Source organism: Bartonella sp. OC16QHHD, assembly GCF_042194035.1.
In the GTDB taxonomy this organism is placed as follows: domain Bacteria; phylum Pseudomonadota; class Alphaproteobacteria; order Rhizobiales; family Rhizobiaceae; genus Bartonella.
Window position 1 is genome coordinate 1 of sequence record NZ_JBHIMJ010000028.1, and the last position, 99,637, is coordinate 99,637.

Sequence of the window (99,637 nt, forward strand, 5' to 3'; positions counted from 1 at the left end):
GATGAGGGATAGAGGCAAAAAAACTCAATAGAATCAAGATTCACCTATTCCCTTATATTAGACATAAATATTTTATTTTACTTGCTTTTTATTTGCCTAATGAATATACTAACAATTTCATAACATTGGTAAAATTATCCGGCGGGCTATTATTAAAAGAATCAGAAAGTTTTTTGTAAAATTCTTTCCACAAACATTTATTTTCAATAAAGCCACCTAGTTCATCAGCCTTAACTTTAGCAAAGATATAACCAAAGTCTTCTAAAGCTTTAATGCGATAAAGAGTGAGAGTATAAAATACATGCATTTCATTTATTAAAGCAAATTCTTTTCTTTAAAAAGGTTATAGCCTTCTATCTAACAGCGTTTTTGCTGTAAAATTCAAATTATCGATCTGCTCAACTAAAGAACTTTCATTGTTTAGCTTTTGTGCTTTTTTCAAAGAGATGTGGGCTTTCAAGAATAAGCTTTTCTCGTGCTTTTTGTAACTGTTTAATGACTTCATCAATCTTTGATGGAGAACAAAAAGATTCTTGGCTATTCAACAAATGCAGCCTCTCCTTTCCCTCATACAAACATTGCATCTGAGATTGAAGTATTCTAACTTCTTGAAAAAAAAGACGTCCTGTTTCCTTAAAACCATTATTAAGTGCAAAAAGTTGATCGGAAATGGATAGCAGAATTTGTTTTAAAAAACGCTCATTTTCTTGGCGTTTACGATATTCTAAAATAAGAGCATGGCTTATCTCATCTAACTGTTTTTTTGTAGAATCAATTTGACGCAATAAATTTGGTTTTTCCCCCATATCACCTTTTCTCACCTTCACAAGCATAGCATGAATGTCTAATAACTTAATTGCGGAATGAGATAAATAATCAACAACTGTAGGCGTATTAACATAGCGTTTCCGTGCAATCATCACAAACTCACCTAATGACTGTTTTTTACATTCATCCCGCTATTTATTTTTCATTTTACAAGACCATTCTAAAGAAAGTGCTAAAAAATATTACCTCCAATACATTATTCGATGGAGCCTCTTCTCTCTTTTCACGATCAACGTGGAATCCGTGGAGAGAGAAAACGTACAGGTGTATAAAGGATAAGATGTGTTGTTTTTTCCAACACACTACTACCATCAGCAAGAAGGGCTTGACTAGGTGACAATTCTGTACCTTGCATAATTGTGGAAGCCAAAGAACCTTCTCGAGAAAGAGCCATCAATGTTGGCGAAGATGCAAAGACATTGTGTGCTCCCCCATCCACATGAGAGAAATCAAGAACAGCTATTCCATTTTTACGCAACATTTCAATATCTGAGCCATCGCCCACACGATGATGTCCACCCGTAAGACGTCCTGAAACCGCAAGAGCTTTATCCGCTCTGGATACTAAAATAGCGGTTGGCTGCGGGAGTTTTTTTATATCATTAAGTTGGCGCTCAAATACATCAACATCAATATCTGGTGCAGCCATTAATAAACTTGTAATACGACGAATAGGCCTATATTTTCCCTGTAACGCTAACGTTCTAAATGCTTCCATTATAACAAAATTGCCCATAGAATGTGCAATAACCGAAATTTGATCAGCATTGGTTTCACTAATAAGTGTTAAAAGCTCTATCAATCCGTCACGGGCAAAATTAGCACTGTCACGATCATAAATATAAAGAGGAACTGATCCGGCCGAAGGCCAAGAATAATGCACAGCGACAACATTTAAAGAATAATCGTGTGTAAACTGTGCTGTACGAAATGTACCATCTGCAAAATTATTATTATACCCATGGATAAAAAGAAAAATTTCTCTTTTTCCTTTTGGCTTTTTTGCTAAAGCAGCATTTAATCGCTGTTTAAACTGTTCTTTATTATCGTATTTTTGCAATGCTACTGCTGCAAAATACTTATCATGCGTAGGTTTATAGGCATTTATTTCAACAACCCCCTTTACATGTTGCTGAGGAATTCCTACGTCAACACGATTATAATGAACTTTATTTGATCGCTCTGCACCATAAGGTTGAGCGTAATTATTTTGCATCATACGACTCGTTGCAACATACACTGGAACGATGGCTTTTGGAGAAACTGGTTTCCCTTCAACTTCCCTTTCTACGGCAGTCATAGAAGGTGTTGCATGCACCCCATGCCAAAGTACAGCACGTGAATCACTACACGCTGATAATAAAGAAATACAAATAAGAAGTGTTAAATATCTCAGAATCATTATACTTCTCACTGCAACTTCACCCCACCTTATAAAAATATAACATTTCAAATGCATAGATAAAGTAATAAAAACGAAACATTATTGGCAACACACCAACAAATAACATACAAAAAAGATTTTTCTATAATGCCTATAAATCCCCTCTCTCTAACATAACTTCATCTCATTATGGAGAGACTCACTGCTAACTGGTGCGGTCGAGAAGACTCGAACTTCCACGGGTTGCCCCACAGCGACCTCAACGCTGCGCGTCTACCAATTCCGCCACGACCGCACGTGGAAAGAAAAAATCTTGGTTTTTAGCCTTTAACAAATCATAAAGAAAGGTACAAGCCAATTTTCTTTTTCTCATAATTTATTTTATCCGGATGCTTTATAACTTAATAAAGATTACGAGAAATATGGGCTTTACTATGACCTTTGAACCATCATCATAAAATGTGCTTGTGCCGCTTGATCTTTTTCATAATAACCATGAAAGTTTTTTGTAATTGTTGTAGAGCCCTGTTTTTGGATTCCTCTCATAGCCATACACATGTGCTCAGCCTCAATCAATACTGCTACACCATGAGGCTTCAGATACATTTTTAACGCGTGAGCCACTTGCGCTGTCATAGCTTCTTGAGTTTGTAAACGACGAGAAAAAATATCTACAACACGTACAATTTTTGAAAGACCAACAATTTTTGCATTAGGAAGATATGCTATATGTGCTTTCCCAATAATTGGGATCATGTGATGCTCACAGTGTGAATAAAAAGGTATATTCTTTACGATTACGGCTTCATTGTATCCTGAAACCTCTTCAAAAACTGTACCTAAGGTTTCTTTAACCGATTGACTATAACCATTAAAAAGCTCGCGATATGCCTTGGCTATACGTTTTGGAGTATCTAAAAGCCCTTCTCTATTTGGATTTTCCCCTATCCATAAGAGTAATGTACGAATCGCCTCTTCCACCTCTTCAATACTCGGACGCTTTTCTTCAGATAAATTTGTGTCTTCTTTAACAACATTACGCATTCAAAAACTCCAAGCTTACTCTATACAAAGCATTTGCTCCATACCTATCTCATTTTGTATAATCTCTAATATAAGCGAATTAAAAGTTTAAACAATCACGACTCTCAAAATTTCAGGCAATAGCGCATGATTGATAATATCTATAATGATAAAATACTTAAATATGCTGCACATATAGGCAAAATTGGGCGTCTTAATAATCCTGATGCAACATCAAGAAAACATGCACACCTTTGTGGTTCGACAATCACTGTAGATTTAAAAGTGGAAAATGGTATTATTACTGATTTTGCTCACGAAATACATGCATGTGTGCTAGGGCAAGCTTCAGCTTCACTTTTAGCATCTCATATCATCGGACAAACAACTCAAGATCTTAAAATATTGCGTGAAGTTATCCACCAAATGCTAACGCAAAATGGTCCTTCTCCTCAAGCTCCATTTGAGGATTTTTCTTGCTTACAGCCCATTAAAGACTATAAAGTGCGCCATGCAGCAACACTACTACCCTTTGATGCAACGATAGACTGCATTCAAAAAATTGAAGAAAAATAAATGTTCAAATCACAATCTAGACAAAAAAAGTTGACTCGGAATTACACAGGCACTTGGCAAAAAACACCCGGACGATTATTGGGTGTTTTCTTAATACGTTTCTATCAAATAACACTTTCGAGCCTTATAGGTAATCAGTGCCGCCATGCCCCGACTTGTTCAGAATATACATATGAAGCGATTGCACGCCATGGGCTTTGGGCTGGTGCATGGATGGGACTCTTTCGTATCATGCGTTGTGGGCCCTTTGGAACAGATGGCTTTGATCCAGTCCCTCCATCGCTTGGAAATTCTTGCTGTTTTTATAAACCTTGGTGTTACTGGAAAATTTCTGACAAACACAACAAATAATCCTTTTCTTTTTTCACATGTATTGATAAAAAAATTAGTCTATAAGCTTTTTACTCAATTTTCACGAAACCATCCGCAATCGTTAGCGGAATTGGATTAAAAGGGTGTTTTTATGTCTTGCTCTATTTCTCTTTTTTTTCCCGATGGTTCAAAACGTAATTACCCCGCCGAAATGACAGGCTTGGAATTAGCAGAATCTATTTCTAAATCACTTGCAAAAAAAGCAGTCGCCTATAGTCTTGATGGTATCACGCGAGACTTATCGGATCCATTGGGACAATCTGGTCAAGTAGAGATTATTACCCGAGAAGATTCACGCGCTCTTGAGTTCATAAGGCATGATTGCGCCCATGTCCTTGCTGAAGCAGTGCAAGAGCTCTTTCCTGAAACGCAAGTAACAATAGGTCCTGTCATTGAGAATGGATTCTATTATGATTTTGCACGCCAACAACCTTTTACATTAGATGATCTCACCGTCATTGAACAGAAAATGCGTGAAATTATCCAACGCAATAAACCTTTTAGAAAAGAAATTTGGTCTCGTGAAAAAGCAAGAAAAGTTTTTTCTGAGAAAAAAGAATTTTATAAAGTTGAACTTATTGATAGCATTCCTGAAAATCAAGATTTAAAAGTTTATTATCAAGGGGAGTGGTTTGATCTTTGTCGCGGACCGCACATGCAATCTACAGGGCAAATTGGGAATGCTTTCAAATTAATGAAAGTTGCAGGAGCTTATTGGCGTGGCGATGCCAATAATCCAATGCTCACGAGAATTTATGGAACAGCATTTGCAAATGAAAATGACTTAAAAGCCTACCTCCATATGCTAGAAGAAGCTGAAAAACGTGATCATCGCCGCTTGGGACGTGAAATGGACTTATTTCACTTTCAAGAAGAAGGGCCAGGAATGATTTTTTGGCACAAAAAAGGTTGGAAAATGTTCCAAAATTTGATCAGCTATATGCGTAGACGCCTTGATGATCATCAATATGCTGAAGTTAATGCACCACAAGTTCTCGATAGGTCACTCTGGGAAATATCTGGCCATTGGGGTTGGTATAAGGAGAATATGTTCAAAGTAATTTCAGCAGCAGAAGATTCAGATCATGGGAATGTTTATGCCCTTAAACCAATGAATTGCCCTGGTCATGTGCAAATTTTTAAACATGGTTTAAAATCTTATCGTGATTTGCCTATTAGACTTGCTGAATTTGGACTTGTTCATCGTTATGAGCCTTCAGGCTCTTTACATGGTCTTATGCGTGTGCGTGGTTTTACACAAGATGATGCGCATATTTTTTGTACTGATGAACAATTAGCCGATGAATGTCTCAGTATTAATGATCTTATTTTATCAACTTATGCTGATTTTGGTTTTAAAGAAATTAGTCTTAAGCTTTCAACACGTCCAGAAAAACGAGTTGGATCTGATGCATTATGGGATCATGCAGAAAGTATCATGGAATCTGTCCTTAAAACGATTGAAACAAAATTTGCAGGACAAATCAAAACAAGCATCCTTCCAGGTGAAGGAGCATTTTATGGTCCAAAATTTGAATATACATTAAAGGATGCTATAGGTCGTGAATGGCAATGTGGAACAACACAAATAGACTTTAATCTCCCTGAACGTTTTGGTGCATTCTATATTGATAAAGATTCAGAAAAACGTCAACCTGTTATGATCCACCGTGCTATTTTGGGATCAATGGAGCGTTTTCTTGGTATATTAATCGAAAATTTTGCTGGACATATGCCACTTTGGCTTGCTCCTGAACAAATTGTTGTTGTAACAATTACATCCGAAGCAAATGAATATGCCCAAAAAATAACAGCAAAACTTAAAGCTGTTGGGCTTTCCGCAACAATAGATCTCCGCAATGAAAAAATTAACTATAAAATACGAGAACATTCTTTACAAAAAGTCCCCGTAATTTTGGTATGTGGCAAACGTGAAGCTGAAACAAACAGCGTAAATATACGCCGCTTAGGAAGTACAAATCAAACCCTTTTATCTGTAGAAGATGTGATTAAACAACTCTCAAATGAAGCAACACCTCCAGATTTGCAACGTGTAATAAATGCATAATATCACAGAAGATGGTAATACGTTAATTTTTTACTATAAATCTTCAGTTTTTGTACAAAATGAAATAATTTGATATTGTAGTGTGTTTTTGTTTCATGCACAATGACCTATCACCAGAAAGAGTAACGTGCTCTCTCTCTCTACAAGGTGGATTGGTGAAAAAGTTGAATGTAAGCTATGAGCTGTTTAAATGCAAAAATCATAGACAATTGAATATTAATAATAACATTAATCTTTTACCTTTATAATGAAAAGATTCTGCTACTATCATGGACAGATCATTACAATAATTATAGCAACATCAAGCAAGAAAACTGAAAACAAGATTATATTTATTAATAAAAAATATGTAAAATTAGCTGAACAATGATATTTCTTATTCGTAAGATAAGCCCTTATAAAAAGGACAAGATATTGATTTATAATGATAATATATCGTTATTCATATTAAATAAGGTTTCGAATATCATAGGCTTCTCTTATTTTTAATATGTTTATGTTGAATCTATCAAAATCATTTGCTTGCACGAAACAAGCGGAATGAGTGTGTGGATAAAAATTATTGAGAAAGGACTTTTAAAATACCTACAATGAGCCGCCTAAAGTGCTAAGGATTGTTGCAGTCATTGAGAACAGGCTATAACTATAATGATGATGCCGACTTGAACCTTCATAAGTATAAAAATAGCGGTACTCAACGAGTTTACCATTAATCATTCACGAGGCATTATGGTAAAATAAGATTAAGAAGCCTTAAGAAACATCTCTTTAAAACAAGCACATGAATTGGTAAGCTAATGGCATTCTACATCCCGCAATCTACACTGATGAGATATTGCCTTAATTTTTATAAAGCCAAATCAAAAAAAATGGCAAAACTCAGCGTTTATTCTTTCTCTTCTTCATGTTTTACCAAATGAAAAACTCTTATAAAAAACTCGTTAAATATACACATACGATATATGACTACTCGTTGAACGTATAAAATTCTGGGCACATCCATAAAACATCTAAATATCTACGAAACACATATAAAATAAAAAAATATTATTATCGTGCTCTATCAAGAACACGCTTACATTCAATGAGTTCAAACAGAATTTCTTGTAACAATGCTTTATCAGTTTTATCTTTGTAAAGATTCACAGAACCGACAGATGTTTCTCCCTCACTCCTCATGAAACTCAAAAGCCCAAAAGAAGATTTCTTAGGCTTATTGCTAGCATTTTCAGAAGTTTGTCCTGCATGTTTCTTCTCTATGACCACATTCATAGCATCAAGATCACCATTACCCAATGCAGTTACAAAAGCAACACCATTTTCTTTCAAAAGGCGTTGCACACCTTTTATCGTATAACCCTGATCATATAGTAACTGCTTAATACCATTGAGCAAATCAACATCGACCGGACGATAATAGCGCCTTCCTCCCCCACGTTTCATTGGTTTAATCTGCCTAAAACGTGTTTCCCAAAATCTTAAGACATGCTGCGGAAGCTCCAATAACTCCGCTACTTCGCTAATTGTGCGAAAAGCATCAGAGCTTTTATCCATTTTGTAACACCTTATTTAAAACAAAATAAATTACTTTACAATGACTCATTCTGTCTCAATTTCTCAACAAGATTAGTCAAAAATAAGACCATCATTGACACCTTACTCACCAGTCTTTTTCTAAAAAACAAAGACCCTTATTTTATACATTTCTTTAACAAATACCAAACATACCATGGCATTTATTTATGAGATATCATTTTTTCTGTTTTGCACGATGCGAATCTAAAATTCTCTGTTTAAGAACATTGGCAGCCTTAAACGTCACAACACGTCGCGGCGGAATAGGTGCTTCAACACCTGTTTTTGGATTGCGTCCAACACGTTCATTTTTACTGCGAACCTGAAAAGTTGCAAAAGAAGATAATTTAACCGCTTCACCTCTTACAAGTGAGTTGCAAATCTCATCCAAAACCAATTCGACTAAAGCTGCTGATTCAGTATGTGACAAGCCCACTCTTTTACAAACTACGCTCGCTAAATCTGCACGCGTTACTGTCTTACTTGTCATTATAACCACCTATTAAAATATTAAAAATTACAAAATGACTTATACGTTTTCTTGAAATATGGTCAAGTAGCCATAATTTACCAACGAATAAGAATTGCTCCCCATGTAAATCCACCTCCCATGGCTTCTAACATGATAAGATCTCCTTCTTTTATTTTTCCATCGCAAACAGCTGTTGTTAAAGCCAACGGAACTGATGCAGCAGACGTATTACCATGTTGATCAACGGTAATCACAACTTTATCTAGTGAGATTCCTAGCTTTTTAGCAGATGCTTCAATAATGCGCTTATTAGCCTGATGAGGTACAAACCAATCTAGTTGTGAAGAATCCATACCTGCAGCTGCAAAACAATCATCAACCACATCCGTTATCATACCAACAGCATATTTAAAAACTTCTCGTCCTTCCATACGCAAATAGCCTGTCGTTTGTGTTGTTGAAGGTCCACCATCAACATATAGCTTACCTATATAAGCACCATTAGAGCGCAATTTCGCAGACAATATACCACGCTCAAAAGCAATACCCCCCTCAGTTTCTTGTGCTTCCAAAATAACAGCACCCGCACCATCACCAAACAAAACACATGTCGTACGATCTTCCCAATCTAAAATTCGAGAAAATGTATCGGATCCAATAACTAAAATTCTTTTAGCTCCCCCACACCGTAAATAAGAATCTCCTGTTGTTAAAGCAAAAATAAAACCAGAGCAAACAGCTTGAATATCAAAAGCAAATCCATGGCTCATTTCCAAAGCATGCTGAATTTCAACAGCAGAAGCAGGAAAAGTACGATTCGGGGTAGACGTTGCTAAAATAATACAATCGATGTCTTTTATTGTTAAACCAGCATTTGTAAGTGCTGCTTGCGCAGCCTCAACTCCTAAAGAAACAGTTGTTTCATTTTCACTGGCAATATAACGTTGGCGTATTCCTGTACGCTGAACAATCCATGAATCTGACGTTTCAACAAACTTTGCAATCTCATCATTTGATAAACTTCTTTTCGGCAAAGCACTTCCTACACCACGTATAATTGACCGAATCATTCAGCTCTTACCTTTTCTTCAAATTTTTCATTTCTATTATAAGAGCTTATCATAAGGACTCTCCATTCATCACCGCTTCATCTTCTTGGTCAAAAAGTGTTTCTTTATTTTCATGAAATCGCCGTAAATCAGCCGTTATTTTTTGTAAAAGTCCATTATTAACCATTTTATAACCAACGCGGATAGCAGAAGCAAAGCCATTAGCATTAGCACTGCCATGACTTTTTATAACAACACCATTCAAACCTAAAAGCACTCCTCCATTCACCCTATCAGGATCCATTTTATGTTTCAGTATACGAAAAGCAGCCCGTGATAAAAAATAACCAAGAGATGTTAAAAAAGAACTGCGCATTGCAGAGTTTAAAATCTCTCCTATCTGTCGCGCGGTTCCTTCTGCGGTTTTTAAAGCAATATTACCAGAAAACCCCTCTGTCACAACAACATCGACTGTTCCTTTTCCAATGTCATTGCCCTCAACAAATCCTTTATATTCCAATCCTTCTAATTGCACTTCACGCAATATCATTCCTGCTTTTTTTATTTCATAAAGTCCTTTAACCTCTTCCACCCCCACATTTAAAAGCCCAACACTTGGTCTTTCAGTGTGATATAAAGCGCGAAACATACCTGCTCCCATAACCGCCAAATCAACCAACTGACTAGCAGAGGCACCAATTGTTGCTCCAATATCTAAAACAATACTCTCACTGCGCAGTGTTGGCCAGATACCCGCAATACCAGGACGTTCAGCCTCTGCAAGCATTTTCAAACAAAAATAAGACATGGCCATGAGTGCACCCGTATTACCAGCAGAAATGCAAGCATCAGCTTCACCATTTTTTACCGCTTCAATGGCGTACCACATTGATGATTTACCACGTCCATTACGAAGTGCTTGGCTTGGCTTTTCATCCATGCGTGTATAACTTTCTGTAGGGCAAAAGCGCGATACAGAATCCAAACAGGGATATTTTTTTAAAACTGGACGAACAGCCTCCTCTACTCCATAAAATAGAAAATAAATATTTGATAAATATTTTTGTACAATTGCTGCTCCTGCAATAGCTGCTTCTGGACCGTAATCACCGCCCATGACATCCACAGAAATTCTAATCACGCTTGCATATCCCACATCTTTTCATTTACATCTTTAAATACATATTATGATTTTTGGCTCCTGAATACTCACACAGCACATCTTGCGAAAATCGCTTCGCAGAAAATACCGTTTAGCATACAATAGATATTTTTTGTATGTTTTTACAATCACTTCCAATTTTTCAAAACAGAAAATGGAGAGAATTTTCGCTCTGCTTCTTCTAAATTTTCACCCATATTCATCTTTATCCCTTCTTTACGTGGATAATGATTAATAGACAACTCAAAAAACTCTTCCATGATTGCGCCAATATCAATTTTATCATCATAAAATACTTCAGGAGTATCAAGCCCCTCCACATCTAAAAACAATTCCCCTGTATCCTCTGATATTTTGGGCTTCATCAAATTTGAATCTTCAGGAACAAAAACAACCTCAATATTTTCACAAAGGATATTTTCTAATGGTTCTAATGTAACAACACATAACTGTAGTATACGCGCTTGCAACAGACCTTTTATACGCACTCCGCGTTTTTTCCACGGGAAAATATGGAATTTTCCCTCACAAGATTTTACTTCAATTAAATCATGGTTCTGGGCTAAATGTGTACATTCTTTTTTGTTTGCACAAAAATGAACCCTTATACCTTTAGCAGGTAGAGAACGTACAGATATTGGATAAGCCAAAGCAAATGTCATTTGAGGAACATTTTGAACATTCATTGACAACTCCCAAACATAAAAACGCGTAAAGCACTATGTTTTTATTTATCTCAAGTATTTATGCATTTTTTTCTTTTCTAAAGAAATTCTATATGGCATAATTTGCTTTATAACAGGGAAACTCAGTGTAAGCTACGGTAGATTAAGTTAAAATTAGAAAAAACTTGAGGTTGCCTTCTTGTCCTACATCTCAGTATAAAAAGGAGATACTATTGTTTCAAATGCCTCACATAATAGCCTTAATCAAACGTAAATTATTGATTGGTCTATCAATAGCAAGCATAGGAATGCTTGCTGGGTGTAGCCTTCTTGATTCTTCAGGTTCGAGCCAAATTTATAGAGAAGGCTATGTTCTTGATAAAAATGCTCTAAGTTCTATCTCTATTGGCTCAAGTCAAGAGCAAGTTCTTTTAACTTTAGGGACCCCTTCATTAAAAACAAAATATGATAATGAAGTTTTTTATTACATCTCACAGACACGTTATCGTGGGATGCAGTTTATGAAAACAAAGATTATTGATCGCAAAGTTTTAGCCATTTACTTCAATAAAAATAATCAGGTTGCAAAAGTTGCAAATTACGGATTACAAGACGGTCAAGTGTTTGATTTTATTACACAAACAACGCCAACTGTAACAAAAGAACATCCTTTCTTAATTCAAATTATAAAAGGCCCTGCGAATTTGCCACCCCATAACTAAATTATATAGTCTGCATACCGTTTCAATATTATAGGTCTGATAATATCAGATCTATAATAGGGGGGATTTGTAACTCTTAGAGGCGAACTTTTTTTGCCATACTGTCAAGAACTGCATTAACAAGTTTTGGCTCATCACCTTCAAAAAACGCCTTTGCTATGTCAACATACTCATTCATGACAACCGCAACGGGAACATCTTTACGGTTGATCAACTCCCATAAACCTGCTCGTAAAATTGCTCGCAATATAGAATCAAGACGTGAAAGAGACCACTCTGCAGAAAGCTGTTGATGAAGCAGAGGATCAAGCTGCTTTTGATCTTTTACAACACCCGTTATAATAGCCAAAAACCATTGAAAATCAGCTTCAAGATATTGGTCTCCATCAATATCTTTTCCCAAACGATAAGCCTCATACTCAGCTGCCGTTTCCATCACCCCCGAACCCACGATATCCATTTGATAGAGTGCTTGAACTGCAGCGAGTCTTGCTGCTCCACGTTTATTGGCTGAACGCGGAAAATGTCTGCTTTTTATATCAGCCATATTTAACGATTATCTCCAAATCTCTTTTTTAGAGCGATCATACATAAAGCAGCTTCAGCCGCAAAACCACCTTTATTTTTGTCATCTAATTTTGCACGCACCCATGCTTGTTCTTCGTTTTCAACAGTCAAAATACCATTTCCAATAGCCAAGTGCTGATGAACAGTTAAATCCATCAATGCACGACAAGAATCATTAGCAACAATTTCAAAGTGATATGTTTCACCTCGAATAACACAACCAAGAGCAACATAACCATCATACGATATCTTGTTTTGTTCAGCAAAAGCTATTGCACTTGGTATTTCTAATGCTCCAGGAACCGTTACAACATCATAACTTGCTTCAGCTTTTTGCAAAGTATTCACTGCACCTCTCAAAAGTGCATCAGAAATCCCCTCATAAAAACGTGCCTCAACAATCAATACGTGAGGCTTTTTACCTATCTCTTTCATCATAATGGAATTCCACAAAAAACGAATCAAAAAAATCAAAGTTATAAAGCATAAAATTCTGAAAACGATCAATAGAGTGTTGGCTTATTCATCTTCTCTTTTTAAAGCAAAAAGTTTTGCAGCATAACGAGCAAGTTGATCAATTTCCAAATTGACCCGATCTCCAATTTTAGCTTGTCCCCACGTTGTCATTTCAAGTGTATGGCGAATAATAAGAACATCAAAAACACAATCCTCAACACCATTAACAGTCAAAGATGTCCCATTAAGTGCAATAGATCCCTTATTAACAATGAAAGGCATAAATTGTCTTGAAACTTTTAAATAAAAACGAATTGCATCCCCTTCATTTTTTTGATCAATGATTTCAGCCAAACCATCAATATGACCAGAAACTAAATGTCCTCCCATTTCATCACCCAATTGAAGCGAACGTTCCAAATTAACAAAAGTTCCTTTTATCCATTGTGCAAGATTCGTTAAACGTAATGTTTCTTCCCACGCCTCAACAACAAACCAATTAGAATCTTCTTGCTTTAATCCTCGCTCTACAATTGTCAGACAAATTCCTGAACAAGCAATTGACGCGCCAATTGCTAAGCTTTCTATAGCATAGCGGGTAGAAATCTTTAAACGCATCCCCTGCTTTAAAGGTTGAACATCTTCAACACAACCAATATCCGTTATAATTCCTGTGAACATAATGTCTTACGTCTCCACTTATAAAAACGGTCATTTCCAAACATTCTTGTCTCAATCTCATGAAACTGCGAGAGATAATTTCCAAAATGAGGGGCTTCAATACGATTTTTGCCTAAAACAATAGGGGTATGAAAACATATCAAATGATCAACACAACCAGCATTCAAAAATTTTTCCCCTGTCTTGACGCCCCCTTCCAATAAAACACTATTAATCCCATGTTTATAAAGCATCTGTAAAAGAGCAAAGGGTTCTACACAACCATTGTTCATCTCGACCGAATAAACAGACACACCATATTGCTCCAATGCATTTTTTTTGCTTTTCTTTGAAAGATCCACATCACAAATAACCCATGTAGGAATTTTTATGGCTGTTTGGACAACTTTTGCATCAAGGGGGATAGATAAATCTGCATCCAAAATAATACGAATTGGTGAGCGCATCTCCATCCCTGGCAAGCGGCAATTGAGTTGTGGATCATCTGCTAATATAGTACCAATACCAACGAGGATAGCATTATTTTGAGCACGTAGAATATGCGTATGAGCATGAGAAAGCGTTCCACTAATTTTTACGCTGCCCTTCTCTCTTTTTCCAACACCATTATCGGCAGAAATTGCCATTTTAAAAGTGACCGCACAGCGTTGTATCTTCCTTATGCACCAATGCGTCCATAAGGATTCAAAAGCCTCTTCAGCTAAAATGCCCTCAACCACTTCAATACCCGCTGCTCGCAAAAGAGCAATACCATGACCATCAACACGCTTGTCACAATCAGTCAGCGCAACAACAACTCGAGAAACACCTGAATCAATAAGCGCATTCACACACGGCGAAGTTTTTCCATAATGCGCACAAGGTTCTAAAGTAACATAAGCAGTCGCTCCTTGAGCCAAAGAACCTGCCATGTGTAAAGCTTGCACTTCCGCATGAGGACTCCCATGAATAGCTGTTACGCCATAGCCAACAATAAAAGCCCCCACAGCACCATTATCGTTTCGCACAATTAACGTACCAACGGAAGGATTCTCACCTGTAAGACCGACATGACGTTCTGCTAAACGAATAGCTGCAGCCATAAACCGTTCATCTTGCACTTTTTTATTCATCAAAACGAGATTCTGTATCCGCGATACCCTTTGACAATTCATCTATAACATCGTGAAAATCGCTTGCATTACGAAAATCTCGATACACAGAAGCAAAACGAATATAAGCAATATCATCAATTCTTTTCAATGCTTCCATCACAAGATGCCCAATTTTTTCTGAAGCAATCTCTGGTTCTCCCAAACTTTCAAGCTGGCGTACAATGCCAGAAATTGCTCGTTCAATATGATCAGGATCAATATTGCGCTTACGTACAGCCACATCAACTGATCGCATTAACTTATCACGATCGAAGGGTTCACATCGTCCACTTTTTTTAGCAACCAAGAGCTCACGCAACTGAACACGTTCAAAAGTTGTAAAACGACCACCACAAACGGAACACACACGGCGGCGGCGAATCACTGCCCCCTCTTCTGCTGGACGTGAGTCTTTGACCTGTGTATCCTCATATTGGCAGTAAGGACAGCGCATCCTTTGTATCCTTAACGAGTGGTAAGATAAGAGTAAAGAGGAAATTGATTCGTTATATCTTTTACCTTTTTCTCAACAGCCATTTCAACGACATGATTATCTTCATCACTTTTTGCACTCCGAAGACCATCAAGAACTTCTGAAATCAGATGACCAACTTGAATAAACTCTTTTTCTAAAAAACCACGCGTCGTGGCAGCAGGTGATCCCAAACGAATTCCTGATGTTATAGATGGCGTTTCAGAATCAAAAGGAATGCCATTTTTATTGCAGGTAATATGAGCGCGTCCCAAAGCCAATTCAGCACGTTTACCTGTTAGATTTTTGGAACGTAAATCAACCAACAACAAATGATTATCTGTACCACCAGAAACAATATTAAAACCATTACCCTGTAATGTTTTTGCTAAAGTTTTCGCATTAGCGACAACATTAGCACTATAACTCTTGAAAGAGGGACGCAAAGCCTCCTCAAACGCAACAGCCTTTGCGGCAATCACATGCATTAAAGGACCACCTTGGAGACCAGGAAAAATTGCAGAATTAATTTTTCTGGATAAAGCCTCATCATTTGTCAATATTAAACCACCACGTGGACCTCGAAGCGATTTATGTGTTGTTGTTGTTACAATATGCGCATGTGGAACAGGTGAAGGATGCACGCCACCAGCAACAAGACCAGCAATATGAGACATATCAACGAGTAAATGAGCACCGATTTCATCTGCAATTTCACGGAATCTTTCCCAATCCCATAGCCGTGGATAAGATGAGCCCCCTGCTATAATAAGTTTTGGCTTACGTTCTTTTGCAAGCTGCTCAACCTCATCCATATCAATAATCTGATCTTCTTGACGCACACCATAGGAAACAACATCAAACCATTTTCCTGACATATTAACAGGTGAACCATGCGTAAGGTGACCACCAGCATTTAAATCCAACCCCATAAATGTGTCACCAGGCTGAAGTAAAGCTAAAAAGACAGCTTGATTCATTTGGCTACCAGAATTAGGCTGTACATTCGCAAACGCAGCACCGAAAAGCTGTTTTGCCCTTTCAATAGCTAAATCTTCAACGACATCAACAAATTGACACCCACCATAGTAGCGCTTTCTTGGATAACCTTCTGCATACTTATTGGTTAAAACAGACCCCTGCGCTTCAAGGACCGCTCTTGAAACAATATTCTCTGAAGCAATCAGCTCAATTTCATGTTGTTGACGCTCAAACTCCCCTCTAATTGCGTCAAAAATTGCACCATCAACAGTTTGTAAATTATCATTAAAAAAGCGCTTTTGTGCGTCATTTTCTTGCTGAGTCATAAAACACATTCCTAACATAAAAAAATAAAGTCAAGGAACGATAACACAGCAAACCATGCAAACCAAACATTTTAAACTACTTACACTCAAAAATAATGAGGTAAATATTTATCTTATTCTTTGTTATAAAAACAACGAAAAAACTTCCCTCTCGAGAATGGTAAAAAATGAGATTACATTTCTTTTTTTACACTCTTATTTGTTTACACCTTTTACAAAAGGTATCTATAATCTAAAGAAATTCAATAATTTAATGATTAAAAATAATTTATAATGTGAAAAGCTGAATATAATAGGCAAAGTTAATACGAAGGCAAATAAGAATGCTAACCAAAGTTTTTATTGATGGTGAACATGGCACAACCGGACTACAAATACAAAAACGCTTAGAAAGGCGTACAGATTTAAAACTACTCTCTCTTGCTCATAAAGATCGCCATAATGTTCATCTGCGACAAAACTATCTTAATCAAGCCGATATTGCTATTTTGTGTCTTCCAGATGATGCTGCACGCGAAACAGTTCATTGGCTTAAAAAAAATAAAAACATTAGGATTATTGATAGCTCGACAGCCCACCGTGTTGCACCAGACTGGGTTTACGGTTTTCCTGAAATGACAGCAGGACAAAGAAAGCGCATCCAAGCAGCACATTATATAACCAATCCCGGATGCTATCCTACCGGTGCCATTAGTTTGATTCGCCCACTCCGTGAAGCAGGATTGCTAGACGCCGATTATCCCATCTCGATTAATGCAATCTCCGGCTATACCGGTGGTGGAAAACAGTTGATTTTACAAATGGAAAATCAATCTCAACAAAATATTCAGGACAATTATTTTATCTATGGTCTTAATCTTGAACACAAACATGTGCCAGAAATCAAAATCTATGGACAAATCAATCAAACCCCAATTTTTATACCAAGTGTGGGTCGTTTTCCCCAAGGAATGATTGTGAATCTTCCTCTGCATCGCCATTTATTCACAAAATCAGCAAACTGTTCTGATTTGCGCGAAATTCTCGCAAACCATTACGATGGACAAAATACCATTTTAGTAGCATCACAAGAAGAAACTGTTTCACTTGAAAGACTTAATCCAGAATGTTTAGCCAACAAAGATGGTATGAAACTGTTCGTATTTGGAAATGATCGTGAAGGCATTTTTAATCTCAGCGCCCTATTCGATAATTTAGGAAAAGGCGCATCAGCTGCTGCTGTCCAAAACCTTGATTTAATGCTTTCAGGCAACTAAACTTCATCTAGATACAAGCTTTATTCAACAGCACAATATGCCCCTTTTGTTGCTCGCCAATGCGCAACAACAAAACACAACACGACTAATGCCATACTTTGATGAATGAGCCCCAAACTTATCGGAACCTCATGTAACAGTGTCAAAATACCTAAAAGTGCTTGGATAATAATCATACCACAGATAAGAAATGCACGACGAGAGTGGGTTGAACGGGGAACATTTTTTTGTACATAGAAAGCATGAATAGCCGAGGCAATCAATAAAAAATAAGCAAAAAATCTATGAATAAACTGAACCGTTAAGGGATTTTCGAATAAATTGAGCCAAACAGGACGATGCTGTAACAATCCATCAGGAATAATCTGACCATCCATAAGGGGCCATGTATTATAGACTTTTCCTGCATGAAGCCCTGCAACCAAAGCACCCCAATAAATCTCTATCAAGACGAGAATAACAAGCCAAGCCGCAAAATATTGCACCTTTTGATTTGCTGGCTTTTCTGAATATTCTGCAAGCCCTCGAGATAAATAAGTAACAAAAACAATAACAAAACATGCCGTTATAAGATGAAATGCCAAACGATATTGGCTCACACTTGTTAAACTACTTTGCCCAATCCCTGAAGCAACCATCCACCAACCAATAAAGCCTTGAAAGGCGATAAGAATAGGTACAACAATAAGCGGGAGTAAGATATTTTTTTCAACACGCTTAGTCGCCCAAAACCAAATGAGCCCCAATAAAGCGACAAGACCAACAAGACGCCCAAGAACACGATGCGCCCATTCCCACCAAAAAATGACCTTAAAAGCACTTAAGGTCATATCAGGATTAAGCAGCTTATATTGTGCTATCTGTTGATATTTTAAAAATTCCTCTTGCCATTGATCCACACCAATCGGTGGAATAACGCCGTGTATTGGCTTCCATTCCGTTATAGATAATCCTGATCCCGTCAAACGAGTAGCGCCACCCACTAAGACAATTGCCAAACACAGCAATAAAATAGAGTAAAGCCACACCTGTATATGTTTTCTATTTTCCTTTTGCACAGGCGTTAAAATGCTATTGTTTAATCTCTTTACTACCATCTCTGATTGCCCCACGCTTCTCTCCAACTAAAATGCATTTTAAAATTTAAACATTAACTCTTTGTCTATTTTAGTATGTACTACAACTTTAGCAAAAAACAAGCGTACCACTATAACACGCGATACATATTTCTTTTTTACTTTACGAAGCTTATAATGCTACAACGCGATAAACAGTCTTTGGAAAGCTGTCTACCATCCGCATCATCCATTCTTGTTCATTAAGAACAGTATTACAAATATAATAGTCTGTTAGCTCTGCAAATTGCTCAAACCCATATTTTGGTTCGCTTGCCATCTCTAGGATGATAAAATCATATTCTTTTTTAAATTCTTGTAATATATGAAAAATATCATTTGAAAAATCTTGTGCTGAAATGGCACTTGTTAACCCCTGAGGAAGAATATCAACCCCCGTATCATAATCACGGTAAATAACATCATGCAACTTGGCATTGCCCGTTAAAATATCACTCAGTCCGCGATGTGGGCCAATGACTTTCTCTATTTGTTGACCAGAAATATCGACCAACAAAATTGTTTTGTTCTCTTTTGTGAGATGAAGTGAAAGCTTTGCCGCTGTCCGTGCAGCCTCTAGTCCAATGATTGAAATAATGGTTGAAGCACGCCATTTCAAAACATCAGATAATCCCTCTATCGTAATAAAAGCTTCAAAATTTTTCATTTCTTGAGAGACTAAAATATTCTCATTCTTCTTAAGAGAATTTTCTTTTGATCTCAAATCCTCTTCTGAGATTTGGTCTTTTTTCCTTTTAAAGCACGGATAGAATAACAAGATTCCTAGCAAAAGAGTAAGGAAGCTGGCCAATGCACTCACAAGAATATTTTTTCCATAAAGAGCCATAAAAGAAATTGGTGCTAACGTTATTGGCATAACCACGTGGATATTTGTATTTTGTAAGAGAAGAGGATTATCACTCAATCCCCAATATGAACCAATGACTTTTTCTCTTCGTTGAACAGACTTGCTCATCGCTTTATTTTGGACATCGATCGCTGCTTTTATTTTATTTTCAAATTCATTAAATATTTCATTCAAAGATTGGGATTGATCTTTTATAAAAAAACTCACCCTTTTTTGAAGCTGTTTTTCCAATTCCGTTGCAATAACCTCATCTGAATGAACTTGATAAACAATCTGTAAAATTTTATTTTTTAATTGATGAGAAACTGTCTCTAATTCTGCAGTCATCGCTTTAATTTGAGGATGTGTCCACCCTAATTGTGCAGCCATATGTGCTCTTTGCGTTTCCAAGAGATCACGTTTAGATTCCAGAGCAACAATTGCTGAATTGCCTGCAATAAACGATAAAGACAGTAAAGACTGCCCATTTTCACGCATCATGTTAATCGTTGAATTCAAACTTGTTAAATGAATACGCTTTAAAGTTGCTTGCGTTAATTGCATCGAAAGATCATGAAGCTCTGTTTGTTTTACACCACGCTGAATAAAAGAATCAATAGATTTACGAAATTCCTGCACGATATTAAGGATTGCAATATTATCATATTGTTTGTCTTCTAATTTATCATTTAACAAGAATTGTTTCTGTTTTATGATTGCTTGTGAAAATGCGGAAAACCAAGTTTCCAACCCACGTTGAGCTGCTTCAAGTGTCTCGGCTTCAAAAATAAGATCGATAAAATCACCATGACGCGATAAACGGATATTTTCATGATTTTTTTTCTTATAAGAAGCACTTAAAGAAAAATTCGAATCATTGAAGAACATAGGCTGTGAAAACAAAAAAGCGATAACATTGTCTTGCTTTTTAATTGGTAATGGCTTTCCTACAGAATCAGATAATGAAAATGTTAAAGTTGCTTGGTAACCACGGGGCTGGACAAAATAATACAACCAAATCAAAGATACACATAGCATTTGTAATAGCAAAACAATCAAAATGCTTCGCCATACGGTACGTACGAATAGTCTTTTATTACACGTAAGACTCATCTTTATTTTAACCAGCAAAATACTTCTTCATATTGTTTTATTAAGAGAAAGTAGTAACTATCCTCTTAACTTGCTGTCATATTATTTTGAGATAATAAAAATATAAAATTTAAGCACAAATGTTCAAAAATAGCTTTAAAGAACTTAATTCATATTTTTTTTGAGGCTCTCTAGTTGTTTTTTTGCTTCAGAAGTAACAACCGCTCTAATGGTAATAGACCCATCATCATGCCCTTCTTGCACTATTTCCGCAGAGTTTTCATAAAACCAATCAATAAGCGACATTTCATGAGGTTGTAAAAGATATTCAATGCTTTGCACCTCTCCAAAAATTCGCTTTTCAATGGCTCTTAATAATTGATCGAGTCCATCCCCCTTAAGTGCTGATACCATGAGAGCAGGATTTAATCGCGTCTTTGCGCTTGTTTGTAAAACATTCAATGCTTGCTCATCTAACATATCAATCTTATTCCAAACTTCTATGATGTGCTCCATATCATCAATATCGATATCAAGACTTGAAAGCACTTCTAAAACATCTTGGGCATGTGCTCGATGATCAAGATCTGACATATCTCTTACATGAAGAATGAGATCCGCTTCAACCACTTCTTCAAGGGTTGCTCTAAAAGCTGCAATCAAATTCGTTGGCAAATTAGAAATAAACCCTACAGTATCAGACAAAAGAACAGTTTTTCCATGGGGAAGAACAACTTTGCGCAAAGTCGGATCAAGCGTTGCAAATAACATATTCTTTGCTAAAACATCTGTACCGCTTAAACGGTTAAAGAGAGTTGACTTTCCTGTATTCGTATATCCTACCAGCGCCACAACAGGATAAGATGTTTTTTTCCTTTTTGCTCTATGAAGTGCACGTGTTTTAATAACCGTTTGCAATTCGCGGCGAATACGAATAATTTTTTCTTGTAAAAGACGCCTATCTGCTTCAATTTGCGTCTCACCAGGTCCACCTAGGAAGCCACGCCCCCCCCGTTGCCTTTCCAAGTGCGTCCAACTCCGCACAAGCCTCCCTTTTTGATAGGACAAACGCGCTAACTCTACTTGCAAAACTCCTTCTTTTGTTCGTGCACGGTCCCCAAAAATTTCAAGAATCAAAGCCGTTCTATCGATAACTTTGCAATTCCACAATTTTTCTAAATTACGCTGCTGTACTGGCGTTAAAAAGTGATCTACAATCGCAAGCTCAATAGAATATTCATCTATATAACAGGTTAACGCATCTACTTTACCTTTTCCAAAGAGAGTCGCAGAGCGAGGCGTTGCAATATTAATCGTTTCATAATTAACAACTTCTAACCTTATAGCACGTGCTAACCCCAATGATTCTTTAACACGAGAAGATATAGAACACTCTCTCAAAGAGCTTTCACTTCTATTTTCTTGAAAAATCGGTATCAAAACAAGTGCGCGCACCTGTCCTGTATTCTGCGAAAATACCCCTCCTAATCTCTCATTTTCATTTATCATAGCAATCTAAGTACTTTTAAATGGGATAAGAGGTCTATCTTAAAATGATATGTTTACTCAGGACTTTCACCCTCAAACATCTGTACAGGCTGTCCAGGCATAATCGTAGAAATAGCATGCTTATAAACCAATTGCGCGTGTCCATCTCGGCGCAAAAGAACACAAAAATTATCAAATGAAGTTACAATACCCGTGAGTTTAACGCCATTGACAAGAAAAATTGTAAGGGAAATTTTTTGCTTACGCACCGTATTTAAAAACACATCTTGCAGGTGTTGTGATCGCTCTGCCATTATTCTTACACCTTTATCTAGATTGCATAAAATATTCGTGCATGCATATCGACTGAAAAATATCCAATTGTCAACGTAGAAGCTTAAAAATTCAGCAACAAACAACTGAAATTAGAGAAAAAACGGCTCTTTAAGACAATAATAAAGTACAACTTACGAAAAGCTATATTAAATTAAAAATTTTTCCACGTTTACTTTTTTATGAGCTTACAATTCAAAGGCATACTTTTATACATCCTAAGCTATTACAGACTATATGTGATGATGAATCTGCTTCGTTTAGAATCAATAAAAGTAAGCGGACAACAACATTTATTAACGATTATCGATATTAAAGAGAGGCATTTGCACCTTACTGTATATATAACCGCTATTAAAGTCCTTATTTCAAAGACTGCCGGCTTATAAAGCTTTCTATAAACACAAGTTGTAAACAGTATTTTTGTTTTAGTTAGATTTAAATAATAAATTGTTTTCACTATATTTTATAACATTTTTAAACAGGGTATAAGAAACCGCGTTAACTTTATCTTGATAAGTTTTTAAAATTTTTCCCTAAGCATATTCCTTTCTAAATAATTAACAGCTAGTATGTAGAAATTATGTGGAAGAGGACGTATCCCTTTTCCGGCTGTAAGAGTACGAGGCGAGTATGGCACGCAGAACAAAATTGCAAACATTTGAAGTTGAAGTTGAAGAAGCCCTCACAAAAGCTATGAACTTTGATTTCGATGACACAGGATTTGAAACAATATCATCCAATAATTCTGAAAATGTTGTTAATGTCGATGATCTGATTCAAAAAATTGCAATGGCAGAAGAAGAATTTTTTGCTGAAAACGGTACGTCAACTTTTGTTTCTAATATTCATGATGAAGCTGTTATTGATAAATCCGTTGTTGAACAGCTTTTTGCTCCAAAACCTTCACCTGATATTTCAGGTGGAACTGTTCATAATACATTATTGCCTACAAAACTTCTTCCCGCAAATGATGATATAACAACCCCTGTAAATTTTGGACCATTCAAGCAGCGTTCTTCCTCTCGAGTCTACTGGTATACAACAGCGCTTAGTGCTTTATGGGCAACGGGAGGAGCTTTTATTGCGCATAAGCTCGCACCTACCGGACTCAGCTCCTTATCCAATATCAGCACTTTTGTTACATCCCCAACAGGACTTGCTGTAGCAGCCGGAACAGCAATTCCTATCCTTATATCTTGGGGCGTTGCTCAATTAACAAAACGTTCAAACGACTTGCATAATATTGCGCTTCTTATGACCAATGCTGCACAGCGCCTTAGTGAACCACAACATCTATCTGAAAAACAAGCTATTGCTATAGGGCAAACCATTCGTGAAGAAGTAGCGGCAATGAACGAAGGTATTGAACGTACCCTCGGACGTGCTGTTGAACTTGAAGCAATCATACAAGGTGAAGTTCATAATCTAGAACAAGCCTATGCTGAAAATGAATCACGCATTCACACATTAATCAAAGAATTGAGTAATGAACGCATAGCCATTTTGAATCATGCAGATCGCGTACAATCAACAATTAAAGGAACCCAAGAACAACTGAGTGATGAATTTGGTTTGGTTACCTCTAACATTGTAACCAATGTTGAAAAGCTTGCACAAACCCTTTCTCAAACTTTACAAAAACAAGGCGAAGACCTCGTTGAAAAACTTTCCTATGCTGGTGATGGCGTAACAAATCAGCTTGTTGAAAAATTTAACAAAACAACAACACAAATTCAGCAGAAAAACACGGAATTTTTTCATGAATTAGGAAAAAACTTCGATGGCTTTGCAAAACGATTTGATCATAATGAAAAACAAATAGAAAAAACTTTTAATGAAACAGCTGAAAAAGCAGAAGTACATGTTGCTAAAATTGCAACACATATACAAGCAGTAACAGATCAAACTTTGCACGCTGTCGATGAAAAGTTTAAAGCCTTGGATAAAGCTCTTATTGATCGTAATAATCAATCTCTACAGAATTTTGATGAGAAGATCTTAAAGCTCGACGACCAAGCACATAAACTCTCTTCTAAATTTGATAACGTAACCTCGCAAGCAATTGGAGCCTTTGAACAACGTTTAGCAACGGTTGATCTTTCTCTTAAAGAACATAGTGATTCCATCATTGATTCCTTTATAGAACGCAGTCAGGCTTTAGAGGATAATGCTGAAAAACTTGGTAACTTCTTGGAAGCTCATGTCTTGAAAATAAATGAGAACCTCCAAGAAAAAACAGCAGACATTACCCATGCATTTACAAATGGACGTGAAGCTATTCTTTCTGCAATTGATAAAAGTAAAGAAAGTCTGAGAGAAGAAATTCAATATGTCGACAATGCCATTGTTGATATCATACAAGAACGTTCACAAGATTTTAAAGTACAACTTTCTGATCAACGAGCTCTTATGGCAGACATGCTCGATAACGAGAAGAATAAAATTGCGGATACATTAAGAAATCAAATTGATGTTTTATCCCAAAATACTTCTCATATTGAAAAAGTTTTGGCTGACAATGTTCAAGTCGTTGATAAACAAGCTGAAAATCATATTACAAACATCATTCAATGCACTGAAAAGTTACAAGATGTCATTGTACAAAGTTGTAATACAACCCAAGATGCTTTAGAAGCACAAGCGAGAAATATTGATATCCGTGCCGATGCTCTGCGCGATTCTTTAGCGATTAATAGTTTTTCTCTCAATGAAGTTCTTGCCGATCAAGCACGTACACTTGAACAACGCATGGAAACAATCCATAACCTCATTGCAAAAAGTGATATACGTGTCGATGTTGCATTGAAACAACAAATAGATTTAGTTGAGAGTGCAATTGTCGCCAATAATAAAAACATTACTGAAACGGTTCAAGATCATATCAAAAACCTTGAAAGCCATGCCGAAATTTTAAAGAATACTCTCTCTCAATCGAGTGGTGTTTTCTTTGAAACCCTTGAAACACGTATGGAATCATTCGATACAGATCTAGAAGATCGTGCACACAAAATTTTTGAACGGACAACAACGCTAGAGGAAACATTATCTGAAAAATTTAGCCAAATCTGTGAAGCCATTGATATGCAAACATCTGTTATTGAGGAACGTTCTGACACATTAAAAACGTCTCTCATGATTAATAATGAGCAAAGTCAGATAATTCAACAAGCGCTGGAAAGCAGTGTTGACAATATGCGTGTAACCTTAGAAGACTCTGTTAATACAGTGACAGATAACCTGCATAATAAGATTATAAAAGCTTCTGATATTCTTTCTTCTACGAGTGAACAAATTCTTTCATCTGTTACAAATGTTACTGCACAAGCAGAAAATATTCTCTCAGAATCAGGCAATCGCATTGTATCAAATGTCAAAAAAACTGTTTATGATACCAGTGAAAAAGTTCTGTCCGTTCTGTCTGAACAAACAGCGCATACTGTCGAAGCTTTCGCAACAGCCAGTCATAATGCACAAGCATTATTGAATGAAACTATTCACACATCAACAACAGCAATAGAACAAGTTCTTAATGAACGCTGTGATGTTCTTCATCACTCTATGCAAAATCTTAAAAATAATTTAGGATATCAACTCTCTGATGTAACGAGCCGTCTGGAAGATGCTGGAAATCAAACAACAACACAAATTTCAAAACATGTTGGAAAAATAACAGAGCTTACAAATCACTTAAATCAAGCAGCGCAAAATACGACAGAATCAATTGATTCTTTAACACAGCATATCGGTGAACAACTCTCTCTTTCCACACAAGATGCTGAACAAAGAATTTATGCACATAATGAATCTTTAGTGAATAGCTTAACCAAAGCTAACTCTGAAACACTTCAAACAATAACGATTATGAAGGAAGAGCTTGTTAATAATGTCTCATCCATCTTAACACAGTTGAATCAATCAATTTACAATTTTCACGAAAATAGTAATGTTTTATTATCAGCTGTTCAAAATATTGATGGGCAGTTTAATGAGAGTACGAATAATTTTTTCCGCAACACGGACCAAGTAGCAGAGCGTTTGTCAGCCTCAAATCAAGCGCTCAATACTAATGTTGAAATTCTGCAAGGACTTTCAAAGAGTACCTTTGAACAAATTAATCATATAACGAGCAGTTTTGGTGAACATGCAAAGACACTTTCCCAAACTATTCATGTTCTTGAACAGTCTGAAAATTCACTTAGTGCAACACTTGAAGAAAAACATAATACGCTTTCTGTATTAAGCGATGCTCTTGTTTCAAAGTCTCATGAAATTAATCAAATGATTGGGCATTATGAAAAAATCTTCAACTTAGCACTTGAACGCTCTGATAAGAATGCGCGTAACTCCACAAATTCATTTCAACAATCACTTAATAAGCTTGTTAGTGAAGCATCAACGCGTTTTTCAGAAGCAGCAGAAGATATACGTCGCTCCGCTGATGAAGTTCGTTTAGAGCTTTCAAAGATTAATAATGATATCAATGAAAATGTAAAAAAACTTCCAGAAAAAACAAAAGAAACAACGCAAACAATTCGCACAGCTTTGAATGAACAGATTACAGCGTTACAAGATTTAGTCAGTGTTATACAAAATGATCAAAAGAGCGCACAAAAACAGCTAATATCAGCATTTCCTACATCATCAATGTTTAATCAAAAAAGTGACAGTTCCACTGAATCTGTTAAAAAGATTGTGCCACCTAAGCCTATTTTGCAACAAGATCAAAGCAAAAAAAGACCAAAGAAATGGGTATCAAATCTCTTAGAAAGAGCTTCACGTGAAGAAACATTTTATGATGCTCCCCCTAGTGATGATGTTTTAACATCAGTGCAAACAAAACCATCTCCTGCAAACTGCTCTCTTAATTCATTAGCTTCTGGTATAGTGCAAGCTATTAATCACAATGCCATTGTTGAGCTATGGGATCATTATCAACGTGGACAAAAAAACATCGTAACAGAAAGCCTTTATACCTTAAATGGACAAAAAATATTTGAAATGATTAAGAAAAAATATATGAGCGATTTTGGGTTTAAACGTTCAGTGAATCAATATGTTACAGATTTCGAAAAGCTCTTACGTGATATATCGCGCAGTTCTGGCTCTTCCAACTCAGTTCGCAAGTACTTGATATCAGATACCGGAAAAGTTTATACTATGCTTGCTCATGCAAGTGGTCGAATCCAATAACAAATGAGAAAGTGGAAAAAGATATTTTTTCCACTTTCTCTCTCCAGTTGTTTTAATGGCTCATCATAGAATGCTTTTTTTTCAACTGTAGCTTTGTACTTCAAAGGTTGGGATAATTGGCATGCGGTTTTCTTTGACATCCTAAGCAATAACCCTAAAGAAGCGTAATGGCTTATCAAACAACGTATCATTCTAAGAATGATAAAGCATGTTTTCTATTTCCTTATCTTTTTCTTAACTCCTTTATTTTTCATAGTTTCATAAAGGTACAAAATCGGTAATAATTATTTTTATTAATTGTGAAAAAAATTCATGCTTTTGTATTAAAATAGCTCATAGAAACACTTCTATTTATTTTTTTTAATGTTTTTTATCCACATATTACTCTCGTTGAATTATCTAAGTAAATATTTTTTATTATATTAGGTGAATTTGAGCTAAAAGAATCTTATTGTATTCAAATTTCTCATTCAACATACGAGATGATTCATTATAAATTATAAAGTTCGCATTATTAAGAGTTCAATTGAATAATAAATAAAACAACTCCCATTTTTAAAGTTCCAATTTCCTTTTAAATAGCTGCAAAAATAATTTATAAATTGCAAATTGTTATTTAAAATTTCTTCTACCTCTCTATAGAAATTTAAATAAAGAAGATGAAGTTAATAGAAAGCACTCTTCTTTTCTTTCCTTAAGTTGTAAGCATTGCAAAAAAAATAATGGCTTGGTAATGTAATTATTAGTAATATTTTATTCGTTTGTGGACTAATCAATTTTTACGGGTTTTATTAAGGAAAGAAAAAACTAATCGTGCTGCTATCAATGAAATTATTCATGCACACAAACAAAAAGAATTATCAAACTGGTTTTACGATCCAGAAGAGTTTTCTCATACTCATACATTTTGATATTCAGAGAAATGAGGATTTATTAGTGGACAAAACCTTATCGTAGATGGAACATCTCATATACACATACGCTAACTTGGATATCATAAAAATGTCTAGAGAACAAAATAGTGATTTCAGTTCACCAAAAGCTGAACTTGACAGTGCCGCACTTTTTTATCACCAACACCCAAAACCTGGAAAATTGGAAATACAAGCAACAAAACCTCTTGATAATCAACGTGATTTAGCTCTTGCTTATTCTCCAGGCGTTGCAGCACCATGTCTTGCGATTCATGAAGATCCCAATCTTGCTGCTCAATATACCTCCCGTGCTAATTTAGTCGCTGTTATATCCAATGGAACTGCTGTTCTTGGTTTAGGGAACATTGGTCCACTCGCTTCCAAGCCAGTTATGGAAGGCAAAGCCGTTTTATTTAAAAAATTTGCGAATATTGATGTTTTTGATATTGAAATTGATGCATCCGATATAGAACAAATGGTACAAACAATATCGACCTTAGAACCTACATTTGGTGGTATTAATCTTGAAGACATTAAGGCTCCTGAATGTTTTGACATCGAAGAAAAACTTCGTGCTAAAATGAAAATTCCAGTTTTTCATGATGACCAACATGGAACTGCCATTATTGTTTCTGCGGCTGTATTAAATGCCTTAAATCTTTCAGGAAAAAAAATTGAAAATGCAAAAATAGTTACCTCAGGTGCAGGTGCTGCTGCCCTCGCTTGCCTTAATCTTTTGGTTCGTCTTGGGGCAAAAGTTGAAAATATTTGGCTTAGTGACTTAGAGGGAGTTGTTTATGAAGGTCGCAAGACCCTTATGGATCGTTGGAAAATCAATTACGCACAAAAAACGGACGCACGAACTTTATCTGATATTATTGATGATGCGGATATTTTTCTAGGCCTATCTGCGGGTGGTGTTTTAAAGCCTGAATATCTTAAAAGAATGGCTCAAAATCCACTCATTTTAGCACTGGCTAATCCAGTACCAGAAATTATGCCTGAAGAAGCACGCTCTATACGACCAGATGCAATGATCTGCACAGGACGCTCTGATTATCCCAATCAAGTTAATAATGTCCTTTGTTTTCCCTATATCTTCCGTGGTGCATTAGACGTAGGTGCTAGTGCAATTAATGAAGAAATGAAAATGGCCGCTGTTCATGCGATTGCTGCCCTTGCACGTGAAGAAACTTCAGATGTTGTAGCACGTGCATACTCGAAAGAACCACCCAATTTTGGACCAGACTATCTGATCCCCTCTCCTTTTGATCCGCGTTTAATACTGCGTATTGCTCCCGCTGTTGCTAAAGCAGCAATGACAACTGGTGTCGCCATTCGTCCCATTGAAGATATGGAGGCCTACTATGATATCCTCAATCGATTTGTCTTTCTTTCTGGTTTAACAATGAAACCTGTTTTTGCTGCAGCAAAAACAGCAAAACGTAAACGCGTCATCTATGCCAATGGTGAAGATGAACGCGTCCTTCGTGCAGCACAAGTTGTCATTGAAGAACAAACAGCAACGCCCCTCCTTATCGGCCGTCCACATGTCGTAGAAGCAAGATTAAAACGCTTTGGTTTAAGAATTCGTCCTGGTATAGATTTTGAATTAACAAACCCTGAAGATGATCCACGTTTTCGTGATTATGTTAATTTATTTTTTCATTATACAGGGAGGCGTGGTGTTACGCCTGAAATGGCAAAAACAGTAGTGAGAACATCAACAACGGCTATTGCTGCCCTTGCCGTTATGCGTGAAGAAGCAGATGCAATGATTTGCGGCTTAGAAGGACGCTTTGAACGTCAACTTGAATTGATTGAACAAATTATCGGTCTTGATCCTCATGTTCACCGTTTTTCTGCTATGAGTTTGCTTATCTCTCAACAACGTACTCTTTTCCTCACAGATACTTACGTCAATGAAAATCCTTCTGCAGAAGAAATCGCTGAAATGACTGTGTTGGCAGCTCAAGAAGTTGAAGCATTTGGAATAACACCAAAAGCAGCCTTATTATCACACTCAAACTTTGGTTCTAAAAACACAGAAAGTGCGCGTAAAATGCGACGTGCAACAGAAATTCTTGCCAAATTACACCCTGATTTAGAAGCAGATGGTGAAATGCATGCTGATGCTGCCCTTTCCAAAGTTTTTCGTGATCGTGTTTTTCCTAATTCTCGTCTTAAAAGTGAAGCTAATTTGCTTGTCTTTCCAACACTTGATTCAGCCAATATCACGCTCAACACTGTTAAAAGCCTCACAAATGCACTCCATGTTGGTCCTATTCTAATCGGGGCAGCACGTCCCGCCCATATCTTAACGCCTTCAGTAACTTCCCGGGGAGTTGTTAATATAACAGCCCTTGCTGTCCTTGCTGCCAATAGAAAAAATAGTCTTGTAAAATAAATGCGCAATAAAATTTCAAAGTTTTTTAAATATTGAGATATAGTATTTCATGTACTGTAAACCTCTTTTCTCTATAGATAAAGATAGCTATATTCTGGATTAAGTCTTTTTTTTAAAGAGAAAAAAGGCTAGAAGAACAATATTAAATGTATTTTGAATTTACTAACTCTATAATAAGGAATCCGTACATTGCCTTCCACGTTTGATAAAGTTGCTGATATCATTGCAGAAATCAGTGAAATTGATCGCAATACAATTACACCTGAGAGTCATACAATTGACGATTTAGGAATCGACAGTCTTGATTTTCTTGATATTGTTTTCGCTATTGATAAAGCTTTCGGAATAAAAGTCCCTCTAGAACAATGGACACAAGAAGTCAACGAAGGTACCGTTGCAACAGAAGAATACTTTGTTCTTAAAAACCTTTGTGCAAAAATTGATGATCTCGTTGCCTTAAAACAGGCGGAGTAGTTTTTTCGCCATGCATGATCAATCTGTATTCATCACTGGTATAGGTCTCATAAGCTCTCTGGGGGCAGGAACTGATCAACATTGGAATCTCTTAAATGATCCAATCCGTACACCAAACCTAGATTATACAACTTTTTCACCTTACACGGTTCATAAATTGCCCGAAATTGATTGGAGTTTACAAATTCCTAAAAAAAGTGATCAACGGCAAATGGGAACATGGCAGCGTCTTGGTACCTATGCGGCTGGTCTTGCTCTTGATGATGCTGGCATGAAAAATAATGAACAACTCACTTCAACAATGGATATGATCGTAGCGGCAAGTGGGGGAGAACGTGATATTACTGTTGATACACAGATTCTTTCTAAAGCGCGCGCAGTTGCCGATCATGCTTCTATGTTAAATGTTGCTCTTTCAACTGAACTTCGTCCAACATTATTTTTGGCACAACTTTCAAACCTTTTGGCAGGAAACATTTCAATTGTTCATAAAGTCACTGGATCATCTCGTACATTTATGGGAGAAGAAGGCAGTGGTCTTTCTGCACTTCAAATTGCTGTAGCTCGTATTAAATCAGGTCAAAGTACCCATGCTCTTGTAGGAAGTTCCTATAATGCACAAAGTTATGATATGTTGTTGGCGCATGAGCTTGGTGGTCTTTTAACCCATAATGGATGGAGCCCAGTGTGGAATCGTGGAATCTACCCAGGCGGCGGTGTCATAGCCGGTTCTGGTGGTATCTTCCTAGTTATTGAAAGTGGAGAACATGCCAAAAAACGCAATGCACGTGCTTATGCTGAAATTAGCCAAATTATTACAGACCAAACAGATAGAACCAAAATTCCACTTAGAGATTCAATTGCAACAATGTTAAAAACTGCGGGCGCTAAATCTGCCTTAGCCATTTCAGCAGCCTCAGGAGCTCACGAAGCAACAAAAGCAGAACAAAATGCTCTTGATAATGCTGATCTATCTTACCGTGGCATTACAACATTATTTGGTTATATGCGGGAAGCACAATTTCCTCTAGCTTTAGCTCTTGCAGCACTTTCAATTGAAAAAAAACGCGGTTTTCCAGCGTTAAGTCCTCATGAAAAACCTTTTTCTAAAGAAGTACGTGAAATATTTGTTACAACGATTGGTATAAAAAGAGCTGAAGGTATTGTGCGTCTTACTGCTGTTTGAAGGGGAATTTCTATAGTGAAATATCATGATCATTTTGGGCGTCCACTTGTAGCAATAACTGGTGCAGGCATTGTCACATCACTGGGACAAGGGAAACATGAAAATTGGCAAAAATTAACAAGCGGTGTAAGTGGTATCCACAAAATAACACGTTTTCCCGTTGAGGGATTAAATACATATATTGCTGGAACAATTGATTTTCTTAAAGAAAGTACACTTGGTGCTTCAGCTCTCTCTGAGAAGCTTGCACATCTTTCTGCTGAAGAAGCTTTAGAACAAGCTGCTATTGATAAAAAAAACTTTAATGGACCACTCTTTCTAGCTGCTCCTCCTGTTGAACTTGAATGGAAAGCACGTTTTAGTCTTGATCAAGAGGAAGAATTCAATAATGAGCCTTCTTATGCACATCTTCTTAAAGTCTGTAAGGATAAACTCCATGAGACGCTTTTTGAATCCACACAATTTGGTGCAATTGCAGAAAAACTTCAAAAAACATTTGGCACAAAAGGACTTCCTGTTACACTTTCCACTGCCTGTGCATCTGGTGCAACAGCAATTCAATTAGGTGTTGAGTCTATTAGACGGAGAGAGACAAATAGAGCTCTCATAATTGCGACAGATGGATCAGTTTCAGCAGAATCTCTTATTCGTTTTTCGCTACTATCTGCTCTTTCAACTCAGAATGAGCCTCCAGAAAAAGCAGCAAAACCCTTTAGCCGTGATCGAGATGGTTTTGTTATGGCAGAAGGCTCAGGCGCTCTTGTTCTTGAATCTCTTCAAAGCGCATTAAACCGTAATGCTACAGTTTTAGGAATTTTAGCTGGCTGTGGAGAAACCGCCGATGACTTTCACCGTACACGTTCAAAACCCGATGCATCACCAGCAATTGAATCCGTTCGCAAAGCTTTAGACGATGCAAAAATAACCATCAATGAAATTGACTATATTAATGCCCACGGAACTTCAACACCTGAAAATGAAAAAATGGAATATCTTGCATTATCAACAGTATTCGGTGATCTTTTAGAGCATATTCCTGTCTCTTCTAATAAATCAATGATTGGGCATACATTAACTGCTGCTGGTGCAATAGAAGCGGTTTTTTCGCTTTTAACCATTCAATCGGGAATACTTCCACCAACAATAAATTATGATAACCCTGACCCTACTATCCCCTTAGATGTTGTTCCTCATCATAGCCGTAAGTCCTGTGTCAATGCGGTTTTGTCAAACTCATTTGGATTTGGTGGTCAAAATATGAGTCTTGTTATCACTGCATATAAAGGATAATCCTGTAATAATAAAATTTTATAACGCTAACCAATAATTATTTAAGGGGGATGATAATGCGTGCACTGCAACTCTTCGATGATCGTCGGCTTGAAATCACCAATATTTCCCCGCCATCTTCACCTAGTATAGGTGAAGTAACTGTGCGGATAAAAGCCGTTGCTCTTAATCATATTGATGTATGGGGATGGCGTGGCATGGCTTTTGCGAAAAGAAAAATGCCACTCATCATTGGTGCAGAAGCCTCTGGTGAGGTTATACAAATAGGAGATGGCGTTGAACATCTCCAACTTGGACAGATTGTCTCAATTTATGGTGCACAAACCTGCGGAGTATGCCAAGCTTGTCATGAAGGACGGGATAATCTTTGCAGTAATGTAAAGGGAGTCTATGGTTTTCACCTTGATGGATTTGCGTGTGAGCTTGTCAATTTGCCAGCACGTTTATTAGTTCCATCACCTCCCCAATGTGATGAATTGCAAGCAGCAGTTGCTCCAATTACTTTTGGTACCGTAGAACATATGCTTTTCGATAACGCAAAACTACAAGCAGGAGAAACAATCCTGGTACAGGCTGGTGGCTCAGGTATTGGTTCTGCAGCCATTCAACTTGCAAAACACATGGGCTGTACAGTTATCACAACTGTAGGTTCAGATGAAAAAATTGCAAAAGCGCACTCTCTTGGGGCAGATCATGTGATTAATTATCGTAAAGATCGTTTTGAAGGTGTAGTGCGTAAATTAACCCAAAAAAAAGGTGTTGATGTTGTTTTTGAGCATGTTGGTGTCGATACATGGAACGGTTCTCTGTTATGTATGAAAAAAGGAGCACGCTTAGTGACTTGCGGTTCTACCTCTGGTGTTTCAGCACCAATAAATCTCATGCAATTATTCCAGCAACAGCTCAAGATATTCGGTTCATTTGGCTGCCGTATGGAAAATATGAAAAATGCCATGCAAAAAATGGCACAAAAAGCCGTACACCCTGTCATTGATACAATTGTTGGGCTGGATGAAATTGATACAGCTTTAAAACGAATGGAGAGTCGTGATGTTTTTGGTAAAATTATCCTTAAAATCGATTAAATCATGATGAAGCTTTCTCTTAAAAATCTCATATATCGTATTAAAATTATAGCTAAAAAAATATCCTACTTGTTATGGGCATATCTACTCTTTGGTTCTTTATTTATTCTAAAATGTTTTCCAGCCAAAATGGGAATTTCTTTTTTTGCTTGGTTAGCAAAAAAAATTGGTCCCCTTGTACATCGTCATCAAATCACACTTGCAAACCTTAGGAGTGCATATCCAGAAAAAACAGAGCAAGAACTCCGTGCGATTGCAATAGAAATGTGGGAAAATATAGGACGTTTCCTAGCTGAATATATTTTTCTTGATAAAATTTTTGATTTTGATCCTCATGCAGACGAGCCAGGTTTCATTGAGGTTAAAGGCATTGAAATATTTGAGCGATTAAAAAATGAAAAAAAACCACATATTTTTTTCACCGCACATACTGGCAATTTTGAACTTCTGCCTATTTGTGCACAAAGTTTTGATCTTAATGTTACGGTATTATTTAGACCACCCAATAATCCCTATGTTGCCAAACGAATCCTTAAAGCACGACAAACTTCTATGGGACATCTTGTTCCCTCCAAGGCCGGTGCAGCATGGGCATTAGCAGCCAAATTAGAAGAAGGTGAAAATGTTGGTATGCTCGTTGATCAAAAATTTCGCCGCGGTATCATGGGAACATTTTTTAACAGACCTCTTAAAACAAACCCCTTAATTATAAAACTTGCTCGACAATATGACTGTGATATTTATCCAGCACGTTGTATTCGTTTGCCTAGTGGACGTCATCGTTTAGAGTTATATGAACATGTAGAACTTCCACGTGATGAAAAAAATGATATCGATATAGCTGCTTCTACGCAAAAATTAAATGATATTGTTGAATCTTGGGTCCGTGAATATCCTGGACAATGGATGTGGTTACATAGACGTTGGGACATCTAACATAAGCTCTATTGCTTACAAAGGAAGTGCAAAATGTTAGCCTCAAAAGATATCAGAGATCTCACTACAATTATCACTGCATTACGAAACTCTGATAATGGTTGTATCTGGCATAAAAAACAAACTTTTGAATCCCTCATACCCTATATGCTCGAAGAAGTTTACGAAGTCATCGATGCCATTGAACGAAAAAATCGAAAGGATCTCTGTGAAGAACTTGGGGATCTTCTTTTACAAGTTGTCTATCATGCTACCATAGCACAAGAAGAAGGCAGCTTTACTTTTGAAGATGTTGTTTATGCAATCACGGAAAAAATGATTCGACGCCATCCTCATGTTTTTGGAAATGCCGAGCAAAAAAAACGAGGATTTATAAAAGAGGAGTGGGAATATATAAAAAAAAGAGAACAGGTTGAACAAAAAAGAATGTGCGAAGAAAAAAACAACAATTCCTCCACAAGCATACTCGCAACAGTAAAACAAATCCAGCCAGCAAACCAAGAGGCACTTGCTTTACAAGAAGCAGCAGCTAAAGTAGGTTTTGATTGGCAAAAAAGTGATAAAGTTTTTGAAAAAATAGAAGAAGAACTGGAAGAGCTCAAAGAAGCCATCAAAAGTAAACAAAACTCAGAAATAGAAGCAGAGTTTGGAGATCTCTACTTTATACTTCTTAATCTCGCGCGCCACTTAGCGATTGATTCACAAAAAGCATTAAAAAAAACGAATATAAAATTTCGAAATCGTTTCGCCTATATTGAAGAAAAGCTATCCACTCAATCTAAAACACTCACTGACGCATCCTTGAATGAAATGGAAGCACTTTGGAAGCAAGCTAAAAATGAACGATAAAAAATAGTAGATTTCTTCTACCTAAAAGAACAAGCCCCTCTAAAATTACTAAATTATAATTTAGCTCAGCTCAATTTGTTTTATATTGATCCTGCGTAGCAGGACGAAGTTCCACCGATTCGCCACACCCGCATGCTGAAACTTGATTAGGATTTTTAAAGACAAAACCAGACCGCAACGTTGTCACTTCATAATCCATCTGCGTTCCTAATAAAAATAATACCGCATCATGTGCTACAAAAACACGGGCACCATTCACTTCAACAACATCCGCAGCTATCCCCTTTTCTTTGACAAGAGTAATTGTATACTCCATCCCTGCACAACCACCTTTTTTGATACCAACAAGAATACCCTGTGCATCTTTTGCATCCATAATCGCTTTAACACGATCCACTGCTGCTTGCGTCAAATTTATTACCGAAAAACGGCTCATAGTTTACTCTTTTCTTAGTTCAATAGACACTTTGAAAGTTTTTCCTCTATAATATTTTATCTGATCTTTTAGAAAAAAAACGAAACATAAATTAAAGCATTCTGACCTTGTTTATTTGGATAAAAATACATACCCGTAAAATGAGATTTGTAATTATACAATCCAGAACTTACAATTTTTTATCCACATAAAATGCAAAATACCTCATCTATAAAACTCTAAAAAAACGAAACTTTTCAAAACCATACATTCACTCCTCTTCTTTTGAAAATCCTTATCTTTTTAGAAAAGTAACGATTAGGTAAGAAAACAATATACCTTCCGCACTCATTTGCTCCAATTCATACCCCTAAAGTCACCAATCTTACCCCCCTCCTCACAATCTCAAAAGTAATTAAATGCATACATCTATTAACTATAAAGCTAAAAATTTAATGATCACAAAGAATTTTACAAATTCGTTATTTATCTTGAATTAACAACAAAATATTGATGTCCAAAATTTTTACTTTCAAAAGCTCTAAGTGCAAAAGCATTTTAGATTTTATTCTGTTTATTTTTTCTCTTGCCTTTAAAGAAACAGTCATTTAATCGTTTTACACGAACTCGGAGCGTAGCGCAGCTTGGTAGCGCACTTGACTGGGGGTCAAGGGGTCGTGGGTTCAAATCCCGCCGCTCCGACCATTTTTAAAATGCTATAAAATAAGCTTACTTAAAAAGTGAATTATTATGCATTTCAATTGCACACACATGATTTTTTTCTTCAACGTAGAATAATGTGCAATGATATTTTATCATAAATTCGAGATAAGCTGTTTTATTAAAATGCGCTTCGTTCTTAGGAAAACACATACGAAACGCGAGACCTTTTGCCTCGCGTTTTTTATTCTTCAGAAAAATTTATAATTATCCGATCTCATATTTTCTAAATTTTCTTTACACGATAACGTCGCTGTTATCATTTTTTGTAATGGATGGTGACATCTGTACGGTTATCTTTTTGGGTTTTAATTCAGCTGGCATTTCCCTTTTAAGCTGAATATGAAGAAGCCCATCTCCAAGTTCTGCCCCAATAACCTTAACATGATCAGCCAAATGAAAACGCCGTTCAAAAGCACGCGAAGCAATACCTCGATAAAGGAATTCTCGCTCTTCATCATCATTTTTAGACTTTCTGTCTCCCTTAACGATCAGCTGGTTACAATGCGTTTCAATATCAATTTCATCTTGAGAAAAACCAGCAACAGCCATAGAAATTCTATAAGAATCTTCAGTTAAACGCTCGATATTATAAGGGGGATAAGAAGAAACTTCGTCTGGTTGTGTTCTAGAATCAAACCAGTTAAAAAGATGATCAAAACCTACTGTGGAACGATAAAATGGTGAAAAATCTACTTGACGCATAATATTGCCCTCCTCTAGAGCGACTATAATTTATAATTAATTCACAAAGTTCCCACATGGCAAACTTACTTGTGAACCTGCGGCCCCATCATGGCAACCGCACTAATTATCTAGTAATTGTTTTTCTTTATTTCAACTCTTTGGGACCTAAATTGATAAAAACTATCTAAAAAGCAATATACCCCTTTTTTAATCCTCTTTCTTCATTACATAAATGTCAAAGCACTAAACGGCAAATACACTGTAAAGGATTTCAATTGGAAACACCTCTTTATCCCATAGACTGGGGTTCCACTTCTCTTAATATCCATCATGATACTCTTAAAATAGCAATAGATCACGAAATTCGTTTTGCTATAACATATCCTGAGGTGGAAAAATCTAAGGGAACAATTGTTATTCTCAAAAGCTACGCAAATACTTTAGAAAAATATTTTTTATTAATGAATGAAATTTCTAAACGCGGTTTTCATACAGCAATACTTGACTGCTTTGATCAAGAAAAAATATCCTTCAAGATAAGAAAACAAAGTCGACATCATTGTTTTGATATAAATAATGATATTAATGACTTATATAAATTTCTTAAAAATATTGTTTATCCTAATTATCCGCCGCCTTACTCTATGCTCACCTATGGCATAGGTGGATTGATAGCACTTAGCGGATTAGATCTCATTAATCATCAGTTTAATAGATTGCTCTGTGTTTCTCCTCTTTTTGCTCCATTCGGCAATAAAACGAATAGTTTTCAACATAAATTAACACAATTTCTTTCTGATATAGGTCTTGGCTTTATACCAGTGAAAGATGGGAAAAAATTAAACAAGACAAAACAAAAAAATATACAATTGGGACACATACATAAAGTGCCGCTCCCTTCCATTAAGCCCCCAACATCCCAATGGATGGCTTCAGTATTTAATGCGATTGATTCTATGAAGAGAAATGTACTTCATGGAAATTTACGAATCCCAACACTCTTTATTCTTGCCAATCAAAACAATATTGCAAACAACATTGAAGTGCGGCAATTATGCCAACACACACGTCTAACAGAAAGTATTACTATTACAGGCGCTGAACTGGATACAATTATGGTTAACGAAGATTATAAAAAACAATTTTGGGCTGCATTTGATGCCTTTATTCCCGATAATATATCTGTAAAATAACACTAAACCTTAATTTCCGCTCCACCCCATCAAAAAAGAAAATTTCTACGAGCATTGAATCTACAAACACTTTTAAATATAATAGTTTTTTCTTTCCAACCACTCATATGATTCGTTTTCTAGCCTTTACAGGCAAGCCATGACCTAAATATTCACCACGCATTCTAATAAAAAAACTATTTATATAAATAAAAATAATAAATCTATCTTAATATAACATGATACATATTTACAAATAAAGCATCAAAATACTATTTTTGATCTGTTATTAAGTGATAATTTAATATTATATCTAGGAAAACAATAGTTTTCATCTATTTAAGGAAAAAAATGGAAATAAAGCGCATTTATAATATTTATTACAAATCTCTATAAAAACAAATAACTATAAAATTTCTATTTCTTAGGAGAACTTTTTAAAAACAATAAATTAACATAATATTCTTCTAATTTCTCGATATATGAAAACCCTACAATAACGATTTTCATAAGTTTTTTAATGGAATTCTGATAATAATCAGTAACTTTAAAAGAAAAGATAGTAATGAATCATCTTAGTAGTTTTAGAGAACCCCTTCTTTTTTCAAAATCACATATATTTCGAATTTAACCAACTCACAACGAATATGCTGTATTTTGAATCAGAATGTAAGAATTAACCATTTTGCCATTCATTTCAATTATGAGCCTTTTACCATCTTTTTTATAAATACTCTATATTGTATAATTGATGCGGCAAAACTCTGACAAATGGAGCCATTGGAATATAATCATGAAACGAATCCTGCTCGCAGAAGATGATAACGATATGCGTCGCTTTCTCGTAAAAGCCCTAGAACGTGCAGGCTACGAAGTCGCCGATTTCGATAATGGTATTAGCGCATATGAACGTTTACAAGAAGAGCCATTTTCCCTTCTCCTGACTGATATTGTGATGCCAGAGATGGACGGAATCGAACTTGCACGACGTGCTACTGAGATTGACCCCGATTTACGAGTAATGTTCATTACGGGTTTTGCAGCGGTAGCACTCAATTCAAATAGTGATGCCCCTCCTGATGCAAAGGTTCTCTCTAAGCCATTTCACTTACGTGAACTCGTCAATGAAGTTGAAAAGATCCTTATCGCTGCTTAAAAAGTATTTTTTAAAGTTATTTGCATCTGTTGAAAGAGAAAATAAAATTAGGCATTGACGTTTGGCATTCTATATGGTGTATGCAACATCAATGAATGGGCGTGTAGCTCAGCGGGAGAGCACTACGTTGACATCGTAGGGGTCACAGGTTCAATCCCTGTCACGCCCACCATTCAACTTTATAGTATAAATAAATTATCGAATTATCGTATTCTTCCAAGGTACGGGATGCGTAAATAAAGATTCGGAAATAAGATTTTGCAACATGCATCTACAAAGGGCATACTTTACGGAGTGTTTCTAATATTTTTTACGTTCTGATAGCGCCTCTTGGGGGAAAAGTATCACAAACGTAATAACAGCCTCATTTTTCAACAGATTAGAAGTTTGATTTTAAAATTCTTTCCACAAGCATAGGCTTCCGTTCTAAAAAATATTGTTTATTTCCTGATCTATCCTCTGTTTTTCTTAATTCTTTCATGTCTATTGGTATACACTTGTTGTCTAAACAGTTAGATATAACAACAGTCACTTCGATAGATATAAAACACTTAACCTTAGAGCTGTATTTTGAGTTTACCAATTACAGATTATAATAAAATATTAAAAAGAGTAAAAAACACGATAAAAGCAAATTTTTTCATTCTAAAAATACATTGATTTATAATCATGTTTTATTGTTTGCCATGTTGAATGAGAAATCCGAATATCGTAATGTTTTCTCATTTCAAACCTATTTATATTGAATCAAACAAAACCGTCTCTCTTACACGTCATAAGAGGAATTAGTATTAAGTAAAAATTGTATAAAAAAGCACAAAAATGCCGATAAATGCCTCAAGTGCTGAGATCTATTGCAATATCGGAGGCTGACAAATAGGCAAAGTGTATGATAATGTCAGCTTATTTCTTCATAAGTGTAAAGATGATGGAGCTCAATGGATTTATCATTGTACCATTCACGAGCGCCAGAGTGAATTGAGCTTTAAGAGATATCTCTTAAAACAAAGCCTGTAAAATGGCATTCTCCTCACACTGTATTCCTATTGAAATAATGATCACCTTGAACCGTGTGAGTTTAGATCTTCAGAGCTCATCTGCATAACATTTTAATGTGATTGTTATCCAATATTAAAATACTTCTAACATGATGTACAAACTATAAAGAAATAAGAAAAAACATTTGAAAATGTAAATATGAAATCTAAAATTTAACTCTAAGATACAATCTATCTTCATTCATATAAATATACAGTATACATTCTTAAACCTATAAGACTAAGAAAACCTAAACATTGATGAAACCTATAACCCTACCTGAGAAACAGTGACAATCATGTTAAATCAAATTGTCCACAAGTGTCTCTCATTGAAAAAAACAATATCTTATCTGGACGGCACATATAACATCTTTTTATACGAAAAAACTATAAAGAAGTAATTCGTTATGAATCACAGCTTCCAAGACAAGAAGATATTTTCCACCTCTTGTGCCATCTGTAAATTCTCATCATAAACAGATATCGTTTTTATTCTTCAATGTTTCATAAACTGTTCTAAATCGAATCCATCATGCCTTGTATCTAATCAAAATCGATCTTACCAAAGATCATGCTAAAAAACGTAATAATATTATTCATAAAAAATAAAAAAATCACAATAGATGTTTTTTGGCAATTTCACCAGCATTAGCCGCAATGCTTAAATCTAATCTAAGAAATAAAATATTCATTTTCAGAAAGATGAAAAGAAGCTCATAAAAAAGAGTTTTTGTAATCTGTTTCCTAAAGCATGTGATATAGTAGCAACACGCGGCAAGAATATGCAATGCTAAATTTCAGCAATCAAAAGCAATTTTTACTGAAAAAAGAGAAAACAGCATCATTTTATACTAAAACAGTCAACAGAAAACGTTTAGCAACAAAATAAACCAAAAAACATCAAAAAGGTTCGGGATTATACAGAAAAATAAGCTAATAGAATAAAAGGAAAACTCTCTAACTTTTTATAGCCTATAAATATCATTTAAACATGGTGATCCCGACAGGATTCGAACCTGTGACCCACGGCTTAGAAGGCCGTTGCTCTATCCAGCTGAGCTACGGGACCCAACTGATTATTTTCTCAATTCAAAATAGCATCTTCAATTCAATGTGTCCAAGAATGCTGCCGATCACTGCGAAAATTATCAGAATAAGAAATAGCACGTCGAATCGATGTATGTTTCTTTTCTACACGGTAAGAGATAGCATTCTTACGTGCAAAAGCAATCGCTTCTTCCTTCCTATTAAATCGAATCCTTACCTGATTATTCATATCAGACGTTGCTGTGTAGCCCATAAGAGGTTCAAGCATTTTTGCTTTCATTGGCTCATACTCTAGAATCCAAAAACCTGTATTCCCCTTACCTGACTGCATAGCTGTCTTAGCAGGACTATAAATACGTGCGATCATGCCTTTTTCCTTCAGATTACACAACGCTTGGATGATAGTTTTCACCACACGTACCCAATTGGGTCATTCTCACACACTCAATTAAATATGGTCGGAGCGATAGGATTCGAACCTACGACCCCCTGATCCCAAATCAGGTGCGCTACCAGGCTGCGCTACGCTCCGCCATTTACATTTACTTGATGCACATTTCCTAAAATTTTCACAACAGAAGTGCAAGAGAAAAACACACTTTTTTTTAATTTTGTTGCATTTCTTTACAAAAAAGCACATTTTTTAATTTTTCCCTCTACTCAATAACAAATTTATTGACAAATAGTAGAAAATAACTTCCGTAAGAAAATCCAATCTATATTAAAAAATAACGAATTTCTCTATAAGGATTTCATAATTTTTATCCTGTTTTAAGCAAGCTCTCATTGTATCAAAACACATTCCACAGATACAATTTTAGAAAAAATGACTTAAATATCATAGAAAAACTTTCCCAAAGAGAACATAAGCCAGAAAATTCAGCTGTATTAAGCTTTTTTCCCCTCTTTTTCTATCTTCCCAAAGACTCTTTTATTAAAAATTCTAGAATCTTCTACAATCCAAATCCATAAACAACAAACATTTTTTCAAAGCACAAAGGTTTTATTATAAATAAAATAAAGCGCTCTTTTTAGAAAAATTTTCAAATACGAAGATGGTAAGAATTCAACATCATACAATAAAATCTCAAAGCTATTTAAAATAAAAACACGATAAGAGTAAAAAATACTATTTTTTACTCTTATATAGATATCCAAAAAGAAAAAAATTTAAATGACTTGTCTTCCACATATTGAAACGATAATAGAAGGACAGAATAAGTAAGCCATGATAAGGAGTATTTACGGATTTCTTCTATTTAAAACTTCAGCAATAACAGCACGTGTTATTTTTCTTTTTCTTTGTAATGCCAACTGATCAACAGAATCAATAACACGCTTCAATGAAAATAAAGAACGTTCACAACGGCTTACAAGATAATAAACCGTATCTGGATGTACAATAAGTTGCCTATCGGAAAAAAGCTTAAATGCAACAGCTGTTAACAATGCATCATCAGGCTGATTAATTTCAACGAACATCACCGAATTAAGACGACTTTTTAGATCATTTAACATTAAATTCCAAGCGGAAGGAAGTGTTTGTGCCGTCATCAATAAAGTAGCTTGTCGTGCATCAAGATTTGCTTGCTTAATACTGTTAATTAAATGAAAAAGTTCTGTCTCATTGATTTCACCTGTATCAATATCCTCTATTAAAAATGATCTGCCTAAAGAAGCCATAGTAACAGCCTGATCAAGTTCATTGTGCTGAATCCTGAAAGCATCTGCTTTTTGGAGCCATATATTAGAAAAATGCGTTTTTCCAGATCCTTCTTTACCAACCAAAACTGCAATAGGTAAGCTCCAATTGGGCCAGTGATCAATAAGCTGAAAAGCCATACGATTGCTTTCCGTTACCACTAAATCCTCAAATTGAAAAATCGGATCATAAGGAAAATTTAAAGATAATTGCGTTTCACGCCCATTCATTTTAGCGGCTCCGAATTTCCGCTTCGCGAATACATCTGAGAACTCAGATAAGTATGAAGAGCAAAACGAACTAAAACGCCAACAGCCGCTGCCGCAGGAACAGCAACAAGCATACCAGTAAAACCAAAGAGTGAAGAAAAAGCAAAAAGTGAAAACATCAACCATACAGGATGTAATCCCACTGATGAACCTACAAGCTTGGGTTGAAGAATATAACCTTCAATAAATTGACCAATTAAAAAAAGTGCCATCACAACAATGATTCCCCCCCAATTATTGGGATAAAACTGGACCCATGCAATACCAACAGAAAGGACCAAACCACTCAGTGTGCCGATATAAGGAATAAAGCTAATAAGACCAATAAACATACCAATCAAAAGACTAAAATTGAGTCCTGCAATCGTTAAACCAATAGCATAATAGCCTCCCAATATGAGACAAACTGTTCCTTGTCCACGAACAAAGCCTGCAATAGCTCTATCCATTTCATGAAAAATACTACGGACGGTTTCAAGATGATCACGCGGTATTAACGAATCGATTGCTGTTACCATACGTGGCCAATCTAATAACATATAAAATGCCACCACAGGTGCCACAACAAATAGGCTAATGATATTAACGATTGACTTTCCTGACTTTAAAAGTGAATTCAAAAGAGACGTAATAAAATCCGAACCTTCGCCCAAAAATCCTTTAATATTATTCCGTAATTCATTTGGATCACTTCCAAAATAGCGCCTTAACCAATCAAAATCATGCTCAACAAAAAAGGTTTGAATACGATTAATATAAACAGGTAAACCATCACTCATAAATTGCTGTATTTGCCAACTAATAACAGGAATCAAAATAACTAAAGCAGCAACAAAGGTAATAACAATAAATAAGGTAATAAGGACAGTCCCAAACACACGGCGAATACCAAATCTTTCAAGTAATTGAACAATAGGATTGAGAAAATAAGCCAACACAATCCCTGCCACAAAAGGAAGCAAAATCGATCCAAAAACAAACATAAAAAAAATGAAAAAAATCAGCGTACCAAGCCAAAAAAAGATTTGCCTTTTCATATTATTCGGCAACGGTAATTGAGTATACGCTGGCACATAAGTCTTATAACGATCACGAGATGTATTCTCACTCACTTTCTTTCTCATAAGTTGCCAAGAAGACTGTTCGTGATTATCTGATATCTTGCTCATAAAATATCCTAAAAAAATCTTCACAAAAAATTATAAACAACTTCAAAATAAGGTACAAGAAAAGTTGCTTATTTTCTTATCAATATCTCTTGCAGAGAGAACTCTATCATGGCATTGCATAATATCAAAACCTGATTTTCCATTAAAGGAAGGCTCCAATGAGCAATCAAGATCTTACAAATAATAAATCCAAGGCTGGGGATAAATCCAAAGCTGGTCTTACCTACGCAAAAGCCGGTGTAAACATCGATATAGGTAATGCTATGGTAGAAAAAATTAAACCCTTTATACGCGCGACAAAACGAGCCGGAGCAGATGCAGAAATTGGCGGGTTTGGTGGCCTTTTTGATTTAAAAGCAGCTGGCTTTACAGATCCTATCCTAGTAGCAGCCAATGATGGTGTGGGAACAAAATTAAAAATTGCCATTGAAGTGGGGCACCATAACACTGTAGGTATTGACCTTGTAGCTATGTGTGTCAATGATTTACTCGTACAAGGAGCTGAACCTCTCTTTTTTCTGGATTATTTTGCAACTGGAAAGCTCGACCCTGAACAAGGTGCTGCGATTGTTTCTGGTATTGCAGAAGGATGTAAACAAGCCGGTGCTGCTCTTATTGGAGGAGAAACTGCAGAAATGCCAGGAATGTATGCAGAGGGAGATTATGATCTAGCCGGTTTTGCTGTAGGAGCATGCGAACGCAGCAAGCTACTCCCTTCAAAAGATTTGATAGAAGGTGATGTTATATTAGGTCTAAGCTCCTCTGGAATTCATTCCAATGGCTTTTCGCTTGTTCGACGAATCATCCAGCAAAATTATCTCAAATGGAATAACCCTGCCCCTTTTTCCCCCGAAAACAGCCTTGGTATAGCACTTCTTACACCAACACGCATTTATGTAAAATCGCTTCTTCCCATCATGCGAAAATATGAAGGGATTAAAGCTCTTGCTCATATTACGGGTGGAGGCTTTCCTGAAAATATTCCACGTGTCCTTCCATCTTCTCTCTGCGCTGAAATTAATCTTTCTACCATCAATGTTCCAGCAGTATTTTCATGGATTGCCAAACAAGGTAAAATAGAAGAAAGAGAAATGTTAAGAACATTCAATTGTGGTATTGGCATGATCATTATCGTAGCACAGCATGCAGCTGAAACAATTACACAAGCTATTGAAAGAAAAGGAGAAACTGTAACTCCGCTTGGCATTTTAACAAAATGCCAAGATCAAAATAAAGGAATACTTTATAAAGGGGTACTGCATTTATGAAAAAAAAATTGTCGTTTTTATTTCTGGTAATGGGTCCAATATGGTCGCCCTTGCTCAAGCTAGTCAACAAAAAGAATATCCTGCTGAAATCGTCGCGGTTATTTGCGATAATCCGCGCGCAAACGGTATTGAAAAGGCGCAAAACCATAACTTACCTATTCATATTGTTGATCGTAAAATTTACAAAACAAAAGAAGAGCATGAAGAAAATATTTTTACGATTTTAGATCAATATAAACCGGATTTTCTCTGCTTTGCAGGGTATATGCGTCTTATCTCACCACGTTTTGTAAAACTTTATGAAGGACGAATTTTAAACATTCATCCTTCTCTTTTGCCTTCATTTAAAGGCTTAAACACACATGAAAAAGCTTTACAAGCAGGTGTAAAAATCACGGGTTGCACTGTTCATCTTGTTACAGAAGACATGGATGCAGGAAAAATCCTTGCCCAAGCAGCCGTTCCAGTCTATCCCCATGATACTGCTGAGTGCTTAGCACAAAGAGTTCTTAAAGTAGAGCATAAACTCTACCCCGAAGCTTTAAAAGCATTTATTGAAGGAAAGAGCAAAATGATAGATACGCAACAACAGCTTTTATCTTTTTGAGTGTATCAACAATCTATTAATCAGCATATTTCAATGCTTTACACATAGTTTTTGCTCAGTTTCTACAATTGAAAATCTCTATGAAATGTTGACATAATAGAGTCCATCTCTTCATAAATTTTTGCACAAAATATGTGGTGTTTTTGAATTTTAGTTCATTTTCAAAATTCTTCTTTATTCAGTTCTATGACATTATCATAAACACTATTTATCAAAATACTCTCGTATTTCGCCTAAAAAATCTTAAAATACGCAATTTTCTATTGCATAATTTTTTGCTCATGACGAAAGTGTTTCTTTAACTGTTAGAGCTAACTGTTTGAGTGTAAAAGGTTTAGATAAAAAACCAAAAACAGCATCTTGTGGAAGATTTTTAGCAAAAGCATCTTTTGCATATCCAGAAACGAAAAGAAATTTGATACCAGGATAGTTTTTACGGACTTCCTTCAATAAAGTGGGTCCATCCATTTCTGGCATCACCACATCGGAAACAATAATATCAACATCTCCTTTTTGTTCCTCAAGAATAGAGAGTGCTTCCACCCCACTTGCTGCCTCTAAAACCGTATATCCTCTCATTTGAAGAGCTCTTACCCCCCCCATTCTGACCGCATCTTCATCTTCAACCAATAAAACAGTCGCAGATCCTGTTAAGTCTATATTTTTATCTTTCTCTTCATCTTTTTCAATCTTTTGAGAAATTTCTCCTTTTATATTGGGGATATAACGGGGAAGAAAAATATGAAATATTGCTCCTTCACCTTCTTTACTTTCACAATAAATATACCCACCGCTCTGCTTGATAATTCCATAAACCATTGATAAACCAAGTCCTGTTCCTTTTCCAACTTCTTTTGTTGTAAAAAATGGCTCAAACATTTTTTCTTGTATAGCAGCAGATATACCAGCCCCTGTATCTGAAATAGTCAATTGCACATACTCGCCAATTGCTAATCCAAGATGATTAAATTCAGCACTTTGTTGCTTTGTAATATTATTTGTCGCAATCGTAACAATACCTCCATCTAACATGGCATCACGCGCATTAATAACCAAATTCATAATAACACGCTGAAAAGATGCTTGATCAACTTCAACGCTCCACAAATCTCTTCCATGGATAATTTTTAACTGAATATTATTCCCCAAAAGTGGTAAAATAAGATTGCGGATATCTGATAAAAATTCAGTAAAATCAACTTCTTCAGGTCGAAGTGTTTGCTTTCTAGAAAAAGCTAATAATTGCTGGACAAGAGCAGCTGCACGATTAGCATTGTTTTTAATATTGATCAGATCAGCATGAGCAGGATCAGAACTACGATGCGTATTTAAAAGAAGATCACACGACATTAAAATTGCTGTTAAAACATTATTAAAATCATGAGCAATGCCGCCAGCCAACTGTCCTACAGCTTGCATCTTCTGACTTTGCATCATTTTATCTTCAAGAGTTTTTTGTTCGGTTGTTTCAATCACAGAGATAATAAGCAAATCTTGCAATGCATCACTGTGATAGGGCGGTACAGACATAATATGGAGCCGTAAATGGCATTCTTCATTTTTTTCTAAAACAGTTTCTAGAGAAACAAAATAATTTTTATTTGTCGCAATTCTCTGAAAAGAACGCTCTAACTGCACACAATCACGACGAGAAATAACATCATAAAAATTGACAGCTTTGTCCATACATCCCGTAAGTGATGAAAAAGCTTTATTCATATGAACCAATTGCCCTGCATGATCCACCACAGCTATTGCAAAAGGACTCGCATCAAAATATTCTCCTAATATACTGGGTAATTTTAATTGATCATCCTCTTCTTTTTGTATTTGTTGTGGAATGATCACAATACGATAAATGGCCTCCTCTTCTAAGAGAGAAGAAACAGATATAAGACAATGGAATATTTTCTCACAAGTCGTGTGTGAATTTAAACATAACGAAAACCTATAAGGTAAAGAGTAACCTGAACTTTGATATCTGTTGGTTTGCAAACAGATATCACTCCATGAGCTCTTAGCGCCAACGCTATCAAATAACGAATCAAAATTATGTTGACCAATTGAGAAATTCGCTAAATCAATTGAGAACCATTCTGCAAAAGGCGCATTGACATAAAGAATAGTTCCTTGTCTATTAACGGATACAAAACCAATAGAAGCTTGATCCAAGTGATTGATAGCCTCTTGAAGGTTCGAGAAAAAAACTTCTCGCGTTTGTTGTAAGTGCGAAATATCAGTAATACGCCAAAATAAAAGCTTTTTTTTCTGTTTTGTGATAGGTTGAACGGAAATATTATACCAAACAGATTTTTTTGGTGTAGAATCAGTAAAAATTGGCTGTTCTACTCTTAATTCCTCTTGCGCTGCAAGATTATTACAGGCTGCAACCTTTAAGCGGTACGAGAGTGCACCAGCTCCTGGAAGATCCGCAATAACCCTATAACAAGACACTTCAGGCTTATAGGTCAGAATTTTTCGATAGTTTTGATTAGAATAATAAACAAAACCAGAAAGATCAGAGATTACAATTGTATCATCGCTCCTATTAAAGATGCTAAAATCAAAATCTTCATGCGACCACACATGATATCTTAAAATTCCCATTCCACACAAAACGAGTGTTGCAACACCGATCATTGCTAGAATCAAAAAAGATATTGATATCGCCTGTTGCAAATAGTTTTGTGTATAAAAAAAACCTAAAATACCCACAATGAAAAGAAAACCTAATACAAAAACAACACCAAAAATCACAACTCTCCGATGAAACGAAGACGCTGATCTTTCATTATTCTCAAAATCTTTATCCATCTCTCTTTGCCTTAGCTTATAGCTATTTCTTATGTCACAAAACTTCCTTTATATTCGTTGTTATGTTGTTATAAAGTATATACTATGATATTATCTAAGATAAGCTCGCTTAATATTCAAAAGTTTATTTCTTACCATTATAAGTGAACCTTTTGAGGGTATGTTTATAAATTTATCTCAATAAAAAATAATATTTCCATCCAAAATGGGAGAAAATCTATGTATATCTGGTTATCAGAGCAAATAGGTGTATCTGCTGCAAACATAACGATAAGCTTTTTGCTTTTTATAATAACAATCGCAGCTATTACCGTAATTATCGTGTTTTTACGTCGCTTAGGTACGGGAAGATACAGCATTAATAGAAAAAAAAGTCTATCACGATTAGCATTATGTGAAGTAATTTCTATAGATCGAGCACGCCGCCTTGTTTTAGTCCGTTGCGATAATAAAGAACATTTGCTCCTTATTGGCGGATTAACAGATGTGGTTGTAGAATCTGATATTACTGGTACATCAAAAATACAAAAAAGAGAAACACACACACATCTAAATTCCGCCCTTCCAGAAAGAAACGATATATCGGATAAAAGTCCCTCTCCTTTTACGAATCAAGCAGTAAAAGATTCAGCCATCACCGCCGAAATTGAGGGGCGGCAAGAACCATCTTTATTCATTCCTACCCCTCAAAAATAAAATATACAATTTTATCACCACGAATTTCGTTTGTTTATCATCTCAATAACCTTAATCATCGCGATAAACTCTTTCACGTCGTTCATGACGTTCTTGCGCTTCCAATGACAAAACGGCTATCGGCCGAGCCTCAAGACGCTTTATACTAATGGGTTCGCCGGTTTCTTCACAAAAACCGTATGTCCCATTATCAATGCGCTCTAAAGCAGCATCTATTTTTGAAATAAGTTTCCTCTGACGATCACGAGCACGTAATTCGATTGTACGATCAGTTTCACAAGAAGCCCGATCAGTCAAATCGGGCTGACCAACATTCTCTTCCTGCAAATTTTCCAAAGTCTCACGAGCTTCTTTTAATATATCATTCTTCCAAGAAACCAATTTAGCACGAAAATACGCCTTTTGCCGCTCATTCATAAAAGGCTCATCTTCACTAGGGCGATATTGACCATCAATCTCTTCGCTCATGCAATAAAAAACCTCCACATATGCTATGTGTGGTCTATATATTGTGCAATACCCATCAACACAAGAGTAAAATGTTTTTTCATAACAATCGACGAATATATCTAAATGCACTGTTTAGGTTTGATCGCTTTTTTATGTAGATTGGATTCTTGATCAAATCTCATCCAGAATCATTTTTCTCGCTTATTGAAAAACCTTAAAAAGAAGGAAATCAGATATCAGAGCCATCCCTCCCCTACTCTCTACATTGTTTAAAATCTAAATGAAGCAACAATAAATCATTTCATCAATGCAAAAAAATAAAATCTTTATAAAGGCAAAGTGTGATATTCACGTTTCAAATACATCAAAGCATCTTTTTCTTGATTACAGTTAATTGCAACAACCTCACCAATCAAAACACAATGAGTTGCGTGTTCGTGCCAACAAATCAAACGACAATCAAACGACGCTAGAGCGTCTGAAAGACTGGGCGCCCCCGTTTGCAAAGCTCCCCATTGAGCAACATCAAAACGCTCATTTTGTGTAGAATTGCAACGCCTCGAAAAAACATCCGCTAATGAGCGATGTTTTCCTGCCAAGCTATTAACACAAAAATTTCCATTCTCCATAAACACCTGATTCTTTAAATTATGACGCATGAGACAAACAAGAAGGGTTGGAGGATTATCAGATAAAGAACAACACGCCGAAACAGTCACCCCACGTCTTCCCTTAATACCATTTGTTGTCACAATATGCACAGCTCCTGCAAAAAGACTCATGGCATCTCGATATTCTTGGGAAGAAACCGCAATAGTATGTTTATGTTGAAGTTCAGGCATCAAATATGTTTTATGATTCGACATATCTTTCACTTATAAAGCTTTAAAATTTTAAGCAATCTTTCCATAAAAAGACCTATAATACATATTTTTTCTTTTCCGTCATAACACAAAAAATATTTGTGTATACACAGCGATATGATAAAAACTGCCAATCTAAGGAGATTTTAATGCCCCATTCTCATCTCATTTCGCCTTCTCTCTTGGCTTCTGATTTTTCTAAACTTGGACAAGAAATGTTAGATGTTGTTGATGCTGGTGCAGATTGGCTTCATCTTGATATTATGGATGGGCACTTTGTTCCTAACATCACCTTTGGTCCTGAAATCGTCAAAGCTCTGCGCCCATTAACAAAAGCAATATTTGATGTCCACCTGATGATCGCACCAGTAGACCCTTATTTAGAAGCTTTTGCAAAAGCAGGTTCAGATATTATAACTATTCATGCTGAAGCAGGTCCACATCTTCATCGTTCATTACAAACAATCAAAAAAATGGGGAAAAAAGCAGGAATCGCACTCAATCCAAGCACCCCTGAACATGTACTTGAATATTTGCTTGATCAATTAGATCTCATTCTCATCATGACGGTCAATCCCGGTTTTGGTGGACAAAGTTTTATTCCAGAAATAAAAGATAAAATTAAGCGCGTTAAAAGCATGATTGCAAACCGCCCTATTGATCTTGAAGTTGATGGTGGTATCACCGTTGATACAATTGGGATAGTTGCAAAAGCTGGTGCAAATGTATTTGTCGCAGGCTCTGCAATTTATAAAGATGGAAATAAAGAGCTTTACAGAACACGTATTAATGCATTGCGCCAAGCCGCAATCCTCTCACAACAAGGAAAAAAATGATGATCGCACGTTATTCCCGCCCTGCAATGGTAACAATTTGGTCTCCCGAAACAAAATATCGTATTTGGTTTGAAATTGAAGCCCATGCCTGTGATGCCCTTGCTCACTTAGGGATTATTCCGAAAGAAGCCGCCAAAGTCATTTGGGAAAAAGGGGCAGCAGCTAAATTTGATATCAATCGCATTGATGAAATTGAAGCAATTACCAAACATGATGTTATCGCATTTCTAACCCACCTAGCTGAATTCATTGGACCAGAAGCACGTTTTATCCACCAAGGCATGACATCATCTGATGTTCTCGATACAACGCTGAACATTCAATTGATGCGTGCGAGTGATATTTTGCTAGAGGATATAGATCAACTTCTTGAAGCATTAAAAAGACGTGCTTTTGAGCATAAAGAGACAATCACCATTGGGCGGAGTCATGGCATTCATGCCGAACCGACAACATTTGGAATCAAGTTTGCTCTTGCATACGCTGAATTTTCCCGTTGTCGCAAACGTCTTCTTGCCGCACGAGAAGAAATTTCTACTTGCGCGATTTCAGGAGCTGTAGGAACTTTTGCAAATATCGATCCACGCGTTGAAGCACATGTAGCAAAAGCCTTGAAGATGCGTGCTGAACCGGTTTCCACCCAAGTAATACCAAGAGATCGTCATGCTATGTTTTTTGCAACACTTGGTGTTATTGCTTCCTCTATTGAAAGGCTAGCAATAGAAATACGCCATTTACAACGAACAGAAGTTCTTGAAGCAGAGGAACATTTCTCACCTGGGCAAAAAGGTTCATCGGCAATGCCTCATAAACGTAATCCAGTTTTAACAGAAAATTTAACTGGATTAGCCCGCATGGTACGTGCATTTGCACTCCCAGCCATGGAAAATGTAGCTCTTTGGCATGAACGTGATATTTCTCATTCATCTGTTGAGCGTTATATTGCTCCAGATGCGACGATTACACTTGATTTTGCTCTTTCTCGCCTCACATCTGTCATTGAAAATCTCATTGTCTATCCAGAAAATATGCAAAAAAATCTCAATAAATTCCGCGGTCTTGTTCACTCACAACGGGTTCTTTTAGCCCTCACACAAGCAGGGATTAGTCGTGAAGATTCTTATCGGATTGTACAACGAAATGCGATGAAAGTTTGGGAACAAGGAAAAGATTTTTTAGAAGAACTCCTCAACGACAAAGATGTTACCAAAGCTTTAAGTGAAGAAGAACTTCGCGAAAAATTTGATCTTTCTTACCACACCAAACATATCAATACGATTTTTAAACGTGTTTTTGAAGAACAATAAAGCGACATAGAAAACCAAAATCCATTCCACCTATGATCAAAAATCTGTTGTAACAAAGAAAACAATTCATGAAAGCAAATCAACTCGATATTCTTATTGTTCCTGGCTACAAAGGATCTGGTCCAGATCATTGGCAAACACGCTGGGAAAAAAAATTGTCGACAGCCAGCCGCATTGAACAACTCCATTGGTCAAAGCCTGTTTGTGAAGAGTGGGTTAACAAAGTTAAAACCGCCATCGCAAAAGCTCAAAGGCCTGTTATGCTTATTGCTCATTCATTAGGAGTTCCCAGTGTTATTCATGCAACTGTACAAAATACAGAAAAAATTTGTGGCGCTTTCTTTGTTGCACCTCCAGATGTCGCCAATGAAAAAATACGTCCCAAACATTTAATGACATTTGGCCCCTATCATCGCCAAAAGCTTCCTTTTCCTTCTATTGTCATAGCTAGTCGCAACGATGAGTTTTGTCAATTTTCAGTAGCAGAAAAAATTGCCAATGATTGGGGATCACTCTTTGTTGATGCTGGGTATTCTGGCCATATTAACGCAGAATCCGGACACGGACCTTGGCCTGAAGGGCTTATGGTCCTCTCTCACTTTCTTGCAAAAATTTGATCCAAAAGAGGTGATCTTCTTTCTCATCACTTATGTATCTTCACCTTTGGGTAAACGTGTAATGATAAAAATTATAAAAGTATCATAGCAATATCATTGAGAAATTCTATCAATTAGGATAGTATCATTTATTAATGTTATTAAAAACCTCTCAAGATAAATAGAGAATCATGATGAATCGTCGCCACCGTATTTATGAAGGCAAGGCTAAAATTTTATATGAAGGACCTGAACCAGGGACTTATATTCAATTTTTTAAAGATGATGCAACTGCCTTTAATGCAAAAAAACATGAAATTATCGACGGAAAGGGAGTTTTAAACAACCGAATTTCGGAACATATTTTTAGCCATCTTGGACGTTTGGGCATCCCAACACATTTTATCAAACGTATAAACATGCGCGAACAGCTTATTAAAGCGGTGGAAATCATTCCATTGGAAGTTGTTGTTCGCAATGTTGCTGCCGGCTCTCTTGCTAAGCGTTTAGGACTGGAAGAAGGAACCCCGCTTCCGCAATCCATCATTGAATTCTACTATAAAAATGATTCTCTCGATGATCCTATGGTAACGGAAGAACATATCACAGCTTTTGGGTGGGCTGTCCCACAAGAGATAGAAGATATCATGCAACTTTCAATTCGTATTAATGATTTTCTTTCTGGGCTTTTTGCCGGTGTTAACATCCAATTAATTGATTTTAAAATGGAATTTGGTCGCCTGTGGGAAGATGAAACAATGCGCATTGTTCTTGCTGATGAAATCTCTCCTGATTCTGCACGACTATGGGATATGCACACACAAGAAAAAATGGATAAAGACCGTTTTCGTCGTGATATGGGAGGGCTTATTAATGCCTATCAAGAAGTTGCCAAACGTCTTGGTATTATGAATGAAAACGAACCAACACGACCAAGTGGTCCCGTTCTCGTAAAGTAAAAACAAGATAAAAAACATCACCTTATACAAACACCCCTCTTCAAAGGAGAGGTTCTTTTAAAAAGCAGGAAGCAAAAAATGAAAGCACGCATTACAGTTACTTTAAGAGAAAGCGTTCTTGATCCACAAGGAGAAGCGATTGTCGGTGCTTTAAAAAGTTTGGCTTTCGAAGGCATTCAATCTATTCGTCAAGGAAAGGTTTTTGATATTGTTCTTGATGATCTACCTTCTGAAACTGCAAAGAAAAAACTTGAACAAATGTGTGAAGAGTTACTCGCAAATACTGTCATTGAAAATTATACAATCAAACTTCTGTAAGTGAAACGCTCATGAAAACTGCCATCATTCAACTTCCTGGATTAAATCGTGATCGAGATATGGTTGCAGCATTACATCATATAACGGGAGTTGAGCCACTAAAAATTTGGCAAACAGAAACAACAATTCCAGATGTAGATGTTATTATTATTCCTGGTGGTTTTTCCTATGGCGACTACTTAAGATGTGGTGCAATTGGAGCGCGAACTCCCGTCTTAAAAGCCATTCGTGAAAAAGCACAAGAAGGTACGACAATAATAGGTATCTGTAATGGATTTCAAATTTTGTTGGAAGCAGGATTATTACCCGGTACTTTAATGCGTAACGCTTCTTTAAAATTTGTTTGTCGTGAAATCAAACTTGAAGTCGTTAACGCCAAGACAAAATTTTCTCGATATTATTCTAAAGGACAAATTATTCGTTGTCCTGTTGCCCATCATGACGGAAATTATTTTGTTGATAGTGAAACATTGAAACAAATGGAAGACAATGAACAAATTGTTTTTCGCTATGCAGAAAATACAAACCCGAACGGCTCAATGAAAGATATTGCTGGTATTGTTAATAAAGTTGGTAATATTCTTGGTATGATGCCCCATCCTGAAAACTTTATTGAACCCGCCCACGGAGGTACTGACGGTCGTTTACTTTTTCAAAGTGCTTTAGAGTTAGTAAATGGATAATGCTGCAAAAGTACTCGCGCTCCATAATTTAAAAAAACAAGGATTTATACCATTTCTCGCATCATAAATCTATAAACAAAGCTCTTCACAAACAACAATGGATATTATTTTCTAAACACATAATTATTTAAGACCATTTTTAGTCTTAAATCCCACCAAACAAACGGACAAAATCTTCAGCTTACTGTCTATAAATATTTTTATTATTAAACAACATTATTGTTTATAATATAAGCTGCTAGGTAAAAAAATAAAAATACTAAATTTCGATTAATTTGACGGATAAATACTCATGAAGCCTTGCAATAACATCACTATTACACCAGAACTCATTGCACAACACGGGCTAAAAGAAGATGAATATCAACGTATCCTGACGTTAATCGGTAGAGAACCCACATTTACTGAACTAGGAATTTTTTCTGCAATGTGGAACGAGCATTGTTCCTATAAATCATCTAAAAAATGGCTAAAAACTCTTCCGACAGAAGGAAAATGTGTCATCCAAGGACCTGGTGAAAATGCTGGTGTTGTTGATATTGGCGAAGGACAATGTGTTGTTTTCAAAATGGAAAGCCATAACCACCCTTCTTATATTGAACCTTATCAAGGTGCAGCGACAGGTGTTGGTGGTATTTTACGTGATGTCTTTACAATGGGAGCCCGTCCTGTTGCTGCTATAAATGCATTGCGATTTGGTGCTCCTGATCACCCACGAACACGCCATCTTGTTTCTGGTGTTGTTTCTGGAATAGGTGGTTACAGCAATTCTTTTGGTGTTCCAACGGTTGGTGGAGAAGTAAATTTTGATGAGCGTTATAATGGCAATATCCTTGTTAACGCTTTTGTCGCCGGTATTGCAAAGACAGACGCCCTTTTTTATTCTAAAGCACAAGGCATCGGACTCCCTGTTGTTTACCTTGGTGCAAAAACAGGACGTGATGGTGTCGGTGGAGCAACAATGGCCTCTGCTGAATTTGATGATTCAATCAGTGAAAAACGCCCAACTGTTCAAGTAGGTGATCCTTTTACAGAAAAATGTCTTCTTGAAGCATGTTTAGAGCTCATGGAACTTGGAGCCGTAGTTGCTATTCAAGATATGGGGGCAGCAGGACTTACCTCTTCTGCTGTTGAAATGGGTGCAAAAGGAAATCTAGGGATACAGCTTAATCTCGATACAGTTCCTGTTCGAGAAGAAAACATGACAGCCTATGAAATGATGCTTTCTGAAAGTCAAGAGCGCATGCTCATGGTTCTTAAACCAGAACTAGAAAAGCAAGCAGAAGCAATTTTTCATAAGTGGGGGTTGCATTTTTCTATCATTGGGAAAACAACCGATGATTTACGTTTTCGTGTATCTCATCAAGGGGAAGAAGTTGTCAATCTTCCCATCAAAGAGCTTGGTGATGAAGCGCCTGTTTATGATCGTCCTTGGAGTGAGCCGGCAAAAAAAACATCCTTGAAAGCAGAAGACGTCAAAAAAGTTGAAAATCTTGGTGATGCGCTTCTGAGCTTATTGAATTCTGCTGATCAAAGTTCTCGGCGATGGGTTTATGAACAATATGATACTCTTATCCAAGGAAATAGCCTTGTTTGTCCAGGAGGTGATGCAGGCGTTATCCGTTTAGGAAACAACAGCAAACGTGCTCTTGCTTTTTCTTCTGATGTAACACCTCGCTATTGTGAAGCAGACCCTTATGAAGGAGGAAAACAAGCTGTCGCAGAATGCTGGCGAAACATTAGTACGACAGGTGCAACACCACTGGCTGCTACAGATAATCTCAATTTTGGTAACCCTGAAAAACCTGAAATTATGGGACAGCTGGTTTTTGCTATTAAAGGTATAGGAGAAGCTTGTAGAATCCTCGATTTTCCTATCGTTTCAGGCAATGTTTCTCTTTACAACGAAACAAATGGGGAAGCCATTCTTCCAACCCCCACAATTGCTGGTGTAGGTCTTCTTAATGATTGGTCTAAAATGGTAACAATAAGTGGTATGCAAAATGGAGATATTCTTGTTTTAGTAGGAAATTGCGGCTCCCATTTAGGACAATCAATCTATGCACGTAACATTTTAAATATTGATGCAGGTGCCCCCCCCCCTGTAGATTTACAACTTGAAAAAAAGCATGGTCAATTTATTCGAGATGTCATACATCGTGGTTTTGTTCATGCTGCTCATGACATTTCTGACGGAGGATTAGCGATAGCACTTGCTGAAATGGTGATTAAAGCAGGTAAAGGAATCAAAGTAAAATTAAGCAATAAATCACCCCATCATGCAGAACTTTTTGGAGAAGACCAAGGACGTTATCTTTTAGCCGTCAAACCTCACTCTCTTAATAGTCTTAAAGAGCTCGCACAAATAAGTGCAGTTTCTTTAACAGAGCTAGGTCAAGTTGCAGGTGATGCACTTGATATAGATGGAATACTAAAACTTTCTATAGACAAACTCACAAAAGCCTATGAAAACTGGTTTCCACAATTTATGGGTGAAGAGTAAAAATTGTTTTTCTCTTAAACAGCCTTTATAAAAAAATGAACAACATAGGAGAATAATGATGGCAATGAGTGCCCATGCAATTGAAACGCTTATTCGTGAAGGCATTCCTGATGCTACTGTAACAATTCGTGATCTTGCTGGAGATGGGGAACATTATGCTGCAGAAGTTATTTCTGAAAGTTTTCGTGGTAAAACCCGTGTTCAACAACATAAAATGGTCTATGATGCCCTTAAAGGCAATATGGGAAATGACCTTCATGCCTTAATGTTGCAAACAAATATCCCAAAATAATCTAAAATTTCTTCTTGCATTCACTCATTTAATACGATTAAAAACAGTATGAATATAAATTACACACTTATAAAAATCTGAAATATCGAGGGATAAAAATGACCACTGTTCATGATTTTATTGACAACGAGATTAAAACAAACGACGTCATTTTATTCATGAAAGGAACACCTGACGCTCCGCAATGCGGGTTTTCAGGACAAGTTGTTCAAATCCTTGACTATTTAGGATTGAATTATAAAGGAATTAATATCTTAACTTCTAACGAATTGCGTCAAGGAATTAAAGATTACTCAAATTGGCCAACAATTCCACAGCTGTATATCAAGGGTGAATTTGTCGGAGGCAGTGATATTGTTAAAGAGATGTTTCAAAACAATGAGTTACAGGAACTTTTGAAAGAAAAAAATATTCCCTGTAATCAATCATAGGTATCTTTCATTTTATTCAGACTCTTAAAAAGAGCTGTTTTCAGACGAAATTTCTATTTCAAGGATGCCATATGTCATATTCAGTCGATGAACAAACGCATAGTGATGCGATTAGAAAAAAAATTGGCTATAAAGAATTTGTTATTCTTATTGCTTCGCTCATGGCTATTAACGCTATAGCTGTTGATATTATGCTGCCAGCTATGCCTAATATTTTAGATGGCTTAAATGTTCTCAATGAAAATGATCAACATTATATCATTTCGAGTTATCTTATTAGCTATGGTATTGCTCAAATATTTTTCGGTCCAATAAGCGATAGGTATGGGCGACGTAAACTTATTCTTATTGGTCTTGCTTTTTATTCATTTACGGCGATTGGTTGTGCCTTTGTAACTGATTTTTCTCTCTTACTTATTTTGCGTATCTTACAAGGTATTGGAGGAGCTGCTATGCGGGTTCTTACAGTTTCCGTCGTACGTGATCTTTACAGTGGTCGAAAAATGGCAGAAGTTATGTCTATTGTTATGATGGTTTTTCTTGTTGCACCAATGGTTGGTCCCGCAACAGGACAGATCATTTTACTGCTCGGACATTGGCAATATATTTTTATTTTCATGGCAATGATTGGTTTCGGGTTGATGATTTGGATTCAATTCCGCTTGCCGGAAACTCTTTATGCGCAACGCTCTCTTTCCTTTTCTTCAGTCAAACATAATTTATGGATTGTAATAACCAATCGCACAACACTTTGCTATACACTAGCAACTTCGATTATTTTAGGCTGTATCTTTACCGCCGTTAATACATCACAACAAACGTATGAAGGGATCTATAATCTAGGACTTTGGTTCCCTATTGCCTTTGCAGTTGGTGCTGCATTTCAGGCTTTCTCATCATTCATGAACTCTCAACTCGTTGGACGCCTTGGAATGCGGCGTATTGCTCATACTATGCTTTTGCTCTTTTGTATCACTTCATGTGTATGGTTTATTGGCTCTATCTTAACAGATGGTATCCTTCCTTTTGCTTTTTACATGCTGTTATTCTGTATATTGATGTTTGCCTGCGGTGGCATTATGGCCAATTTCAATACACTCGCTCTCGAATCTGTGGGGGAAATTGCTGGAACAGCTTCTTCTGTATCCGGCTTTCTTCAAACATCTATCGGTGCAGGACTCAGCTTTTTTATTGCCCAACAATTTGATGAAACAACCATCCCAAACTCAGCAGGATTTTTCTTTCTGAGTCTCACTGCCATACTTCTCGTCTTATGGGCTGAACGTGGTCATCTTTTTAGGCAATATCATAGTAATCCTAACGAATAAATATTACTACGAAAGATTAATAACATCTCTCTTGAACAATAAGAAGATAAACCTATCAGACAAAATAAAACATCTCCAAATAGAACACTCTTGTGTTAAACATTCACATTGTTTGTTTAAAGGTACAGCTCTCGAAATATCAAATCATTTCACGACAGCACCTATAAATGCTGTAATGTTAAAAAACAGTTTTGATTGATTTAACCTGAACAAGATCGAAATAGAAAAAACTTACGCTTTAGGTTTTTCGTTCAATATAAAAATAATAAATTATCTTTATAAATTAATATCTTACACAATCATAAAACCATAGGGAACTTTCCCGTGTATAAAATACATTTAATTGATAAATTTTCCTGATTTTGGAAATCCTCTTGGAATCAAACGCCCGACGCCCGCACGCATTCCCATCCATTCAATGAGATCATCAGCTTGACGGTTAAAGATTCGTTCAGCTGTATCTTGCCAACTTAAGCCTTCTGATAAATTAAAAGTCTTGGCATCAACAACAACACCTTCTTTATAACGCTGTAAACGAACACCCTTACCGCGATTCATTTCTGGTATTTGTTCAATAGAAAAAATAAGCATTTTACGGTTTTCACCGACTACAGCAACATGATCACCATTTACCGGAACACAAAGCTTTACCTTATCAGGAGCTTTCACATTCATCACTTGCTTTCCTTTTCGTGTATTGGCGAGCACTTCTGCAGAAGAAACAATAAAACCATTACCGTGAGATGAAACCAAAAGCAATTTTTCCTCGGCGTGATGCACAAAAGCTGTGAGAACATCGTGCTCATCATCCATATCAACTAAGAGACGAATAGGTTCACCATGTCCCCGCCCTCCAGGTAAATTATTTGCACCAATAGCAAAAAACTTCCCCCCCGTACTGATCAGCACAATCTTGTCGGTCGTAAATGCTGGAAAGGCTAACTTTAAACTGTCTCCTTCTTTAAAAGAAAGTGCTTTATAATCGGTCAAATGTCCCTTCAAAGCGCGCATCCACCCCTTTTCAGAAATAACAATAGTAATCGGTTCTTTTTCGATCATTGCTTGTTGAATATCATCAAGATCATGTCTTGGTGCCTCTTCAAACGTCGTACGTCTTTTCCCCAAGAGTGTTTCAGGACCAAAAGTGTTTCGAACTTTTTTGATTTCTTCTGAAATTATTTTCCACTGTTTTATAGGAGAAGCTAACAAATTCTTTAGCTTTTCTTTTTCAGCTTTCAAACTTTCAAATTCTTTACGAATTTCAAATTCCTCAAGCTTACGCAAAGAACGCAAGCGCATATTAAGAATAGCTTCAGCTTGATTTTCTGTTAATTCAAACCGATTAATCAGCTTCTTTTTCGGTTCATCATCTTCACGAATAATCTGAATGACCTCATCGAGATTTAAATAGGCAATCAGATATCCATGAAGAATTTCCAATCGGCTATCAATTTGATCAAGCCGATAATGAGAGCGACGAATAAGTACTTCTTGACGATGTTCAAGCCATTGCTGCAAACTTTCTCGCAAAGAAAGGACATTAGGTATTTTTCCCAAAGACAAAACATTCAGATTAAGGGGAAATCTTACTTCAAAGTCAGTCAATTTAAAAAGGGATTCCATAAGAAGTTCCGGATCAACCGACCGATTTTTAGGAACAAGCACGATGCGGATATCTTCTGCTGATTCATCTTGGATATCCTCAAGCATTGGCAATCGGCGTGCAAGCAATAACTCTGCTGTTTTTTCAATAAGACGTGACTTTTGAATCTGATAGGGAATTTCAGTCACAACAATCACATAAGAACCACGGCTACCAGGCTCCTGATGCCAACGTGAACGCAAGCGAAAAAATCCACGCCCAACACGATAGGATTCCTCAATACTTTTTTTAGGTTCAACTAAAATTCCCCCCGTCGGAAAATCAGGACCAAGAACGAATTGATTTAATTCCTCATCATTTACATCGGGATGCGCAATCAAATGGAGCGCTGCATCACAAAGCTCAGCAACATTATGGGGTGGAATAGATGTTGCCATACCAACAGCAATACCAGAAGAACCATTTGCTAAAAGATTAGGGAAAGCTCCTGGTAAAACAACAGGCTCTTCATCTTCCTCATTATAGGTTAAACGAAAATCAATAGCATTCTCATTAATTCCTTCAAGTAACAATGCAGCCACTTCAGTCATACGTGCTTCCGTATAACGCATGGCAGCAGCATTATCACCATCAATATTACCAAAATTGCCTTGCCCATCAACCAACGGATAACGAACAGCAAAACTTTGAGCCAAGCGCACCAAGGCATCATAAATAGACGAATCCCCATGAGGATGAAATTTTCCCATGACGTCACCAACAATCCGCGCACATTTCGCATAAGACTGTCCAGGATTTAGTTTGAGAAGACGCATCGCATGAACAATCCGCCGGTGGACAGGCTTCAATCCATCACGCACATCAGGCAATGCACGGTGTGTAATCGTAGAAAGTGCATAAGCCAAATAACGTTCCTGTAAAGCAGAACGTAATTCTATTGGTTCAATATGTTCTTTATCAAAAGGTAAATTCATTTTATCAGACATAGTATTAAAACAACAATTCCCACAATAATAAGAAATTATTTTATAGGATTTATTTAATGAAATCTTCTATGAGTCGGCTTTTTTATTAAAAGTCAATTACATAAAAACAAACGCTGCAATTAGAACATGAACAGAAAATTATATCAATTTGAAAAATTTATACATGTCCTTCCCCCTTGCCCTAAGTAATTTATTGAAAGCTTTGTCAAATCCGATAATAATTTAACTGCTCACAAAGAGTTATTTCATCTTTTCTGGAATGACAAAAGCAGCTTTCAAACATCATCTTTTATTATACAGATAAATTGTATAACAATCCCCTTCAGTTTTTCTATGAAAAACTAAAAAAATGTTCAAAGCTTATGAAATTTAAGCTTTTCAGAGTAAGTCGATAGAATGGAAAATCACATTATTCTCATAAAAACGAAGAGACACAATTCTCTGCTACAACGTTGTAAAAACTTCAATAAAATGAGACTCCCGAATATTATAGAATTCTTTCATTTCTAATTTATTCATGATCAAGCAATCATAATTATTTTCTCACCTATCCACAAGGGGAAGAGCCACTATAGAAACAAGGAATAAAAATGCCTCGTAAAGAATCAACACAATGGCGTTTTTGTCTATCTAAATTTCACAAACAGCGCACACACACATGATGCTCTTGAGAGGCATCAAAACTTCACTCTGCATAAGAAAGATGAAAACAATCCATAATCAATTTTATGAGCTATTTTTGTGAGTAGGAGCCATACGGATTCCTAAATCACGTAATTGTGTAGGAGACACATCAGACGGAGCACTCATCAAAAGATCAAGTGCCTGTTGATTCATAGGAAATAAAGCAACTTCACGCAAATTTTTAACACCTTGCAACAGCATAATGATGCGGTCAATTCCCGCAGCCATACCACCATGTGGCGGAGCCCCATAATGGAATGCACGATAAAGACCACCGAAACGATCTTTCACAACTTCCTTAGAAAGTCCTACAAGTTCAAAAACTTTAAGCATCATTTCTGGTAAGTGATTACGAATTCCACCTGATGCAATTTCATAACCATTGCAAACAAGATCATATTGAAAGGCTTTAATAGTAAGAGGATCTTGACAGGCAAGAGCATTTTCTCCCCCTTGAGGCATGGAAAAAGGATTATGTCCAAAATCAATCTTTTTTTCATCTTCATTCCATTCAAAAAATGGAAAATCAACAATCCACGCCAAAGAGAAACTATCTCTATCAAGAAGATCTAATTCTTCCCCTACCCTTGTGCGTGCTGCTCCGGCAAAAGATGAAAACTTTTTTGGATCGCCAGCTACAAAAAAACAGGCGTCCCCACTTTCAAGTCCAAGCTGTATACGGATTGCTTCAGTCCTCTGTTCACCAATATTTTTGGCGATAGGCCCTGCTCCTTCAAATTTTCCTTCTTCTTCACGCCAGAAAATATAGCCGAGTCCTGGTTGCCCCTCGCCTTGTGCCCATACATTCATACGATCACAAAAAGCACGACTTCCACCCGTTTTAGCTGGGATAGCCCACACTTGTGCATTCTCATCATTCGCTAAAATTTGAGCAAAAACTTTGAAACCAGAATTATAAAAATGCTGAGAAACATCTTCCATAATGATCGGATTACGTAGATCAGGCTTATCAGAACCATATTTTCGCATTGCTTCATCATAGGAAATGCGAGGAAAGCTTTGTGTCACAGTTTTTCCATCTGCAAATTCTTCAAAAATAGAACGCATAATAGGTTCCATAGTTGCTAAAACATCTTCTTGCTCAACAAAACTCATTTCAACATCTAATTGATAAAATTCACCAGGAAGACGGTCGGCCCTTGGATCTTCATCTCTAAAACATGGAGCAATCTGAAAATAACGATCAAAACCTGACATCATCAACAACTGTTTATATTGCTGTGGTGCTTGCGGTAGCGCATAAAATTTCCCCTGATGAACACGACTTGGAACCAAAAAATCACGCGCTCCTTCCGGCGATGAAGCTGTCAAAAGTGGCGTCGTAAATTCCGTAAAACCATTATTTTGCATAGCCCGTCTCATAGCCGCAATAATTTCAGTCCGACGCATGATATTTTTGTGCATAGTCTCCCGACGCAAATCAAGAAAACGATATTTTAATCGAATATCTTCTGGATAATCAGGCTCACCAAAAACCGGTAAAGGAAGCTCATCAGATTTTGAAAGAATTTCTACCTCTTGTGCAAAAATTTCAATCTCACCTGTTGGAAGCGTTGCATTAATAACCTCATCAGAACGAGCACATACCTCCCCATCCACACGAATAACCCATTCAGAACGCACTTTTTCAATAAATTTAAAAGCTGGTGAAGCAGGGTCAGCAACAATTTGTGTGATTCCAAAATGATCACGTAAATCTACAAAAAGAATTCCTCCATGATCACGAACACGATGAACCCACCCCGAAAGACGAACTTGTGTTCCTACATCACATCTACGAAGAGCCGCACAATGATGACTGCGATAACGGTGCATGTTTTTTGCCTTTGATTATAATATTCACATGCGCTACAAACGCTTTTTAATAACCATTTGTCAAGATATGAGAATAAAAACTCAGAAATAAAGTCAATAAAGCACAAATTTAATTTATCGAATTATAATAAAATGATGAATCTTATTACACAAACAACAGATCTTGAAATTGCACTTAACGCTCTACGTACCTCTGATTTTGTAACAGTCGATACTGAGTTTATTCGCGAAACAACTTTTTGGCCTCAACTGTGTTTAATCCAGCTCGCATCACCAGATGTCACAGTTTTAATTGATCCCATAGCACCAAATATTGATTTACAACCTTTTTTTGACCTTATGATCGATAAAAAAGTTGTAAAAGTTTTTCATGCTGCGCGCCAAGATATTGAAACAATTTATCATCTTGGAGGTGTTATTCCTTCCCCTCTCTTTGATACGCAAATAGCAGGATCAATTTGTGGATTTGGTGATTCTATCTCCTATGATCAAATTGTACAACGCTGCACGGGGCATCATCTTGATAAATCCTCCCGCTTTACAGACTGGAGTTACCGCCCTTTGTCTGAAAAACAACTGCTCTATGCACTTGCCGATGTAACTTACTTAAGAGATGTTTACCTGTTATTGAAAAAAAGGTTAGAAAAAAATCAACGTGCTCACTGGATGAACGATGAAATAACAATCCTTTTAAATCCTAAAACCTATGATATGCCAGAAGATGAAGCATGGAAAAAAGTGAAAGGAAAAATTAAAAAGCCACGTGAACTTGCTGTATTACAAAAGATAGCAGCTTGGCGGGAACGTGAAGCACGAAAATACAATATGCCACGTCGTCATATCATAAAAGATGAATGTCTTATAGAAATAGCAACCCAACAACCAAAAGATGAATCTGCATTAAAACGGTTGCGCAGTCTTAATAAGAATTGGGATAAACTCTCAATTGCTCAATCATTAATCAAAGCTGTCCACGAAGGCTTAGAGGTGGATCTTTCTACTTTACCCCCCATTCCTAAACATAATCCACTCAATGATACGACAGCCGCTGTTATCGATCTGCTCAAAGTGTTATTAAAAATTGTTGCAAATGAAAACAGCATTGCCCCTAAAATTATTGCAACATCTAATGATTTAGAAAAAATTGCCAATGGAGGAATAAAGAAAAATATTCCCGCTATGAATGGCTGGCGCTATGAAATATTTGGACAAAAAGCCGAACAACTGCTAAAGGGCCAGATAGGGTTTTACTGTAACGATGGAAAAATAAACACAAAACAGCTTTAATTTACATTTTCATTTTGAAAAATCCATTATATGCTACTCATTATCTACATCAATTGGTATACCCTATAGGCCAACGGAAATAGGATAAATAAAGCCTACTTCTGACAAAGTTAAAAAATTAAATAGTAAACTCTTATTAAAATGATAGCTAAATCTTTATCAGGTCAATCAAATAGCAATCCCATTAAAAATAATCTAAAAAAACAAACAGCTCCTTATTTAAAAGTTTTGAAAAGAAAAAGTTCTGATATAAAAGCGCATTCATTACAAAAATAGCAGCCTAGAAATAGGAACAAACAAAGATATAATGCCTCACGTCACCATATCGTATTAAAAAACTACCGAGATTGCAATCTAACAATCAAAAACAAGCCAGCATAACAACTAAAATACCTAACAAAAGCAATATATTGATTTATAACGATAATCTAGCGTTATTTATATTGAATTAGACCTCCGAATATCGTAAGATTCTCTCATTTCATCTCAATAAGACTCATAAAGTTTCACATAAGAAATTATATGATAAAGCGCTGTTTTTTATAAATTAAACACCTTTCAAAGGATTCAAAAATCATGGTTAATAAATAGTTATGATTTATTTCTATTTTTTATATTGAAAGGATTTTATAATGACTGAAATGATATTCTTTTGACAGACCGTAAAAGTGCAAAACTGTTTCATATGAGTATTTCAACATTCCAGCGTCATGTAACCAGTGGATCTCTCCCAAAATCTTTAAAACTTGTTTTTTATCGCGTTGGTTACAATCGAATCTTATCAAGATAATCGAGCAAGCTAAACAGAAACATTATAACGACGCAGCATAAAAAGAAAACCTTTTCACGTAAAAATGGACAAAACTTTTCATTTTCACATGAAGCTTATGAAGTGAAAAATCCATCCTGTGACGCAAATAACAGAATAAAAAATTATGTTTTCTTTTATGAATGCTCAGGCATTAACAAATGCTTTGCGTGGTGTCTAGAGCATGGGCGCGTTATGGAACAAGTCCTATTGTCCAGCTCATGATGATAGGCTACCTAGTTTATCCCTCGTCAATAGCCCTATATTATAAGACATAAAACACGAATAAATTAGGAAAAAAATCAAAAAATTTCAAAAGCGAGAGGTTGTTTTATTATTTTTGATAACTTCTGTAATCGTCCAAAAGGACGTTCTCCTAATAATCCAGCGTAATTCTTTGGGATCTGCAGGATAATATGATCTGCTTTTCTATGCCACAATAAATGAGGTAAAATTCCTGCAACAGAAGCACTGAAAAGATGAGCAATACGCATAGTTTCGCCAAGAATACGTGCTTTTTCAATTATATTTTGAGTTGCTAATTGAAAAATGGGAAGAGATTCTTTATCAACCAATAAACTCGTATTGCGAAAAAAAACAGCAAGCGCCGCGTAAAGGCGCCCTTCATGAGAAATTCCTGGATAAGATCCTAAAGCTATTTGATTTGCTGCTTCATTGCCTCGATAATCTGGATGTATACGCCAACCAATATCCGCAAGAAGACAAGCGGCTTGACGATAACGGCATTCATTTTCCGTTTCTGAAATTCCAAAAACTTCAAAAGCATTCGTCGTAAAATCAATGAGTTCTTCTGCTTGTTTTGGTGAACGTGCCCGTAAAATAGCCATTTCTGTGCATGCTGCAATGAGAGGATCTGAAAGTCGAATCGCCTGCGGCAATCGTGAATAAAGAAAACCTTCACGAACGCCAGCACCAGAAAAGATTATCTTTTCAAACTCCATACACTGAATGAGTTCAATAAGAACTATTGCCCCATAAGATAAAAGTTTTCGACGGTTCTGAGAAACCGCTGCAATCCCTCTCATATTATCAATATTGCCACGTGCTACAAGACGTAAAAAGTTCTCCATTTCAACAGCATCAACTTCATAGCCATGCATAACAGGAAGCCGATAGTGTTTCATTGCCATATGGAGTTTTGCCAAATTACGCCATGTCCCCCCTACTGCATAAAAATAACGTGCTATACCTTTACGAGTACGAACAACAGACGATTTATAAAATTGCTCATGTACAATTTTTGTAGCTACAGCACTATCATTATTTGACATATACTGTAGCCTTAAACCACCCAATGGGAGCGTTATCCCTTCACCAACATCAGAATGATCAATATCAATCAGCTCAAGACTTCCACCACCAAGATCCCCAGAAATACCTTTTGGTTGATAAAAAGTAGACACAACTCCATATGCTGAATACATAGCTTCTTCACTTCCTGAAAGAAGATATATTTTATTTTGCAAAATATCTTCAGCATGCTGAATAAATGCTACGCCATTCTGTGCATCTCGTGCTGCTGCTGTTGCTAAAGTATAGACCTCATCTGCCCCAATCTGTCGACAAAGCGTACGAAACCGTTTCAGTGTTTGCAACGCCATTTTCATCGATTTTTCTTCTAAAAATCCTGTTTTCGCCACACCATGACCGAGACCACAAAGAATCTTTTCATTAAATAAAACTGTTGGTGATCGAACAAGCCCCTCATAAATAACCAACCGAACAGAATTTGAGCCAATGTCAATAACAGCAACAGGCTTACGCCCTTTTAACCGACCTTGAGCATCTCTATATGTCATTGGATTTTAGTCTTTATGTATTTCGGCTTGTTGCCGATGCAACGCAACCAAGCGCGAAACAGAAGACTCAAAAGACTCATTTTCCCCCGCAAAACTTGTATTGGCCATAAAATACTCCTGCGCATTAAATAGACTTTCACCTATCTGCGGTGTAATACGTTTTGATGTTCCATCCTTAAGTATATCAAAGCTTTGTTGATTATCAATGATATTAGCTAACATAATCTGTAAAAGAATTTTTTGACGCACTATTTTATTAAAAACCGGAACCAATATTTCAATACGATAGTCCAAATTACGAGGCATCATATCAGCAGAGCCTAAGTAAACGAGTGCATTTTCATTAGGCAAATCTTGACCATTCCCAAAACAAAAAATGCGACTATGTTCAAGAAAACGCCCGACAATTGATTTTACACGAATATTATCCGAAATTCCTAGAATACCAGGACGTAAACAACATATCCCCCGCACAACCAAATCAATTTGCACCCCTGCTTGACTGGCACGATATAAAGCATCAATAATTTCAGGATCAACCAATGCATTAACTTTCATCCAAATAGCAGCAAACCTTCCCTGTTGTGCATGAACAATTTCTCCCTCAATATGCTCTAAGATACGACCACGCAATGTTAAGGGTGAAAAAGCAATCTTCATTGTTTCATTTGGACGCTCATATTGCGCAATATAATTGAACAATAACGCAACATCATGAGCGATATCATCATCCGTGGAAAAAAAAGAAAGATCGGTATAAGTTTTAGCGTTAATGGGATGATAATTTCCTGTCCCAAGATGAACATAAGAGCGAAGACGTTTTCCCTCACGTCTCACAGCTAATGACATCTTAGCATGCGTTTTTAATGCAATAAAACCAAAAATAACTTGAACCCCAGCACATTCAAGATCCCGGGCCCAACGAATATTTGCTTCCTCATCAAAACGTGCTTTAAGTTCTACCAAAGCAGTCACAGACTTTCCCTGTTCAGCTGCTTCAATCAAAGCGCCAACAATTGGACTATCATTTGATGTACGATAAAGTGTTTGTTTGATTTCCACAACATCAGGATCGCAAGCAGCTTGACGTAAAAATTGGACAACAACATCAAATGTCTCATAGGGGTGATGAATCACAATATCATTTTCACGAATAGCCGCAAAACAATCTCCTTTATGTTCACGAATACATTCTGGAACACGAGAAATATAAGGAATAAATTTGAGATCATCACGGGGAATAGAAACAATTTCTGATACCGTATTAAGCGCTAAAAATCCATCAAGAACATTAATACAATTATCAGGAACAGCGAGACTATTCGCTATAAATTGGCGTAAACTCTCTGGCATTTTTGCGTCAAACTCAACTCGAATAACCTGCCCACGGCGCCGCCTTTTAAGAGCAGTTTCAAAAAAATGAACAAGATCCTCAGCTTCTTCTTCTACTTCAATATCACTATCTCGGATTACTCTAAATGTACCAATTTCTTTAACCTCATAGTTAGGAAATACATATTTAATAAAAAGGCAAATAACATCTTCAGATGCAATAAAACGAAAATGATTGCCTTCTTGAGGAAGAAGAATAAAACGCCTTAAAAGCATTGAAATAGACAACAACACTGTGTGTGAGTTCTGATCAGTTTCTCCAGACAATTGAAGCGCAATAGAAAGCCCTAAATTAGGAATAAATGGAAAAGGATGAGTAGAATCAACAGGCAAAGGTTTTAAAACAGGAAAAATTGTCTCAAGAAAATATTTTTCAAGCCATGACTTTTCAATTTCTGAAAGATCATCAGAACAAATAATTTCAATATCATTCTTTTTTAATTCATCACGTAAAACATTCAATTCTCGTAGTTGGTGAGCCTGCAGCTTTGAAATCTCAGCTAATACAATATCAAGTTGTTCCTGTGGAGTGTGCCCATCTGCACTGCACGCTGTAACGCGAGCACGAATTTGAGCTGCTAGTCCTGCAACACGAACCATAAAAAACTCATCAAGATTTGCAGCTGAAATAGAAAGAAATTGTAGACGTTCTAATAAAGGATGTTTCGAATTAGCCGCTTCCATCAAAACACGATTATTAAATTGTAGCCATGAAAACTCTCGATTAATAAACCGTACCGGATTTTTCATTGTTATATTCGATATAGAAATTTTATCTACCACCCTCTGTTCCATATATCCTAAATAATTTTCTTTTACATTTTCTAAAATCCCTGACGAAATATCTCACATAATATTTGATAATATGTTATCATCATAATAATATATCAATGCCTAACTTCCCTCATCATTTTTCCATTTAATATTTTAAAATACTTGGAATTATTGCTATGCGCAAAGCACTAAAAGTAAAACAACTATTCTAATATAGCATAAAAGAAGAGAAATTTGTCTTAAAAAGCAGCTTGCATTATTCTACGCTTTATTACAAACTCACGCCTATAAAATAGAAGAGCCCAATCATAGCTGATGAGAAAATTTATTCTGGAGTTTGTACGCCATGTCTGATCACAACATTCCTCATTTTCAAAATGACATTGGATATAAAACAATCGAAATTGGTGTGAAAGAATTTATGTGTGTAGGCGCTACACAACCATTCGATCATCCTCATATCTTTATCGACATGGGAACAGCAGATGAGAAAATTTGCCCTTACTGCTCAACCCTTTATCGTTATGTTCCCTCACTATCATACAATCAAACAAACCCAACAGGATGCTTATATAATCCAGAAAAGCTATTATAATTGCGTTTTTTGGCTTTCTTAATAACTACTCTTTTAATTCTGCTTGTTTAATATGAAATCATTTGTAGAACAATCACCCATCATCGTTGGGGGAGGAATTGCTGGTTTAAGCACCGCTTTAGCACTCGCTCATAAAGGAATTGCAAGCACCATTATCGAAAAGTGTAAGCAACTTGAAACGATAGGCGCTGGTATTCAACTGACACCAAATGCAACATCTATTCTTGCTCGCTGGAAACTTCTTAACAAACTCTCTGAAGTCGCGACAATCCCACATTTTTTTGAGTTAAAAGATGGATTATCTTTAAAAATACATCTACGGGCTCATCTTATTAATCTAACAGAAAAATATTGGAAAGCCCCTTATCTGACGATTCACCGCGCGGCTTTACAAAAAATTTTATATAATGCAGTGATTGAAAATCCTTTGATCAAATACAAAGCAGGCGAAACGATTGTATCTTCTACCCAATCTGCAAGCAACATTAAAATCACGACAATAAAAACAGATACGGCAACAGAACAGCTTTATTCAACGCCCCTCCTGATCGGATGTGATGGCGTTTGGTCAACATTACGGCAACAATCTCCTTTTCATGAAAAAGCAAATTTTAGTGGCTTTATTGCTTGGCGTGCAACAACAACATCTGATAATCTTCCTCAAAACTTTCGTTCTTCATTGCAAAATATGAAGACAATTACGGCTTGGATGGGATCAAAAAATCATCTTGTTGTCTACCCCATTCAATCGTCAGAAAAAATTTTTAATTTTGTCGCCATTACGCATGGAGAAAATTCAAAAGAAGGATGGGCCCATAAAGGAGATAAAGAAAAACTCAAATCTCTTTTTAAAGATTGGAATTCAAAAATCTTAGAAATCTTTGATCATATTGATGAATGGAGCTATTGGCCACTCTTTCAAATGAAACAAAATCGTTTTATCGGTTTAGAGAGACAAGTATTTGTTGGCGATTGCGCACATGCTGCCTTACCTTTTGCAGCACAAGGTGCCGCTATGGCAATCGAAGATGCCGCCACATTAGCAAAAGCACTTTCATTGAAAGATTTTTCATTAACGAAAGCACTTTCGCTTTACGAAACAATACGCACCCCCCGTATTGCAGCAGTAAAAAAACGCGCAGATTTCAATAGATTAGCCTATCACGCAACCGGTCCCATAGCAATTGCACGCAATCTCATGATGAAAATTCGTACACCAGAGAGCATTATGTCAGATCTCAATTGGCTTTACATGTATGATGCAATAAATTCTATAAAAAATAATGATAAAAACTTATAAAATTCTTCCGGCACTTTGAATATTACGAAAGAACGAGATTTTTTTAATTTTATGACACTAAAAAAATATCATAATTTACTCAAATAAAAGCAATATTTTTCGAAATCTACAATCCGATTTTAAAAGCTCAATTTTTAGCTCTCCTAAAAGCAAAAACACCACTCAAAATCAGCTCCCATCTTTAATCTTTCTTTAACTCAATTCTACATCAACAACACCCTGAATTAATTTCATAGCATTTGCGACATGTGAATTTACCTTATATCGCTTAGGAAGCGCAATTTCGACTTCTCGCAATCCATCCTCTTGAATTAAAATAAGCCCAACCTCTCCATTCCCCCCAAGATTTAAATTTTGTTCAATTTGTGGAAGCATATCAACTGTTTTTATAAAGAGACGCATCATTTTATGCTGTTGTAATGATTCATTTTCCAAAGACTGAATTGTTTCAATTCGCAAACTAACTCCTTCAGAACGATTTTCTGCGCTCACCGTAATAATAAAAGATTTTCCGGGTTCTAGCATCTCTTCATAATCCGAGAGTGCCTCAGAAAAGAGAACTGCTTCATATTGTCCACTTGTATCAGAAAAATGAATAATTCCCATTTTTTTACCAGATTTTGTTTTGCGCACGCTTTTTGCCACAACAGTTCCAGCAAGCCGTGCAGCTGTTGCTCCCCCTTTAACGGCATTGGCAAAATTACCCCAAGTCTGAATGCGTTTTTTGTCCAGAATAGCTTGATACTCCTCCAAAGGATGCGCAGAAAAGTAAAAACCTATAGCTTGAAATTCTCGATAAAGTTTCTCAGCCGGCAACCAAGGGGTTGTTTGCGATAAAATCAATGGTTCTTTTAATCCTCCTGCCATTCCAAATATATCAACCTGCCCGCTAGAATTGTCATCGAGAATACGAAGTGCACGCGCATGAAGGGTCCCAAGATTGGCTAATAAAACCTCACGTGCAATGTTAAAACAATCAAAAGCACCAGCACAAACTAAACTTTCCATCGCACGCTTATTAACAATACGAGGATCAACGCGCGCACAAAAATCTTCCAAATCCTTAAAAATCTTATTCCCACGACAAGAAACAATATGATCTACAACAGTTTCTCCCACACCTTTAATGGCAGCAAGAGAATAATAAATACTGTTATCACCAACCTCAAAAACACGATGAGATGTTTGTATAGAAGGTGCAATAACTTCAATACCCAACCTTAATGCTTCGCGTCGAAAATCATTGAGCTTATCTGTATTCGTCATATCATATGTCATTGAAGCAGCTAAAAACTCAACGGGATAATTTGCTTTCATATAAGCTGTTTGGTAAGAAACAATTGCATAAGCAGCAGCATGCGATTTATTAAAACCATAATCGGCAAATTTTGCTAAAAGATCAAAGATAATATCAGCTTGATCTTTATCCACACCACCTGCAACAGCTCCATTGATAAAACGCGTACGCTGTTTTTGCATTTCAGCATGAATTTTTTTCCCCATAGCACGACGTAGTAAATCAGCTTCTCCAAGCGAATAGCCAGCAAGAACCTGAGCAATCTGCATCACCTGTTCTTGATAAACAATAACACCTTGTGTTTCTTTGATCAGATGATCTATTTTAGGATGAATAGAAGCAATTTTCTCTTCCCCATGTTTGCGTGCATTATAGGTTGGAATATTCTCCATTGGACCTGGACGATAAAGTGCAACCAGCGCAATAATATCTTCAATACGGTCTGGCTTCATTCCAATCAACGCCTTGCGCATACCAGAACTTTCCACCTGAAACACGCCAACAGTTTCACCACGTGCCATCATAGCATAGGTTGCTTCATCATTCAGAGGAATATTTGATAAATCTATTTTAGTCCCCTTTCTGGCAACAAAATCGACTGCCATTTTCAAAACAGTAAGCGTTTTTAATCCAAGAAAATCAAATTTTACCAGCCCCGCCTGTTCCACATATTTCATGTTAAATTGTGTAACAGGCATATCAGAACGAGGATCACGATACATCGGGACAAGCTCCCAAAGTGGACGATCTCCGATAACAATCCCAGCAGCATGAGTTGAAGCATGACGATAAAGTCCCTCCAACTGAAGTGCTATATCTAATGTGCGGACAACAACGGGATCTTTTTTCTTTTCCTCTTCAAATTTAGGTTCATCCTTAATAGCATCAGCTAATTCTACCTGACTTCCTGGCGTGGCAGGAATTAATTTTGTAAGATAATCCACCTGACGATAAGGAACTTCTAAAACACGCCCCACATCACGCAAAACTGCACGTGCCTGTAACTTACCAAAGGTAATAATTTGAGCAACTTGATCACGTCCATATTTTTTTTGAACATATTGAATAACTTCTTCGCGCCGCTCTTGACAAAAGTCGATATCAAAATCTGGCATCGAAACACGATCTGGGTTGAGAAAACGTTCAAAGAGAAGAGAAAACCGCAAGGGATCCACATCAGTAATTGTCAATGCATAAGCAACAAGTGAACCAGCACCAGAACCCCGTCCTGGTCCAACGGGAATGTCATGAACCTTTGCCCATTTTATGAAATCTGAAACGATAAGAAAATATCCAGAAAATTGCATACGCGTAATAACTGAAATTTCATAATCAAGCCGCTGTTCATAATCTGCAATCGTATACCCTTCAGCCAACCCTATTGTTTCAAGCCGCATCTTCAAACCAGCTTTAGCCTGATTTAACAACTCACTATCTTCTATTTCTAAAGTAGTTTCTGAATTAACAGATTGTTCTATAAAACGAGGCAATATCGGTTTTCGAAGAGGCGAGGCAATATGACAACGCAATGCAATTTCAACACTATTTTCCAAAGCTTCTGGAAGATCAGAAAACAGTGTAACCATTTCATCTTGTGACTTCAAATAATGATCTGGCGTCACACGTTTGCGATCTGGATTAGAGACAATTTGTCCTTCTGAAACAGCCATCAGCGCATCATGCGCTTCATACCCTTCTCTTTTCAGAAAAAAGGCTTCATTCGTTGCAACAAGAGGAATTTCATGCGCATAAGCCAATTCAATAAGATCAGCTTCTACACTCCGGTCATAAGAAATATGCCGTTGTAACTCCACATAAAGACGATCCGCAAAAGATTTTTTCAAATAAATTAAGCGCTCAACAGCGTGTTCTTTTTTCTCTTCCGCCAAAGAAAGATTAATAGGTCCTCCCTTTCCACCCGTTAAAGCGATTATTCCTTCACTGTGTTCTGACAACCAATCAGCTTTAATATGAGGAGGATCAGTATCACACTTATCAAGATAAGCACGGCTCACAAGACGAACCAAATGAGCATAACCGGTTTCGCTAGCTGCCAAAAGAACAATAGAGCAAAAATCAGAAGGATTACGCCATTTAGCCAAACGTGAATGATCATTTTCATCACAAAAATCAACAGTAAGCTGACAACCAATAATAGGTTGGACCCCATGAGAAAGACAATGCTGTGAAAATTCCAAAGCACCAAATAAATTATTGGTATCGGTAATAGCAACCGCTGGTGCATGATCTGAAATCGTCTGTTGAATAATTTGGGGGATTTTTAAAGCCCCTTCGAGCAAGGAATAAGCTGAATGCACTCTCAAATGAATAAAGCGAGGAAGAGAATTTTTGTTCTCTTGCATTTGCATTTTATTTTTTACCACTCTCACAATTTCCCACTACAAAATAAATGCTAAACAGCACCCCTTATAAAAGAAAAAACTTCTGTTTATCATCAAACTTTAAAGCTATAAATTCATCATCCTACATAGGAGCAATATCCTAATTTTATTAATATTTATAAGAGAGTTCTATCAAGAAAATGCTTCTATTCACAGCAAATAAACACCTAAAATAAAAAGAAAAACAATATACCTCATCTAAGCACTTTAATTTTTGACCATTTAATTGTATTTTTCTTTAAATATTAATTTCTCTTCCTAAAGTTCAATGTGTAAATAAAGCAACCTCCTCTTTATGACTTTATCCCCAAAAAGCTCTTCTAAAGGTCTAGAAAAAACAAAAAGGGCAGGTTAAATTTGCTCATGCCTCCAAGTCTTCTTACCCCACTTTTTAATTCTATCCGAACTCTTTCTGGTATTACACCTAAAGTCTATGGTTTATTGACCAAACTCTTAGATGTTAATCCCACACAACGCGAAGCAACCCTTATTGACCTTCTTCAATTAATGCCCCATTCCGTTATAGACCGCAGAATGCGTCCCAACATTACTTGTGCAAAAGAAGGAAATACTGTTACGCTCGAAATTATCATCGATCAGCATCAACCACCACCCCGTGGTCACAACCGAATTCCCTATCGTGTTATTGCCCATGATCACACAGGAAAAATAAATTTAGTCTTTTTTCATGCTCAACCTCTTTGGCTAAAAAAACAACTCCCCGAAGGAAAAAAAGTCATTATATCAGGAAAAGTTGAATGGTTTAATGGACAGCTTTCAATGGCGCATCCAGACTATATTGCCCCAAGCGAACAATCAAATCAGATACCTCTCATCGAACCTGTCTATCCCTCTACTGCAGGACTAACTGTAAAGACACTAAGACGCGCCATACAAAACGCTCTTGATTTTATTCCTCTTCTACCAGAATGGATAGATGAAAATGTAAAAAAGCAGCAAAATTTTCCTTCTTTTTCTGTTGCTTTACGCCGTATCCATGCGCCCATTAACCCCAATGATCTATCCTTAGAAAGTACAGCACGCAAACGTCTTGCCTATGATGAATTGCTCGCTTGTCAATTGGCACTAGGACTCGTGCGTTTGAAAACTAAATCTCTTGTTGGCACTTCTCGACCATCAACAGGAATTTATACTAAAAAATTGCTCAATATCCTCCCCTTTCAACTCACAACCGGACAAAAAAAAGCAGTAGAAGATATCGCAAATGATCTTGCTTCACCAGAACCGATGCTAAGACTACTTCAAGGTGATGTAGGCGCAGGAAAAACTGTTGTTGCATTGATGGCAATGGCACAAATTGCTGAAAATTCAGGACAATCAGCTTTAATGGCACCAACTGAAGTGCTTGCTAGGCAACATTTTGCCACCATCGCTCCTCTTGCCGAAAAGGTCGGATTACAAACAACGCTTTTAACAGGACGAGAAAAAGGGAAATTGCGGACAAATATCGTGAATGATATTTTGTCAGGTCAAGTTTCTATTGTCATCGGAACCCATGCTCTCATACAAAACAGTGTTACTTATAATAATCTCGCTTTAACCATTATCGATGAACAACACCGTTTTGGTGTCCATCAACGTATCGCTCTTACAGAAAAAGGTAATAAAGCTGATATGCTGGTTATGACCGCCACGCCCATTCCGCGCACACTTGTCTTAACAGCTTTTGGTGATATGGATGTATCTAAAATTACCGAAAAACCAATGGGACGACAACCCATTACAACAGCAACGCTTTCTTTGAAACGTCTTCATGAGCTTATAGAGAGAATCGCAATTGCATTAGAAAAAGGAGAGAAGCTCTATTGGATTTGTCCTTTAGTGGAGGAATCGACAGCTCTTGATCTCACTTCAATTGAAAACCGCTTTGCATTTCTCCATGAGTGCTTTGGAGCACACGTTGGTATGATCCATGGAAAAATGTCTACAGCAGAAAAAGAAGCCGCTATGGCATCTTTTAAATGTGGAAATACACGTATTTTAGTTGCAACCACAGTCATTGAAGTGGGAGTAGATATTCCAGATGCTTCGATCATTATCATCGAACACGCGGAACATTTTGGCCTTTCACAATTGCACCAATTACGTGGACGTGTAGGACGAGGCGATAAAAAATCTTCCTGCATTTTGCTCTATAAAGATCCACTGACTAAAACAGCAGCAACACGCCTTAATATTATCCGCAATACAGAAGATGGTTTTGAAATCGCTGAAGAAGATTGGCGCCTACGAGGCGAAGGAGAGCTTTTAGGTACAAAACAATCCGGAGTCCCAGAATTTCATATAGCAAACCTTGCTGTTCATAGCGATCTTTTGTCAATGGCAAGAAAAGATGCTTGTTTATTTTTACAACGCGATCCTCATCTTTCTTCTGAGCAAGGACAAGCTTTACGGTTGCTCCTTTATCTTTTCGGACACAACGATGCTGCACGCCTCTTACGAGCAGGATAATAAAGACCCTCTAATAAAAAACTTAAATACTTTTCTGTTTAAATATGGTTTTCTCTCTTAGAATTACCCATAAATGATCTACGCAGTCTCTACCATCTTTATGCTTCATGAACGAATAATAAATCAACAGCACTATCTTCTCTCTCAATCTGAATTATTCTTGCATTAAAACAGTAGAAGCAATATTGCGTCTTTTTTTACCATTATGTTCACATAGCTGATCCATTTTTTGATAGGTAAGAAGATATTTTTTGTTTTATCGTAAAGGATTGAGAAAGAAAAAAACTGTCTACAGCATTCTCGTTCAACAGAGAAAAATGGAAAAATAAGCTTTATTATAAATCAATTTCTTACACTTGATTATTCTTCAAAAGATTCAAAAATATACTTTTATTCAACCGTGACTGATTTTGCTAAATTACGGGGTTGATCAACATCTGTTCCTAATAAAACAGCCGTATGATAAGCGATTAACTGAACAGGGAGTGCATAAATAATAGGAGAAATAAATTCTGGAACATCTGGCAAAGTGATCGTTGATAAAGTCTTAAGAAAAGCCACCTCTGCTCCTTTTTTATCGGTTATTAAAATAATACGACCATTACGCGCTACCACTTCTTGCATATTAGAAAAAGTTTTTTCAAACCACCGATCATAAGGTGCAACAACAATAACGGGTATTGTCTCATCCACCAGAGCAATTGGTCCATGCTTTAATTCACCTGCCGCATAACCTTCAGCATGAATATAAGAAAGCTCTTTCAGTTTAAGAGCTCCCTCCAAAGCAATCGGATAAGAAGTTCCACGTCCCAGATAAAGAACACTTTTTGCATTCACCAAATCACGACAAATACATTCAATTTTTCTCTCTAATTTTAAGACCTCATTTAAAATACGTGGAACTTCTGCCAACTGTTGAACCAGTTTCTTTTCCATTTGAGCCGAGAGATAGCCACGTTGTTTAGCAGCACTAAGAGCGAGTGAAGCAAGCGTTGCCAATTGACAGGTAAAAGCTTTTGTTGAAGCAACACCTATTTCCGGTCCGGCAAGTGTTGGGAGAATAAAATCAGCCTCCCTTGCCATTGTTGATTGCTCTACATTCACAATTGTTGCTGTTTTTACACCCCGCTCACGACAATAACGCAAAGAAGCCAATGTATCAGCTGTCTCACCAGATTGAGAAACAAACAGCGATAACACATCAGACGTTATAGGAGGTTCACGATAACGAAACTCCGAAGCAACATCATTATCAACACTTAAAGCGGCAAATTTCTCAAACCAATAGCGCGCAACTAAGGTTGAATAATAAGCCGTTCCACAACTCGCAAAAAGAAGCCGATGAATATTTTTCCAATCAATCAAATTCTCAAGCGGTCGAACGACATAATTTCCAAGGTCAAGATAATGCGCCAAATTATGAGAAATCACTTCAGGTTGTTCAAACATTTCCTTGTGCATAAAATGACGATGATTACCCTTAGAAATCAATAAAGCCCCTTCGAATAATGTCGTCACAGGACGTTTTACCGGTTGGTTGTTAGCATCATAAATTGTAACACCCTCCCGTGTGAGAACAGCCCAATCCCCATCTTCCATATAGCTAATATAATCAACGAATGGTGCCAAAGCAATCGCATCTGAACCCACAAAAAATTCATCTTTTCCATAACCAATTGCCAGAGGTGGACCAGAACAAGCAGCAATCATAAGGTTATCTTCACCTTCGAAAATAAGAGCAATAGCAAAAGCCCCCTGCAGCCTTTTCCAACTAGTACGCATAGCTTCTTGCGGAGAAAGACCATCTTTTAATGCACGCGTTATTAAATGTGCAATAACTTCCGTATCCGTCTCTGTTTCAAAGATACAACCATCCTCTATGAGTTCCTTTTGCAATTCTACAAAATTTTCAATAATACCATTATGAACAATCGCAAGCTTTTCAGTCACATGGGGATGCGCATTGCGTTCAACAGCAATTCCATGCGTAGCCCAACGGGTATGACCAATCCCTAAACTTCCCTCCAGAGGTGTTTTTTTTAATTTTTCTTCTAAATGAACAAGCTTCCCCTCAGCACGTACACGATAAAGATGCCCATTATGGACTGTTGCCACCCCAGATGAATCATACCCTCTATATTCAAGACGTTTTAACCCCTCAACCAAAAAGGACGTAACACACCTCTTTCCAAGAATTCCAATAATTCCACACATTAAAAAGCTCCAACCCTCATCTTAAGATTTAAATCTTATAAAACAATCCAACAGCCTTTATTTAAAACTATAAATAATAAAATAATTCAAACATGGAGTACGGCAATCTTTAAGAATAAACATCCTATCCATCGTTAGATTAACACGAAACAAAGGAATAGACTGAAAATAATCATTTTTTCTGTTTGTTTTCTAACAAGCGCTCTCGAAATTTTGTCGCATAGCCCTCTTTTATAACCTGTCGTGCACGCCCAAAAGCCATACTGTTCATAGGAATATTTTCAGTAATAACACTTCCTGAAGCAACATAAGAGCCATCCCCTATTACCAATGGGGAAACAAGTGCCGTATTAGACCCAACAAAAGCATGATCACCAATTATGGTTTTATATTTGTTAAATCCATCATAATTACAAGTAATCGTACCAGCTCCAATATTGGTATGTGCACCAATTTCGGCATCACCAATATAACTTAAATGATTGATTTTAGAAGATTCTCCTACCTTAGCTTGTTTGACTTCACAAAAATTTCCAATCTTTACGGACTTCGCCAACTCTGTTCCTCGACGCAAACGTGCATAGGGACCAATCTGTGCATCCTTACCAACCACAGCACCCTCGAGATAACTAAATGCATGAATAACAGCACCAGATTGTACTTTCACGCTTAATCCAAAATAAACATTTGGTTCTATCACCACCCCTGGTTCAATTTCTGTATCATAAGAAAAATAGAGTGTTTCTGGTTTTAAGAGTGTAACACCCGATAACATTAAATCGCGCGCTTTACGTTTTTGCCACAAAGAATCAGCCTCAGAAAGCTCAAGACTGTTGTTAATTCCTACAATATCTTCAAAAGGAACTTCAACAACACGCACATCTAATCCTTCGCCTATTGCAAGAGCAGCAATATCTGTTAAATAATATTCTTTTTTCACATTGTTATTACCAACCTTCTCTAAAAGAGAAAGTGCAAGTTTTCCACGCATAGTGAGTATTCCACCGTTACAAAAAGAAATCTTTTTTTCTTCATCGCTAGCGTCTTTTTCTTCTACAATTGCGATCAATTGACCATTTTTCTCGAGAAGACGCCCATAACCTGTTGGATTTTGGGTATGAAAACCTGCAAAAACAACATCTGCTCCATCAGCAAGCTGTGCACGCATTTGGTTCAATGAATCTTGCTGAATGAGAGGCGTATCCCCAAAAACAATGAGAACATCATCCACTTCCTTTTGCAAAGCTAAACGAGCAGATAAAACAGCATGAGCTGTTCCTAAACGCTCTTTTTGTTCAAAAATCATCGCATCTTTTACAAATGACTGAACAACGTGCGTAACCTCCTTAGCACCAAATCCCACAACGACTGCTAATTGTGAAGAGCCTGCCAATTCTATTTGTTTTAGAACATGGCATATAAGAGGCAATCCAGCAATTTTATGAAGTACCTTAGGCAGAGACGATTTCATGCGCGTCCCCTCACCTGCAGCAAGAACAATAGAAAGACAACTTCTAACCATAGAAACACATAAGACTAACGAGAAAATCCAAAAAAATTCATAATATCGTGCCAACGAATATCTTCAATATAACTCAACGAAGGATAATGTTCTAAAAGCCAAAATGAAAGATCCTGCATAGAGCCTGTTAAAAACAAAATCCCTGTAAGAATAAGAAAAACACCAATAATTTTTTCAACTTTTCCTAAATGAATACGAAAAGCTCCTAAAAATCGCATAAAACTGCTCGAAAATAAAGCTGCCAACATAAAAGGAATAGCAAGACCTAATGCATAAACCGCTAATAGAACAGCTCCCTCTCCCACAGTTTCTTTTGTTCCAGCAAGCGTTATAATAGGGCCTAAAATGGGGCCAATACACGGTGTCCAACCAAAAGCGAAAGCTAACCCAATAATATACGCGCCTAAAGGACCAGAAGGTGTTTTTTTGGTCTGAAAACGCGCTTCACGGAATAAAAAAGCGATCTTGAAAATCCCCAAAAAATTTAAACCAAAAATAATAATGACAATTCCAGCAGCAAGGGCGAACCAATCACGATAATAACCGATGAATTTCCCAATTGTGCTAGCACTGGCACCTAAAGCAACAAAAACAGTCGTAAACCCGAGAACAAAAGCAATAACAGAAGACAATAAAGCCCACCGTACAAAGACTTTCTCATCACGATTTTTTGAACGAAAATCATCAATACCAACACCTGCCATATAGCACAAATAAGGAGGAACTAATGGCAAAACGCAGGGCGACAAAAAAGAGAGTGCCCCAGCAAAAAACACACCAACTGTTGAAATTTCAATCAAAACTCATACCCCGTCTCTCATCATAGTTTACCCCCATGAACAACAATCAATCCACATCTTCATCAATTCGTTGCATATTTTGCTCATTCGCCACCACACTTATATCTTCATCATGACCAGAAACGACTGAAAAAACTTTTTGATAGATTTTATCTTTATTTTTAGCAATTGCAATATACTCTCCCTCCGCTAACACGAGTGAAACATAAGCACCAACTGTTTCATAAACGATATCACCAGAATCATTGGCAAGAGACCAACTTGTATCTGCAAGCGCTTCCCCTCCTTCTTGTCGTACCAGCTTTAAGACAATCTGAGCAGCCTGATGTTCAAGGGTAACTTCTGTCATTTTACCAGCATCCACTTGAATATCCGAACGAGCCGTCGCATTAATAGAACCATAATGGGAAGCAACATGGTAGCGGCCAGCTTTTAAACGCACAACTGATTGGGGTTTAACATTTGATAAAATCACCCCCGTATCATCATTTTCTTTTTCATCCTCATAAATGGTAAAACGTAATTCCTTTTCATTCATTACACCATTGAGCAGTGTTGCATTTAAAATGACTCCACCAGCCTCAAGATTAAAGTTTTTTACAAGACTCTGTCCATTTTTTAAACGAATATGGCGCACAGCACTCATATGACCAAATGAGACATGAACAAGATAATTTCCTGGTTCGAGATCAAAACGCGCACTTCCCCCCTTATAGGTTGCCACTAATGGTAATTTATTATCAATCCCTAGAATAGGGGCATAAACCCGCCAGACAAGCCCTTTTTCAATATCCGGATGACTATTTGTTAATCGAGCATTCAAAATGAGTTGTGTTTGAGATGCTACATTTTCTTTTTCCTGCTCTTGAGACTTTACAATAAAACTCCTTGATTGTCCCTGCTGCTGATCTTTCCCTTCTCCTTCTTCAGAAAAAGCACAGTGGCTCCAGATCAATAAAGTAAGCACCACGCACAACCATACACATCGGTGCACTATTTTTATAAGAATACCCATTCTCACATTGTTGACCAACATGATATTTTTTTCAAGAAACAATATCACAAAGCCATCATTTTAAATTGAAAAACTCACACCACAACCACATGATGAAACAGCATTGGGATTGTGGATTTGAAAAGACTGCCCCATAAGATCATCAACAAAATCAATCTCAGCTCCTTCCATGAAAGGAAGTGATAGTAAATCAATAAACACAACAGCCCCATCTTTTTTGAGAACGAGGTCATCTTTACACATTTCAGAAACCAAGTCATATTTATAAGAAAAACCAGAACACCCACCACCTTCAACAGAAATACGCAATGCTATTTTATCGGGTTCACGCAAAAGTATCTGTGCAATTTTTTTGGCAGCAACATCTGAAATTTTCACATTCATTTTATATATCCTTGCATTAAACCATCAAGAAAGAGTATCCCATACTCAAAGAGCAGTTTATTTGTCATAAACCACTCTCAATTTTAAGATGATAATGGGCAACTTGCAATGGATATAGGCAATATCAACTTTAATTACCAATCTCGAGCAGTGTACAGTGCTCATCCGCAAACAAGCCGTGGTAGATTATTCCATGAAACGATGAGTACCACACGCTCACCTTTTCAACGAGATAGAGATCGTATTATCCATTCTAATGCATTTCGACGTCTTAAACATAAAACGCAAGTATTTATTGCTGACGAAAGCGATCATTATCGTACTCGCCTAACCCATTCCATAGAGGTCTCTCAAATTGCAAGAACATTAGCCCGTGCCCTTTGTCTTGATGAAGACCTTGCCGAAGCCATTGCCCTTGTTCACGACTTTGGACACACGCCCTTTGGCCATGCTGGAGAAGATGCACTTAATGAAGCCATGGTACATTATGGCGGCTTTGATCATAATGCACAAGCATTACGCATTGTCACAAAACTAGAACAGCGCTATGCAAATTTTGATGGACTTAACCTTACATGGGAAACCCTCGAAGGACTTGTAAAGCATAATGGTCCCCTTTTAGGTCCTCACGCGAAGAATAAGGAAGTTCCTATCGATATTTTACAATACAATGCAGAGCAAGACCTTGCACTCGATTGTTTTGCAGGACTAGAAGCGCAATGTGCTGCTATTGCAGATGATATCGCATACAATGCGCATGATATTGATGATGGTCTACGTTCGCAATTTTTAACACTCGATCAATTTGAACATGTTTCACTAACAGCAGCAATATTAAAAGATATAACAGATGAGCATCCCCACCTCGACCAAGCGCGTCGCGGTTACACACTTGTACGAAGACAAATAACAACCATGGTTGAAGATGTTATCAAACAATCACAAGAAAATTTAGCACGCATCAAACCAACAAGCATAAACGATATTCACCAAGCAAAACAAACTATTGTCACCTTTTCACCGACAATGATCGTTTATGAAAAAGAACTAAAAAACTTTTTATTTAAAAATCTTTACTACCATGAACAAGTTCTTAGTCGTCGCAATGCAGCAAAATGCATTGTACAAAAATTATTCAATTGTTATTATGAAAATCCAAATACAATGCCTGAAAGTTGGCAGAGCAAAACAGTGCACTTAAAAAATCAAGAGTTAGCACGTTTGATTGCTGACTTTCTTTCAGGCATGACGGATCACTACGCTCTACGTGAATATCAGCGTTTATTTGACCATACAGATAATTTCGTCTAATGGCTTTTGGCATCATCATGGAAGCTAAATATGAATATCTTTAAAAACTTCGAAAAAAAAATTAAGAGATCAATTGAATTATCTGATATAAAAGGAAAAAATGGAGAAGATCTAGATTTATCAAAAATCACTGTTGATCCTCCGCGTGATTCATCCCATGGTCATTTATCAACCAATGCTGCTATGGTGCTTGCAAAATCTATTGGAATCAATCCACGTGCACTTGCAGATAAAATCATAGAACTTCTTAAAAATGATTCCTCTATCGAAAATATAGATGTTGCCGGTCCTGGTTTTATAAACATAAAGCTTACAAAATTATTTTGGCAAGATGCTATAAAATCCATGCTTGAATCAGGCACTTCTTATGGTCGTATCCCAATGGGACAAGGAAAACGCGTCAATGTTGAATATGTCTCAGCAAATCCGACAGGACCAATGCATGTAGGACACTGCCGCGGAGCGGTTGTTGGGGATGTTCTCTCCAATTTGCTACAATTTACGGGCTATAACATTACGAAAGAATATTATATCAATGATGCTGGTCAACAAATCGAAGTCCTCGCCCACTCTGTACTATTGCGCTATCGTGAGGCTCTTGGGCAAGAAATTAATGAAATTCCAGAAGGGCTCTATCCTGGAGAATACTTGATACCATTGGGACAATCACTTGCTCAAGAGTTTGGTGACCAACTCCTCACGATGGATAAAGATGAAGCCTTATCTCTTGTGAAAGAACGTGCAATTCATGCAATGATGTCCATGATTCGCGAAGATTTGGCTGCTCTTAATATTTATCATGATATCTTTTTCTCTGAGCGAATGCTTTATGCAGATAATGCACGCGCCATTCGTAACACCATTAACGACCTCACTTTAAATGGTTATATCTACAAAGGAAAACTCCCCCCTCCCAAGGGACAAAATACAGAAGATTGGGAACCAAGTGAACAAACTTTGTTCCGTTCAACAAATGTTGGTGATGACCAAGACCGTGTTTTAGTCAAATCTGATGGTTCTTACACTTATTTTGCTGCTGATGTTGCTTATTTTCGGGATAAATTTAATCGTCATTTTGATGAAATGATTTATATTCTAGGCACAGACCATGCTGGCTATGTAAAGCGGCTAGAGGCAATGGCAAAAGCAATTTCTGGGGATAAAGCTAAATTAAGCGTCTTCTTATGTCAATTGGTAAAACTTTTTCGCAACGGTCATCCTGTACGCATGTCAAAAAGAGCGGGATCTTTTGTCACTCTACGGGATGTTGTCGAAGAGGTTGGGCGTGATCCTGTGCGTTTTATGATGTTATACCGTAAGTGTGAAGCACCTCTTGATTTTGATTTTGCAAAAGTAACAGAACAATCAAAAGATAACCCCATCTTTTACGTACAATATGCAAGTGCACGTTGTCACTCAGTCTTTCGTCAAGCACAAGAAGCGCTTCATATTAAAAACTTTTCAAATGATACATTAATCGCCCATCTTCATCGATTAACAGATGACCATGAAATATTGTTAATACGCAAACTTTCTGAATATCCACGTATCATTGAACAGGCCGTCGTTCATAAGGAACCGCATCGATTAGCGTTTTATCTTTATGACCTTGCTTCCAGCTTTCACACCCATTGGAATAAAGGGAGTGAAAATCTCAATTTACGCTTTATTCAACCTGATGATAAAGAGTTATCCTTTGCAAGATTGGGGTTGATACAAGCTGTTATCAATATTTTATCATCAGGACTTACCATCATAGGAGTCGAAGCACCAATAGAAATGCGTTGAAAAAGTTCTATAAATACATACAATAGGTACTCTATTGATAAACTTTTTCATGTATCCTTGCATGAGAGGGGGAAAATTTATAATTTTAATATAACAAATCAAAATCAACCATTGATTGCACGCAGATGCAAATCACCATGTGAGAAAAGCTATGAGCGATAACGATCGCAAAAATCTACACGAAACAAAACACGATCATGAACACCATGATCCTTTGGAAAGGCTTACGCGCATTTTTAATCCGCACAAACAAAGCGGAAACCAAAATGAGCAATCTTCTTTACAGACAGATCGATCAACATCTCACCCCGAAACATCATCCCATGATGATGATTTTGATTTGTCCTTTCTAGAAGAGGAACTTGAAAATAATTTAGCACATGACTTACCGTTTGATGATCAAAAAAAACAATGGGACTTGCGTGCAACCAGCAACGCAACAGCCTCAGATATTGCACAAACTGTTTCTTTCAACCATTCAAAACAAAATAATTTATCTGAAGAGAAATATTCTTCACCTAGCAGTCATGATGAAGAACAAATTTTAGATGAGCTTTCTCCATTACCAATCCCAAAGAATCAATCCCCTCAAGAGAAAACAACAGCAACCAGTGCTGATCCGTTTCTTAAAAAAAGTAACCTTATTTCACAATCAGAATCAGAAAATTTCTTTTTTGATAAATCTGAAAGGCGCGAAAATAAGAAAGAGATTCCAGAATCTGTTGAACAAACCAATCGTTTTTCACAAACAAATTCACAACAGCCTAAAACTACGGATATACAACAAACTTATGATGACAATCAAAACCTCTATGACACTCCTGTAAACCATCCCTATAAAATTTCAGCTGATCAAGAAAATTGGATCAAAAAAGATTATCCTGATGTCTCCTCTTCTACAGAGGCAAATGAGTTTTTCTCATCTTCTAATCTTATGTCAGAAAGACAAAACACTGCAAGAAATCAAACAAGAAGTACCTTCTCCTCACCTTTAGATTCTCCACCAGTTGATAGACAATCTTATTTAAAGGGGGCTTCACAAGAAGATCATACAACCAATTATCCCCATTTTTTTGCAGAAAACCCCTCACAACAAAAAACTTATGGCGAAAAAGTTCCGATATATGATGAGGCTCGAGCCCAATACATCAATAACGCCGAAGGTGCCTCTAACCCAAATAGAGAAATTTCATATAATGAAAATAATTTAGATGAGTTTCTTTCCTCATCCCCCTCTTTAAATACAAAACAAACGGATGGCTTTTTTGCCCATAACTATACGCACAGAGATACTCCCCCTCCCAATGTTGATACTTATAAATTTTCAGAGGAAATCGTAGAAAAAACTGGTCCTATTATGGTTCCAGAAGTCCCGTATGAAGCGCCAGAATATGATGTGCCAACTAGTGGTGGTTTAGAAGAAGAATTTGCTGATGTACTTAATGTAGGAAATGTCCCAACGGATAATTTTTCTCAAAAACAACAGAAAAATGAAGTTTTTAGTGAAGTTTTTCATCAGTCTATGCAAAATTCAAAAGAAGGTGTTTATGTAAACTCTAAAGAACAAAATTCCGACTATTTTTCTTCTGACAATATGGAATATAATTTTCCCCCTTTTAGCGAGAATTCATCATATACAAGCTCAGATGAGGTTCCCACGCATCCACCAGCTCCTCCTCCCTTAAAAAGTTTTATTTTTAGTAAAACTTTCGTTAAAGGTATTTTTATACTTATTTTAATAGGAATTGGGTTTTCTGCTTATTCGCATTTTTTTATGCCATCACAAAAAAATGAAGAAACGGTCATTATCCACGCTGATAATACGCCTTTTAAATTCAAACCAGAAACAACTGAAACGAAAAATGATGTTGCACATAATTTAGATATCTATAAACAAACAACTGAACAAAATGAGAAACAAGAAAATACACAACAATTTCTTATTGATAACTCTGAACAACCTGAAAATTTAAAAGAATTAAACCCTGAAGAATCTTCAAACATTTCCTCATCGTCTTTAAATGAATCTGATGTTGAAGATGCAGTCACAGAAGCTATAAATCATACTATTCCAATGCGAGAAGTACAAACTGTTATTGTCAATCAAGATGGTACAGTTACACTAGCCCCCGCGCATCAAACAAACAGCAAAACTGCTGCTCAATCTGAAGAAAGCATTGATCAAGCTTCTAATGAACTTCAAGATTCGTCCCTTGTTTCGTCGCATAATTCTGATATAAACGACCAAGAAAGAGATCATGATCTTAAAAATAATATTGATAAAATAATCGCAGAAAATAATTCTAGCTCAAATATTGGAGAAAAATTTATCCCTATTCCTTCTCATGCAGAAAGAAATACACAAGTTGAAACACCAGCCGCGTCTCGCCCCATATCACCAAACAGAGTCGCAGCACAAAATTCAGAAAGTTATTACGTACAACTTGCATCTCAGCCAACGCATGAGCTCGCTAGAAGTTCTTTAAAAAATATGAAATCTAAATTTGGATTCCTTATCGGTGCCCGTTCTTTAAATATTCAACCCGCTTTTATACCAGGAAAAGGCACTTATTACCGTGTTCGGATTCAAACACAAGACCGTAATGAAGCCATAATCCTTTGTGAAACCATTAAAAGTTCTGGAGGAAGTTGCTTCATCACGCGCTAAACCAATAATGCAACGGTTATTAAAACCGTTGCATTATTTATTTCCATACCATTTAATTACTTATCAAAAACTTCAGAAATTAAAATCGTCTAATCTTTTTTATGTCTTTGCGCTGACTTTATTCTTTAGTCTACGTCGATTTTCGTCCTATCTAAAAGATTATATTTATAAAAAAATCACTCCGTACCCTTATAAGTATAAGGTACAGAAGGAAGCGAATTTAAATCTTTTTTGGGCGTTGTTACGCTTTGGCTTGTTTCTGGAGTATTATAACGCGAACTATGTTCAGGAGATTTTGCAAAAAAAGATCCTAAAAAACCAAAAACAAACCAGAGAATAACGACCGCAAGAAGAATAGCAAAAATACCCTTAGCAATTGAAACACGTTGTTCACTATCTCTTCTTTCTGCTGCCATACGTTCTTCATATGTGCGATAATTTTTATCAATCATAGTAGATTCCTTTTCTCAATTCCCTTACCTTTTAATTTCTAGACAATATGCATATATGAAATTATTCAGATACTTATTTTGAGAAAACGATAATTATAGAAAAAAGTTCCAGCTTACTTCATAAAGTTGAGAAAAAGAGGCGAGAGTAGAATTAAAATATCTATCATAGCCTTTGAATTCTATAATAAACCTCTTTGTGTTTTATAATAAAACATTGACACAAAGGTTTTGTTAATAATAGAGTTGTGATCAAAATATCTCATTATTTTTATTAATAAAAATGAAACATACTCAAAAGGTTTTTTTATGAAATCTCCTATATCGTCGCTTCCCTTAAAAATAGAAAAACACCCATCTCCTCTGTCAGAAGAAAAATGTGAAGAAATTTTAAAAAGTCCCGGTTTTGGTCAATTTTTCACAGACCACATGTGTACTATTCAATGGACTGAAGACAAAGGCTGGCATAATGCCATCATTTCTCAATACAAAGCTTTAGAAATTAACCCTGCAAGTACCGTTTTACATTACGGACAGGAAATTTTTGAGGGTTTAAAAGCATATCGAGCAAAAGATGGGCGCATCTTGCTCTTCCGTCCTGATGCCAATGCACAACGCTTTATAGAATCAGCGAGGCGTTTAGCTATGCCAGAATTGCCAAAAGATATTTTTCTGGATGCCGTTCATCAATTAGTAAAAATTGATCAAAAATGGGTTTCTAATCATCCCAACGCTAGCCTCTATATCCGTCCATTTATGTTTGGCAATGAAAACTTTTTGGGAGTCCGCCCTTCTCAAGAATATCTTTTTTGTATCATAGCCTCTCCAGTTGAATCCTATTTCAAAGGAGAAGAAAAATCTGTCAATGTATGGATTGAAACAGATTATAGCCGCGCTGGTCCAGGGGGCACAGGCGCTGCAAAATGTGGAGGAAACTATGCAGCAAGCTTACTGGCACAAAAAACTGCAACTGAAAATAATTGTAGCCAAGTACTCTTTCTTGATATGATTGAACATAAATGGATTGAAGAACTTGGTGGTATGAATGTCTGCTTTATTATGGCAGATAGTACACTTGTAACCCCTGCGCTTAACGGCACTATTCTTCCAGGGATAACTCGTGATTCAATCTTAAGGTTAGCTCAACAAATGGGATTAAAAATAGAAGAGCGTCCTTATTCTTTTGCAGCACTTCAAGAAGATGCAAAGAGTGGACACCTTAAAGAAGTCTTTGCTTGTGGTACAGCTGCCGTTGTCACATCAATTGGTCGTTTTAAATATAAAGGGGGAGAATTTATTATTGGAAATGAAACAGTTGGAGGAGTTACAAAGCAGCTTCGTACACAATTGGTTGGCCTTCAAAAAGGGAACATAGAAGATAAAAATGGCTGGGTTCATTCTGTCCAGCTCTCATAATAATAAGATATTCTCATATCTATAAACGCTTCCATAAAAATAGATTCATGGAAGCGTATTTCCTAGAAAAACTCCCTCTATTTTTAATGACGAAAAAAGAAAGCATTAATCAAATTTTGAATGATCTCTATGCTGCGCTTTAATATTACGGACTGTACCCGTATGGGAGCGCATTATGAGAGTTTCCGTTTGAATGTAACGAGATGTAAATTTAACACCAGAAAGCATATTGCCATCTGTCACCCCTGTTGCTGCAAACAAAACATCACCCTTTGCCATTTCTTCCATTGTATAAGCTTTATTGGGATCACTAATCCCCATTTTAGCTGCACGAGCAATTTTCTCTTCTGTATCTAGCAGCAAACGACCTTGCATCTGTCCTCCAATACAGCGCAAAGCAGCAGAAGCTAAAACACCTTCAGGTGCTCCCCCAATCCCCATATAGATATCAATACCTGTTTCTTCTGGATCAGTTGTATCAATAACAGCAGCAACATCTCCATCCCCAATCAAGCGAATCGATGCCCCTGTTGCACGTACTTCATTAACCAATTTTTCATGACGAGGTCTATCCATAATACAAACAACAATCTGATTAACAGCCACTCCTTTAGCCTTCGCAAGAGCATGGATATTATCGGTAGGACAAGCATCTATATCTACTACTCCCTTTGGATAACCAGGACCAATAGCAATTTTTTTCATATAAACATCAGGAGCGTAAAGGAGATTACCTTTTTCAGCAATTGCAATTACTGCCAAAGAATTGGCAATATTTTTAGCACAAAGTGTTGTTCCCTCTAGTGGATCAAGTGCAATATCGATCGCCAACCCACTTTGAAGACCTACTTTTTCTCCAATATAAAGCATAGGCGCTTCATCCCGCTCACCTTCACCAATCACCACTGTACCATCAATAGGCAATCGATTAAGTTCCTGCCGCATTGCATCTACAGCAGCCTGATCCGCAGCTTTTTCATCGCCACGCCCGCGCCAGCGTGCAGCAGCAACAGCAGCACGTTCAGTAACACGTACCAATTCAAGCGTCAAAATACGATCAAGTCCATTTAAAATCTTCTGAGTTGTGGGCATATGAAAAAATCCTACCGAATGAATACCAGAAAAAATATGAGTCCTTATTAAATACTAAGAATAAAGTTTTTGGCAAAGATGAAAATTTTCCACAAGAAACAAAAGAACTCAAGCTTGCCTTTTTGTCATTATCAAGAAAGTTATCAATTCTCTGCCATAGGCTCAATACGAATAAATTGAGATTTTGCAACAAGATGTCCATCTTTTTCAATTTCTGCAAGTGCCTGTCGTACATTCACCTCTGTTGTTTCATGCGTAATTAAAATAATTGTTTTTTCAATTTGATCTTCTACAAAAGATCTTTGAACAATCGACTCCAATGAGATGTGATTATCAGCCATATGCCTTGCAACCGCGGCAAAAACACCAGTACGATCATGAACATTTAAACGAATAAAATAACCCCCTGCATGATGCGAAATACGTGCTTTTTTATGAGGAGTAAGTTCTAATGCTGGACGTCTTAAAACAGGTGCATACTGAAAACCAGAACGCGCTTTTGCTATATCAGCCAAATCACCAATAACGGCTGATGCTGTTGCCATTCCTCCGGCGCCAGGACCAGAAAACAGTAATTCACCTAATAAATCACTTTGAATAGAAAGAGCATTGGTTACGCCATTTATCTGTGCAATCATTGAAGATGTTGGTACCATTGTTGGATGAACGCGTTGCTCTATTCCAGAATCCGTTTTTAATGCAACTCCTAAAAGCTTAATCCGATACCCTAATTCATCAGCTGCTCGAATATCAATTTGCGAAATATTATGAATTCCTTCAACATAAACATCATCTAACGAAACAGCTGTTCCAAATGCCAAGCTTGTCAACAAAGCTAATTTATGAGCAGTATCATTTCCCTCAATATCAAAACTTGGATCTGCTTCAGCATACCCAAGTCTCTGTGCATCTGCTAAACAATCTTTAAATGAAAGACCTTCCGTAAACATACGTGTTAATATATAATTACAGGTTCCATTGAGAATACCATAAATTCGCGATATCTGATTACTGACAAGTGATTCTCTCATCGCTTTGATGACAGGAATTCCCCCTGCAACAGCTGCTTCAAAATGAAGAAAAACTCCTTTTTTTTCTGCAATTATAGCCAGCTCTACTCCATGTCGAGCAAGAAGGGCTTTATTGGCTGTTACAACATGATGTCCCGCCTCAAGCGCTCTCTTAACAGCGGTGTACACCACATCCAATTCACCACCAATTAACTCTACAAAAACATCAATCTCATCAGAAGCAGCCAACTCCACGGGTGAATCAAACCATTTTATATCACTGAGATCAATTCCACGATTACGGCTTTTATCGCGCGCACTAACAGCAACGACTTTGATGAATCGCCCACATTGACAAGCTAAACTATTCGCTTTTTCACATAGAGCTCGAACAACTGAAGTACCAACCGTACCAAGTCCCGCAACACCAACTTTTAAAGCTTCTGCCATTATTAACCACTGATCCCTATCTTCACTGAAAAATCGTTTAAATGATGTGCCAATCAACACAAAGAATACTTACATCCATAAGAACAAAAGAAATACCCCGCTCTATTCACTTCATGTTCTCCAATAGAATTATTCCCGCTTGTTCAATCAACATTCCTAAAAATATAATATTTATTGTCTTCAAAGATTTCAGAATCTTTATAAAATATCTAATTCAGAATGAAAATCTGTAAAACTGATAAATGCAAATTGCCATAAAGAAAAGTTCTAAAAAATAATCAATAACAAGTTAAAGAATATTAAGGACTTAGTAAGAAAGAATAAAAACATCTCTTCTAAATTAACAAATACGGAACAAAAAACATTCTTTCATATGAAAAATTAAGAGAATGGATAAAACAAAGTAGATCAGTAAATAATAACACATTTCTTCCTACCATTCCATAGTTTGAAATATAAATCTTTAATGCAAAAATCTTAATGCACTTATATATCAAAATAGAACCTTACATTAAAGTAAAAAACAAGACTTAATATGTGCACACCATAATTCTGAAATATTATAAATATGGAGAATAAATTTGCAAAACTCAAATATTTTACCTAAACTTACTGCCACCCCTTTGAAAAACTAGCGAATTGAAATGACAAAAACCTCAATCTACCCTTTACCCATGCTAATTCATTTTCAAATAAATAACCTTCTCAACATGTGAGGGAACAAATGAAGGGGTTTTAATTTTAAATTCCTTATAAACATGTAAAAGTAAAGATAAGAAAAATATTTTTAATATATTCTGTAAAAATTGCTTTAATATTTTTATTTTCATCATACAGAATCTATTTATATTTTTTAAACTAAAATTAATCTATGGTTTATGCCTAAAAAAACTTTTGTATGATTGGTATTATTTGCTAATTTGGTAATAAATATTTGTTTTATACTTCATAAATTATACAGTTTTTTGCTTTATGATAAGCTCAAATGAGAAATCTTCTGTATAAAGGCTCTTTCTAGCAAGTTAAATAATATTCTCATGTACAAGCAAAGATAACAAACGATAAAATATGCAAAAAATAAACACACTTAAAATAATGTTTTGATCATTTTTGCCTACTAGTCAAACTGAAAAGAAACAATCCAAACAGGAATTGCTCAAAAATTATTCAATAAAACACACTTTTTTCAAAAAAAATGACATAGAGGGCTTGCGAAGTAAAAAGATCCTCTCTATAAGCCTCATCAATGGTTTGCGCCCATCGTCTAGCGGTTAGGACATCGCCCTTTCACGGCGGAAACAGGGGTTCGATTCCCCTTGGGCGTACCATGTTTCTTTTTTCTGTACATAATCTATTGATTTTATATATCTTTTTTAAAGTACGGGATACGTGGATAAAAGTTAGGGAATAGGATTTTCTAACATTTGTCTACAACAGTAGCATTTTCTTTTCTTTGCGCTTCGCTAATCATCTCTAATAATGTTTTGAATGCTTCTAAATCCTCTTGTGAAAAATCTTTTAAAGTTCTAAAAAACATGCCAACAGCTTCACCTCTCAACGGATCAGAAGTCTTGATTGTAAAACTTTTGCGACAAGCATCCGATTCTCTTCTCAAAATTTCTGCTACCTCTTGATCTAAAGCATAGAGTTCAATTATCTTTTCCTCCAGTCCTACAGGAACAGATTTTTTGCCAATCTCGACAGAAGATAAAAATGCTACAGATATGTCTAATTTCTTAGCCATATCTAAGAGGCGTTCTGAGTGATCAATGCGAAGTTTCCGTAAAATTTTACCAAAAGATGTAACCATATAAAAAGTCCTATTAGAGAAGAAATATTTCTTCTGATTCTAACAAATCTTTTTATGATTTTCTTCAATTATTACGAATCAAGAGTTCTTTTCGGGGTGGTTTTTTAGCAAAACCAGAGGTCCAAAGGGTCTCTAATTCTAAAAAGT

Annotated in this window: 77 protein-coding genes, 6 tRNA genes and 1 pseudogene; 40 read left to right on the forward strand and 44 right to left on the reverse strand. The window is 36.6% G+C overall.

From position 1 onward, the window contains the following. Window positions 1-88: 88 nt before the first annotated feature. The 5 genes from ACFIK1_RS03820 to folE all read right to left on the reverse strand — a co-directional run bounded on the left by ACFIK1_RS03820 (window position 89) and on the right by folE (window position 3,256). On the reverse strand, window positions 89-307 hold the full coding sequence (locus ACFIK1_RS03820) for a hypothetical protein (protein WP_375662128.1): 219 nt from the start codon (window positions 305-307) through the stop codon (window positions 89-91). Between the two features lie 106 nt (window positions 308-413). Continuing rightward, complete coding sequence (locus ACFIK1_RS03825) at window positions 414-920, reverse strand: hypothetical protein (protein ID WP_015856440.1); 507 nt, start codon at window positions 918-920, stop codon at window positions 414-416. Between the two features lie 137 nt (window positions 921-1,057). Further along, on the reverse strand, window positions 1,058-2,230 hold the full coding sequence (locus ACFIK1_RS03830; protein ID WP_375618498.1) for an alpha/beta hydrolase: 1,173 nt from the start codon (window positions 2,228-2,230) through the stop codon (window positions 1,058-1,060). A 192-nt stretch (window positions 2,231-2,422) separates the two neighbouring features. After that, window positions 2,423-2,507 (reverse strand) — tRNA-Leu (locus ACFIK1_RS03835). A gap of 137 nt (window positions 2,508-2,644) precedes the next feature. Further along, window positions 2,645-3,256 (reverse strand): GTP cyclohydrolase I FolE, encoded by a 612-nt coding sequence (gene folE, locus ACFIK1_RS03840; RefSeq protein ID WP_375662129.1) that lies wholly within the window; start codon window positions 3,254-3,256, stop codon window positions 2,645-2,647. A 126-nt stretch (window positions 3,257-3,382) separates the two neighbouring features. On the opposite strand from folE, the gene ACFIK1_RS03845 reads away from it, so the two are divergent. From ACFIK1_RS03845 to thrS, 3 genes are all read left to right on the forward strand, one after another. Beyond that, complete coding sequence (locus tag ACFIK1_RS03845; RefSeq protein WP_375662130.1) at window positions 3,383-3,811, forward strand: iron-sulfur cluster assembly scaffold protein; 429 nt, start codon at window positions 3,383-3,385, stop codon at window positions 3,809-3,811. Then, entirely contained in the window at window positions 3,812-4,162 is a 351-nt protein-coding gene (yidD, locus tag ACFIK1_RS03850) for a membrane protein insertion efficiency factor YidD (protein WP_375633141.1), read from the forward strand. Window positions 4,163-4,274: 112 nt separating this feature from the next. Beyond that, the gene (gene thrS / locus ACFIK1_RS03855) at window positions 4,275-6,251 is read left to right on the forward strand and encodes a threonine--tRNA ligase (protein ID WP_375662131.1); all 1,977 of its coding nucleotides are present in this window, start codon (window positions 4,275-4,277) and stop codon (window positions 6,249-6,251) included. Window positions 6,252-7,301: 1,050 nt separating this feature from the next. Here thrS and ACFIK1_RS03860 read toward each other — a convergent pair. The 5 genes from ACFIK1_RS03860 to ACFIK1_RS03880 form a co-directional block, all read right to left on the reverse strand. After that, window positions 7,302-7,805: a MerR family transcriptional regulator gene (locus ACFIK1_RS03860; RefSeq protein ID WP_375633143.1), complete on the reverse strand. Its 504-nt coding sequence runs from the start codon at window positions 7,803-7,805 to the stop codon at window positions 7,302-7,304. Between the two features lie 196 nt (window positions 7,806-8,001). Continuing rightward, entirely contained in the window at window positions 8,002-8,316 is a 315-nt protein-coding gene (locus ACFIK1_RS03865; RefSeq protein ID WP_273791377.1) for an integration host factor subunit alpha, read from the reverse strand. A gap of 77 nt (window positions 8,317-8,393) precedes the next feature. After that, complete coding sequence (locus ACFIK1_RS03870) at window positions 8,394-9,368, reverse strand: beta-ketoacyl-ACP synthase III (RefSeq protein ID WP_375662132.1); 975 nt, start codon at window positions 9,366-9,368, stop codon at window positions 8,394-8,396. Window positions 9,369-9,417: 49 nt separating this feature from the next. Then, complete coding sequence (gene plsX / locus ACFIK1_RS03875) at window positions 9,418-10,488, reverse strand: phosphate acyltransferase PlsX (RefSeq protein ID WP_375662133.1); 1,071 nt, start codon at window positions 10,486-10,488, stop codon at window positions 9,418-9,420. Between the two features lie 149 nt (window positions 10,489-10,637). Then, window positions 10,638-11,195: a DUF177 domain-containing protein gene (locus ACFIK1_RS03880; protein ID WP_375618504.1), complete on the reverse strand. Its 558-nt coding sequence runs from the start codon at window positions 11,193-11,195 to the stop codon at window positions 10,638-10,640. A gap of 221 nt (window positions 11,196-11,416) precedes the next feature. On the opposite strand from ACFIK1_RS03880, the gene ACFIK1_RS03885 reads away from it, so the two are divergent. Beyond that, window positions 11,417-11,896, forward strand: coding sequence for an outer membrane protein assembly factor BamE (locus ACFIK1_RS03885; RefSeq protein WP_375607172.1), 480 nt, complete (start codon window positions 11,417-11,419; stop codon window positions 11,894-11,896). 76 nt (window positions 11,897-11,972) lie between these two features. On the opposite strand, the gene nusB is transcribed toward ACFIK1_RS03885, so the two are convergent. The 6 genes from nusB to glyA form a co-directional block, all read right to left on the reverse strand. Further along, window positions 11,973-12,443 carry a transcription antitermination factor NusB gene (nusB, locus tag ACFIK1_RS03890; RefSeq protein ID WP_015856452.1) on the reverse strand — a complete coding sequence of 157 codons (471 nt, stop codon included), beginning with the start codon at window positions 12,441-12,443 and terminating at the stop codon, window positions 11,973-11,975. A 2-nt stretch (window positions 12,444-12,445) separates the two neighbouring features. Beyond that, window positions 12,446-12,901 (reverse strand): 6,7-dimethyl-8-ribityllumazine synthase, encoded by a 456-nt coding sequence (locus ACFIK1_RS03895; protein WP_375611572.1) that lies wholly within the window; start codon window positions 12,899-12,901, stop codon window positions 12,446-12,448. An 81-nt stretch (window positions 12,902-12,982) separates the two neighbouring features. Next, window positions 12,983-13,600: a riboflavin synthase gene (locus ACFIK1_RS03900; RefSeq protein WP_375662134.1), complete on the reverse strand. Its 618-nt coding sequence runs from the start codon at window positions 13,598-13,600 to the stop codon at window positions 12,983-12,985. Beyond that, window positions 13,582-14,712 carry a bifunctional diaminohydroxyphosphoribosylaminopyrimidine deaminase/5-amino-6-(5-phosphoribosylamino)uracil reductase RibD gene (gene ribD / locus ACFIK1_RS03905; RefSeq protein WP_375633148.1) on the reverse strand — a complete coding sequence of 377 codons (1,131 nt, stop codon included), beginning with the start codon at window positions 14,710-14,712 and terminating at the stop codon, window positions 13,582-13,584. Before ribD ends, ACFIK1_RS03900 begins: the two co-directional genes overlap by 19 nt. Further along, the gene (nrdR, locus tag ACFIK1_RS03910) at window positions 14,705-15,187 is read right to left on the reverse strand and encodes a transcriptional regulator NrdR (RefSeq protein ID WP_015856456.1); all 483 of its coding nucleotides are present in this window, start codon (window positions 15,185-15,187) and stop codon (window positions 14,705-14,707) included. The genes ribD and nrdR overlap by 8 nt, the downstream gene beginning before the upstream one ends. An 11-nt stretch (window positions 15,188-15,198) precedes the next feature. Then, on the reverse strand, window positions 15,199-16,512 hold the full coding sequence (glyA, locus tag ACFIK1_RS03915; protein WP_375634485.1) for a serine hydroxymethyltransferase: 1,314 nt from the start codon (window positions 16,510-16,512) through the stop codon (window positions 15,199-15,201). Between the two features lie 323 nt (window positions 16,513-16,835). On the opposite strand from glyA, the gene argC reads away from it, so the two are divergent. Further along, a complete protein-coding gene (gene argC, locus ACFIK1_RS03920) occupies window positions 16,836-17,768 on the forward strand; it encodes an N-acetyl-gamma-glutamyl-phosphate reductase (RefSeq protein ID WP_375662135.1) in 933 nt (310 codons plus the stop codon). Window positions 17,769-17,788: 20 nt separating this feature from the next. On the opposite strand, the gene ACFIK1_RS03925 is transcribed toward argC, so the two are convergent. From ACFIK1_RS03925 to hfq, 4 genes are all read right to left on the reverse strand, one after another. Then, complete coding sequence (locus tag ACFIK1_RS03925; RefSeq protein WP_375634488.1) at window positions 17,789-18,865, reverse strand: COX15/CtaA family protein; 1,077 nt, start codon at window positions 18,863-18,865, stop codon at window positions 17,789-17,791. Window positions 18,866-19,016: 151 nt separating this feature from the next. Further along, window positions 19,017-20,843, reverse strand: coding sequence for a hypothetical protein (locus ACFIK1_RS03930; protein ID WP_375662136.1), 1,827 nt, complete (start codon window positions 20,841-20,843; stop codon window positions 19,017-19,019). Between the two features lie 144 nt (window positions 20,844-20,987). Continuing rightward, window positions 20,988-22,331 (reverse strand): GTPase HflX, encoded by a 1,344-nt coding sequence (gene hflX, locus ACFIK1_RS03935; RefSeq protein WP_375662137.1) that lies wholly within the window; start codon window positions 22,329-22,331, stop codon window positions 20,988-20,990. A gap of 53 nt (window positions 22,332-22,384) precedes the next feature. Next, window positions 22,385-22,624: an RNA chaperone Hfq gene (gene hfq / locus ACFIK1_RS03940; protein WP_005773461.1), complete on the reverse strand. Its 240-nt coding sequence runs from the start codon at window positions 22,622-22,624 to the stop codon at window positions 22,385-22,387. A gap of 652 nt (window positions 22,625-23,276) precedes the next feature. Here hfq and ACFIK1_RS03945 point away from each other — a divergent pair. The 8 genes from ACFIK1_RS03945 to mazG all read left to right on the forward strand — a co-directional run bounded on the left by ACFIK1_RS03945 (window position 23,277) and on the right by mazG (window position 36,977). Next, window positions 23,277-27,836 (forward strand): hypothetical protein, encoded by a 4,560-nt coding sequence (locus ACFIK1_RS03945; protein WP_375662138.1) that lies wholly within the window; start codon window positions 23,277-23,279, stop codon window positions 27,834-27,836. A gap of 1,002 nt (window positions 27,837-28,838) precedes the next feature. Beyond that, entirely contained in the window at window positions 28,839-31,157 is a 2,319-nt protein-coding gene (locus ACFIK1_RS03950) for an NADP-dependent malic enzyme (RefSeq protein WP_375618513.1), read from the forward strand. 189 nt (window positions 31,158-31,346) lie between these two features. After that, window positions 31,347-31,631 carry an acyl carrier protein gene (locus ACFIK1_RS03955; RefSeq protein WP_005773457.1) on the forward strand — a complete coding sequence of 95 codons (285 nt, stop codon included), beginning with the start codon at window positions 31,347-31,349 and terminating at the stop codon, window positions 31,629-31,631. A gap of 10 nt (window positions 31,632-31,641) precedes the next feature. Next, on the forward strand, window positions 31,642-32,817 hold the full coding sequence (locus tag ACFIK1_RS03960; RefSeq protein WP_375662139.1) for a beta-ketoacyl-ACP synthase: 1,176 nt from the start codon (window positions 31,642-31,644) through the stop codon (window positions 32,815-32,817). Between the two features lie 15 nt (window positions 32,818-32,832). Next, a complete protein-coding gene (locus ACFIK1_RS03965; protein ID WP_375613071.1) occupies window positions 32,833-34,107 on the forward strand; it encodes a beta-ketoacyl-ACP synthase in 1,275 nt (424 codons plus the stop codon). A 56-nt stretch (window positions 34,108-34,163) separates the two neighbouring features. Then, the gene (locus tag ACFIK1_RS03970; RefSeq protein WP_375613072.1) at window positions 34,164-35,192 is read left to right on the forward strand and encodes a zinc-binding dehydrogenase; all 1,029 of its coding nucleotides are present in this window, start codon (window positions 34,164-34,166) and stop codon (window positions 35,190-35,192) included. 6 nt (window positions 35,193-35,198) lie between these two features. Further along, window positions 35,199-36,128, forward strand: coding sequence for a lipid A biosynthesis lauroyl acyltransferase (locus ACFIK1_RS03975; protein ID WP_273791402.1), 930 nt, complete (start codon window positions 35,199-35,201; stop codon window positions 36,126-36,128). Between the two features lie 33 nt (window positions 36,129-36,161). Further along, on the forward strand, window positions 36,162-36,977 hold the full coding sequence (gene mazG, locus ACFIK1_RS03980; RefSeq protein ID WP_375633159.1) for a nucleoside triphosphate pyrophosphohydrolase: 816 nt from the start codon (window positions 36,162-36,164) through the stop codon (window positions 36,975-36,977). 70 nt (window positions 36,978-37,047) lie between these two features. Here mazG and ACFIK1_RS03985 read toward each other — a convergent pair whose 3' ends face one another. Further along, entirely contained in the window at window positions 37,048-37,413 is a 366-nt protein-coding gene (locus tag ACFIK1_RS03985; protein WP_375633160.1) for an iron-sulfur cluster assembly accessory protein, read from the reverse strand. Between the two features lie 607 nt (window positions 37,414-38,020). Here ACFIK1_RS03985 and ACFIK1_RS03990 point away from each other — a divergent pair. Beyond that, window positions 38,021-38,097, forward strand: a tRNA-Pro gene (locus tag ACFIK1_RS03990). Window positions 38,098-38,349: 252 nt separating this feature from the next. On the opposite strand, the gene ACFIK1_RS03995 is transcribed toward ACFIK1_RS03990, so the two are convergent. Then, complete coding sequence (locus ACFIK1_RS03995) at window positions 38,350-38,817, reverse strand: Hsp20 family protein (protein ID WP_375613075.1); 468 nt, start codon at window positions 38,815-38,817, stop codon at window positions 38,350-38,352. A gap of 257 nt (window positions 38,818-39,074) precedes the next feature. Here ACFIK1_RS03995 and ACFIK1_RS04000 point away from each other — a divergent pair, with 257 nt between their 5' ends. The 3 genes from ACFIK1_RS04000 to ACFIK1_RS04010 all read left to right on the forward strand — a co-directional run bounded on the left by ACFIK1_RS04000 (window position 39,075) and on the right by ACFIK1_RS04010 (window position 41,299). Next, the gene (locus tag ACFIK1_RS04000) at window positions 39,075-39,992 is read left to right on the forward strand and encodes a serine aminopeptidase domain-containing protein (RefSeq protein ID WP_375662140.1); all 918 of its coding nucleotides are present in this window, start codon (window positions 39,075-39,077) and stop codon (window positions 39,990-39,992) included. Window positions 39,993-40,764: 772 nt separating this feature from the next. Beyond that, window positions 40,765-41,127, forward strand: coding sequence for a cell cycle two-component system response regulator CpdR (gene cpdR, locus ACFIK1_RS04005; RefSeq protein ID WP_005773448.1), 363 nt, complete (start codon window positions 40,765-40,767; stop codon window positions 41,125-41,127). Between the two features lie 97 nt (window positions 41,128-41,224). Continuing rightward, window positions 41,225-41,299, forward strand: a tRNA-Val gene (locus ACFIK1_RS04010). 1,860 nt (window positions 41,300-43,159) lie between these two features. On the opposite strand, the gene ACFIK1_RS04015 is transcribed toward ACFIK1_RS04010, so the two are convergent. The 5 genes from ACFIK1_RS04015 to ACFIK1_RS04035 form a co-directional block, all read right to left on the reverse strand. After that, window positions 43,160-43,236: transfer RNA gene (locus ACFIK1_RS04015), tRNA-Arg, on the reverse strand. A 39-nt stretch (window positions 43,237-43,275) separates the two neighbouring features. Further along, window positions 43,276-43,581, reverse strand: coding sequence for an ETC complex I subunit (locus tag ACFIK1_RS04020; protein WP_375617799.1), 306 nt, complete (start codon window positions 43,579-43,581; stop codon window positions 43,276-43,278). 88 nt (window positions 43,582-43,669) lie between these two features. Further along, window positions 43,670-43,746 (reverse strand) — tRNA-Pro (locus ACFIK1_RS04025). 710 nt (window positions 43,747-44,456) lie between these two features. Beyond that, window positions 44,457-45,146 carry a DnaA regulatory inactivator HdaA gene (gene hdaA, locus ACFIK1_RS04030; RefSeq protein WP_375617798.1) on the reverse strand — a complete coding sequence of 230 codons (690 nt, stop codon included), beginning with the start codon at window positions 45,144-45,146 and terminating at the stop codon, window positions 44,457-44,459. Continuing rightward, the gene (locus ACFIK1_RS04035) at window positions 45,143-46,354 is read right to left on the reverse strand and encodes an AI-2E family transporter (protein ID WP_375662141.1); all 1,212 of its coding nucleotides are present in this window, start codon (window positions 46,352-46,354) and stop codon (window positions 45,143-45,145) included. The genes hdaA and ACFIK1_RS04035 overlap by 4 nt, the downstream gene beginning before the upstream one ends. A gap of 158 nt (window positions 46,355-46,512) precedes the next feature. Here ACFIK1_RS04035 and purM point away from each other — a divergent pair, with 158 nt between their 5' ends. Both purM and purN read left to right on the forward strand, forming a co-directional pair. Further along, window positions 46,513-47,622, forward strand: coding sequence for a phosphoribosylformylglycinamidine cyclo-ligase (gene purM / locus ACFIK1_RS04040; RefSeq protein ID WP_375662142.1), 1,110 nt, complete (start codon window positions 46,513-46,515; stop codon window positions 47,620-47,622). Next, window positions 47,615-48,229 carry a phosphoribosylglycinamide formyltransferase gene (gene purN / locus ACFIK1_RS04045; RefSeq protein ID WP_375662160.1) on the forward strand — a complete coding sequence of 205 codons (615 nt, stop codon included), beginning with the start codon at window positions 47,615-47,617 and terminating at the stop codon, window positions 48,227-48,229. The genes purM and purN overlap by 8 nt, the downstream gene beginning before the upstream one ends. Before the next feature lie 279 nt (window positions 48,230-48,508). Here the strand turns inward: purN and ACFIK1_RS04050 are convergent, their stop codons facing one another. Then, window positions 48,509-51,043, reverse strand: coding sequence for a response regulator (locus ACFIK1_RS04050; RefSeq protein ID WP_375662143.1), 2,535 nt, complete (start codon window positions 51,041-51,043; stop codon window positions 48,509-48,511). Between the two features lie 219 nt (window positions 51,044-51,262). Here ACFIK1_RS04050 and ACFIK1_RS04055 point away from each other — a divergent pair, with 219 nt between their 5' ends. Then, window positions 51,263-51,739 carry a hypothetical protein gene (locus ACFIK1_RS04055; protein ID WP_375634478.1) on the forward strand — a complete coding sequence of 159 codons (477 nt, stop codon included), beginning with the start codon at window positions 51,263-51,265 and terminating at the stop codon, window positions 51,737-51,739. Window positions 51,740-51,790: 51 nt separating this feature from the next. Here ACFIK1_RS04055 and dksA read toward each other — a convergent pair whose 3' ends face one another. Together dksA and ACFIK1_RS04065 are read right to left on the reverse strand one after the other, a co-directional pair. Further along, window positions 51,791-52,207: an RNA polymerase-binding protein DksA gene (gene dksA, locus ACFIK1_RS04060; protein ID WP_015856486.1), complete on the reverse strand. Its 417-nt coding sequence runs from the start codon at window positions 52,205-52,207 to the stop codon at window positions 51,791-51,793. Window positions 52,208-52,515: 308 nt separating this feature from the next. After that, a complete protein-coding gene (locus ACFIK1_RS04065; RefSeq protein ID WP_375634477.1) occupies window positions 52,516-53,055 on the reverse strand; it encodes a flavin reductase in 540 nt (179 codons plus the stop codon). Window positions 53,056-53,201: 146 nt separating this feature from the next. On the opposite strand from ACFIK1_RS04065, the gene rpe reads away from it, so the two are divergent. The 10 genes from rpe to ACFIK1_RS04115 all read left to right on the forward strand — a co-directional run bounded on the left by rpe (window position 53,202) and on the right by ACFIK1_RS04115 (window position 62,305). Further along, a complete protein-coding gene (rpe, locus tag ACFIK1_RS04070) occupies window positions 53,202-53,888 on the forward strand; it encodes a ribulose-phosphate 3-epimerase (RefSeq protein ID WP_375662144.1) in 687 nt (228 codons plus the stop codon). Continuing rightward, window positions 53,888-55,195 (forward strand): adenylosuccinate lyase, encoded by a 1,308-nt coding sequence (gene purB / locus ACFIK1_RS04075; RefSeq protein ID WP_375662161.1) that lies wholly within the window; start codon window positions 53,888-53,890, stop codon window positions 55,193-55,195. Before rpe ends, purB begins: the two co-directional genes overlap by 1 nt. A 68-nt stretch (window positions 55,196-55,263) precedes the next feature. Then, entirely contained in the window at window positions 55,264-55,812 is a 549-nt protein-coding gene (locus ACFIK1_RS04080; RefSeq protein ID WP_375611547.1) for an RBBP9/YdeN family alpha/beta hydrolase, read from the forward strand. A 173-nt stretch (window positions 55,813-55,985) separates the two neighbouring features. Beyond that, on the forward strand, window positions 55,986-56,750 hold the full coding sequence (gene purC / locus ACFIK1_RS04085; protein WP_273791179.1) for a phosphoribosylaminoimidazolesuccinocarboxamide synthase: 765 nt from the start codon (window positions 55,986-55,988) through the stop codon (window positions 56,748-56,750). 78 nt (window positions 56,751-56,828) lie between these two features. Beyond that, the gene (gene purS, locus ACFIK1_RS04090; RefSeq protein WP_375662145.1) at window positions 56,829-57,068 is read left to right on the forward strand and encodes a phosphoribosylformylglycinamidine synthase subunit PurS; all 240 of its coding nucleotides are present in this window, start codon (window positions 56,829-56,831) and stop codon (window positions 57,066-57,068) included. Window positions 57,069-57,079: 11 nt separating this feature from the next. Beyond that, the gene (gene purQ, locus ACFIK1_RS04095) at window positions 57,080-57,751 is read left to right on the forward strand and encodes a phosphoribosylformylglycinamidine synthase subunit PurQ (protein ID WP_375662146.1); all 672 of its coding nucleotides are present in this window, start codon (window positions 57,080-57,082) and stop codon (window positions 57,749-57,751) included. Between the two features lie 292 nt (window positions 57,752-58,043). Further along, window positions 58,044-60,254: a phosphoribosylformylglycinamidine synthase subunit PurL gene (gene purL, locus ACFIK1_RS04100; protein WP_375662147.1), complete on the forward strand. Its 2,211-nt coding sequence runs from the start codon at window positions 58,044-58,046 to the stop codon at window positions 60,252-60,254. A gap of 58 nt (window positions 60,255-60,312) precedes the next feature. Then, window positions 60,313-60,546 (forward strand): BolA/IbaG family iron-sulfur metabolism protein, encoded by a 234-nt coding sequence (locus tag ACFIK1_RS04105; protein ID WP_005773427.1) that lies wholly within the window; start codon window positions 60,313-60,315, stop codon window positions 60,544-60,546. Window positions 60,547-60,644: 98 nt separating this feature from the next. Next, window positions 60,645-60,977, forward strand: coding sequence for a Grx4 family monothiol glutaredoxin (grxD, locus tag ACFIK1_RS04110; RefSeq protein ID WP_375662148.1), 333 nt, complete (start codon window positions 60,645-60,647; stop codon window positions 60,975-60,977). A 71-nt stretch (window positions 60,978-61,048) separates the two neighbouring features. Beyond that, window positions 61,049-62,305 (forward strand): multidrug effflux MFS transporter, encoded by a 1,257-nt coding sequence (locus ACFIK1_RS04115; RefSeq protein WP_375633170.1) that lies wholly within the window; start codon window positions 61,049-61,051, stop codon window positions 62,303-62,305. 339 nt (window positions 62,306-62,644) lie between these two features. Here the strand turns inward: ACFIK1_RS04115 and parC are convergent, their stop codons facing one another. Then, entirely contained in the window at window positions 62,645-64,894 is a 2,250-nt protein-coding gene (parC, locus tag ACFIK1_RS04120) for a DNA topoisomerase IV subunit A (RefSeq protein WP_375662149.1), read from the reverse strand. A gap of 726 nt (window positions 64,895-65,620) precedes the next feature. Then, entirely contained in the window at window positions 65,621-67,414 is a 1,794-nt protein-coding gene (gene aspS, locus ACFIK1_RS04125; RefSeq protein WP_375662150.1) for an aspartate--tRNA ligase, read from the reverse strand. Between the two features lie 132 nt (window positions 67,415-67,546). On the opposite strand from aspS, the gene rnd reads away from it, so the two are divergent. Continuing rightward, window positions 67,547-68,701 carry a ribonuclease D gene (gene rnd, locus ACFIK1_RS04130; RefSeq protein ID WP_375617784.1) on the forward strand — a complete coding sequence of 385 codons (1,155 nt, stop codon included), beginning with the start codon at window positions 67,547-67,549 and terminating at the stop codon, window positions 68,699-68,701. A 646-nt stretch (window positions 68,702-69,347) separates the two neighbouring features. Further along, window positions 69,348-69,532, forward strand: a pseudogene (locus ACFIK1_RS04135) (DNA-binding protein). 279 nt (window positions 69,533-69,811) lie between these two features. On the opposite strand, the gene ppx reads toward ACFIK1_RS04135, so the two are convergent. Together ppx and ACFIK1_RS04145 are read right to left on the reverse strand one after the other, a co-directional pair. Continuing rightward, a complete protein-coding gene (ppx, locus tag ACFIK1_RS04140) occupies window positions 69,812-71,329 on the reverse strand; it encodes an exopolyphosphatase (RefSeq protein WP_375655006.1) in 1,518 nt (505 codons plus the stop codon). Between the two features lie 6 nt (window positions 71,330-71,335). Beyond that, window positions 71,336-73,516: an RNA degradosome polyphosphate kinase gene (locus ACFIK1_RS04145; protein ID WP_375662151.1), complete on the reverse strand. Its 2,181-nt coding sequence runs from the start codon at window positions 73,514-73,516 to the stop codon at window positions 71,336-71,338. Between the two features lie 325 nt (window positions 73,517-73,841). Between ACFIK1_RS04145 and ACFIK1_RS04150 the strand changes: the two genes are divergently transcribed. Both ACFIK1_RS04150 and ACFIK1_RS04155 read left to right on the forward strand, forming a co-directional pair. Continuing rightward, window positions 73,842-74,090 carry a zinc-finger domain-containing protein gene (locus ACFIK1_RS04150; RefSeq protein ID WP_375662152.1) on the forward strand — a complete coding sequence of 83 codons (249 nt, stop codon included), beginning with the start codon at window positions 73,842-73,844 and terminating at the stop codon, window positions 74,088-74,090. A gap of 52 nt (window positions 74,091-74,142) precedes the next feature. Continuing rightward, window positions 74,143-75,390: an FAD-binding protein gene (locus tag ACFIK1_RS04155; protein WP_375662153.1), complete on the forward strand. Its 1,248-nt coding sequence runs from the start codon at window positions 74,143-74,145 to the stop codon at window positions 75,388-75,390. A gap of 192 nt (window positions 75,391-75,582) precedes the next feature. Here the strand turns inward: ACFIK1_RS04155 and dnaE are convergent, their stop codons facing one another. Further along, on the reverse strand, window positions 75,583-79,050 hold the full coding sequence (dnaE, locus tag ACFIK1_RS04160; protein ID WP_375662162.1) for a DNA polymerase III subunit alpha: 3,468 nt from the start codon (window positions 79,048-79,050) through the stop codon (window positions 75,583-75,585). A gap of 402 nt (window positions 79,051-79,452) precedes the next feature. Between dnaE and recG the strand changes: the two genes are divergently transcribed. Beyond that, window positions 79,453-81,561, forward strand: a complete 2,109-nt coding sequence (gene recG / locus ACFIK1_RS04165; protein WP_375662154.1) for an ATP-dependent DNA helicase RecG — start codon at window positions 79,453-79,455, stop codon at window positions 81,559-81,561. A gap of 390 nt (window positions 81,562-81,951) precedes the next feature. Here recG and glmS read toward each other — a convergent pair whose 3' ends face one another. The 5 genes from glmS to ACFIK1_RS04190 form a co-directional block, all read right to left on the reverse strand. Continuing rightward, entirely contained in the window at window positions 81,952-83,775 is a 1,824-nt protein-coding gene (gene glmS / locus ACFIK1_RS04170) for a glutamine--fructose-6-phosphate transaminase (isomerizing) (RefSeq protein ID WP_375662155.1), read from the reverse strand. Between the two features lie 172 nt (window positions 83,776-83,947). Further along, the gene (gene glmU / locus ACFIK1_RS04175) at window positions 83,948-85,297 is read right to left on the reverse strand and encodes a bifunctional UDP-N-acetylglucosamine diphosphorylase/glucosamine-1-phosphate N-acetyltransferase GlmU (protein ID WP_375662156.1); all 1,350 of its coding nucleotides are present in this window, start codon (window positions 85,295-85,297) and stop codon (window positions 83,948-83,950) included. 14 nt (window positions 85,298-85,311) lie between these two features. Further along, window positions 85,312-86,097 carry a cytochrome c biogenesis CcdA family protein gene (locus tag ACFIK1_RS04180; RefSeq protein WP_375662157.1) on the reverse strand — a complete coding sequence of 262 codons (786 nt, stop codon included), beginning with the start codon at window positions 86,095-86,097 and terminating at the stop codon, window positions 85,312-85,314. 46 nt (window positions 86,098-86,143) lie between these two features. Next, complete coding sequence (locus ACFIK1_RS04185) at window positions 86,144-87,133, reverse strand: carboxypeptidase regulatory-like domain-containing protein (RefSeq protein WP_375633193.1); 990 nt, start codon at window positions 87,131-87,133, stop codon at window positions 86,144-86,146. A 39-nt stretch (window positions 87,134-87,172) separates the two neighbouring features. Next, on the reverse strand, window positions 87,173-87,496 hold the full coding sequence (locus ACFIK1_RS04190; protein ID WP_015856510.1) for an iron-sulfur cluster assembly accessory protein: 324 nt from the start codon (window positions 87,494-87,496) through the stop codon (window positions 87,173-87,175). A 108-nt stretch (window positions 87,497-87,604) separates the two neighbouring features. On the opposite strand from ACFIK1_RS04190, the gene ACFIK1_RS04195 reads away from it, so the two are divergent. From ACFIK1_RS04195 to ACFIK1_RS04205, 3 genes are all read left to right on the forward strand, one after another. Further along, window positions 87,605-88,807, forward strand: coding sequence for a deoxyguanosinetriphosphate triphosphohydrolase (locus tag ACFIK1_RS04195; protein WP_375662158.1), 1,203 nt, complete (start codon window positions 87,605-87,607; stop codon window positions 88,805-88,807). Between the two features lie 30 nt (window positions 88,808-88,837). After that, window positions 88,838-90,595 carry an arginine--tRNA ligase gene (gene argS, locus ACFIK1_RS04200; RefSeq protein ID WP_375633183.1) on the forward strand — a complete coding sequence of 586 codons (1,758 nt, stop codon included), beginning with the start codon at window positions 88,838-88,840 and terminating at the stop codon, window positions 90,593-90,595. 151 nt (window positions 90,596-90,746) lie between these two features. Continuing rightward, entirely contained in the window at window positions 90,747-93,263 is a 2,517-nt protein-coding gene (locus tag ACFIK1_RS04205) for an SPOR domain-containing protein (RefSeq protein ID WP_375662159.1), read from the forward strand. Between the two features lie 176 nt (window positions 93,264-93,439). Here ACFIK1_RS04205 and ACFIK1_RS04210 read toward each other — a convergent pair whose 3' ends face one another. Beyond that, window positions 93,440-93,715, reverse strand: coding sequence for a hypothetical protein (locus ACFIK1_RS04210; protein WP_375642999.1), 276 nt, complete (start codon window positions 93,713-93,715; stop codon window positions 93,440-93,442). A gap of 306 nt (window positions 93,716-94,021) precedes the next feature. On the opposite strand from ACFIK1_RS04210, the gene ACFIK1_RS04215 reads away from it, so the two are divergent. Then, the gene (locus ACFIK1_RS04215; RefSeq protein WP_375643002.1) at window positions 94,022-95,128 is read left to right on the forward strand and encodes a branched-chain amino acid aminotransferase; all 1,107 of its coding nucleotides are present in this window, start codon (window positions 94,022-94,024) and stop codon (window positions 95,126-95,128) included. A 105-nt stretch (window positions 95,129-95,233) separates the two neighbouring features. On the opposite strand, the gene glpX is transcribed toward ACFIK1_RS04215, so the two are convergent. Both glpX and ACFIK1_RS04225 read right to left on the reverse strand, forming a co-directional pair. Then, on the reverse strand, window positions 95,234-96,220 hold the full coding sequence (gene glpX / locus ACFIK1_RS04220) for a class II fructose-bisphosphatase (protein ID WP_375634464.1): 987 nt from the start codon (window positions 96,218-96,220) through the stop codon (window positions 95,234-95,236). Window positions 96,221-96,363: 143 nt separating this feature from the next. After that, window positions 96,364-97,680, reverse strand: a complete 1,317-nt coding sequence (locus tag ACFIK1_RS04225) for a homoserine dehydrogenase (protein ID WP_375633188.1) — start codon at window positions 97,678-97,680, stop codon at window positions 96,364-96,366. Between the two features lie 1,253 nt (window positions 97,681-98,933). Between ACFIK1_RS04225 and ACFIK1_RS04230 the strand changes: the two genes are divergently transcribed. Continuing rightward, window positions 98,934-99,008 (forward strand) — tRNA-Glu (locus ACFIK1_RS04230). Window positions 99,009-99,097: 89 nt separating this feature from the next. Here ACFIK1_RS04230 and ACFIK1_RS04235 read toward each other — a convergent pair. After that, the gene (locus tag ACFIK1_RS04235; RefSeq protein WP_375655158.1) at window positions 99,098-99,490 is read right to left on the reverse strand and encodes a helix-turn-helix domain-containing protein; all 393 of its coding nucleotides are present in this window, start codon (window positions 99,488-99,490) and stop codon (window positions 99,098-99,100) included. Window positions 99,491-99,637 lie beyond the last annotated feature (147 nt).

Bases quoted from the DNA above. Each gene is read 5' to 3' on its own strand.
- ACFIK1_RS03820 (WP_375662128.1), bottom strand. From the start codon at position 307: ATGCATGTATTTTATACTCTCACTCTTTATCGCATTAAAGCTTTAGAA.
- ACFIK1_RS03825 (WP_015856440.1), bottom strand. From the start codon at position 920: ATGATTGCACGGAAACGCTATGTTAATACGCCTACAGTTGTTGATTAT.
- ACFIK1_RS03830 (WP_375618498.1), bottom strand. From the start codon at position 2,230: ATGATTCTGAGATATTTAACACTTCTTATTTGTATTTCTTTATTATCA.
- folE (WP_375662129.1), bottom strand. From the start codon at position 3,256: ATGCGTAATGTTGTTAAAGAAGACACAAATTTATCTGAAGAAAAGCGT.
- ACFIK1_RS03845 (WP_375662130.1), top strand. From the start codon at position 3,383: ATGATTGATAATATCTATAATGATAAAATACTTAAATATGCTGCACAT.
- yidD (WP_375633141.1), top strand. From the start codon at position 3,812: ATGTTCAAATCACAATCTAGACAAAAAAAGTTGACTCGGAATTACACA.
- thrS (WP_375662131.1), top strand. From the start codon at position 4,275: ATGTCTTGCTCTATTTCTCTTTTTTTTCCCGATGGTTCAAAACGTAAT.
- ACFIK1_RS03860 (WP_375633143.1), bottom strand. From the start codon at position 7,805: ATGGATAAAAGCTCTGATGCTTTTCGCACAATTAGCGAAGTAGCGGAG.
- ACFIK1_RS03865 (WP_273791377.1), bottom strand. From the start codon at position 8,316: ATGACAAGTAAGACAGTAACGCGTGCAGATTTAGCGAGCGTAGTTTGT.
- ACFIK1_RS03870 (WP_375662132.1), bottom strand. From the start codon at position 9,368: ATGATTCGGTCAATTATACGTGGTGTAGGAAGTGCTTTGCCGAAAAGA.
- ACFIK1_RS03880 (WP_375618504.1), bottom strand. From the start codon at position 11,195: ATGAATGTTCAAAATGTTCCTCAAATGACATTTGCTTTGGCTTATCCA.
- ACFIK1_RS03885 (WP_375607172.1), top strand. From the start codon at position 11,417: ATGCCTCACATAATAGCCTTAATCAAACGTAAATTATTGATTGGTCTA.
- nusB (WP_015856452.1), bottom strand. From the start codon at position 12,443: ATGGCTGATATAAAAAGCAGACATTTTCCGCGTTCAGCCAATAAACGT.
- ACFIK1_RS03895 (WP_375611572.1), bottom strand. From the start codon at position 12,901: ATGATGAAAGAGATAGGTAAAAAGCCTCACGTATTGATTGTTGAGGCA.
- ACFIK1_RS03900 (WP_375662134.1), bottom strand. From the start codon at position 13,600: ATGTTCACAGGAATTATAACGGATATTGGTTGTGTTGAAGATGTTCAA.
- ribD (WP_375633148.1), bottom strand. From the start codon at position 14,712: ATGAATAAAAAAGTGCAAGATGAACGGTTTATGGCTGCAGCTATTCGT.
- nrdR (WP_015856456.1), bottom strand. From the start codon at position 15,187: ATGCGCTGTCCTTACTGCCAATATGAGGATACACAGGTCAAAGACTCA.
- glyA (WP_375634485.1), bottom strand. From the start codon at position 16,512: ATGACTCAGCAAGAAAATGACGCACAAAAGCGCTTTTTTAATGATAAT.
- argC (WP_375662135.1), top strand. From the start codon at position 16,836: ATGCTAACCAAAGTTTTTATTGATGGTGAACATGGCACAACCGGACTA.
- ACFIK1_RS03925 (WP_375634488.1), bottom strand. From the start codon at position 18,865: ATGGTAGTAAAGAGATTAAACAATAGCATTTTAACGCCTGTGCAAAAG.
- ACFIK1_RS03930 (WP_375662136.1), bottom strand. From the start codon at position 20,843: ATGAGTCTTACGTGTAATAAAAGACTATTCGTACGTACCGTATGGCGA.
- hflX (WP_375662137.1), bottom strand. From the start codon at position 22,331: ATGATAAATGAAAATGAGAGATTAGGAGGGGTATTTTCGCAGAATACA.
- hfq (WP_005773461.1), bottom strand. From the start codon at position 22,624: ATGGCAGAGCGATCACAACACCTGCAAGATGTGTTTTTAAATACGGTG.
- ACFIK1_RS03945 (WP_375662138.1), top strand. From the start codon at position 23,277: ATGGCACGCAGAACAAAATTGCAAACATTTGAAGTTGAAGTTGAAGAA.
- ACFIK1_RS03950 (WP_375618513.1), top strand. From the start codon at position 28,839: ATGTCTAGAGAACAAAATAGTGATTTCAGTTCACCAAAAGCTGAACTT.
- ACFIK1_RS03960 (WP_375662139.1), top strand. From the start codon at position 31,642: ATGCATGATCAATCTGTATTCATCACTGGTATAGGTCTCATAAGCTCT.
- ACFIK1_RS03970 (WP_375613072.1), top strand. From the start codon at position 34,164: ATGCGTGCACTGCAACTCTTCGATGATCGTCGGCTTGAAATCACCAAT.
- ACFIK1_RS03975 (WP_273791402.1), top strand. From the start codon at position 35,199: ATGAAGCTTTCTCTTAAAAATCTCATATATCGTATTAAAATTATAGCT.
- mazG (WP_375633159.1), top strand. From the start codon at position 36,162: ATGTTAGCCTCAAAAGATATCAGAGATCTCACTACAATTATCACTGCA.
- ACFIK1_RS03985 (WP_375633160.1), bottom strand. From the start codon at position 37,413: ATGAGCCGTTTTTCGGTAATAAATTTGACGCAAGCAGCAGTGGATCGT.
- ACFIK1_RS03995 (WP_375613075.1), bottom strand. From the start codon at position 38,817: ATGCGTCAAGTAGATTTTTCACCATTTTATCGTTCCACAGTAGGTTTT.
- cpdR (WP_005773448.1), top strand. From the start codon at position 40,765: ATGAAACGAATCCTGCTCGCAGAAGATGATAACGATATGCGTCGCTTT.
- ACFIK1_RS04020 (WP_375617799.1), bottom strand. From the start codon at position 43,581: ATGATCGCACGTATTTATAGTCCTGCTAAGACAGCTATGCAGTCAGGT.
- hdaA (WP_375617798.1), bottom strand. From the start codon at position 45,146: ATGAATGGGCGTGAAACGCAATTATCTTTAAATTTTCCTTATGATCCG.
- ACFIK1_RS04035 (WP_375662141.1), bottom strand. From the start codon at position 46,354: ATGAGCAAGATATCAGATAATCACGAACAGTCTTCTTGGCAACTTATG.
- purM (WP_375662142.1), top strand. From the start codon at position 46,513: ATGAGCAATCAAGATCTTACAAATAATAAATCCAAGGCTGGGGATAAA.
- ACFIK1_RS04050 (WP_375662143.1), bottom strand. From the start codon at position 51,043: ATGGATAAAGATTTTGAGAATAATGAAAGATCAGCGTCTTCGTTTCAT.
- ACFIK1_RS04055 (WP_375634478.1), top strand. From the start codon at position 51,263: ATGTATATCTGGTTATCAGAGCAAATAGGTGTATCTGCTGCAAACATA.
- dksA (WP_015856486.1), bottom strand. From the start codon at position 52,207: ATGAGCGAAGAGATTGATGGTCAATATCGCCCTAGTGAAGATGAGCCT.
- ACFIK1_RS04065 (WP_375634477.1), bottom strand. From the start codon at position 53,055: ATGTCGAATCATAAAACATATTTGATGCCTGAACTTCAACATAAACAT.
- rpe (WP_375662144.1), top strand. From the start codon at position 53,202: ATGCCCCATTCTCATCTCATTTCGCCTTCTCTCTTGGCTTCTGATTTT.
- purB (WP_375662161.1), top strand. From the start codon at position 53,888: ATGATCGCACGTTATTCCCGCCCTGCAATGGTAACAATTTGGTCTCCC.
- ACFIK1_RS04080 (WP_375611547.1), top strand. From the start codon at position 55,264: ATGAAAGCAAATCAACTCGATATTCTTATTGTTCCTGGCTACAAAGGA.
- purC (WP_273791179.1), top strand. From the start codon at position 55,986: ATGAATCGTCGCCACCGTATTTATGAAGGCAAGGCTAAAATTTTATAT.
- purS (WP_375662145.1), top strand. From the start codon at position 56,829: ATGAAAGCACGCATTACAGTTACTTTAAGAGAAAGCGTTCTTGATCCA.
- purQ (WP_375662146.1), top strand. From the start codon at position 57,080: ATGAAAACTGCCATCATTCAACTTCCTGGATTAAATCGTGATCGAGAT.
- purL (WP_375662147.1), top strand. From the start codon at position 58,044: ATGAAGCCTTGCAATAACATCACTATTACACCAGAACTCATTGCACAA.
- ACFIK1_RS04105 (WP_005773427.1), top strand. From the start codon at position 60,313: ATGGCAATGAGTGCCCATGCAATTGAAACGCTTATTCGTGAAGGCATT.
- grxD (WP_375662148.1), top strand. From the start codon at position 60,645: ATGACCACTGTTCATGATTTTATTGACAACGAGATTAAAACAAACGAC.
- ACFIK1_RS04115 (WP_375633170.1), top strand. From the start codon at position 61,049: ATGTCATATTCAGTCGATGAACAAACGCATAGTGATGCGATTAGAAAA.
- parC (WP_375662149.1), bottom strand. From the start codon at position 64,894: ATGTCTGATAAAATGAATTTACCTTTTGATAAAGAACATATTGAACCA.
- aspS (WP_375662150.1), bottom strand. From the start codon at position 67,414: ATGCACCGTTATCGCAGTCATCATTGTGCGGCTCTTCGTAGATGTGAT.
- rnd (WP_375617784.1), top strand. From the start codon at position 67,547: ATGATGAATCTTATTACACAAACAACAGATCTTGAAATTGCACTTAAC.
- ppx (WP_375655006.1), bottom strand. From the start codon at position 71,329: ATGACATATAGAGATGCTCAAGGTCGGTTAAAAGGGCGTAAGCCTGTT.
- ACFIK1_RS04145 (WP_375662151.1), bottom strand. From the start codon at position 73,516: ATGGAACAGAGGGTGGTAGATAAAATTTCTATATCGAATATAACAATG.
- ACFIK1_RS04150 (WP_375662152.1), top strand. From the start codon at position 73,842: ATGTCTGATCACAACATTCCTCATTTTCAAAATGACATTGGATATAAA.
- ACFIK1_RS04155 (WP_375662153.1), top strand. From the start codon at position 74,143: ATGAAATCATTTGTAGAACAATCACCCATCATCGTTGGGGGAGGAATT.
- dnaE (WP_375662162.1), bottom strand. From the start codon at position 79,050: ATGCAAGAGAACAAAAATTCTCTTCCTCGCTTTATTCATTTGAGAGTG.
- recG (WP_375662154.1), top strand. From the start codon at position 79,453: ATGCCTCCAAGTCTTCTTACCCCACTTTTTAATTCTATCCGAACTCTT.
- glmS (WP_375662155.1), bottom strand. From the start codon at position 83,775: ATGTGTGGAATTATTGGAATTCTTGGAAAGAGGTGTGTTACGTCCTTT.
- glmU (WP_375662156.1), bottom strand. From the start codon at position 85,297: ATGGTTAGAAGTTGTCTTTCTATTGTTCTTGCTGCAGGTGAGGGGACG.
- ACFIK1_RS04185 (WP_375633193.1), bottom strand. From the start codon at position 87,133: ATGTTGGTCAACAATGTGAGAATGGGTATTCTTATAAAAATAGTGCAC.
- ACFIK1_RS04190 (WP_015856510.1), bottom strand. From the start codon at position 87,496: ATGAATGTGAAAATTTCAGATGTTGCTGCCAAAAAAATTGCACAGATA.
- ACFIK1_RS04195 (WP_375662158.1), top strand. From the start codon at position 87,605: ATGGATATAGGCAATATCAACTTTAATTACCAATCTCGAGCAGTGTAC.
- argS (WP_375633183.1), top strand. From the start codon at position 88,838: ATGAATATCTTTAAAAACTTCGAAAAAAAAATTAAGAGATCAATTGAA.
- ACFIK1_RS04205 (WP_375662159.1), top strand. From the start codon at position 90,747: ATGAGCGATAACGATCGCAAAAATCTACACGAAACAAAACACGATCAT.
- ACFIK1_RS04210 (WP_375642999.1), bottom strand. From the start codon at position 93,715: ATGATTGATAAAAATTATCGCACATATGAAGAACGTATGGCAGCAGAA.
- ACFIK1_RS04215 (WP_375643002.1), top strand. From the start codon at position 94,022: ATGAAATCTCCTATATCGTCGCTTCCCTTAAAAATAGAAAAACACCCA.
- glpX (WP_375634464.1), bottom strand. From the start codon at position 96,220: ATGCCCACAACTCAGAAGATTTTAAATGGACTTGATCGTATTTTGACG.
- ACFIK1_RS04225 (WP_375633188.1), bottom strand. From the start codon at position 97,680: ATGGCAGAAGCTTTAAAAGTTGGTGTTGCGGGACTTGGTACGGTTGGT.
- ACFIK1_RS04235 (WP_375655158.1), bottom strand. From the start codon at position 99,490: ATGGTTACATCTTTTGGTAAAATTTTACGGAAACTTCGCATTGATCAC.